Origin of the sequence: Pseudomonas pichavaramensis (assembly GCF_050473265.1) — a bacterium.
Taxonomy (GTDB): Bacteria; Pseudomonadota; Gammaproteobacteria; order Pseudomonadales; family Pseudomonadaceae; genus Aquipseudomonas.
The window spans coordinates 112,510-227,852 of sequence record NZ_JBJKFJ010000008.1 but is presented as its reverse complement, the minus strand read 5'-3'; the positions used below and the strand labels follow the sequence as shown (position 1 = coordinate 227,852).

The window sequence follows — 115,343 nt, the reverse complement described above, 5'->3', positions numbered from 1 at the left end:
ATGCCCTGGCTGCCCGAGGCTTTCATGAAAGCCGGCAAGCGCAACTACGCGTCTACTATTGGCTAGCCTTGCAGGACAGTCCGCTGACCTTCAAGGTCGATAATCCACCACCCAACCCACTTGGCCCCTATCAGGCCATTCATCGCCTGCGCGACGAGACCGGCACGCTGCGCCTGCGCCTGACCGATCCCGAGGGCCGCATACTCTGGGAAGGCGTGATCAGCACGGGCCTGAGCCCGGCGCGCGACAGCGCCGAACAGCTAGAGCGTGCCGTCCGGGCGCTGACCGAGCAGATTCCGCTGGCCACCAGGTAGGGTGCGCCATGCGCACCGATGGCACTCAACTCCCGTAATAAGCCGGTGCGCGCGGCGCACCCTACCGATCTTCGGTATCCTCTGCGCTCAATGGAGGAACCCTATGCAGATCTACAAAGTCGGCGGTGCCGTGCGCGATCGCCTGCTCGGGCGGCCAGTCACCGATATCGACTGGGTGGTGGTCGGCGCCAGTGCCGAACAGATGCTCGCACTCGGCTACCGACCAGTGGGCGAGGACTTCCCGGTATTCCTCCATCCGCAAAGCGGTGAGGAATATGCCCTGGCCCGAACCGAGCGCAAGAGCGGTCGCGGTTACGGTGGTTTCACCTTTCACGCCAGCCCCGACGTTACCCTGGAAGATGACCTGATCCGCCGTGACCTGACCATCAACGCCATGGCCGAGGATGATAACGGCACGCTGTTCGATCCCTACGGCGGGCAGCAGGATCTTGAAGCGCGCATCCTGCGCCACGTTTCGCCTGCCTTCGCCGAAGACCCGCTGCGCGTGCTGCGCGTCGCCCGCTTCGCCGCACGCTATGCACAACTTGGTTTCAGCGTGGCGCAGGAGACCCTGGCGCTGATGCGCCAATTGGCCGAGGCCGGCGAACTGGCGCACCTGACAGCCGAACGTAGCTGGAAGGAAATCTCCCGCGCCCTGATGGAGCCGCGCCCGGATGTGTTCGTTCAGGTACTGCGTGACTGCGGCGCGCTGGCGGCACTCCTGCCAGAGGTCGACGCCCTGTTCGGCGTACCGCAACCACCTGCCCATCACCCCGAGATAGACACCGGCGTGCATGTACTGAGCGTGCTGCAGCAGTGCGCCGAGCACGATCAGCCACTGAGCGTACGCTGGGCCTGTCTGTTGCACGATGTCGGCAAGGGGCTGACGCCAGAAGCCGAGTGGCCACGACATATCGCTCATGAGCACAAGGGGCTGCAACTTATCGAGGCGATCAACGCACGCTGCAAGGTGCCGCGCGACTGCGCCGAACTGGCGTTGCTCGTGGGCGAATTCCATACCCACGGTCATCGCGCTCTGGAGCTGCGGCCGTCGACCCTGCTGGAGTTGCTGCAACGCTTCGATGTATTCCGTCGCCCGCAACGTTTCGGCGAGTTCGTCGCAGCCTGCGAGATGGATGCACGTGGACGCCAGGGCCTCGAACAACGCGACTATCCACAGGCCGCTTACCTACTCGGCGCTGCCGAGGTCGCGCGCCAGGTAGCGGTGAAACCGCTACTGGAGAAGGGATTCAAAGGCGCGGAGCTGGGCGAAGCGCTCACTCGTGAACGGCTGAATGCCCTGAAAGCCTACAAAGGTCAATAGCCTTTTAGGAGCCGCGCCCCGCGGCGAATCGTGACCAGGCTGCAAGTCTTGCTGAACGACCACAATCGCTTTCGCCCCGGGGAGGGGCTCCTACACCGAAACGTGCGATCAAACAGAAACCTGCGTAGCCTGGATGCAATCCGGGGCATTGCCACTACCTGTACTACCGGATTGCATCCGGGCTACGAGGAGCGCGCTTGCAGCAACTCTGCCGGCGTCAGCTCGGCGCCGCGCCACTGGAAGGCGGCCGGCCACAGCTGCTGGTCGATCTGCGCAGAGGTCCACAAGTCAGCGAAGGAACGGCCGTCGAGCGGATGACGCATCTCCGGCGCCAGCAGCGCCAGCGGCCATAGCACGAAGGCATTCTTGAGAATCTCGGCACGCGGCAGGACCAAGCCGTTGAAGTTGCCCACCTGCTCGCCATACAGCAGCACATCGATATCCAGCGGCAGTCCCTTGCGCTCCGGAGCGTAACGGCCGTTGTCGGCTTCGATGAACTTCAGCCTGCGATCCAGCTCCAGCAGCGGCAGCTCGGTGTCACCGACCACGACCAGATTGAAGAAGTTGCCGCTCTTGATGCCTACGGCATGGCTCTCGAACACGGGCGAGCAATGCATGTCGCTGAGCACCCCAGCCAGCGCATCGAGGCCGGCAGCGAGATGAGTCTCGCGCTCGATATTGCTGCCGAGACCGAGAAAGACCCGAGTCAAAGACATCCGCGCTCGATCTCCACCCCGACACCACCACGCGCCGCAGGCACGGCACCGGGCTTGGTCAGTTTAAGGCGTATCCAGGGAATATTGAATTCAGCCATCAGCAGCTGAACCAGACGCTCGGCGAAGGTTTCCACCAGGATGAACTGCGACTCGGCGGCGAACGCCTGAATACGCGCAGAGACACTGGCGTAATCGAGTGCCTGGTCAAGATCGTCACCAGCTGCCGCCGGACGGTTATCCCAGGCCATCTGCAGATCCAGAAGCAGGCACTGACGAATGTCGCGCTCCCAATCGTAGGCGCCGATCACCGTGTCGACCTCCAGCCCCTCGATAAATACTCTGTCCACCACACTCTCCACGCCACGACAAGGGCGCTGCACCTCGTTAGAATCGGCCCACCCCATGCCCTGGAATGGCCACCATGTTCTGGCTCCTGGCGATCCTCGCCTACCTGCTCGGCTCGTTGTCCTTTGCCATCCTGCTCAGTCGCCTCGCAGGTGGTCCCGACCCGCGTGTCATCGGCTCGGGCAACCCCGGCGCCACCAATATGCTGCGCGTGGCCGGCCGCAAGCTCGCGGTCATGACCCTGATCGGCGACCTGCTCAAGGGCCTGCTGCCGATCCTGATCGCCAAGCTGTTCGGCCTGAGCCTGCATCAACAGGCCTGGATTGGCCTGGCCGCCATCGTTGGCCACCTTTATCCCGTTTATTTCCGTTTCCGCGGCGGCAAAGGTGTAGCCACTGCCGCCGGTATGTTGCTGGGCCTCTACCCGCCAGCCGCCCTGCTCGCGCTGGCCGCCTGGGCGCTGGTGTTTCTGCTGACCCGCACCAGTTCACTCGCCTCACTCATCGCAACGCCACTGACACTGCCACTACTGGCCTGGCAACAACCAGCCGCTCTGCTGCCGGCCTGCGTACTGACCGGCTTGATCGTCTGGCGCCATCGCAACAACCTGCGAGATCTGTTCGCCGGACGCGAGCGGCGCTTTTAAAAGCGAAAATCGCGGCTGAAGCCGCTCCTACAGGACACAACCCTCATCAAATCGCCGGCAGCGACTCCATCGGCCAGCGCGCCTGCACCTTGATAGCCAGATCCTCATGCTGCCCGGCGAGCAGGCGCTGGCAACCAGCGTAGGCGATCATTGCGCCGTTATCGGTACAAAAGCGCGGGCGGGCGTAGAACACCTTGCCCTTCATCTCACCCAGCATGCGCTCCAGATGCTCACGCAGTGCCTTGTTGGCGCTCACGCCACCGGCGATCACCAGACTGTTCAAGCCACTCTGCTTGAGCGCACGCTTGCATTTGATGGTCAGAGTCTCGACGACTGCCTGCTGGAAGGCCAGTGCGATGTCGCGACGGGCTTGGTCGAGGTCGTCACCGCTGTCACGGCACTGCTGCCAGGTATTCAGCGCAAAGGTCTTGAGACCGCTGAAACTGAAATCCAGGCCAGGGCGATCGGTCATCGGCCGCGGGAAGACGAAACGCCCCGGCGTGCCCTGCTCAGCCAACTTGGCGATCTCCGGGCCACCCGGGTAATTCAGGCCCATCAGCTTGGCCGTTTTGTCGAAGGCCTCACCGGCAGCATCATCCAGCGACTCACCGAGCAACTGGTATTGACCGATGCCGTCAACGCGCACCAACTGCGTATGGCCACCCGACACCAACAAGGCGACGAACGGAAAAGCCGGTGGCTGCTCTTCGAGCATCGGCGCCAGCAGGTGACCTTCCATATGGTGCACACCAACGGCCGGCACGCCCCAGGCAAAGGCCAGCGCCTGCGCGCAGGACGCGCCCACCAACAGCGCACCGACCAGGCCAGGCCCAGCGGTGTAGGCCAGCGCATCGATATCGCCAGCCTGCTTGCCCGCTTCATCCAGCACCTGGCGAATCAGCGGCAGCATGCGTTTGACGTGGTCACGCGAGGCCAACTCAGGCACCACGCCGCCATATATACGGTGCAGATCGATCTGACTGAATAGTGCATCGGCCAGCAAGCCACGCTCGCTGTCATAGAGCGCGACGCCGGTTTCATCACAGGAAGTTTCCAATCCCAGTACGAGCATGGAGCTTGAGCCTTGGTTTGCCGCGTGGAACAAAGGCGCGCATGATAAGCGCCGCCTGGCGGAGCGGCCAGCGCTTTTCGATCAGAGGGCTTTGCATTCCTAAGCCCGAGGCGGTAACATCCGCAACCCTTAAAAACCGACGCACCCCGAGCCTCATTTGCCGGGACCGCGTTAACCCCGGTAATTAAAGATAGGTACGACCTGGATGCCAGCCGTCAAAGTTAAAGAGAACGAACCCTTCGACGTAGCCCTGCGTCGTTTCAAGCGCTCCTGCGAGAAAGCCGGTGTACTGGCTGAAGTCCGTAGCCGCGAATTCTACGAAAAGCCGACCGCTGAGCGTAAGCGCAAAGCCGCTGCCGCTGTTAAGCGCCACGCCAAGAAAGTGCAGCGCGAGCAGCGCCGCAGCGTTCGCCTGTACTAATACCGTACACGCGACGCTCGAATGCCCGGCCTCGGCCGGGCATTGCATTTACAGAACTCCGCTTCGCCAATTGGCGAATGGCCGGAGTTTTTTGCATTTCTACCCATCACTGTTCCGCCTTCGCGCCGAGCAGTATGCTGAGCGCCTATGGCCGGCCTGATCCCGCAATCCTTCATCGATGACTTGCTCAACCGCACCGACATCGTCGATGTGGTGAGTTCGCGCATCCAGCTGAAGAAGACCGGCAAGAACTACAGCGCCTGCTGCCCCTTCCACAAGGAGAAGACCCCCTCCTTCACCGTCAGCCCGGACAAGCAGTTCTACTACTGCTTCGGCTGCGGCGCCGGCGGCAATGCCCTCGGCTTCGTCATGGACCACGATCAACTGGAATTCCCCCAGGCGATCGAGGAACTGGCCAAGCGCGCCGGCATGGACGTGCCGCGCGAGGAAAGCGGTCGCGGGCACAAGCCCCGGCAACCAGTCGACTCGCCGCTCTACCCGCTGCTCAACGCCGCCGCCGAGCACTATCGCCAGGCCCTGAAGAGCCATCCGCAGCGCAAATACGCCGTGGAGTACCTCAAAGGCCGCGGCCTGACCGGCGAAATTGCCCGCGACTTCGGCCTCGGTTTCGCCCCACCCGGCTGGGACAACCTGCTCAAGCAACTGGGCGGCGATGCCCTGCAGCAGAAGGTCATGATCGACGCCGGCCTGCTGATCGAGAACGCCGAGAACGGCCGGCGCTACGACCGTTTCCGCGACCGTATCATGTTCCCCATCCGCGATAGCCGCGGCCGGGTAATCGCTTTCGGTGGCCGAGTGCTGGGTGACGACAAGCCCAAGTACCTCAACTCGCCGGAAACCCCGGTGTTCCACAAGGGCCAGGAACTCTACGGCCTCTTTGAGGCGCGCAAGTACAACCGTGACCTCGACGAGATCATGGTGGTCGAGGGCTACATGGACGTCATCGCCCTGGCCCAGCAAGGCCTGCGCAACGCCGTGGCGACCCTGGGTACAGCGACCAGCGAGGAGCACCTCAAGCGCCTGTTCCGCATCGTGCCCAGCGTACTGTTCTGCTTCGACGGCGACGCCGCCGGCCGCAACGCCGCCTGGCGCGCCCTGGAGTCGACGCTATCGAGCCTGCAGGACGGCCGTCGCGCACGCTTTCTTTTTCTGCCCGAAGGCGAAGACCCGGACACCCTGGTGCGCGCGGAAGGCACCGATGCCTTCCGCGCCCGCATCAATCAGCATGCGCAGCCATTGGCCGACTACTTCTTCCAGCAGCTTTGTGAAGAGGCCGACCCGCGCTCGCTGGAAGGCAAGGCGCATCTGGTGACGCTGGCCGCGCCATTGATCGAAAAGATACCTGGCAACAACCTGCGCGCCTTGATGCGCCAACGCCTGAGCGAGATCACCGGCCTCTCCGGCGAAGCGCTCAGCCAGGTCGCCAGCAGCCCTCGCAGCCCGGCACCAAGCCCCAGCAACGCGGCGCCCAGCAGCGACTACCCGGACTACGGCGACATCCCCGACAGCGCTTATTACGACAGCCTGCCGGATGTCGACGGTTACGAGCAGCCGGCGCCACCGCAACAGCAGTACTACGAACGCAGCAACGAAGGCGGCAAAGGCAGCTGGAAAAAAGACGGCGGCAAGTGGAACAAAAAAGGTAAAGGCGACTTCGCCCCACGTGCCCCACGCACCGCAGTGAGCGTCGAATCACCACATCTGATCGCCCTGCGCACCCTGCTGCACCATCCGCAGCTAGCGCAAAAGGTCGAGGATGTCAGCCATTTCGCCGACGAAGACGACACCTACGCCCAGCTGCTGGTGGCGTTGGTCGGCGCCCTGCAGAAGACTCCCAGCCTGCGCTCACTGCAGTTGATCGCTCGCTGGCACGGCACCGAACAGGGCCGTCTGCTGCGGGCCTTGGCAGAGAAAGAGTGGCTGATTCGGGGCGACAACCTTGAACAGCAGTTTTTCGACACCATTACTACACTTGCAAATAGTCAATCGCAGAGGCGGCGTGAAAAAGCGCTCCGCAGCATCATTCATAAAAGCCCCAGCGAGCTCACAGACGAGGAAAAGACATTGCTCAGAGAGCATTACAGCCTCCCTGCTCCCTCCAGCGACAAGAGTTCAACTGGCGCCTGAGCCTCTTTTTCTGGTATAATCCTCGGCTTGTTTTCAGCCCGCCAAGACCTTCAGTGGATAGGGTGTTATGTCCGTAAAAGCGCAACAGCAATCTCGTTTGAAAGAATTGATCAGCCGCGGTCGCGAGCAGGGTTACCTGACGTACGCGGAGGTCAATGACCACCTGCCGGAAGATATTTCCGATCCGGAGCAGGTGGAAGACATCATCCGCATGATCAACGACATGGGGATCAACGTATTCGAGAGTGCTCCGGATGCGGACGCCCTGTTGTTGGCCGAAGCCGACACCGACGAAGCAGCCGCTGAAGAAGCCGCTGCCGCCCTCGCTGCCGTTGAGACCGATATCGGCCGCACCACTGACCCGGTGCGCATGTACATGCGTGAAATGGGTACCGTGGAACTGCTGACCCGCGAAGGCGAGATCGAAATCGCCAAGCGTATCGAGGAAGGCATCCGCGAAGTCATGAGCGCCATCGCTCACTTCCCCGGCACCGTCGACGGCATCCTCGCCGAGTACACCCGTGTCACCACCGAGGGTGGCCGTCTGGCCGAAGTCCTCAGTGGCTACATCGACCCGGATGACGGCAGCGTGCCCGAAGAGTCCGCCGCACCTACGCCGGTCAAGGACGGCGCCGCCGCTGACGACAGCGACGACGACGAAGACGACGACGAGAACGGCGACGACGAGGAAGAAGAAGGCGATGGCGGCCCGGACCCGGAAGAAGCCGCACGCCGCTTCGGTGCCGTGGCTGAACAGCAGGACAAAGTCCAGAAAGCCCTGAAGAAGCATGGCCGTGGCAGCAAGCAGGCTATCGAAGAGCTGGCCACGCTGGCCGAGCTGTTCATGCCGATCAAGCTGGTGCCCAAGCAGTATGACGCTCTGGTCATCCAGGTTCGCAGCGCCCTCGACCGCCTGCGCGCGCAAGAACGCGCCATCATGCAGCTGTGCGTACGTGATGCGCGCATGCCGCGTGCCGACTTCCTGCGCCTGTTCCCGGGCAACGAAGTCGACATGGACTGGTCCGCCGACCTGGCCAAGGGCAAGGCCAAGTACGCCGAGGCCCTGGGCAACCTGCAATCCGACATTCAGCGCTGCCAGCAGAAGCTCGCCGACCTGGAAGCCGAGTGCAGCCTGAGCCTGGCCGAGATCAAGGACATCAACCGTCGCATGTCCATCGGTGAGGCCAAGGCCCGCCGCGCCAAGAAGGAAATGGTCGAGGCCAACCTGCGTCTGGTGATCTCGATTGCCAAGAAGTACACCAACCGCGGCCTGCAGTTCCTCGACCTGATCCAGGAAGGCAACATCGGCCTGATGAAGGCGGTGGACAAGTTCGAATACCGTCGCGGCTACAAGTTCTCGACCTACGCCACCTGGTGGATTCGCCAGGCGATCACCCGCTCGATTGCCGACCAGGCGCGCACCATCCGTATTCCGGTGCACATGATCGAGACCATCAACAAGCTCAACCGCATCTCCCGCCAGATGCTGCAGGAGATGGGCCGCGAGCCGACTCCGGAAGAGCTGGGTGAGCGCATGGAGATGCCTGAGGACAAGATCCGCAAGGTATTGAAGATCGCCAAAGAGCCGATCTCCATGGAAACCCCGATCGGCGACGACGAAGATTCGCACCTGGGCGACTTCATCGAGGACAGCACCATGCAGTCCCCGATCGACGTAGCCACGGTCGAAAGCCTCAAGGAAGCCACTCGCGAAGTACTGGCCGGCCTCACCGCCCGTGAAGCCAAGGTCCTGCGCATGCGCTTCGGGATCGACATGAACACCGACCACACCCTCGAGGAAGTGGGCAAGCAGTTCGACGTCACCCGTGAGCGTATCCGTCAGATCGAAGCCAAGGCGCTGCGCAAGCTGCGTCACCCGACGCGAAGCGAGCATCTGCGCTCCTTCCTCGACGAGTGATGACAAAACCCCCGGCCCTGCCGGGGGTTTTGCTTTGGGTGCCAGACAAACCAAAGGCTGTGCGCTACGCGCAAAATACCCTGGCAGCACTGCAATCAAACTGCCATCCCAGCGCCAGCGGGTCTACACTGCGTACCATACTGATCTCGAAACGAGGCCGTTATGCCCCGCTTGCCGGCCATTCTGCTGTTGTGCCTGGCGTACTGGATGACCCCGGCTCTGGCCCTGACACTCGACGAGGAAGAGCGCACCTGGCTGGCGGCCCATCCCGAGCTGCGCCTGGGCGTCGATGCATCCTGGCCTCCTTTCGAGTTCCGCGATGAGCAAGGCCACTATCAAGGACTCACTGCCGACTACGTCCGCCTCATCGAGGATCGCCTCGGCGTACGGATAGAACCCGTGCAAGCCAGCAACTGGAGTGCAGTGCTGGAACAGGCACGCAGCGGCCAGATCGATCTGCTTCCCGGCGTCATGTCCACACCTGAGCGCCAGGAATATCTCACCTTCACCCGCCCGTATCTGGACTTCCCCATTGTCATCCTGGCGCGTAGCGGCGGCCCGCAGCCGGAGCAACTCGACGATCTGTATGGCCTGAAAGCCGCCGTCGTCAGCAACTACGCCCCACATGAACTGCTGCGTCAGCGCCACCCCGACCTCAACCTTCTGCCCCTGCCCAGCGTTGCCGCTGCCCTGCAGGCCCTGGCCACGAACCAGGCCGACGCCATGGTTGGCGACCTCGCCTCCAGTGTCTGGAGCCTGCGCCAACTCAAGCTGGACGGTCTGTACATCAGCGGCGAGACGCCCTACCGCTACCAACTGGCCATGGCGGCGCCGCGCGGGCAACCCACGCTGATCGCCATTCTCGACAAACTCTTCGCAGATCTCAGCAGCGATGAAATCGAGGCCCTGCAGGAACCCTGGGTAGGTGGCGTGCTGGACAGGCGGGCAGTCTGGCATCAGGCGCTGCTCTACGGGCTGCCCGCCCTGCTGGTGCTCCTGGCCGTCATTGCCTTCATCCTGCGCATCAATCACCGCCTGAAGCACGAGATGCGCAACCGCGAAGCGCTGGAGCAGGAACTGCGCAGCAGTGAGCAGCACTTTCGCGACATGGTCGAAAGCCTCTCGGCCATCACCTGGGAAACCGAGTCCAACGGGCTGAACTACACCTACGTGTCGCCCCACGCCGAAAAACTGCTCGGCTACCCGCTGCAGGCGTGGCTCGAACCCGGCTTCTGGCAACGCCATCTGCACCCCGATGATCATCAGCGCGCCCTGCGCAGCTGCCTTGAGCATTGCGCCGCCGGCCAGGACCACGCCCTGGAGTATCGGCTGCTGGCAGCGGATGGCCGCACGGTCTGGGTACGCGACATCGTCACCCTGCTGCAGCGTGACGACCGCCAGGTGGTACGCGGCCTGATGGTCGACATCAGCGACGCCAAGCAGACCGAACAGGCCCTGCGTCTGTCCGAGCAAAAATTCGCCTCGGTGTTCCAACAGTGCCCGGACATCCTCATCATCGCCCGTCGTATCGACGGCGTGCTGCTGGAGGTCAACACCGCGTTCGCCGAGCTAACCGGCATCAGCATCGAACAGGCCATCGGCAAGACAGCGACCGAACTCGACCTCTGGGGCACACCGGGGATTGGCCCGAGCCTGCTGCTGCGCTTGCAGGAAGAGAGCATACGCAACCTGGAAATGCCCTTCCGCCGGGCCGACGGCAGCCTGTTCACCGGGCTCATCTCAGCCAGCACCTTCATCCTCGACAACACCCCGGCACTGGTAGTCGTGGTGCGCGACATCAGCCAGCTCAAACGCACCCAGCAGCAGTTGCAAATATCCGAGGAAAAGTTCGCCAAGGCCTTTCATGCCTCGCCCGATGGCCTGTTGATCACGCGTCTGCGTGATGGCCTGCTGGTCGAGGCCAACGAAGGCTTCAGCCACATCACCGGCTACAGCCTCGACGAGATCGGCCAGCACAGCACGCTGAGCCTGGGAATATGGGACGACCCGCAGGATCGGCAGCGCCTCATACGACAAGTCCGCGAGCAAGGTAGCGTGCGCGAGATGATCGCCCCGGTACGCAACAAGAGCGGCCAGTTGCGCATCTGCGAACTCTCCGCGCAACCGTTACCCATCGGCGGCGACGAATGCCTGCTGACCATTGCTCGCGACATCACCGAGCGCCAGCAGATGCAGGCGGAACTGCAGCAGGCCGCCACCGTGTTCGAGAGCACCGCCGAAGGCGTGCTGATCACCGACCTCGAACAGCGCATCACCGCCGTCAATCGCGCCTTCACCCAGATCACCGGCTACAGCGAGGCCGAAGCCCTCGGCCAGCGCCCCAGCCTGCTCTCCTCCGGGCAACACGACAACGCCTTCTACGCCACCATGTGGCACAGCCTGGCGGCGCACGGCCACTGGCAGGGCGAAATCTGGAATCGGCGCAAGAATGGCGAGCTCTACCCCGAATGGCTGACCATCAGCGCCGTACGCAACAGCGACAACCACATCACCCACTTCGTGGGCGTCTTCGCCGACATCTCCAGCCTCAAGCACGCCCAGGCCCGCCTCGACCACCAGGCCCACCACGACCCGCTGACCGGCCTGCCCAACCGCCTGCTGTTCGAGAATCGCCTGCGTAGCGCGCTGGATGGTTCACGAGCCGACGATCAACTGGGCGCGGTGTTGTTCCTCGACCTCGACCGCTTCAAACAGATCAACGACAGCCTCGGTCACCCGGTTGGCGACCAGTTGCTCAAAGCCATCGCCGCACGCCTGAAACAGCAGTTGCGCGATGTCGACACCGTGGCCCGCCTTGGCGGCGACGAATTCATCATCCTGCTGCCTGGCCTGCATCAGGAGCAGGATGCCGAGCAGGTCGCCCAGAAACTCATCGAATGCTTCAGCGCGCCCTTCGCGCTGGATCATCACGAGTTCTTCATCAGCGCCAGCATCGGCATCAGCCTCTATCCCAAGGACGGCATCGATGTCGCCACGCTGATCAAGAACGCCGATGCAGCCATGTACCAGTCCAAGGCCAAGGGGCGTAACCGCAGCGAGTTCTACACCCGTTCGCTGACTTTCCAGGTCAACGAGCGCATGGCCATGGAGCAGGAACTGCGCCGCGCCCTGGAGCGCAACGAACTGCGCCTGTTTTATCAACCCAAATACTGCCTGCGCAGCCAGAGCCTGGTCGGCGCCGAAGCGCTGGTACGTTGGCCACATCCGGTGTTCGGTGATATCCCGCCGGATCGTTTCATCCCGGTGGCCGAAGAAAGCGGGCTGATCCTGCCACTGGGCGACTGGGTGCTGGCGGAGTCCTGTCGTCAATTGCAGCAGTGGCAGAACGACGGCCACAGCTTTGGCCCCGTCTCGGTCAACCTGGCTGGCGCACAGTTGAACCAGCCGAGCCTGCTGCCGCGTATCAGCGAGCTGCTGCAGCGCCACGATCTGAAACCGGAATTGCTGCAGCTGGAAATCACCGAAAGTTTCATCATGAACCAGACCGGCGAAGCGCTGGACATCCTCCACCGCCTCAAAGCGCTTGGCGTGCAGCTGGCCATCGACGACTTTGGCACCGGCTACTCCTCGCTCAGCTACCTCAAGCGCCTGCCGCTGGACGTGCTGAAGATCGACCAGTCGTTCATCCGCGGCCTGCCGGACGACCCGCACGATTTGGCCATTACCCGCGCCATCATCGCCCTGGGCAACAGCATGCAGCTGACGGTGATCGCCGAAGGCGTGGAAACCAAGGCACAAGAGCTATGCCTGGCCGCCGAAGGCTGCCTGCAGATCCAGGGCTACGTGGTCAGCTGTGCCCTTTGCCCCGACACCTTCACCCGGAAATTTCTCTCGCCCGGTCAAGCGGTTGGCGCGGACGAGAACGCGCCGGTATAATCCGCCGGCCTTCTGGGGGCCTATAGCTCAGTTGGTTAGAGCAGAGGACTCATAATAGGGCGTTCGAAGCAAGGATTCTTAATTTAAATCAGCCACTTACATGGCAACAGTGATCTTCGAGTAAGTGCTGGTGTAAGCTACAAAGGTTTTCACGGGCCTATAGCTCAGTTGGTTAGAGCGCTCGACTCATAATCGATCGGTCGCAGGTTCAAGTCCTGCTGGGCCCACCATTTCCAAATGGTTTGCGCATGAGCAAGCCAGATTTCGCTCGACGACACTGCATGATATCTTTCGAGGTTTCATGCAGTGCCGGGGGGCGAGATGGCAGATAACGTAGAGTTTAAAGGCAAGGGACAAGCACTGCGGCTAGGCATCCAGCAGGAGCTCGGCGGCGGGCCACTAAGTATTTTTGGCGCTGCCGCACAAAAGCATGACCTTTCCATACGCGAAGTGACAGCAGGCGTGCTGTCCAAGCTGGCCGAGCAATTTCCTAACCTTGAATTTCGGCAACGCAGCTCCCTCAGCAAAAAAGAGATCAATGAAAGGTTGCGAGGGCTTGACCCTAGACTGGGGCAAGCGTTGTTCGTCGAAAGCGCCAGCATCCGCCCAGATGGCGGGATCACCGAAGTCATGGACCGATATGGCAATTGGCGAGTCATCTTGGTAGGCGAGTCAAAGCACCAAGGCAACGACGTCGAAAAAATTCTTGCTGGCGTATTACAGGGAAAAAACAAAGATCAAGACTTTATGGCTGCGGGAAACGCCATCGAACGCATGCACAAAAACGTCTTGGAACTGCGGAACTACATGCTTGATGAGAAGCACTTCCCATACGTCGTGTTCCTACAGGGCTCCAATTTTGCCACCGAAACCTTTGAGGTTACCCGACCTGATGGGCGCGTGGTCAAGGTGATACACGACTCTGGCATGCTCAACCGTATCGATCGAATAACGGCCAGCAGCCTTAGCCGTGAAATCAACCAGAACTATTGTGAGAATATAATCGTTAAGGTTGGCGGCCTTGATCAAATGTTCCAAATCGCTTCGCTGTACTGCAAAGCAGCCCCCTGGGCGGCTGGAGAAATGGCAGTGGTAATGCTAGAAATTGCAATGACCTCTCTTAGAATCATCAGCAACGATCTCGACATTAACCGGGCTTAATAGCCCTATACTAATTCGGAGTGCGGCTCGCATAATTGCCATGCTGCTCAATTCACCAAAAGCGAAAGCAAAGAGCTATGGCAAATAGATCTCACAGAAACGCAGGCCACCGCGCAATGAACGCGCTGAAAAAATCGGGCCTTAAACATTCATCTGAGGCATTAACCTCCATACGTGACGACGTAAGCACGAAGCACATCTTCGATGTCGGAGACTGCCTCGACATACTGGCAAAAATCCCGAGCAACTCTGTCCAGCTCATAGTCTGCGACCCTCCGTACAATATTCTACTCGCCGACTGGGATGACCACGCAGACTACATTGCCTGGGCCAAGCAATGGCTAGCTGAGGCTGAGCGCGTTCTAGCACCGACAGGTAGCATCGCTATTTTCGGTGGACTGCAATATCAAGGTGAGGCTGGCTCGGGCGACCTGCTTTCCATCATTTCTTACATGCGAGAGCACAGCAAGATGCTGCTCGCCAATCTGATCATCTGGAATTACCCGAATGGGATGAGCGCTCAGCGCTTTTTTGCAAACCGTCACGAGGAAATCGCATGGTTTGCAAAGTCTAAAAAATATTTTTTTGATCTTGATGCCGTACGCGAACCATATGACGAGGAAACAAAAGCGGTCTATATGAAGGACAAAAGGCTCAATCCCGAGTCTGTCGAAAAAGGCCGCAATCCGACAAACGTCTGGCGAATGCCTCGCTTAAACGGCAACTCACTTGAACGCGTTGGACATCCGACACAAAAACCTGCTGTCGTGATCGAGCGACTGGTTCGAGCGCTGTCATACCCGGGCTCTACCGTTCTCGATTTCTTTGCAGGTAGCGGTGTAACGGCTCGTGTTGCAATTCAAGAAGGTCGAAATAGCATCTGCACAGACAAAGACCCAATTTTCGAAGAATACATCGCAAAACAGATGACGTTCATCAAAGGCAATGGGCTATTTGATAAAACGCGCACGCATGAAGCATTCAAAGGGATAGACAACCTGCACCGCCTGAATGAAGCTGCCTCTGAGCCCGAAAGCGCTTACACAGAGCTTGCACAACACCAAAGCGAAAGTGAAATTTCAGGGTAAAGCAGGTCATTTCAGCTGCCTGAACAGATAATTCAGACTTACCTGTTCAGCACTCGCTAGCGCGGCGCTACAGGCCGCGCACTGTTGCCACCATACCCTAGCGGCGGCAGTGTGGTGATCGTCGCCCCAGCCGCCCGCTACGCTCGCACACTCACGACAACGGGCACCATGCGGCACCCGTTGAAGGCAGCGTCAGACAGGCAGGAGCTGTCCTGTCCCGCTGCTGCGGAGGTTGGATTTACGAGGGACTCGCCGCTATGCCTCGGCTCCCGTTGGACTAGAGCAGGTCGTAATCAACATCTTTTCTGCGACAGCCCAGAACCCCTGTGGCGCTCATCTCGTCGCACATGCGCAAGCGCTCCACGTCTTCCGAAAAGAACCACTTCCCGCAACGCATGCACTTCTTCCAGCCGACATGCCTGACCACGCGGGGCGGATCGAAAACAACGTCAAGGACTGGTTCCCGTCGCGTGCCGCCATCCTGTGGCCAGCGCTGGGGAATCACGAAGCCATAGGGGTTGGCTTCTGCTTTGAGGTTCGGGGCGGGCTTGGGCTTTGGCTCGACCTGTGGCCCGCTCCGGCGGTTTGTCGGCTGGGGTTGCCAGTTTGCAAGCCATGCGAGTTGAGTCATCGCAGCAGCCCCTCCCCAGCGATCCCACTGCGCGCGGTGCCGTCACTAATCCAATTCAGCAGGCAGTGCAGCACCACAGGGCCATCAGCGGGGCACATGCGACCGTCAGCAACAGCAGCGCCGAAGTTCTCGCTGATCCAGTCGCGCATTTCTTCACCCGCACCGCGCGAGCGCTCCAGCTTGCGCAACCGTGCCAGCATGCCCCGCGTGTCGGCCATGTGGTTACTCCTTCAGCTCGCGCAACGCCTCGCCCAGCTTGACCGCGCGAAGCAGGTTCAAGTCGGACATGGTTTGCCGATCTGCTTGTGCCTCAATGCGGTGCTGGTGAATTAGCTTCACTTCGTCAGGGGTTGCGGGCGTGCTGACGGGCGCGTTCTCGCGCGGGTCGGTGTGCATGTTGCGCATGTCAGTGATCCTCCAGTGGGCCAATTTGTTGAAGCAATCGCGCGGCTTGCCAGCGGACAGATGGTTCGTCGCTGTTAAGAATCGCCTCGTAGCATGTGGTGACGATCAGACGCTTATCGCCTTCCAGTTCCAGCTTCTCTTGGGCGATCTGTGCAGCGCTGCGAGGCTTTAACCACGCATAAGGGGTCGTGTAGCTCATTGGTTCTTTTCCTCCAGCGCTTGCAAGCGCGCCTCCAATTCATCAACGGCACGGATGCCCGCAACCGAATGGATGCAGTCGATAAGCATCCGTCCGGTTTCGGGATCTACGCGCCCTTCGGATACCGCGACGAGTACCTGATTGGCCTGCTCGTGCAGGGGCTTGTCAGGGTCAAGCTCAAACTCCACAGCAGCAGCACGCGCACGCAATGGCGGTTCAAGTCGCTGCGCCCATAGGTTCATGGCGCTGGTATCACCAGCAATCGCAGCCTCTTTGATGACGCGCGCCAGCTCTGAACCATCCTTTTGCAGTTCCTCGGCAAGCTGAGTCTTGCGGTTCTTGCTGCCCTTGGGTCTGCCGAGCGGGTTCCCGGACTGGCCGGGTTGCCAGCCCTTGGGCGGCTTGTTTGGCTGCGGGGTGAACCCCTGCAACCACTCAGGCTGAACTGTTTCAGTCATTTGATTGCTTCCTGTTTTTTGCAGAGGATCAGCAGCGTTACTCGCCGAACTTGAGGGCGGCCAGTGCTTTGTCATTGCCTTGACGAAGCTCATTCACCGTTGCCCACTTAGCGCCCATCGCTTTTTCCACCTGCTCAACCACCAGCGCACCAGCCTTCTCGATGTGAGACTTGGCACCGCGAATCACCTTGAGGCGTGCCGATGCTTGCGGGTTCATCCGCTCGTGCCACATGCGGGTATAAACGCGAGCCATGTTCGAATCGAGGCCAGACAGATATGCCGGTGCTCCGAGGCAAGCCGAAACTGAAACGGCATCGCCCTCATCAATTGCCTGCTGCAAGAACTTGTGGCGTTCCTCGGTGGGCATGTCCTTGACGAACTTGCGCACCTCGCCCGCGATACCCACAGAGGCGCGTGACTCAAGAGGCTGGCTCAGTTCTTCCTCGAACTTGGCAATCTGCTTGTCCATCGTGGAGACCAGCCCATCAAACTTTTTCAGCAGGCGCTGTTGATGGCGGTTTGCTGTCTCGGATACGGCCAGCACTTGCTGCCCCTCCGTCCAGGCTTGGTTCTTCTTCGCCGCGTCGCGCCCGTCGTGAAGTTTCCCGATGGTCTGATAAGCATCGTCCAGCGCTTCGATGGCCGGGGCGATATAGGGCATTGTCGAATCATCAAATCCGTCCAAGGCTTTCAGCGTTTCGGCGTGAAGTGTGGGCGTAACCCGTGAATCAATTTCTGTCGGCATGTGCAAACTCCTTGATAAAAGGCGCGTAACTGGTACGCATTGCTTACATGCTGGGAAGTGATCCGAGAGGTCCGCAAGGAATATTTATTTAAAGCAATTCCTTACAGCTCCAGAACAAACAAAGAACAGGGTTTTAGCTGTTAGTCGTTCAGCATTTTGCGCGCTGCAATACGCCAAACCCGCGCGGTGGCGGACTTGCGTGCATGCAGGAACTTGTAACTCGTTAGTGAAATAGTGCGGCTAGTGCGTTAGTCAGGGTGCAGGGGTCGCTGAATACCCAGCCAGCCTTTACACATACACACCCTCCACTAACACACTAACAACAACTACTTTTTCTATGTAAATACGTTGCTGTGCAAGGGTTTGGGGCGTTAGTAGCCCGGGCACTATTTGTGCGCTTGCACGCTAGCAGTGTGGCCATCTAGTCCTTCCATAACTTCAGCGCTTCCACTGCTTCTTCCCGCTGCTTCGAAAAGTCGAATTGAATCACTTGGTATGCCTTCCCGTGGTAGCTGTACCCTGTACCGACTTTCGCCCGATCCACTTCCGCAAGCCTGCCACTAGACACGAGGCTCCTCAGAGTGGCCTCAAGCGCGTAGGTGGCTCCAAGTTTATGGCCTGCAAATGGAGCGAGTTTCTGCGTCATAGGCTGGAGGTACGCGAGAGGGACAATCGAATTGAGGCGCATGCTCTCGAAGGACTTTTGGTAGCGCTCGGAGACCTTCTCCTGCACCAAGAAGCGGCGACATAAATCCAAGACCTTCTGCTCGCGTGCGTGGTCGTCCGTGCCAATATCGCCGCTGTCGAGGCGCTTGCGGAATAACTCAATGTCTCGTCGCACAAGTCCAAGCGCCCAATTGATATGAGTCTCAGTGACACAAGGGTGAGTTGGATTATCGGCTGCTGCCAGCAGGCAGGAGATGCGCAATACCTTCAGGCCCGCGCGGTTCCAAAGTTGACGGCGCGACTCGTCTTTGGTGGCATTAATTTCTGCGTCGCACTCGTCCTCTAGCTCGTCGTAGAGGCGCTGTGCATCCGGGGTAAGCGGGACGCACAGGTACTGATTCTTCACATCCCAATCGAACGCCAGCCCTACCAGCGTTGAGAGCGCATCCACAAGGTCGCTGCTAGGCGTGGTTATCTGATACGGATTCCTCGGTGGACGCTCACCGTCGTATTCAACAACAGTGAATCGAGACATAAATCCGTCCGCCATCATGCTCGGCGTAATCGAGTCAAAAAAGGTGCCCGGTGTCGTCTCGCCTAACACGCTATATGCCACGTCTGTATTGATGGAGGCGTTGTTCTCTTTGTTGCTGTACCCGATACCCCCTGCAATCGAATTCGGGCCAGACTTTTGATAAAGGTTCGTCATGACAGTGCGCAAGGTTGAATATGGCCCATCCTTGTCAGACGCCATTTTTTCGAACTTCTTGCCAAACTCACCCACCACATTCACGAAGCATTGATTCATGGCGACGTATTTCAGCAGCGCCGGGCCAGACGCGAAGTTGTCGAAAGAAACGTAATTGCCTGCGGCGGGAAGTTTCGCGGAAATCGCTCGTATAAGAGTCCCGATACCCTTGTGCATTGCCTCCTTGCCGATTGCACTACGCGCAACAAGCATGATGTAGAGGTTGAGTCCTGATTCCGTTCCCGTGACCCAGCGACGCCCGCAGATGCCCGCCAACAGGCCTAGTGCAGACACCACAGCAACCTCCGGCACAGGGCGCGGGGCCGCTTGGTAGATAAACTGAGCGATCTGCCCTGCGACACCAGGAGGCCACCCAAAAGCAGGGGAAGGCATTGCGAGCGCGGGCGGCTGCGCGGCGGCTGGGGTCGTGATCGGCACCGCGCCAGTGCTACCCCCTTGGCTCGCGCGCTGTGCTGCCTGTGCTGCCTGTGCTGCCTGTGCTGCCTGTGCTGCGCGCACGTTGCGCACGGTCTCATGCGGATCGAGCCCTGCGTCAAAGGCGCATTGCATGATGTACCTGTCGGCATCATCGTTATCAAACTGGCATCGCAAATTATCCGAGCCGCCAGAATTGGCCTGTCCTACGCTATGCGTGCTGTGCATGTTGTTCCTCTCCAAAGCCGTCCTGACCCGACGGCTTTTTTCTTGATTGGCTTACAGGTGCTTTACTCGGCGCGGGGCGGGCGCAGCGAAACGCTTGCAGCGCTTGGGCGTGCAAGTTACTGAACATTGTTTAGAGTGGAACGTGTTCGAATGCGACGCGGCGAGATTCGCGGAAGGCATCAAGCTCGGCCACCTTGTAAAGGCAGTGCTTTCCCGGCTTGTAGAACGGTGGGCCTTTCTTCTCGCTCGCCCAGCAAGTGAGCGTATTGAACGAGACACCGAGATACTCAGCAGCGTCGCGGCGCTTGAGATAGTCGTTAGGCTTTAGAGAAGCGGTTGCAGTGGTCATGACAAGTCCTCATCGACTTGCCTTACCGTGCGGGGAATTTTTTGCGCGCAACGGCAAGGCTTGCTTGCTCGTCTGGTCGCGCTGCCAAGGTAGACGAAAATTCGGCGTGCTAAGTACCGCTGAGGCACTTAGCCAGGGAGCATTGCGCTCCCTAGGCTTGTGTGTAAATAACTATAACTAACCGCAAATAAAAATGCTAGATAATGAGCGCTTGTTGGCTTTCGCTAACAGTTGTTCATCGCAGCTTGATTATTTATCCAGTCCGCAATGCGCTGCACTTCCGGCAGCAAATAGCGCAAGTCCCGCGTCGAGGTGTAATGCTTCAGCGTAATGGATTGCGGCAAATGATTAGTCAATATCTCTGCCTTCCACATTTCCACACCACACTCTAGCGCTATTGCAATGAAAGTGCGGCGCAAGTCGTGATTATGCAGGTGCATTCCTGCAACCTCGCTGACCATGCGCATAGTGCCTCGCGCATCCTGCATATGCGGGACTTTTGTGCCAGAGCGTGAAGGGAAAACGTATTCTTCACCCTTTCGCCGTGCTGCATGGCGTGCCGACAAAATCGCATGCAATGCGGTGCTCATTGGGATCGTGACAGTGTTGTGATTTTTTGTTTCCTCGAAAGTGAAATTAGGCACTTCGTCATCAAGGTTGACTTGCGACCAGCGCAACGCTGAACCTTCGCCTATTCTCGCACCTGTCAAAATAAGGAACATCACAAGATGCGATGCAGCAGCGTCGGCAATGTGGTAACGCTCTGTGTCGGTACGATCCGTTAATAAATTCCAGACAGCGCCAACTTTATTCAGCGGAATAAATTCATCACGCGCAGCCTCTTTATTCCACTGCACACTTTTGAATGCCTGCACCACTGGATTGATTGGCAAGATCGGATAAGTGCCGTCAGCAGCAACATTCGTTTCACGCGCCCAATTGAGTAAGGCGCGAAGATTTCGGAACGCCTGATTAGCGGAGATTGGGCCGGTGGCTGATAATTCGCGGAAGCGTTTCACGCATGCTTCGCGGGTAATGCTGACCACAGGTTTATCAGCCCAGTCAGCAAACTGCTTTTCTACGCACTTCTGAATATCGTCTTTGCTGGCAGGGCGAAGTGGGCCATGCTTCGTGCGCTTGTTTTCGATGTAGTCCAGCATCACGTCGCGGAGCGTTACGCCTTGTGCTTGCCGCTTCTTCTTTTCAGCTTGTGGGTTTTTCCCGTCGTGCATTTCTAACAGACGCGACAAGGCGCGCTTTCGTGCCTCATCAGTGCCCAGTAGATTGCATGGGCCGATGGTGTAGCGGCTCTCTTTACCCGTGCCTTTGACGCGCCCCTGCACGATGTAACTTTTCGCACCGCTGGCAGTGACTCGCACGGCAAAGCCGGGAGTGACGCTGCACCAGTAGAACGCCTGCCCCGCCTCAGGCAATGGCAGAGCATCGACGACTTGCTTCGTGAGCTTCTTAACTGTTGGCATGGCGCACCTCGCAGACGTTCTGTCGTACAGCGGGCGCTGTGGTTATCATGTTCATGTTGGTGCCTTCTCATACAAGGAACTGACCAAGCGCCCGGGAGTGTTGGTAGCACTCGCCGGGCGCACCTGTTTTTACACGTCAAGAAGTCGTGTAAGCACAAGTGTAAGCGGCACAGCCATAGACACACAACGACCACTATAGACAAGCATAGGCACAACTCGTTGATTTATATAGAATTGTAGACTTAAATACAGACAGGGATAGGTGAGCAAATAGCTGTCGCAGCTAACTCATAATCCTTTGGTCCACGGTTCGAGTCCGTGTGGGCCCACCACCTTCAAAGCCGCGCATTGCGCGGCTTTTGTGTTTCTGCGATGAGAAAAATTCGCTGCGACGCCGCCCTGTCGCCCACCAAGCGTCCACGCGCCCAAGGACTATAAAAGCTCCGCGGAGCCGCGCGGCATGGGGACGATTAGACAGTGAGCCGAATAGCCGGCATTATCGGCTCACTTAATGAGCCGAATAGGCTCGCTAATCGGCTCATAGATGAATGCATCCCATGAATGACCTGCTCTGGATCTGGCAGCGGCCCGACTGGCCACAGTTCAGTTGGCAAGGCGAAGCGCTTGCCCCGCTACTGCGCGCTTGCGGTCAGGCTCAGGGACGTTTATTAGGCATGCTCGGCGCGGTGGGCAGTGACACTGAAGTGCAGAGCAGCCTGGATGCCATGCTGCAGAACATCGTCACCTCTTCTGCCATCGAGGGTGAGCAACTGAATGTCGGTTCGGTGCGTTCATCACTGGCGCGGCGCTTGGGGCTTAGCGAAGAAGGTCGCACCACCTCACGCTCCGAAGGCCTCGCGGAACTGCTGCTCGATGCCACCTACCTGCATCAACAACCGCTAGACGAACAGCGACTTTTCACCTGGCACCGTTGGCTATTCCCCACCGATGACCAACTGCTGGCTCGACCGCTACACATCGGCAAACTGCGCGGCGAAGAGCCGATGCAGGTCGTTTCCGGTCGCATCGACCGCCCTACCGTACATTTCGAGGCCCCTCCCCGCGCAGGGCTGGAAGCGCAATTGGCGGACTTTCTCGCCTGGTTCGAGAGCAGCCGCAGCGATGCCAGCCTCGATCCCTTTCTGCGCGCCGGCATAGCCCATTTCTGGTTCGTGACCCTGCACCCGTTCGATGACGGCAACGGCCGCCTTACGCGCGCCATCACCGACCTGGCGCTGGCCCAAGGCGAGCAGCAGGCCATCCGCTTCTACGCCATGTCCGCGAGCATCCTCGAGGACCGCGCCGGCTACTACCACATCCTCGAAGCCAGTCAGAAAGATGGGCTGGATATCACCAGCTGGCTGCAGTGGTTTCTCAAGACACTACTCAAGAGCCTGGAGCAGGCCCTCGCTCGTATCGACCGCGTGCTGGTGAAGGCTCGCTTCTGGCAGGCACACCGCAGCCAAACCCTATCGGCGGAGCAAGTCAAAGTGCTTAACCGCCTGCTCGATGGCGGCGAACGCGGTTTCGAAAACGGTATCAGCGCAGCCCAGTACCAAGCCGTGGCCAAGGTATCCAAAGCCACCGCGACCCGCCATCTGAGCGACCTGCTGGAAAAAGGCTGCATCGAGCGGCTGCCCGGTGGCGGGCGCAGCACCCGTTACCAGATAGCACGCTGAGCGCCTGCACCGGGCTCATCAGCCCTTGATGCGTCATCGCGCCATAGGACAATGGTCGCGATCCCCTTGAGCACTCGAAAGCAATTGGCCATTATCGGCTCAGTGCCAGGCATCTGGATTTCGGCACACCTGCTCGCCTCTCCATCAAGCAGCTCGGCTCAAGGAAGAAAATGGATTACAGCCCGATAGTCGCCCAGGTCTGGGGCATGCTGACCTGGTTCATCCCTGCAGCGCTGCTGATCGGCCTGCTCAAATCACCCTGGGCCAAGGGGCAGATCGGTGAACTGCTGGTGCGCCTGTTCGCCCATTGGCAGTTGGACAAGCAAACCTACCGCCGCCTGCACAACGTCACCCTGAACACGCCAGACGGCACCACGCAGATCGACCACGTATTCCTCTCGCCTTACGGCATCTTCGTGCTGGAAACGAAGAACATGAGCGGCTGGATCTTCGGCAGCGAGAAACAGGCGCAGTGGACGCAGAAGTTTCCCAAACGCAGCATCAAATTTCAGAACCCACTGCGGCAGAACTACAAACACCTCAAAGCCCTGGAAGCCACCCTTGGCGTCAGTCCCGAGCACCTGCACTCGGTTGTCACCTTTGTCGGCGGCAGCACCTTCAAGACCGAAGTGCCGGCAAACGTCACCCAGGGCATAGGCTTTATCCGCTACATCCATTCATTCCAGCAGCCGGTATTCAGCGAGGCCGAGGTCGACGCCATGCTGCACGCTCTGCAAACCGGCCGCCGCACGCCTACCCTCGCCACCCACCGCGAGCATGTGCAAAACCTTAAGCGGCGCAGCGATCCGACAGCAGAGCGGCAATGCCCGACATGCGGCAGCGCGCTAGTGATTCGCACAGTGAAGACAGGGCCGAAGGCCGGACAGCAGTTCTGGGGATGTTCGCGGTTCCCGAAGTGCAGAACGATGCAGAGCTTATAGACGCAAGGGACAGCAAAGAATCTGAGCCTGTCTCAAAGTACTCCCCTTACCAGTAGAAAACGAGCCATGCAACAAAAACAAATTATATTAGACTCCATTCAACAGCTTCCAGAAGATGACTTCAGCAAAAACATACTGATACCTCTACTAGGAAAAATTGGATACACAAACATTGAGTTCAATGGCGGAGTCTACGAGCAAGGGAAAGACATTATCGCTCACATGCCAGCAGCATTGGGAAAAGATGAAATCCACGTTTTCCAGTCAAAGAAATTTAAATCAAAAAGAAGCACGGCAAGCCGAGAAAGCTTCTCTGAATATATCTACCAGCTTAATCTTTGCATCAAAAAACCAATTACATTATCAGACGGCAGCAAACGCAGACCTAACAAAGTTTATTTTGTAACACCTTACCAAGTTGACAGCAGGCACCTTGAGGAACAGTTTGAGACCCTCTCCCTTCCAAACATCGAAGTTCTCGATGGAGAATACCTAGCTGACAGCATAACAAAGCACTGGCCTTCATTTTCCAGAGACATAATCCCTGACACCGAATTAGCAATAAGCCCTGCCCTTGAAGAAATCTTCAACATAGAATTAAACAACGCACTACATATTACAGAGCAAAAAAAATACACAGAGTACTACAACGACCTTAACTTCTTCGTTGGAGAGGTGGATAGCTGCGTAGTATTTGGAGGCGAGATTGAGTACAAAATTGAAAAACATCCACCTTACTCAAAAAACGAATGGGATGAACTTAAAAAACTCAACTCCGCCCTGCAAGACCATGGGGACACCGGCATAATAACTAGCTCAATCATCGAAATTGAAGAAAAGTACAAAGCCGATCTAAGCGCCCATAATAGCGCATCAAACACCAAGCTAATAAAGCAATCAAATGACTTACAGATCGCCATAGCAAGTGGAAAGCAGAAAATAACCTCAACTCTCTCCGAAAGAATCAACTACTATTCTGAATTAAAAGAAACAACAGGATCAAAAGGTAGCATCTTCCCCGATGTAGCACTCACCCTTTCTTTGCTAGAGAACTTCAAGGATCAGGCAGGAAGCAACACAGAGATTGAGTGCCCAACTCGGACAGGCATACCCAAAGCAGCGCACGAAACGCTGCAATTTCTTTACAATACTAGAAATGAAGTTTTGAGATCAGAAAACGAGCGACTGCTCATCCTCAAAAAGATAATTCCACCACCTATCATTATGGCAAAAATTGATCCCATCTCATTTACAAAAAGAATAAATTCTAAAATCCGCCGCGCTGAAAACTACATTCAAAAACTGAACGCGCACTCACTAACATGCAGCGAAACCAAAACAATACTTGACGAAATAAACTCCCTTCTTCGAGCAATAGATGTAGCAACAAATCACAACCAAAGCGCCGTACTTTTCAGCATAGCCCAAGGATCAAAAAATAAAAATGTGCTTGATATATCCGCACACTCTATTTTTGACTCGGGCTGCAATATTGCCATATACGGCGAAGCTGGCGCAGGAAAAACAACAACCCTGCATATGTATGCAGACAAGCTATATCAAAATCGACAAAACGGGCAAATAACGCTTTTTCTTCCACTAAACAGGATAACAAAAAAAATTGGTGAAATGGACCAGAACTCCAGATCCAATTTAATCTCAGAAGAAAAACCATTTGAGTCTCTACTCAATGCATTTCTTTCATATAGAAACGTAGAGGCATCGACAGAAAATAGAAAATCACTAATACACGCACTGCAAACGTCAAAAAAGTGCACCGTAATAGTCGACGCCTTAGATGAAGCAAGCACTCACGCCCCATGGATCATACAAGCGTTATCCGATCTTCCATCTTATGTATCTCACGCCCAAGTGATTACTTCATCAAGGAACTGCGTTAAGTACATAAGAGAAGTCGAGTTCCTAGGAATCACTCTTCTTCCATTTACAAAAAAACAACTAGCAAATTTCATTTACGGATGGATTGGTGATGATGAACAGGCAGGTTCTCTACTAGAGATAATAGAGAACAAGGGGCTATATGACGTCGCAAAAAACCCACTACTCGCGACCATCATCTGTAGTCTTCACACCAGCGACGTACCCATACCAGAAAATGAGCCGGAGCTATACTGGAGAAAAATCGAACTTCTATGTGGATTGTACGACCATCACAAAGGGATCATTCGAACAAAAAACGAAAAAAGCTTCTTAGAAACTTGCTGCATAAAACTAGGATACCGCTTCCACAGGAACGAAATCAGGGAAACATCCATCCCAGAAATAAACAAACTTCTTATTTCCGATTTTGAAAACAGATATCCACCTTCTAAAATAGCAAGCGCAATTGACGACCTAATCTTCTCTTGCAACATCCTCATAAAACAACCAGGTAGTGAAAACTACGGCTTTGAGCACCTTCGCTATCAAGAGCTTTTGGCAGCAAAAGAAATCGAGAGAAACAGAAGCATCGATATAACGAGCGTGATCGGAAAAGAGTGGTGGAAAGGACCACTATACCTATACTCATTCAATCATGATATTCAGTTTTTAATTGATGAAATATATGCAAAAAAAGGTAACATTTCTAACTACAAAGAAACACTGATGCTAATGATTGAAGCCCGACCACCGAGGCAACGCAAAGACCTTATAGCGCTAGTAAACATGCTCGCAAAGCAAGATTCGTTTGACGGGCTTGGCCGAGCGTCAAGCTATGATTACGACTATGAGGATGAAGACTTCTACTGAAAGGTACAAAATTCGGTACACTAACGGTACGATGCCTAGCTTTTACGGATTTCGCAAAACTACGCTACAGCCCAGTAACGGCGCTGCTTTCAGCTTGTTTCACTTACCCTAAGCTGCTTACGGTTTTACTGGGTTTGAGGTATTTCTAGGCAACTCATAATCCTTCGCTCCACGATCCGAGTTTGCATGGATCTGCCATCTTCAAAGCCGTGCATTACGCGGCTTTTGCCTCCATAGAGTCGCCACAACCGTTTTGCTCACTGAAGTGATGGCCGCGTCTTCCTTGCGTTCACATAACCGACAAGCACTGGCCTCGGCGCCCCATCATCTGAACGTCACACTTTTCCCTGAACCTTTGCCCTGTTCGCCCGGTCCGCTTTAAGAACCGTCGCGCCAAGCGACGCCAGCAAAGGATGCGCGATATGCGAGACCGCACCAGCAGGATCGCCGCTTCACCGCCGCACCTCGAACAGCTATGGCAGCGTTACCAGCGGGTGCGTGCTGCCAGTGAGCGGCTGTGCGAGCCGCTGGAGGCCGAGGATTATGTAATCCAGAGCATGGCGGATGTCAGCCCACCGAAGTGGCATCTGGCGCATGTCACCTGGTTCTTCGAAGCCTTCATCCTGCAGCCCTTCTTGCACGGCTATCGCCCGCTGGACGAGCGCTACGACCATCTCTTCAACTCCTACTACAAGACCCACGGCACGCCCTTCGAGCGGGCGCGGCGGGGGTTGTTGTCGCGACCGACAGTAAGCGAGGTATATGCCTATCGCTGTCACGTCGATCAGGCCATGGAGCAACTGTTCAGCCAGCGCGGCGGTGAGTTGCCCGATGAAGTGCTGCAGCGCATCGAGTTGGGGCTGGAGCATGAGCAGCAGCATCAGGAGCTGCTGCTCATGGATATCAAACACATCCTGGCGCAGAACCCGCTGCGGCCGATTTACCGTGATGACCTCAAGCCAGGCGGCGCTAATGCAAGCGAACCGCGCTGGATTCAGTTCCCCGCCGGGCTGCGCCATGTCGGCCACACCGGCGATGGCTTTGCCTTCGATTGTGAGCGGCCGCGCCATCGGGTGTTCGTCGAGGCCTTCCAACTGGCTAGCCGACCAGTAAGCAATGGCGAATATCTTGAGTTCATCCGCGATGGCGGTTATCGCAGTACGGCGCTGTGGCTGGCGGATGGCTGGGACCATATCCAGCGCGCCGGTTGGCAGGCGCCGCTGTACTGGCTGCGCGATGGCGATGACTGGCTGGAGCTTACCCTGGGCGGCCCGCGCGAGTTGGATCTGCATGCGCCGGTCTGTCACCTGAGCTATTTCGAGGCCGAGGCGTTCGCCACCTGGGCGCAAGTACGCTTGCCGCGCGAAGAGGAATGGGAAGTGGCCGCGCAGGACGAACCGCTGTGGGGCAACTTCGTCGAGAACGATCATCTGCAGCCGGTGGCCGCGGGCGCCAGCGATGGCCTGCAACAACTCTATGGCGATGTGTGGGAATGGACCGCCAGCGCCTACCGGCCCTACCCCGGCTTTCGGCCGCTGGGCGGCAGCCTGGGTGAGTACAACGGCAAGTTCATGTCCGGGCAGATGGTGTTGCGCGGCGGTTGCTGCGCCACGCCGGAAGACCACGTTCGCCCCACCTATCGCAACTTCTTCTACCCCACGATGCGCTGGCAGTTCTCCGGCCTGCGCCTGGCCAAGGAGCTTTGAGCATGGCATTGGCAATCCGCACCTACGAACGATCCCTGAGCCCGGAACAGGAAGCGCTGCGCGACGAGGCGTTGCGCGGCTTCGCGGCCAGGCCGAAGGCGATGTCGCCGAAGTTCTTCTACGACCACCGTGGCTCGCAGCTGTTCGAGCTGATCTGCCAGCAGCCGGAGTACTACCCGACGCGCACCGAGGAGACCATCCTGCGCCTGGCGGCCAAGGACATCGCCGAGCTGGCCGGGCGCAACGCCAGCCTGGTGGAACTGGGCAGCGGCGCCAGTCGCAAGATCCGCCTGCTGCTCGAAGCGTTGCGTCCGGCGCGTTACCTGGGCATCGATATCTCCCGCGAGTTTCTGGAGATCTGCACACGTCGGCTGGCCGCCGATTATCGCTGGCTCGATGTGCACGCGCTGTGCGCCGATTTCAGTCAGCCGCTCAGATTACCTGCCGAGGCGCTGGGGCAGCGCCCGCTGGCCTTCTTCCCCGGCTCCAGCATCGGTAATTTCGACCCGACTGAAGCGCGCGCCTTCCTGCGCAATCTGCATCAGGCGCTGCCGCAAAGCAGCGGCCTGTTGATCGGGGTCGATCTGGTGAAGGACCGTCAGGTGCTGGAGCGCGCCTACAACGACCACGCTGGGGTCACCGCCCTGTTCAACCTCAACCTGATCGAGCGTATCCGCAACGAACTGGACAGCGACATCGACCCGCGCCGTTTCCAGCACCGGGCCTTCTTCAACGAGGCCGAGTCGCGCATCGAGATGCATCTGGTCAGCCGCCAGGCGCAGCAGGTGCGCATCGAGGATCGCGTGTTCGACTTCGCGGCCGGCGAAACCCTGCACACGGAGAATTCCTATAAGTACACGCCGAGCGGCTTTCGGGAGTTGGCAGGCGCATGCGGCTTCGCCTCGGTGGCCATGTGGCGGGACCCGGCACAGCTGTTCAGCGTGCATTTTTTACAGCGGGAATGAGGGGCGTGTAGGAGCGAATTTATTCGCGATTGTTTGGGTGCGGCGTCGACCCTATCGCGAATGAATTCGCTCCTACAGAAGGGTGCCTTGGCCTCGTTGCCGGTGGGCCTCAGCGTTTGGCGATGATGTATACCGCATGGACGATGCCGGGGATGTAACCGCACAGGGTCAGCAGGATGTTCAGCCAGAACGCGCCGCCGAAACCCACCTGAAGAAACACGCCCAGCGGCGGCAGCAGGATGGCGATGAGGATGCGGATAAGGTCCATGTGGTACTCCTTTACGTTCCATAAGGGATACTGCAACAGACACGGCCGCAGGCCTGGCAGTTCAGTCTGTGCGGTACACAAACAGGCTGCGCCCAGTGTGCCTTCCTTAGAGAACGCTCAGAGCCGAACGTCGAACTTGTCCAGCAGTAGCTCGGCCGGCAGGTCGGTGCTGACCAGCTGATTGCGCCCGCGTTGCTTGCCGCTGTACAAGCGGCGATCCGCACTGCGGTATAGCTCGGCGGCGCTGCGACCATCGCCAGGCCAGGCGGCGAGGCCGAAGGTGGCGGAAAGCGCTATCTGCTGGCCGTCGTAATCCAGTGGATGATCGGCGATCTGCTTGCGTAGCGTTTCTACCAGCGGCTGGGCGCCGGTGCTGTCAGTGTGCCGCAGCAGCAGACCGAACTCCTCTCCTCCCAGGCGCCCCAGGAAATCGGTGACGCGCAGGCGTTGCTGGAGTATCTGGCAAATGTGCTGCAGAGCCATATCGCCCGCCTCATGCCCCCACTGGTCATTGACCTGCTTGAAGTGGTCGACGTCGAGCAACGCCAGCACCAGGTGACCATTGCTGCGTTCAGCTTCCTGGATGCTGCGCTGCAAGGCATGCTGAAAACTGCCACGGCTGGCTACGCCGGTCAGCGAGTCGGTCTGCGCCAGGCGCTCCAGTTCCTGATGCGCCTGCATGCGCAAGCCGTCGTAGATATGCACGAACACCAGAATCAGCACGCCGCACAGCGCCGCATTGCCCAGGTCGATCAGCCCCTTGGTATCGAGGGCGAGGCGGTTGTCGGCGAAGTACAGCAACAGCCCGGCGAACATGAACGGGGCTGCAAGCAGAAAACCGCGGCGTTTACCCAGTAGCAGATACGCCAGCAACGGAATCATGTACAGCCAGACGAAAGCGGCCGATGAAGCGTCCGGCATCACGATGATGTACAGAATGAAGCTGAAGGTGGGGATCAGGTACAGATAGATCCACAGATCGAGGCGGCGCGCCTGTTCGACGCGCAGCGCACCGAACAGCAGGAGTGCGGTACACAGCACCTCGATGATGGCGAACGGATAGTTGCCGGCCAACGCCTGCAGCACGGCAAAGCCGCCCAAGGTAAGGCCAGTGGCAAGCAGAATGGTGCGTACCAATGCGCGCTTGCCAGCCTCAAGCAGCCCTTCGCTGTGCCCCGTGCCTACATCCTTGTGATCGTTATAGTCGCCATCGCCCATGTTCGTGCCCAGTGCCACATCCACCTGTGGTGCGCAGCCCCCCGCCACGCACCATCAGGCAACTATAGACCTCGCGGCCAGCTTTACACCGCGTAGCCGAGCACACGCGGCAACCAAAGTACGATTTCCGGGAAGATCGCCACCAGAATCAGCGCGCTGGACATCACCACCACGAACAACGCAGCCCAGCCGACGGTCTGTTCCAGGCGGATCTTGGCCACTTCAGCCGTCACCATCAGGTTGATCGCCACCGGCGGGGTGAACTGACCGATGGCGATATTCATCGCCAGCAGAATGCCGAACCACACCGGATTCCAGCCGAAATGCTGCATTACCGGGATGAGGATCGGCATCAGGATCAGGTAGATGGAAATCGCATCGAGCAGCATGCCCGCCAGCAGCACGGCGAGCATCACCAGCGCCAGCAGCACCCAGCCGTTGTCCGACAGCGAAATCAGCCATTCGGCCAGATGGCGGAAAGTGCCGAGCATGGTGCCGGCCCAGGCGAAGATGCCGGCCAGGGCGATGATCAGCATGACCACACCGGAAATCACCGCAGCCTCGCCGCACAGGCGCCAGAGGCCGCGCCAGTCCAGCTCGCGAGTGAGGAACAGGCCGACCAGCACGCCGTAGGTGACGCCAGCCACCGCCGCTTCGGTCGGCGTGAACAGGCCGCTGCGCAGGCCGCCAAGGATTAGCACCGGGGCGAACAGCGCCGGCAGCGCCTGCTTGAAGCTCTCGCCCAGCGGCGGACGCTCGCCCTGCTCCGGCGACTCCCAGCCGTAGCGGCGCGACAGCAGCCAGGCCGGCAGCAACAGCACCAGGCCGGCGATGATGCCGGGGAACAGGCCGGCGGCGAACAGCGCGCGCAGGTCCACGCCGGGCACCACGATGGAGTAGAGAATCAGCGCAATCGACGGCGGAATAAGAATCGCCGTGGACGCCGAGGCGGCGATCAGGGTGGCCGAGAACGGCTTGGGGTAACCGGCGCGGGTCATGCTCGGCAGCATCACCATGGCCACCGCGGCGGCATCCGCCGGGCCGGAACCGCTCATGCCGCCCATGATCAGGCACACCAGCACCGCGACCAGAGCCAGGCCGCCATGCCGCGGGCCGATCAGCGCCTGGGCGAAGCGCACCAGGCGCAGGGCCACGCCAGCCTTCTCGAACACCAGGCCGGTGAGGATGAACAGCGGAATGGCGATCAGCGGGTATTTGGCCACGCCGTTGTAGGTGTTGGTGCCGAGGGTGGCGAGCATATCCGGCGACAGGCCGGCGATGATACCAATGGCGCCGGACAGGCCCAGGGCAAAGGCCACTGGCACACCGAGCGCCAGCAGCACGACGAAACTGAGGATCAACCAGAGATCAGGGCTCATCGCTGATCCTCCCGCGCAGACGATCCAGGGTCATCTGGCTCAGACGTACGAACACCAGCAGCGCCAGGATCGGCAGCCACACCACGTACCACCAGTTGGGCAGGCCGAGGCCGGGCGACTGCGACTCCCACTGGCATTCCTCCCAGGCGAACTGGCCGCCGAACCAGCACACCAGCCCCAGCACCAGCACGCCGGCCAGCCACTGCAGGATGATCAACGGCGTACGCAGGCGCGGGAACAGGCGCTCGAGCAGGCCGATACGAATGTGCCGGTTGCTGCGCATGGCCACGCTGGCGCCAGCGAAGGTCAGCACCACCAGGAGAAACACCGAGATTTCCTCGGTGAAGGCGAACGATGCATCGGTGAAATAACGCACCACGACGTTGGCCAGGCTGATCAGGCTGATGATCACCAGGGCCAGGGTGGCGAGCGCGCGCTCTAGTGGCGCGTCGACTTGCTTGCTCATAAGAACCTCGAATGACCGGAGCAATATGCTCCAGCGGTGGCGCCCCCTGCCCTCTCCCCCGGCCCCTCTCCCGCAAGCGGGAGAGGCGAGCAGAGCAGACTGGAGAACACCTACCGCTACGCCCCGTAATGCGGGTTTCCGGTCAGATGAAACGAATCAGGGCTGGGCCACGGCCTTGCGCGCGGCGTCCATCAGTGCATCGCCAATACGCGGCGCCCATTTTTCCTGCACGCTGGCAGTGGCCTCGACGAACGCGGCACGCTCGGCCTCGCTCAGCTCGATCACTTCCACACCACGCTCGCGGATGTCGGCCAGACGCTGGGCCTGGGCGTTGCGCGACAGTTCGATCTCCCACTTGCCGGCATCGATCGCCGCCTGGCTGAGCAGTTCGCGGTCGGCTTCCGGCAGGGATTTCCACACGCGCTGGTTGACCGCGAAGATCAGCGGGTCAGCCATGTAGTTCCACTGGGTCAGGTACTTCTGCCCAACCTGGTCGATACGCGCCACGTCGAACACCGACAGCGGGTTTTCCTGGCCGTCCACCGCACCGGTGGTCAGCGCCGGCTTGGCATCGGCCCAGCTCATCTGCGTGGGGTTGGCGCCGAGGGCGGTGAAGGTGTCCTGGAACAGCGGCGAGCCGACCACGCGGATTTTCAGGCCCGCCAGATCGGCCGGGCTGCGCACCGGTTTGGCCGAGTTGGACAGTTGGCGGAAACCGTTCTCGCCCCAGGCCAACGGCACGATGCCGCGCTGCTCGATAGCGGCGAAGGCGAGCTTGCCGCCCTCGCCCTGAGTGATGGCGTCGAGGTCGGCGTCATCTCTCATCAGAAACGGCAGGGAGAACAGATTGAGCTCCGGCACCTGCGGCGACCAGTTGATGGTCGAGCCCACGGCCATATCGATCAGGCCGGAGCGCATGGCGGAAAATTCCTTGGTCTGGTCGCCAGCCACCAGCTGCGCGTTGGGGTACACGCGCAGGGTGATGCGCCCTTCGGAGCGTTCGTTGACCAGGTCGGCCCACTTCTGCGCGGCCTGACCCCAGGGGAAGGCATCGGACAGCACGGTGGACACGGAGTATTCACGGGCCTGTGCAGTGGCGCACAGGGCAGTCAGCGCAGCGCCGGCGGCGAGCGCGGAAAAGAGTCGCTTGAGTTTCATCGGGGCGTCCTTGTATGGATCTTGGTCGTTGTCGTTGTGGCACCGGGCAAGGGTGCGGATCCAGCGGCGAGCGGGTGGCTCGCCTGGCGCGCCAGGTGGGCACGCGAGAGGGACACAGCAGGTGTCACGACTGCCGGGCAGGCCTTGTGGGCGATCGGCAGGTGCCAGCGGGTTACGCGTAGCCGCCTAACTATTCCAGAAGCGCGCGGCGAATGCCATTGTCCGATAACTGTTGACGTTGCCCGCGCGGATCGGCGCCAACCATAATCAAGGGCTTCTGACTTCGGATACTCGCCCATGGCCATCTCCCACGACGACCTCGACCAGCACGGCCTGATCATCGGCGTGTCGCCCGAGCGCTTTCGTGCGGTGGCCATGCCGCTGCTGTTCGACCACCTCAACGCCCAGTGCGAGGGCACCATCGCGGTCAATCGCCAGGCGCGCATCGTCTGGATCAATGACAAGTACGCGCAGAAAGTCGGCATCGCCGATGCACGCACGGCGCTGGGCAAGGAAATCGAGGAAGTGCTGCCGGCCAGCCGCCTGCGCGAGGTGGTCGAAAGCGGCCAGCCGAGCATGCTCGACCTGATGGCCTTCGGCAGCGAGCACTTCGTGGTTACCCGCATCCCGCTGCGCGACGAGGACGGCACGCTGGTCGGCGCGCTGGGCTTCGTGCTGTTCGACCGCGCCCGCCATCTCAAACCGCTGATGGCCAAGTACAACAACCTGCAGAGCCAGCTGCTCGCCACCCAGCACGAGCTGGCCAAGGCGCGCCGGGCGCGCTACACCATTGCCGGGTTCATCGGCGCCAGCACGGTGGCCAGCGAGGTCAAGCGCCAGGCCCGACGCGCCGCGCAACTGGACGCCACGGTGCTGATCCGTGGCGAGACCGGCACCGGCAAGGAGCTGCTGGCCCAGGGCATCCACAACCTGTCGCCACGGGCCAACGGGCCCTTCGTTGCGGTCAACGTCGCGGCGATTCCGGAAACCCTGGTCGAGGCCGAACTGTTCGGCACCGCGCCGGGCGCCTTTACCGGTGCCGAGCGCAAGGGACGTATCGGCAAGTTCGAGGTGGCCAATGGCGGCACGCTGTTTCTCGACGAGATCGGCGACCTGCCGCTGCCGTTGCAGGCCAAGCTGCTGCGCGTGCTGCAGGAGCAGGAGGTCGAGCCGCTCGGCTCCAATCAGGTCAAACCACTCAACGTGCGGGTGATTGCCGCCACCCATATCGACCTGGAAGCCAAGGTCGCCGCAGGACAGTTCCGCGACGACCTCTACTACCGCCTCAACGTTCTGGCCCTGCGCGTGCCACCGCTGCGTGAACGGGCCAGTGACATCCCCGCACTGATCGAACACCTGCTCGACGACCTGGCCAACCGTTCCGGCCTGGCGCCGCTGGAGCTCACCGACGACGCGCTGGCGCTGCTCTGCGCACAACCGTGGAAGGGCAACGTGCGTGAGCTGCGCAACCTGCTGGAGCGGGCGCAGCTGGCGGTCGATGGGCGGCTGGATGGCGAAGCATTGCGTGGATTGTTGGTGGACCCGGTCACGCCGAGCGAGCCAGAGCCCGTTACCCGCGTGGTGACCGACACGGCGCAGACGCTGGCCGAACAACTGGCGCATACGGAGCGTCAGGCACTTCAGGCGGCGCTGGCCGCCAGTGACGGCAATCGTCAGTTGGCCGCCGAGCGCCTGGGCATTTCCCGCGCCGGTTTCTACGCCAAGCTAGCGCAGCATAAGCTGGGGCGCAGGGGCTGAGCACTGGTCGCTGGTCGTAGGAGCGGCTTCAGCCGCGATTGTTACCGAACCGGAAATCGCTTCGCGGCTAAAGCGGAATGCCGCCCAGCCGCTCCTACAGATAGCGGCGCTGGCCGCAATTGCGTAGCCCGGATGAAATCCGGGGATCAGGCGCCATAACCCCCCCGGATTGCATCCGGGCTACCGGTGCCATCGCTTGCGTAGGAGCCAGCTTGCTGGTGATCCCTCGATGCTCACCTCCCCACCTGAGCGCGAGCAAGCCCGCTCCCACAGAACAGCGCGCCTCACGCACTCAGACGTCTAGAATTCTGGACAAAGCACCCGCCAAATAATCCACAAATCCGGACAAAATCCAGATTTATGGACATAAGTTTCACTACCCCAGATTCCACCGCATACCCAAAACAAACCCGAAAAGCCCGCCGTTCGGGCATTCCCGCCCTATCGACCAAAGTCTCACCCCACCCTGGCACGACTCTGGCTCTGTATCCGGCAAAGGCGCGCTGCCGCATCCGCGCCTTCCCGATAAAACGGCCCCGAGCCAATAGAACAACAACAAAAGGAATCACCCATGGGTACCCTCGGTATTCTGCTGTCGCTCGCATTGTTGATGTACCTCGCCTACCGCGGCATCAACGTCCTCATTCTCGCCCCGCTGCTGGCCCTGCTGGCGCTGCTGTTCGCCGGCGATATCGCTCTGCTGCTGCCCACCTACACCCAGGTGTTCATGAAGGCCATGGGCGGCTACGTGATCCAGTTCTTCCCGCTGTTCCTGCTCGGCGCCCTGTTCGGCAAGTTGATGGACGACTCGGGCTCGGCCCGCGCCATCGCTCATGGCATCGTCGCCAAGGTCGGTAGCGAGCGCGCCATCCTGGCCATCGTGCTGGCCTGCGGCATTCTCACCTACGGCGGCGTATCGCTGTTCGTGGTGGCTTTCGCCGTGTACCCGATCGGCGCCGCGTTGTTCCGCGAGGCGGGCATTCCCAAGCGCCTGATCCCCGGCGCCATCGCCCTCGGCTCGTTCACCTTCACCATGACCGCACTGCCCGGTACGCCAGCGATCCAGAACGCCATCCCCAACCCCTTCTTCGGCACCGATGCCTTCGCTGCGCCGGGCCTGGGCGTGATCGCCGGACTGATCATGTTCGGCCTCGGCACCTGGTGGCTCACCGCGCAGTCGCGCAAGCTGATGGCTGCCGGCGAAGGCTACGGCGAGCATCGCGATGACCCGATCGCCGAGGAGCGCCGCGACATTCCCGGCTTCTGGCTGGCACTGCTGCCGATTTTCGTGGTGATCGGCCTGAACTTCCTGATGGCCAAGCAGATTCTCCCGGCAGTGGACACCAGCTACCTGGCCAAGCCGGAATTCGGCGGCCTGCAGGACGCCAAATCGCTGATCGGCATCTGGTCGATCATCGTCGCCCTCGGCGTGGCCATCGTGCTGCTCATCGGCCTGCACTGGAAGCGCTGGATGGACCTGAAGAAGAGCGTCAACGACGGCGCCTTCGGCTCCATGCTGCCGATCCTCAACACCGCCGCCGAGGTGGGTTATGGCACGGTGATCGCCTCGCTGGCCGGCTTCGTCATCATCCGCGACCTGGTGCTGGGCGTCTCCAGCAACCCGCTGATCTCCGAAGCGGTGGCGGTGAACATCCTCGCCGGTATCACCGGCTCAGCGTCCGGCGGCATGTCCATCGCGCTGAAGACCCTCGGTGAACAGTACCTGACCCTGGCCAATGCCGCCGGCATCAGCCCCGAGTTGCTGCACCGCGTTGCCGCCATGGCGTCGGGCTGCATGGACACCCTGCCGCACAACGGCGCGGTGATCTCGCTGCTGGCGATCTGCAAGCTCACGCACCGCGAGTCGTACAAGTTCATCTTCGTCAACACCGTGGCCTTCCCGATGGTGGCGCTGGCTGTCGTCATCACCCTTGGCACCCTGTTCGGCAGTTTCTGACGGGCATGGCGCCCTCGGGCGCCGTGCTTTCTATACGCCGTGTTGTTCAATCGCTTTGAGTACCCGCAATGAGCAAGATCATGACCGCCGCCGCCGCCGTGGCGCGCATCACGGACAACGCCAATCTGGCCACCGGTGGTTTCGTCGGCATCGGCTTCGCCGAGCAGATCGCCATCGCCCTAGAGCAGCGTTTTCTCGCCGAGCAGGCGCCGCGTGACCTGACTCTGGTGTACGCCGCCGGGCAAGGCGACGGCAAAGGACGCGGCCTCAATCACCTGGCTCACGAAGGCCTGGTGCGCCGTGTGATCGGTGGCCACTGGGGCCTGATGCCAGGGCTGCAAAAGCTAGCGGTGGACAACCGTATCGAGGCCTACAACCTGCCGCAGGGGGTCATTTCCCAGCTGTTTCGCGACATCGCCGCCGGCAAACCAGGGCAACTCTCACGCGTCGGCCTGGGTACCTTTGTTGATCCGCGCCATGGCGGCGGCAAACTCAATACGCGCACCAGCACCGACCTGGTTCGGCTGATGCCCATCGACGGCGAGGACTACCTGTTCTACCCGACGTTCCCGATCAATGTCGGCATCGTCCGCGCCACCAGCGCCGACCCTGACGGCAACCTCAGTTTCGAGCGCGAGGCGCTGACCATCGAGAGCCTGGCCATCGCCATGGCCGCACGCAACAGCGGCGGTCTGGTCATTGCCCAGGTCGAGCGCGTGGTCGAGCGCGTTTCGCTCAACCCGCGCCAGGTGAAGATTCCCGGCATCCTGGTGGACTGCGTGGTGGTCGCCGAGCCCGCCAACCACCAGCAGACTTTCGCCACTGCCTACAACCCGGCCTTCGCTGCAGAAACCCGCGTGCCGGTGAACAGCCTGGCGCCCATGCCGCTGGACGTGCGCAAGCTGATCGCCCGCCGTGCGGCGCTGGAGTTGCAGGCCGGCGCCGTGGTCAACCTCGGCATCGGCATGCCCGAGGGCGTCGCCGCGGTGGCCGCCGAAGAAGGCGTGATCGAACGCCTGACCCTCACCGCCGAACCCGGCGTGATCGGTGGCGTGCCGGCCTCCGGCCTGGATTTCGGCGCTGCCAGCAACCACAGCGCGCTGCTCGACCAGCCCTACCAGTTCGATTTCTACGATGGCGGCGGCCTGGACATCGCCTTCCTCGGCCTGGCCCAGGCCGACGCGGCGGGCAACCTCAACGTATCCAAGTTCGGCAGCCGGCTGGCGGGGGCAGGCGGTTTTATCAACATCAGCCAGAACGCCAAGCAGGTGGTGTTCGTCGGCACTTTCAGTGCTGGCGCGCAGGATATCCGCATCGAGGATGGCCAACTGCGCATCGTCGAGGATGGCAACGTGCGCAAGTTCGTCAACGAAGTGGAACACCGCACCTTCGCCGGGCGCCTGGCCGCCGAACGCGGCCAGCCGGTGCTCTACGTCACCGAGCGCTGCGTACTGCGCCTGACCACCGAGGGCCTGGAACTGATCGAAGTCGCCCCTGGCGTGGACATCGAGCGCGACATTCTCTCGCGTATGGATTTTCGCCCCATCGTGCGTGAACCGAAGCTGATGGAGGCTCGGCTGTTCAATACCGAGCCCATTGGCCTGGATCAAGGATTAGGGACTCTTTGAGCGTGAAGTTACGGGCCTGACAGGCCCGTTTTTTTGCCTGCGGATAGGCTCCCGCGAGGCCGATTACGGAACCGAGATCACGCCGTAGCGGCGTCACGGTTGCCCTGTAAGCGAGCTGCTGGCATGGTGCGCGACTCTCATGAACAAGGAACGTTGCCAATGAGTCTGCCCGCCCCCTCTCCGCTCGTTTTCTGCTCCAACCCCATAGAAGGCGACCTGCCCTTCAAAGCCTGGACCGACCTGTCGCTGGAAATCGACGGTCAGCCCGAACATGACGAGAAGCTTCTGAACCTGGCAGGCTTCCTGGTGCGCCAGGCCCTGGTCGATCAGCATCCGCAGCGCATCGAGCATGCGCGTGATGTCGAAGCCTTGCTCTATGGCCTCAAAGCGCATGTGCAGCTGCACTCGGGTGGCTGCTTCGACTTCGCCGACGAACATACGAGCATCGAGCTACAAGCGCATGAGGCCACGCCAGGCATGGCTATCGGCAATCTGCTGTTGCTCGCCGACGAGCATGGCTGCGAGGGAATCGAGCTGCTGCATGAAAGACTGAAACCTGAGAACGCACTGGCCAACGCACTGATCAAGCTGCAGCAAACGGACATGGAGCCTACTCATCTGATCTGCGCCTTGCTGCCTGCGATGAGCATCACCCTGACGCCGTCCTTCGCCGACAGTTACACCCTTGAATATCCCAGCCGTCTGGAGACCTACCAGCAAGAGCTCAAGCAGAACGAACTGGCGGGACTGGCGCAGGAACGCTGTGAGATCTTTCTCGGCGATCAGAAACTGGACGAAACCCAGCCAGCCTACCCCGTCGCCTACAGCGTGCTGTCGGTCATGCTGCGTCTGCTGCGCCAGCGCTCGCTCGAAAACCGGCAAGCCGATCTGGCCAGCCGCCAGGAGGAATGGCAGCGGATACGTCTGCGGATCGGCAGCGAGCGGCGTTACGAGGCGCAATTCATGCTCGACCCGCAAACCTATCAGCCTGCCTTCGGTAAAGCGGTCCGCGGTTTGAAGCTGGCAGGCACACAGAGCGTTCTGCTGCCGGAGCATCTCGATCTGCCTGCTTTGGAGCAGATATGGGAGACACTGGCACCTAAGGAGATGCTCGCCGAGTGGCAGAGAGTTCAGAGGAGCAAGGACAGCACCGATCGTTCGCTGATGATCAACCTCGAAGTGGGTTGCACGCTCGAGGTGCTCGCCAGCGCAATCGACCAACCTTTGCACGTGCTGGAAAGCTACCGCGACGCTGAATTCATCGCGCAAACCGGCCAGGAAAAGGCAGAACAGGTCGCCAACGCCTCGCCGACGGATGACGCCACAAGCCCGAGTGACCATTCGGAAGCCGAAAAGAGGCCGGGGCGTTATGGCCCCGTGCTGCTGGCTGGCGTGTGCCTGGCGCTGATGATCGCAATACTGCTCAAAGCCTGAAGACGGCAAATGGGGGCGAGTACAAACCCGCGCCCACACAAACAACCTGAACCATCTTCCGAAGGCCTTCGTCGTAACTAACAAGACGAGCCTGGGAGGTGCCCATGAAACCTCGATTCAAACCCTATCGCGGCCCTTCCGGCGGCTGGGGTTCGGCCCGCGCGGTCGGCAATATCCTGATGCGCGAGCGCGCCCCGTTGACCGGCGCCGTGGCGTTGCTCAAGCAGAATCGCCCGATCGATGGCTTCGCCTGCGTCAGTTGCGCCTGGGCCAAGCCGCATCCTTCGCGGCCGCTGGCCTTCTGCGAAAACGGCGCCAAGGCCACTGCCTGGGAGAGCACCAGCCTGCGCTGCACGCCCGAATTCTTTGCCCGCCACAGCCTCAGCGAACTGCGCAACTGGAGCGATTTCCAGCTGGAACAACAGGGCCGGCTGACCCATCCACTGCGCTGGGACGCCGACAGCGACCGTTACTTGCCGGTTAGCTGGGACGAGGCCATCAGCGAGATCGCCAGCGCCCTCAAGGCGCTCGATGAGCCCGACCAGGCGGTGTTCTATACCTCCGGCCGTGCGTCGCTCGAAGCCTCCTACCTGTGGCAGCTGTTCGCCCGCGCCTACGGCACCAACAACCTGCCGGACAGCTCGAACATGTGCCACGAGAGCACATCGGTGGCACTACCAGAAAGCATCGGCGTACCGGTCGGCACCGTGACCCTGGATGACTTCGGCAAGACCGATGGCCTGCTCATCTTCGGCCAGAACACCAGCAGCAACAGCCCGCGCATGCTGCATGACCTGGACGAAGCGCGCGAACGCGGCGCCCCGATTATCACCTTCAACCCGCTGCGCGAGCGCGGTCTCGAGCGCTTCAGCAATCCGCAGTCTCCCACCCGTATGCTTACCGGCAGCTCGCAGGTGATCAGCACTCACTACCACCAGGTCCTGATCGGCGGTGACGCAGCGGCTATCGCCGGGATGTGCAAGGCATTGCTGGCGATGGACGACGCGGCAATGGCGAGCGGCCAGAACCGCGTGCTCGACATCGCCTTCATCGAGCAGCACACCCTGGGCTTCGCCGACTTCGAAAAGGCCATCCGGGCTTATTCCTGGGAGATGCTGGAACGCCGCAGCGGCCTGACACGCGGCGCCATGGAGGGCGCAGCGCGCATCTATGCCCGCTGCGAGCGGGTCATCGCTGTCTACGGTATGGGGCTAACCCAGCATCGCCATGGAGTCCTCAACGTGCAGATGCTGGTCAACCTGCTGCTGATGCGCGGCAATCTGGGCAAGGAAGGCGCAGGCATCTGCCCGGTGCGTGGACATTCCAACGTTCAGGGCCAACGCACCGTGGGTATCACCGAAAAAGCCGCCAAGGCACCGGCCGAACGCCTGCAGGCCCAGTTCGGCATCACCACACCGGAGCGGGACGGCACCAGCACGGTGGATGCCTGCGAGGGCATCATCGAGGGACGCATCAAGGCCTTCCTAGCCCTGGGTGGCAACTTTGCCCGCGCCACGCCGGACACCGGTCGTATGGAGGCCGCATGGAGCGAACTGCAGCTGACCGTGCAGATCGCCACCAAGCTCAACCGCAGCGCTCTGGTGCATGGCAAACAGGCCTATATCCTGCCCTGCCTCGGCCGCACCGAGCAGGACATGCAGGCCAGCGGCCCGCAACACCACACCACCGAGGACAGCACCTCCTGTATTCGCGCCTGGCAGGGTGTGGTCAAACCGGCAGGCGAGTTGCTGCGCTCGGAACCGGCGATCGTCGCCGGTCTGGCCAAGGCAACGCTGGCGGCGAATCCACGACTGGACTGGGATGCCTGGATCGGTGACTACGGCCTTATCCGCGAGGCCATCGCCGGCACCTATCCGGACATCTTTCACGACTTCAATACCCGCATGCTGGAACCGGGCGGCTTTCGCCGACCGCTGCCGGCCAGCCAGCGGCAATGGAGCACCGACAGCGGCAAAGCCAACTTCGTCACGCCCGCAACCCTGGCGGTAGACGACGACGTCGAGCCTTCCCCGGAGCGCCGCGACGTGCTGAATCTGATGACGGTGCGCAGCAACGATCAATTCAATACCACGGTGTATGGCTACGACGATCGCTTTCGCGGCGTCCATGGCACTCGCTCGGTCGTGCTCATGCATCGCAACGACATGGCGCGCATGGCCCTCGACGAAGGCGACATGGTGCAACTGAGTACCGCTGTCGACGACGGCGTATCCCGTGCACTGGGGCCGCTGCGCGTCACGCCGCACGATATCCCGGAAGGCTGCTGTGCCGGTTACTACCCCGAATGCAACGTGTTGGTGCCGCTCTGGCACCATGAGGAGAAGGCCAAGGTGCCAGCCTCTAAGTCGATTCCGGTGACGATCCGGCGCATGATCGCGACGACCTGAAGCCCGGGCTTGATGGGCAGCAGCGAGCCGAGCCCTCGCGCGCCTCCTGCCGACCATATGCCGCCGTCGGCAAACGGAAGATACCGCGGCAGAGCACTTCTGAAGCATTCGGGGTCTATAGTGGTGATTCCTTCCTCACCACCTCTGTTGGAGTACACATGAGCAAGACCTACAACGTCGCCGTATTGGTCGGCAGCCTGCGCAAGGCCTCCATCAACCGCAAGCTGGCCCTGGCGCTGGCCGACCTGGCACCTGCTTCGCTGAAACTGGAAATCATCGAGATCGGCGACCTGCCGCTGTACAACGAAGACGCCGACGGCGACAGCGCACCAGCCAGCTACGCGCCGTTCCGCAGCAAGGTCAAGGCCGCCGACGCCGTGCTGTTCGTCACCCCCGAGTACAACCGCTCGATCCCCGGCGCCATGAAGAACGCCATCGACGTCGGCTCGCGCCCCTACGGCCAGAGCGGTTTCAGCGGCAAGCCGGGTGCCGTGCTCAGCGCTTCGCCGGGCGCAATCGGCGGCTTCGGTGCCAACCATCACCTGCGCCAGTGCCTGGTCTTCCTCGACGTCTATGTACTGCAGCAGCCAGAGGCCTATCTGGGCGGTGCCGGCAACTTCTTCGACGAGAACGGCGTGCTCAGCGACAGCATCAAGCCATTCCTGCAGAAGTTCATCGACACCTACGCAGCCTGGGTGGCCAAACACGCCGGCTGAGTTGAAATAAAAAACGCCCCGACGGTAGGACGGGGCGTCGCGACAGACTCGCGAAAGGGTGTTCAGGTCATGTGGGCGTGAGCACCCGAGAGGTAATCGAGCATGCGAAACAGCGTGGCGTTGGCCGAGGCCGCATGCGGTGCACCGTCACGAATACCGGCAATGTCCTGCCGAGCAGGGCGCGACAGTTCGCTCGCCCCATGCTGCAGACGCTCATCCAGACTGGCGCCATCGCACTCCAGCTGACACAACAGGGCGATGGCCCGCTCCTGCCAGACGAAGCCCTGCAATTCGGCAACCGGTGAGCCATACAAAGCGATGGCGCCGTGCGGCAGGCTGCAGGTTTCGCGCTGCCAGTGCAGGGCCAACAGACGTTGCGGCAACATGCGCCCGAGTGGTGACTGGCGTGACGACGCGCACTTCTCCAGCTGCCACCAACCGACCTGAATGCTCGCGTCAGCGTGACTGACACGCGCGCCCAGCGCCTCGGCCAGCAGCAAGCCACCCAGACCGCTGCCAAAGACCCGTTTGCGGGCCAGCAAGGCGCGGTGAATCAGGCGTTTTTCCTCGGCCATCCAAATATGCTGGCGCTCATCGTGCACGCTCAGCGAACCGTCGAGCAGCATCAGCAGATCGAACCCGTCCAGATCAGGCAAAGGCTCTCCGGCATACAGCCGATGGCGGCTCACCTCATGCTCGACCAGCCATTGCTCCAGAGCGGCCGGGCCTACGCTGACCGTGTGCTGAAGTAGCGCGATACGCATCAGGCAACCTCCTCTGCACAGCACTGCTCGACGTCCTGCAGCGCTCGCCCCAGACGCCTGAGCATCTCTTCGATATTTCCGTGGCTGACCGTCAGGGCAGGCGACAGGCGCAGGCAGTCTTCACCGGCGATGCCGAACAACACCCCATGGTTTCGGGCTGCTTGCTGCACGGCGCTGGCCGATTGGCCGATCAGGGGCAGGCCGAGCATCAGGCCGTGGCCGCGCAGCGGGCCATGAGCGTGACGCCGGGATAACTGGGCCAGGCCTTCGCGCAGGTGCTCAGCCACTTCGCGAGCCTGGGCGAAAAAGCTGCCGTCGAGCACGGCCTTCAGCACCGACACCGCGGCCACCGTCAGCAGCGCTTCGCCAGGGCTGGCCTGCGGCAACGCGGTGTCAGCGGCATGACCGATACGACCGCGCGCCAGCACGGCCGCCAGCGGCAAGCCGCCCCCCAGGGCGCTGCCCAATGTGAATAAGTCGGCGCGCACGCCGTACAGCTCCTCGGCCAGCAGTGCGCCACAACGTCCCATACCACTGCTGGTTTCATCGAGGATCAATACGGCGCCCTGCTCGCGGCACAGCCGCTGCGCACCTTGCAGGTATTCCAGTGTCGCCGGCACCACGCCTCTGGTGAGCTGAACCGGCTCGATCAGCACGGCGGCGCAACGCAGATCGACCACCGCCGCCAACGCTTCGAGATCGTTGAATGGCACTCGCAACACGCGGGTAACACCGAGCTGCAGCGGCAGATCCGCATGACTGTCATCGATCAGCACCAGCGTATCGGCCGCTGGGTTCTGCTCGGCGGCCCACTGCAGTGCCAGACGCACCGCTACGCCATTGGCCTGATCTGCGCCACTGCAGAAAGCCACCCGCTCACTGCCGGTCGCTTCACACAGGCGCGCCGCCAGCTTCAGCTGACCACGGCTGCATTGCTGCCGGCCGGGGCTGATCAGCAGCTCGGCCTGACGACGCAGTGCATCGAGCAACAGCGTCGGGCTGTGGCCGAAACTGTTGCCGCCCATGCCTTGCTCGAAATCCAGATACGCCCGGCCCTCGGCATCCCACAGCCAGGAACCCTGGCCGCGCACGAATACCGGTGCGGCGCGTTCGCCCATCAATTGCAGGCGCGCCATGCTGTCACGCATAACGTCGCCCACCTTCGGCCACCACGCCCTCCAGCGGCACACCAAGCAGACGCGCCGACCAGTCTTCCAGGCGGCCACTACGCAGCCGTTGCGCGGCGATCTCACGCCAGCGGGCGGACAATGCCGGGCACAGCTGCAACTGCTGCAGGCCCGCGCGCTCCATGGGGTAGTGATAGAAGTGCTGCAGCGCCTGCGCCACGCTGAGGCTCGGATAACTACGCTGAACCAGCTCGAAGGGCATATCGGCGCTGACGAAACCCGGCCTGAGCACCCGGTAGAACCAGCCGCAGCGGCCACTGTCCTGTGCCAGTCGCGCCAGTTCGTCTGCACGACCCAGGCGATTGAGGCGATAGCAGGGCGAGCGCGGCTGACTCACCTGCAACAACACATCGCCCCAGCGAAAGATATCGCCGATGCAGACCTGTTCTTCGGTCAGCCCCTGGCTGGAAATATTCTCCCCGAAGCCCGGCACTGGCCACTGCAACTCGGGGTAGTGCGAGCGCCAGTAGGCGTAGTGCTCGCTCGGGTAGTGATGCAAGGCTCGCTCGGGGCCGCCATGAAAACGTGCATCGCCCTGCTCATCCTGGCCCAGGCCCTGCGGCCATAACCACAAGCGGTGCTCAGCCCGCTGCTTGCAACGGGCAACACTGAGGCCGCCACCAATATCTTCGGCTTTACCTATGAATACACCCAGGATCTCGACCTGCTTCACCGAGCACTCCGGCCTTATCGGCTGTTGATCATGGCGCTAGACTAGGAGGCATCGGGCTATTTTGACATTTCGATTTCCCTGCTTGATTCATAATCAAATCTTATGGATTTTCGTCAACTCCGTTATTTTGTCGCGCTCTATGAAGAAGGCCATGTCGGCCGGGCTGCCGAGCGCCTGAGCATCTCCCAGCCAGCGCTGTCGCAGCAGATCCGCCAGTTGGAAGGTGACCTGGATGTCGGCCTGTTCCAGCGCAGTGGTCGGCGCCTGCTACCGACGCTCGCCGCCCATACGCTATACGGCCACGCCGTGCCCCTGCTCGACGGCATGGAGCGCGCCCGCGAAGCGCTGCGCAGCTTTCGCGGGCCCGGACCTCGCAGCCTGTCCATCGGCGTGCTGCAGACCGTCAACGCGAGCCTGGTGCCACTGTTGCTGGAACGTCTGCAACAGGCGCAGCCACAACTGGTGGTGAAGCTCTTCGAACTGTCCGGCGTGGATATCGAGCGGCGCCTGCTCAGCGGCGGCCTGGATATCGGCATCGGTTTCCTGCCACCGCGCCAGCCCGGCTTGCACAGCCTGGCGCTGTACGAGGACGAACTGCAGCTGGTGGTGCAGGAGGATCATCCGCTGCGTGACTTTCGCAAGGTATCGCTGAGCCAGGCGGCGGAGCTGCCGATGCTGCTGCTCGGCGAGGAGTTTCGCGTACGCCAGATCTGGCAGGAGCAGCTCGCCCTGCTTGGCCGTCGCCCTCAGGTGCAGGCCGAGCTGAACCATATGAACGGCATCCTCGACAGCCTGCCGCACACCACGCTGTCCAGCGTGCTACCGGGTCGTGCCCGACAGATGCACGCCCATCGTGGACTGCTGTGGAAGCCATTGAGCGAACCGCGCATTCCGCTGCAGGTCGGCCTGGTGTACCGCGACGCACAACGGCAGCAAGCCATGATCGACCTACTGCGCACAGCACTGGACGGCGCCTGGGAGAGCCCCTGACAGCCGCCGGATGATTGCCGATATGCCTTCATCCACGGCCTGAATGCCACTCGCCAACTAGACCGACCGGTCTACATAATCCGCACCATGACCAAGACCACACGCGACAAGCTGATCGACGCCATGATCGACGCCCTGCAACGCAAGGGCCTGCACGGTGTCGGCCTGAACGAACTGCTGGCCGGCGCCGGGGCGCCCAAAGGCAGCCTCTATCACCATTTCCCAGGCGGCAAGACCGAACTGGCGGTAGCCGCTATCGAACGCGTTGGCCAGCGCGCCGAGAAGGCCTTCGCCACGCTGTTCGAGCGCCAACCCGATCCACTCGAGGCCCTGGCCACCTGGCTGCACAGCGCCCTCGATCAGCTCCAGGGCAGCGCCTTCGAACGCGGTTGCCCGCTGGCTGCTGTGGCGCTGGAAAGCGGCCCGGCCGACAGCGCAATACGGGCCGCCCTGGCCAACGCCTTCAGTGCCATTCGCCAGGCCTTGCAGCGCCAGTTGCAGCGTCATGGCTACCCGCAGCCGGAAGGGCTCGCCGCCCTGTTCGTCGCGCTCTACGAAGGCGGCCTGCTGCAGGCGCGCGCCGCCGACAGCAGCGAGCCGCTGAAACAGGCCGCCACCACCCTGCTCCATCTGACCCGCCAGCAGCACACGGAGGCCAGCCGGCATGACCGCTCCCATTCGCAGTGAAACCTTGTCCCTGCTCGCCCTCGACGACTATCCGTTGACCGCGACCCGCTACCACGCCGAGCAGCCGCACGCGCAGTTGCTGATCGCCGGCGCCACCGGTGTGCCGCAGGGTTTCTACCGACGCTTCGCCGAATATGCCGCCAGCCGCGGCTTCAACACCCTGACCTTCGACTATCGCGGCGTCGGTCAGTCCAAACCGGCCAGCCTGCGCGGCTTCGAGATGGACTTTCTGGACTGGGCGCACCTCGACCTGGCGGCAGCCGTCGATCAGCACCGACACGCCGAACGCCCGCTGTACATGATCGGCCATTCGTTCGGCGGCCATGCCTTTGGCCTGCTGCCCAACCATGATCAGGTCGCCGGCTTCTACACCTTCGGCACAGGCGCCGGCTGGCACGGCTGGATGCCCAAGACCGAGCAGTTGCGCGTACTGGCCATGTGGCGGGTGATTGGCCCGCTGATGACGCGTTACAAGGGCTATCTGGCCTGGAGCATGCTGGGCATGGGCGAAGACCTGCCGCTGGGCGTCTACCGGCAGTGGAAACGCTGGTGCCGCTACCCACGTTACTTCTTCGACGACCCGCAGATGCCGGGCCTGGCCGAACGTTTCGCCCAGGTCGTCACCCCCGTGACGGCGCTCAATACCCTGGATGATCTGTGGGCACCACCAGCCTCGCGCGATGCCTTCATGGCCGCCTACGTCAACGCGCCGTACCAGGCACGCACGCTCGACTCCCAGGCCGAGGGCCTCGGCAATATCGGTCACATGGGCTACTTCCGCCCAGCAGCCCAGCGCTTGTGGGACGAGACGCTGGACTGGTTCGAGCAATTGCGAGCCGCTCAACAGGCCGCGTGATGCCCGCTAGACCAGCCGACCAGGAAAGTCTTGCAAGTGCATGTATTCAGTCTGTATCCGTAGCTGCGGCCCACTGCAACTTGATGTATGCCGCCGCCCTCGCGATACAGAGGCTTACAAAGGCCGAAGTTTTCCGCAGGCCGCGGCGGCTAGCTCCTGACTGCAGCCTGCGGCAGGCACAGCTCTGCACACAGCCCGCCACCGTCGCGGTTACTCAGCCTCAGCGAGCCGCCAAGCGCCTGGGCCAATTGCAGGGCGATCGCCAGGCCCAACCCCGTGCCACCCGTGCTGCGATTACGAGACGCTTCCAGGCGATAGAACGGCTGAAACACGTCGACCAGTCGCTCCTCTGGAATGCCCGGTCCCCTGTCCAGCACTCGAATCGATAGCGCGCCATCGGCGCAAACAAGGCTTTCGATCTGCGCTGCCCCGGAGAACTTGACGGCGTTATCCAATAGATTGACCAACACGCGGCGCAGCGCATGCGGCCGGGTATCGAGCCGGGCATCCGTGCGCCCCAGCAGCTGAACCGACTGCCCGGTGTCCTGATAGTCGAGAGCCAGGCTGTCGAGGAAGGCGTCCAGATCGATACGACAGTTGGCCTCGGCGGCACCATGCACGCTGCGCGCGTAGGCGACGCCCTCACGAACCAGATGTTCTATCTCGTCGAGATCGAGGTTCAGCCTGTCCTTCTCGACCGAGTCATCCATCAACTCGGCACGCAATTTCATGCGCGTGATGGGCGTCTGCAGATCGTGGGATATGGCTGCCAGCAGTTGCATGCGCTCACGCAGATAAGCAGCAATTCGATCCTGCATGGTGTTGAACGCGCTAGCGGCGTGCACCACCTCGCTAGGGCCCTTCTCGTCGAGGCGCACGCCGTGTTGATTGGGATCCAGGGTCTCCACGGCCTTAGCCAGACGTGTCAGCGGGGCAACGGCTGTTCTCACCGCCCACCAGGCACAGCCGATCAACAGCAACAGTTGCCCGAGCAGCACCAAAGGCAACCAGGTCACCAGAGGTTTGAACGAAGGGCGGATGTCTATGGCCAGCGGGCTGCCATCGGCCAGTTGCAAGCGCACCTGAAAGTGATCCTGCCGCTCGGGCAACTGCCAGAACGTCAGGGCGTATTCGTGACCGATGGCATCGCGGATCGACCTCAACGCCATGGGAATCTCACTCGCGCGCAACGCGCTGCCCGAGTCATCCTCAGCAAGCAGGTAGGTGTAGTTGCCACGCTCGAGGCGCGGCACCCAGTCAGCACGCTCGGCAGCGGGCAACCGGTCGAGAATGGCGACGGCGGTCGATACGTCGGTTTCCAGATTGCCCAGCATCGTGGTTCTGGCGCTCTGGTAGCGTTCGTAGAACTGCACGCAGAACGACAACCCCTGCGCCAGCACGAGCCCGATCAGAAAGATCAGAAAAAGCCGCGACGCCAGCTTTCGCGGCCAGTGCAGCAGCCCCGTCATTCCTGCACTCCGAGCACCTGCACCGGCAAGGAAAAAACATACCCTTCACTGCGTACGGTCTTGATGTAGGCCGGCTCTCGGGCATCGTCCTGCAAACGCTGACGCAAGCGACTCACCAGCAAATCGATGGAGCGATCGAACAGGTCGGCCTCACGGCCCTGGGTCAGGTTGAGCAACTGGTCACGGCTGAGAACGCGTTGCGGATGATCGAGCAAGACCCGCAGGAGACGATACTCGGCGCCACTCAAAGCGACCAAGGTGCCGTCCTGGTCCAGCAGATGGCGGGCGCTGGTATCCAGCCGCCAGCGCCCGAAAGCGAGCAACCTTCCGCTCTCGCTGACCAGGAGATTGGGCGGCAGCATGCGTGTGCGGCGCAGAACGGCATTGATTCGTGCGAGTAATTCACGGGCAGCGAACGGCTTGATCAGATAGTCATCTGCGCCCATCTCCAGCCCGATGATGCGATCCGTTTCGTCGGTTCGGGCGGTGAGCATGAGCACCGGCGTGGCTTTGTGCTTTCCCGCACGCAGCTCGCGGCAAAGCAGCAGGCCATCGTCGCCCGGCAACATGATGTCCAACACGATGAGGTCGACGGTGGAGGTTTCGAGAAACGCCCGCATCTGCCGGCCATCCGCAACCAGCGTGGTTCGCAGGCCATTCTTCTTCAGGTAGTTACTCAGTAACTCCCTGATTTCTCGATCGTCATCAACTATCAGGATGTGATCGACGTGCTCCATTGGCGCGACTCCAGCTGTGCTCGGTAGACGCACAGTGTAGCGAGCCTCCTGCCGATCGACCGCTGCCCTTTGTATTGCACTGTATCTGGCCCCTCGCAGATACAGACGCATGCAAAACGTGCCCTTACGTATCGCAATGTATCCAGCCCTGCTCCAGACACTTTACGAGTCGACAGCCCCCTTCCCCCGACACATTGGCGATACCCCGCCCTCGTTCAATGGGCCCCATCGAGGCGACGTACACGCCCCGACTCGAACGAACCCAACATTGAACAGAGGCTCAACATGAACGGTAAAACTCTCTCCAGCATCGGCCTAAGCGTACTCCTGAGTCTGGGGGCGCTAACCGCCAACGCACAATCGTCGGTCACCCCCGTGACATACACCTACGATACCCAGCTGGACATCGCCAAGGTGCTCTCGATCAGCGAAGAAGCCACACAGCTCTGCGCGGTGGTGAACTCGCGCATGACCTATCTCGACTCTCAGGGCCGTGAACACGCACTCGATTACCTCAAGCTCTCCAGTGCCTGCAGTAACGGCGGCTGAGCGCCTGCGCTCCCAACTGATCTGTCTCGTAAGCCAGCGGACGTGCCACGAACGCGCTGAAGGCCAGCCAGACGACCATCGCATTCACCTTCGTCGCCATACGCCGTGGGCCTCGCTGCAAAGCGCGGCCCACAAGTAGCGTCTGCTTGCAGCTGAAGCTGCGAGCAAGAGCGCCGAGAAACTGAAGAAGGTCACACCATGCTACTCATCGCTTTTCTGGCCGGAATGCTCACGGTAGTCAGCCCGTGCATCCTGCCTGTCGTCCCCTTTCTGTTCGCCCGGACTTATCACTCACGTTCATCCATTGCCTGGACCCTCGCCGGCATGGCGCTGACATTCACCCTGGTCTCCAGCCTCGCAGTGGCGACCAGTGACTGGCTGATACGAGCCAGTGAGGCAGGACAGCGGGTCGCCTTGCTGGGGATGGCGCTGTTCGCCCTGTCACTGATCTCCAGCCGATTGGCCACGTGCTTGTCACACCCCTTCACGCTGATCGGCAACCGACTCGCCCCGGCGCAAGGCACCTTGCCCGCTCCGCTGGCCGCGCTGTCATTCGGGGTGGCAACCGGACTGCTGTGGGCACCCTGCGCAGGCCCCATCCTCGGCCTGATTCTCACCTCGGCGATGCTACGGGGCGCCAGCGTCGAAACCAGCCTGCTACTGCTGGCCTACGCCACGGGTAGCGCCCTGGCGCTTGGCACGCTGATACTCGGCGGACGAAGCTTGATCGCTCGGCTCAGGCTGTCACCAGCAAGAACAACCTGGCTCAGGCGCGCAGCAGGTGTATGTGGCTTGCTGGCGGTGAGCCTCATTGCCACCGGAGCGGACTCGAAGCTGCTGGCCATCACCTCATCGCAAGGCATCAATGCGACCGAGCAGGTGCTGCTGGACGAGCTGCCGAAAGTACTCGAACAGATACCCGGCGCTAAACCAGCGGACTCCTCACTGGATCTGCCAGTCCTGGCACCCATGCCTGCGCTCGATGGGGCCGTCGAGTGGTTGAACTCCGGGCCGCTGACGCGCGAATCCCTGCGCGGCAAGGTCGTGCTGGTGGATTTCTGGACCTACGACTGCATCAACTGCCAGCACACGCTGCCGTACGTGAAGGAATGGGCGCGCAAGTATGGCAAGGACGGCCTGGTAGTGATCGGCGTGCATACACCGGAATATGCCTTCGAAAAGGTCATCGGTAATGTGCGGGCACAAGTAGGCAGGCTCGGTATCACCTATCCGGTCGCAGTCGACAATCGCTATGCCATCTGGCGCGCTTTCGACAATCGATACTGGCCGGCGCACTACTTCGTCGACGGCAACGGACAAATCCGTTACAGCCACTTCGGCGAAGGTAAATACGAGTATCAGGAAAGGGTGATTCAGCAATTGCTGAAAGAGCGCGAAACGGCTCAGAAGAGCAGCCTGGAGACTGCGAATTGATAGCGCCAAAAAAGAAAACCCCGCGATTGCGGGGCTTTGCAGACTGTTGTCCTGACATCCTTGATCTGCTCACCATCCGGGTGGCTGTCCAGTGTGTCCTTGTTCGTTTGAGTGCTTCCTGCACCGAATCCATGGACTGCAGAGTACGCGCAGGCCCACAGCACCGACAGTGGCGATAACCGCGACCTCGTGTAAGCCATGGCTTACACGAGGTCGCTAGCCCATTTTTTTGTGACAGGCGTCTTGCTAGACTCCGGTTTGTCCTACAAAACATCTCCTACCACGATGCTCACTGGGGCCAGAGCATGCGCACAGTCCTCCTGCCTTTTGCTTGCCTGGCAACCTGCTTGAGCGCTTCCGCGCTCGCCGGCGGCCAGAGCCAGTTGGGTAACGTCAAGCAAGCCATCGATCAGGCGTTCTGGCAGGAACTCTATGGTGACGGCGGCAATACGCTCTACTGCAACAAGGCGTTCGCAAACCCGAGCGGATCACTCACCGCCAGCCCGGTGTACAGCAGCAAGCAGCTCAAGAGCGCGATGCGCTGCGTCACCGATCGTCAATGCACGATCATGAACCCTCGCTACCCCTTCATAGCCGCCGACCTGCACAACTATTATCCGGCCCTGACCCGGGTGGAGCTGACCAGGCGCAATGCGCAGTTCGGCGAACTGGGCGAGGATGTCTCGAGCAAATTCGCCGATATCGGCTGCGACATGAAGAACAGCTTCCAACTGGTCGAGCCACGCGACGCCGCCAAGGGTAATATCGCCCGGGCGATCTTCTACATGCACGTGGAGTACGACCTGCCCATCGTCGGCCTGGTACCGATGTTCAAGGCCTGGCATCGCCTCGACCCTCCCGACGCCGAAGAGCGGGCGCGTAACGACAGAATCGAAGTGCTGCAGGGCACACGCAATCGCTTTATCGACGATCCGTCACTGGTGGATCAGCTGATCGCCGACTGAAAGCGCTTTGCAGGGAAGGGCTTCAGCACGACGCTTGGCCTGTAGGGTGCGCCGTGCGCACCGAAGCTTTCGCAAAACACCATCACGAGACGACCGGTGACGGTCTGGCGCCCTACCCCCGCCGTTTATGCAGCGAACGCAGCTTGTAACGCTCGCCGGGGTGGATCAGCCGCGCATAACTGATCAGGTGATCGCCCGACCAGGTACGACGGATCACGCTCAGGCAGGGCATGGCCGGGTCGATCTGCAACTGCTCGGCGGTACGGCCATCCACCAGCACCGCCTCGACCACATGCTCGACATCCGACATCGGGCAGCTGGCCACCAGCACCTCGTTGGGCGTGCGCTGGCTGAAATCGGTCTGCAGATAGTCCGGCACCCAGCGCGGGTTGACGAAGCGATCCTCGAGCTGGATCGGCAGGTCGTCCTGCAGGTGAACCAGCACGCTGTGGAACACCTCGGAGCCCAGACGCACCCCAAGCCGCAAGGCAACCTCGTCGTCCGCCGCCACGGCTTCGCTGCGCAACACGCGGTTGGAATAGGCATGCCCCCGCCCGCGCACTTCACTGGCGATGTTCATCACCTCATGCAGTGGCGACTCGGCCTTGCGGTCGGTGACGAAGGTACCCAGCCCGGCCTGACGTACCAGATAACCCTTTTGCACCAGATTCTGGATCGCCTTGTTGGCGGTCATGCGGCTGACGGCGAAATCACGCGCCAGTTGCTCTTCCGGCGGAATCTGGTGATTGACCGGATAGTCGCCACCATGAATGCGCTCGAGCAGAAAATCTTCGATGGCCTTGTAGCGCGGGGTGGTGCTCACAAAAACTCCTTGGGAATGCCGGCTGCGCGGATGATACATCAGCCATACGCGTGATCTTGTAGGAGCCCCGCCCCGGGGCGAAAGCGCTCGCGGCCACTCAGCAACATTCGCGGCGTAACCACCATTCGCCGCGGGGCGCGGCGCCTACACAAAGACCGTCGCCCGGATGACATCCGGGCGACGCGACTCACCCTACCGAGGGCAACATGCCGGCCGGCAACAACGGTGTCAGCACACGCTCGGCCAGCAGCGCATCGGCGGCGGCGATGTCCGGGGCGAAGAAGCGGTCTTCGACGTAGTACGGCACCTTGCCACGCAGCACTTCGCGGGCCTGCTCCAGCGCCGGCGTGCTCTTCAGCCCCTCGCGGAAGTCCAGGCCCTGACACGCGCCCAGCCATTCCACGGCCAGAACGCCACGGGTGTTCTCAGCCATGTCCCACAGACGCTTGCCGGCGTTGGGCGCCATCGACACATGGTCTTCCTGGTTGGCTGAAGTGGGCAGGCTGTCGACGCTGTGCGGGTGAGCCAGGGCCTTGTTGTCGCTGGCCAGCGCTGCGGCGGTGACCTGGGCGATCATGAAGCCGGAGTTGACCCCACCATTGGCCACCAGGAACGGCGGCAGCTGTGACATGTGCTTGTCCATCATCAGCGAAATACGGCGCTCGGACAGCGAGCCGATTTCGGCAATCGCCAGGGCGATATTGTCGGCGGCCATGGCCACGGGTTCTGCGTGGAAGTTGCCACCGGAAATCACCTCGCCCTCGGCGGCGAATACCAGCGGGTTGTCCGACACGGCGTTGGCCTCGATGCCGAGCACTTCGGCGGCCTGGCGCAGTTGGGTCAGGCAGGCGCCCATGACCTGCGGCTGGCAGCGCAGCGAGTACGGGTCCTGCACCTTGTCGCAGGCGGCATGGGAACGGCCGATCTCGCTGCTGTCGCCGAGCAGGTGGCGGAAGGCTGCTGCCGCGTCGATCTGCCCGCGCTGACCACGGGCGTTGTGGATGCGCGCATCGAATGGCGAACGCGAGCCGAGCAGCGCCTCGACGCTGAGCGCGCCGCAGACGCTGGCGGCGGCGTAGAGGTCCTCACCTTCGAACAAGCCACGTAAGGCATAGGCGGTGGACACCTGAGTGCCGTTGAGCAGGGCCAGGCCCTCCTTGGCCGCCAGGGTCATGGGCTGCAGACCGGCGATGGCCAGGGCCTCGCTGGCCGGCAGCCATTCACCTTTGTAACGCGCCTGACTTTCACCGAGCAGCACCAGCGACATATGCGCCAGCGGCGCCAGGTCACCGGAAGCACCGACCGAGCCTTTCAGCGGAATGTGCGGGTAGACCTCGGCGTTGACCAGGGCGATAAGCGCCTCGATCACCTTGCGGCGAATGCCGGAGAAGCCGCGTGCCAGGCTGTTGATCTTCAGCAGCATGATCAGCCGCACCATGGCGTCGTCCAGCGGCTCGCCGATACCGGCGGCGTGCGACAGCACCAGCGAGCGCTGCAGCTTTTCCAGGTCGTCATTGGCAATGCGGGTCGAAGCCAGCAGGCCGAAACCGGTGTTGATGCCGTAGGCAGTGCGCCCTTCGGCAATGATGCTTTCGACGCAGGCGACGCTGGCGTCGATCGCTTCATGAGCGCTGACGTCCAGGGTCAGGTGCACGGGCGCCTGGTAGGCGGCGCGCAAGTCGGCCAGGGTCAGTTGGCCGGGTTTCAGGTTCAGGGTGTTCATGTTCTGTTCTTCCACAGAGTGAGTTCGCGCCTGGCGAAGCAGAGCCGAATAATGGCTGACGTCGCGATACGTGCAGTGATTGATGCGCCGGCCCTGCGGGCCGGCGTGCCCGATGCTCAGATCATCGGCAGATTCAGCCCCTGCTCCTTGGCGCAATCGATGGCGATCTGGTAGCCGGCATCGGCGTGACGCATCACGCCGGTACCCGGGTCGTTGGTCAGCACGCGGGCGATGCGTGCAGCGGCTTCGTCGCTACCATCGCAAACGATGACCATACCCGAATGTTGGGAGAAGCCCATGCCCACGCCACCGCCGTGATGCAACGAAACCCAGGTGGCGCCGCTGGCGGTATTGAGCAATGCGTTGAGCAACGGCCAGTCGGACACGGCATCGGAGCCGTCCTGCATGGCCTCGGTCTCGCGGTTGGGGCTGGAGACCGAGCCGCTGTCCAGGTGATCGCGGCCGATGACGATAGGCGCACTCAACTCTCCCGAACGGACCATTTCGTTGAAGGCCAGACCGAGCTTGGCGCGCTGGCCCAGGCCGACCCAGCAGATACGCGCCGGCAGGCCCTGGAAGCTGATGCGCTCGCGGGCCATGTCCAGCCAACGGTGCAGATGTTCGTCGTCGGGGATCAGTTCCTTGACCTTGGCGTCGGTCTTGTAAATGTCCTCGGGGTTGCCGGACAGCGCCGCCCAGCGGAACGGGCCGACACCGCGGCAGAACAGCGGGCGGATGTAGGCCGGGACGAAACCGGGGAAGTCGAAGGCATTGCTCACGCCCTCTTCCTTGGCCATCTGGCGGATGTTGTTGCCGTAGTCGAAGGTCGGCACGCCCATCTTCTGGAAGTCGAGCATGGCCTGCACGTGCACGGCCATGGACTGCTTGGCGGCCTTGACCACGGCTTGCGGGTCGGTGGCTGCACGATCCTTGTACTCGGCCCAGGTCCAGCCGATGGGCAGGTAGCCGTTGAGCGGGTCGTGGGCGCTGGTCTGGTCGGTGACCATGTCCGGGCGCACGCCACGGCGTACCAGTTCCGGCAGGATCTCGGCAGCGTTGCCCAGCAGCGCGACGGAGATGGCCTTGCCTTCGCTGGTGTACTTGGCGATGCGCGCCAGAGCGTCGTCCAGATCAGTGGCCTGCTCGTCGACGTAACGGCTGCGCAGGCGGAAGTCGATGCTGGTCTGCTGGCATTCGATGTTCAGCGAGCAGGCGCCGGCCAGTGTCGCGGCCAGCGGCTGCGCGCCGCCCATGCCACCCAGGCCGGCGGTCAGCACCCAGCGGCCCTTGAGGTCACCGCCGTAGTGTTGGCGACCGGCCTCGACGAAGGTCTCGTAGGTGCCCTGGACGATGCCCTGGCTGCCGATGTAGATCCAGCTGCCGGCGGTCATCTGGCCGTACATGGCCAGGCCCTTGGCATCCAACTCGTTGAAGTGCTCCCAGCTCGCCCAGTGCGGCACCAGGTTGGAGTTGGCGATCAGCACGCGCGGCGCGTTGCTGTGAGTTTTGAACACGCCGACCGGTTTGCCGGACTGCACCAGCAGGGTCTCGTCGTCATTCAGCTGCTTGAGGGTCTCGACGATCTTGTCATAGCACTCCCAGTTGCGGGCAGCGCGGCCGATGCCGCCGTAGACCACCAGCTCCTTGGGGTTCTCGGCCACGTCCGGGTCGAGGTTGTTCATCAGCATGCGCAGCGGCGCTTCGGTCAGCCAGCTCTTGGCATTGAGTTGAGTGCCGCGCGGGGCACGAATCTCGACGTCGCGGTATTGGGTGGTCACAGCGGTTTCCTCTTGTTGTTCGGTGCTCAGAGGCTGAGCAGATGAATCAGGCGCGCCGCCACCTTGGCGGTGCAATTGTCGATGTCGTATTCGGGGTTGATCTCAGCCAGGTCGGCCAGGCGCAACTTGCCGCTGGCCTTGAGTCGTTCGAGCAACGGCTCGAGCAGTTCCAGGCGTACACCACGCGCAGCCGGCGCGCTGACGCCCGGCGCTTCGCAGGCCGGCAACACGTCGATATCGATAGTCAGATAAAGCGCGTCGCACTCGGCGACGAAGGCATCCAGCTCAGCGCCGATGCTCTCCAGGGTCGACTCGCGAATCTCATGGTCCTCGCGCACCAGCACGTTCAGCTCGGCAGCACGGGCGAACAATGCGCGGGTATTGCTGGCGCGGCTGACGCCCAGGCAGGCGTAGCGGAACGGCCAGCCGCGCGCGGCGCACTGCTCGGCGATCTGCGCGAAGGGGGTGCCGGAGGAATGCACATGGGCCGGGTCACGCAGGTCGAAATGGGCGTCGAAATTGACGATGCCAATACATGGGGCGGCCTGGCCGCTCAGGTGCTCGGCCAGGCCAGACCAGCTACCGAAGGCCACTTCATGCCCACCGCCGATCACCAACGGCAGATGGCCGGCGTCCAGCAGCGCGCAGACGTTTTGGCCGAGGCGCGCCTGCGCGGCCTCCAGATCACCGTCCTCGCAGGTCACGTTACCGGCGTCATAGGCCGGCGCCTGGCGGTGCCAGGCCAGGTTGGCCAGCGCCTGGCGCACGCGCTGCGGCGCGACGGCGGCGCCGACGCGGCCATGGTTGCGCCGCACGCCTTCGTCGCAAGCGAAACCAAGCAGCGCCAGCCCCGGCTCGCTGGTTTCGCTGAGCGCGCGGATGCACTGGTGCCAGCGCGCGCTGTCGGCTTCGGGATCGGTACGGCCGGTCCAGGCGCTCATGCAATGACGGTCAGCGTGCATAAACCACCTCTCCATTGAACACGCGTTGACGCAGGCGCCCGGCCTGCACCGCGTAGGCCAGCTCAGCCGGCAGCTGGATATCCCACAGGCACAGATCCGCCGGCGCGCCAACAGCGATGCGGCCCAACTCGGGCAGACCAAGGGCGCGGGCGCCATGGGCGGTCATACCCGCCAGCGCTTCGCGCGGGGTCAGACGAAACAAGGTGCAGGCCAGGTTGGCCATCAGCGTCGGCATGCAGATCGGCGAGGTGCCGGGGTTGGCATCACTGGCCACGGCCATGGGCACACCGTACTGGCGCAGCAGTTCGATGGGCGGCAATTGGGTCTCACGCAGTACATGGAAGGCGCCGGGTAGCAACACAGCGACGGTGCCGGCCTCGGCCATGGCGCGCACGCCGGCTTCGTCCAGGTACTCGATATGGTCGGCAGATAACGCGCCGTGCCGCGCGGCCAGGGCACTGCCACCCAGATTGGACAACTGCTCGGCATGCGCCTTGATCGACAGGCCGTGGGCCTGGGCCGCCTGGTAAATACGCTCGCATTGCGCCGGGGAAAAGCCGATGCCCTCGCAGAATACGTCCACCGCATCGGCCAGATGCTCGCGGGCGGCAGCTGGGATCATCTCGTCGCAGACCAGGCTCACGTAGTCGTCGGCGCGGCCGGCATATTCCGGCGGCAGTGCGTGAGCGCCGAGCAGCGTGGTGACGACCCTTACCGGGCGTAGATCACCAAGACGGCGTGCCACGCGCAGCATTTTCAGTTCATCTTCGACGGTCAGGCCGTAGCCGGATTTGATCTCGAGCGTGGTCACACCATCGGCCAGCAACGCATCGAGACGCGGCAGGCTGGCAGCGATCAGTTCGTCCTCGCTGGCGGCGCGGGTGGCGCGCACGCTGCTGAGGATGCCACCACCGGCGCGGGCGATTTCTTCGTAGCTCGCCCCTTCCAGGCGCTGCTCGAACTCGCCGGCCCGATTACCGGCGTAAACCAAATGGGTGTGACAGTCGACCAGCCCCGGCGTTAGCACACCGCCGCGACCTGCCTCGGTAGCGCCCTGGGCCCGCACCTCATCGACCTGCTCCGCCGACCACAGGCCGGCAATGCGCCCGCCCTCGACCAGCACAGTCATGGCGCCATCGAGCTGTGTCAGGCCATCGAGCTGTGTCAGGCCATCGAAGACCTGAACATCGCGCCACAACTGTTTTGGTATGGAATGCATCGGCATGACGTTCTCCACGCTGTATTTGTATATACAATAAGAGTGAGCGACGTAACCGTCAAGCCAGGATCACGCGCAGGGCAATCGCCGGAACGTCGCTCACCTGTCGCGGCTTAAAGCCCCTCCCACGGTTTGCCGTCGGCCACGCGTTGGTGGGAGGCGCTTTAGCGGCGATTCCTTGAGGCGCTTGGCTTCATGCAATTACCTTGGAATCACGCGCACATTACGGCACCAAACGAATGGAATAGGCAGGGGCGGAGCAAACCGGGCAAAGCAGCAACGCTGCGTAACCCGGTGGGGAGGCCAGCGCAGCCGCCAATATGTATATACATTAAGAGGGCAGATTCTACGCGCCATAGCCCCGCTGCAGACGCCGTGCGCGTGTTCATCAAAGCGTAACCAGCACTCACCACCATCGAGCCACTGCCGCCCTCAGGAAGAAAGGCTCATGACTCCCAATAGTGAAACGCTAAGCGCCGAACCCACTTTGCCAGCCGCCCGCCAATGGCTGGCCTGGCTACTGGTCGTGACCCTGATCTATCTGCTGCTGGCAGGCGTCGGCGCCATTGGCGACGGTTTCAAGGCAGCCACCGGCAACAACGCCCGCGAGCTGTTCGCTTTCGCCACCAACCCACTGGTCGGCCTGATGATCGGCCTGGTCGCCACTGCCCTGATTCAGAGCTCCAGCACGGTGACCTCGATCATCGTCGGCATGGTCGCCGGCGGCCTGCCGATTCCTATCGCCATTCCCTTGATCATGGGCGCCAATATCGGCACCTCGCTGACCAGCACCATCGTCAGCCTGGGCCACATTCGCAGCGGCGAGGAGTTCCGCCGGGCATTCTCCGCCGCCACCGTGCATGATGCGTTCAACATCACCGCGGTGACCATCCTGCTGCCACTGGAGTTGCTGTTCCATCCACTGCAGCGTCTCTCCGAATCGCTCGCCGGCTTGCTGGTCAGTGATGCCAGCGTCGACATGAAGAGCGTCAATTTCATGAAAACCCTGCTGTCGCCGGCCGCCGATGTGCTCAACGCCAGCGTCAGCTGGCTGCCAGGAGCGATGTGGAGTGGCATCGCCCTGATTCTCATCGGTGTGGCGATGATCCTGTTCGTGGTCACGGCCATCGGCAAGGTGCTGCGCAAGGTCATGGTCGGGCGCGCCAAGGACATCATGCACGCCAGCGTCGGCCGCGGCCCATTGTCGGGCATCGCTTCGGGAACCGTCATCACCGTACTGGTGCAGTCCTCCTCGACCACCACGGCGCTGATCGTGCCGCTTGCCGGCAGTGGCGTATTCAACCTCAGGCAGGTCTATCCCTTCACGCTCGGCACCAACATCGGCACCTGCGTAACCGCGCTGCTGGCGGCAACGGCGATCACCGGAGCGACCGCCGAGCTGGCCATGCAGATCGCTCTGGTGCACCTGCTATTCAACCTGCTGGGCATTCTGATCATCTACTCGCTGCCGTTCCTGCGCGGCGTACCGCCGATGATCGCCGAGGGTCTGGCCAGCCTGGCGCAGCGCAGCAAACTGTATGTCGCCGCTTACATTGCGGGCGTGTTCTTCGCCCTGCCTCTGCTACTGATCGGCGTGAGCCAGATCTGAATCCAGCCAAGGAGTTGCCATGAGACGCGAACAGAATCGCCAGGAAACCCAGCAGCGCATCCACGAGCTACGCGAAACGCTCAACGATCTCGAGCAGCAGTTGGCCGGGATGGAGGTCAAGGAAAAGGCGCAGCACGAGCAGATCGATCATCTCGACGACTACATCGACGCCGTCGACACCAAGCTCAGCAGCTTGCAACTGTTCTGGAATTCACTGAAGCAGGAATGGCGCAAACCAAGAATGTGACGTCGTGCAGCAACGATAAGACCAGCAAAGTGCCCAGACCCGCTGATTAAATTTACCCCTCTCGAATAGCCTTGCATGGCCTGCCAGATGAGATCCTGCAGCTCGTTCGCAGGCCCCGAGCAGCGGGCGCTGGCGCGATCGTGCGAGCTATCTGCATTCAGCAGCGAGCGGGGTTCTGCATGCTGCCTGCTACCGGCACGCGCATGGCACTCGGGTTGCAAACCCGCTTTCAAATGCCCAGACTGCCGCTGGGCTGATGTTCTGCACAGACAGAACCGTGAACGCTAAACCCTCCAGCCAAGAGCACCAAAGAGCAGATTCAACTGCTCCTTCCTTGGGTCCAAAACGACCCTTATCCCATGCACTTGCGCCAGCAGGTCGGAAATTGACCGATAACTGTCGCTCTCGTTCAATTCCGCGTTCTTCAGCGCCGTAATTTTCCGAAGGTTCGTACCAAGCGAACACGGGGGATTCGCCGCTTTTCCGGCCAAAACATCGGCCCCGATTCAACACTCTCGCCCACAAGGGAGGATGCGACACCCCTTTCTCTGCCGCCAACGATTCCTAGAAAACACGGAGAGCAAGTAATGTCATTCAGCAGAAAAACACTATTGGCCACGGCCATCAGCACTGCAATGGGGGCACCTCTGGCGCTGGCCAATCAGGCCGAAAGCCAGGGGTTCATCGAAGACAGTCATCTGAAATTCATGACCCGCAACATGTACTGGAACCACAACGGTCGCAATGGCAATGCCGATCGCCGTGAGTGGGGCCAGGGCTTCCGACTCGACTACACGTCTGGCTACACACAAGGCACCGTCGGCTTCGGCATTGACGCCAGCGCCTACTCGGCTATCAAGCTCGATGGCGGTCGCGGTTACTCCGGCAGCGCCGGCGTGCTGGTACCCGATGGCGATGGAACCGCCGACTCCGCCGGCTCGGCTGGCGCCAACCTGAAGGCTCGCCTGTCCAACACCGAGTTGCGTTATGGCAACAACCTGCGTCCCTACAACCCGGTATTCGCCCCGGCCGATGCGCGGCTGGTGCCTGGTACCGCTACCGGCCTGTGGCTGACCAGTGCTGAAGTCTCCGGACTGGATCTGGAAGCGGCGCACCTGACCGCCGCCAAGGACTTCAACAGCACCAATAGCGACGATGATTTCTACGCTGCCTATGCAGGTGTCAGCACCAGCACGGTCGACTTCGTCGGCGGCAACTACGCCATCACCGACAACCTCAGCGTCAGCCTCTACGCCTCCGAGTACGAAGACATCTGGCGTCAGTACTACGCCAACACCAACTACACCCTGCCGTTGAGCGACGATCAGAGCCTGAACTTCGACTTCAACATCTATCGCACCAACGATGAGGGCAGCAAGGAAGCAGGCGATATCGGCGTTACCGCCTGGTCGTTCGCCGCGGCTTATACCATCGGCGCACATACCTTCAAACTGACCCACCAGCGCATCAATGGCGATGAGCCTTTCGACTACCTGGGCATGGGGCCGGGCACCTATCACGACTCCATCTACCTGGCCAACTCGTCGCAGCTGGTGGACTTCAACGGCCCGAACGAGCGCTCCTGGGGTGTGTTCTACAGCCTCGATATGTCGCACTACGGCGTACCGGGCCTGAGCTTCCATACCCGCTACATCAAGGGCACAGACATTGACGGCAGCAAGGCTGGTGGAAACTACGCCTGGTATAGCGATACCAGCGAAGGCCAGCACTGGGATCGTGACCACTGGGAACGTGACATCGACGTCCGCTACGTCGTGCAATCCGGCCCGGCCAAGGACCTGTCGATGCGCCTGCGCCATGCCACCCACCGCATCTCGGGCAAGGCCAACTGGGACTCCGACTCCGATCAGCTGCGCCTGATCTTCGAGTACCCCTACGAGATTTTCTGATCTCGTGAAATGCAAAAGCCCCGGCACCAGGCCGTAATGCTGTTCATTTAAGGTTACAGTCGTTGGCTCCCCTCTCCCATTTATGGGAGAGGGGCTGGGGGAGAGGGCTGAAAAGGCCGCAAAACTGCCAGTTTCCCCTCTCCCTAACCCTCTCCCCAAAGGGGCGAGGGGACTAATCGCGTCCGACCACTTCTTATGTGGACAACATTACGGCACCAGGCCGGGGCTTTTGTTTTGGCGCGAAGCTTAGAACTGCGCTGCGTCGAGCAGATACAGCGACTCGCTACCCGCCTTGACCGATGCACTCAGCGAATGAACGCGTGGCAGCAGACGAGCGAAGTAGAAACGCGCCGTACCCAGCTTGCTGGCATAGAACTCGTCCTCACATTCCTTGCCCAGCGCAGCACGCGCCATCAACGCCCACATGTAGGCGTAGGCGGTGTAGCCGAACGCATGCAGGTATTCCACCGACGCGGCGCCGATCTCGTTGGGGTTGCCCTTGGCGCGATCCAGTACCCAGGCGGTCAGCTCGTCGAGGTTCTCAACGGCGGCGGCCAGCGGCTTGGTGAACTCGGCGAGATTGCTGTCGGCCGAGGCGATGAAGGCCTTGATCTCGTCGGACAGGTGCTTGTAGAAACTGCCGCCGCTGCCGACGATCTTGCGCCCCATCAGGTCCAGCGACTGGATACCGTTGGTGCCTTCGTAGATCTGGGTGATGCGGCAGTCGCGCACCAACTGCTCCTGACCCCATTCGCGGATAAAGCCATGACCGCCGAAGATCTGCTGGCCATGCACGGTGGTTTCCAGCGCCATGTCGGTGAGGAATGCCTTGGCCACCGGGGTCAGCAGGGCCACCAGCTCGTCGGCGCGCTTGGCGGTTTCCTTGTCCTCGCTGTACTTGGCGGTGTCCAGTTGCATGGCGACGTAGCTGGAGAACGCGCGACCGCCCTCGTTCAGCGCCTTCATGGTCAGCAGCATACGGCGCACATCAGGGTGCACGATGATTGGGTCGGCTGCCTTGTCCTTGGCCACCGGGCCGGTCGGCGCACGGCTCTGGATACGCTCACGCGCGTATTCCACCGCACTCTGGTAGCTGCGCTCGCCGAGAGACAGGCCCTGAATACCAACGCCCAAACGCTCGTAGTTCATCATGGTGAACATGGCGTTGAGCCCCTTGTTCACTTCACCGACCAGGTAACCGACAGCGCCGTCGAAGTTCATCACGCAGGTGGCCGAAGCCTTGATGCCCATCTTGTGCTCGATGGAGCCACAGCCCAAGGCGTTCTTCTCGCCCAGTGAGCCGTCGGCATTGACCATGACCTTGGGCACGATGAACAGCGAAATGCCTTTCGGGCCAGCCGGTGCATCCGGCAGCTTGGCCAGCACCAGGTGGATGATGTTCTCGGTCAGGTCGTGCTCACCACCGGTGATGAAGATCTTGGTGCCGCTGATCTTGTAGCTGCCGTCGGCCTGGGGCTCGGCCTTGGTGCGGATGATGCCCAGGTCGGTGCCGGCATGCGGCTCGGTCAGGCACATGGAGCCAGCCCACACGCCGGCATACATGTTCGGCAGGTACTGCGCCTTCAGCTCTTCGCTGGCGTGGTTGAGAATCGACAGGCAGGCGCCGGCGGTCAGCATCGGGTAGAGGCCGAAGGACAGGTTGGCCGAGTTGACCATTTCCTCGACCTGGGCGCCGATCACCTTGGGCATGCCCATGCCGCCGAAGTCCGGCGAACCGCCGACGCCGACCCAGCCACCCTCGGCGTAGGTCTGGTAGGCCTCGGGGAAGCCGGCCGGGGTTTTAACCACGCCGTTGTCCCAGGAGCAACCTTCTTCGTCACCGCTACGGTTCAGCGGCGCAATACTGCCTGCAGTGACCTTGCCGGCCTCCTCCAGAATGGCGCTGGCGGTATCGGCATCGACCACTTCGGCCAGGGCCGGCAGCTCGGCCCAGAGCTTGGAGACATCGAATACTTCATTGAGCACGAAGCGCATGTCGCGCAGGGGGGCTTTGTAGTCGGCCATGACACATCCTCGGGAAAACGGACTGACGATAGGAGGCCGAGTTTAATCCAACAACTTTTCAGACACATAGGGTCGTGTTGTGACCAATAATTCACATCTCGTTCGTAGGTAGCTGAAATGCAAAGGCCCGCCAGATGGCGGGCCATTGCTTCGTGACCATCCGTCAGAAGGCGAAGTGCTCTTCCGCCAACTGCATGGTGCTGGAGCTACCCGCCGTGATCGCCAGACGATGCGCCTCGGTGCGCGGCAGGATGCGCTGGAAGTAGAAAGCGCAGGTCGCCAGCTTGGCCTGATGGAAGCCATCGTCATCCCCTTGTGCGACCTTTTCCTGGGCGACTACGGCCATGCGCAACCAGAAGTAGGCGAGAGTGACGTAGCCCGAATACATCAGATAATCGACCGACGCCGCGCCGACTTCATCCGGGTTCTTCATCGCCGCCATACCGATGTTTTGCGTCAGTTCACCCCACTGCTTGTTCAGTGCCGCCAGCTGCGCCACCTGCGCAGCCAGTTGTGGATGGCCCTCCTGCGCCTCGCAGAACTTGTGTAGCAGGCGGGTAAAGCCGCGCAACAGCTTGCCCTGACTGCCCAGCACCTTGCGCCCGAGCAGATCGAGGGCCTGGATGCCATTGGTGCCTTCATAGATCGGGGCGATACGGCAATCGCGCACCAGCTGCTCCATGCCCCACTCACGGATGTAGCCATGCCCACCGAACACCTGCATGCCATGGTTGGTGGCCTCGAGCCCCGTTTCCGTCATGAAGGCCTTGCAGATCGGCGTGAGAAAGGCGAGCAGATCCTCGGCCTCCTGACGCGCCTCGGCCGTCTCGGCGCGATGAGCGACATCGATCAGTTGCGCAGTGAAGTAGGCCAGCGCGCGATTGCCCTCGTTGAATGCCTTCATGGTCAGCAACATGCGGCGTACATCGGGGTGCACGATGATGGGGTCGGCCGCCTTGTCCGGTGCCTTCGGTCCTGTCAGAGCTCGCATCTGCAGACGCTCCCGGGCATAGCGCAGGGCGCCCTGATAGCTGGCCTCGCCCAGACACAGGCCCTGCATGCCGGTACCCAGGCGGGCATGGTTCATCATGGTGAACATGCAGGCGAGCCCCTTGTTGGCCTCGCCGATCAGGTAACCGGTCGCAGCATCGAAGTTGATCACACAGGTTGCCGAGGCCTTGATGCCCATCTTGTGCTCGATGGAACCGCAGCTCACGGCATTGCGCGCACCGACTCCGTCTTCCTGAGGCAGGAACTTGGGCACGATGAACAGCGAAATGCCCTTGGTACCGGCAGGGGCGTCAGGCAACTTGGCCAGCACCAGGTGCACGATGTTCTCGCTCATGTCGTGCTCACCGGCGGAGATGAAGATCTTGGTGCCGGAGATCGCATAACTACCGTCGGCCTGCGGCACGGCGCGGGTCTTGATGATGCCGAGGTCAGTGCCACAGTGTGGCTCGGTCAGGCACATGGTGCCGGTCCAGCGGCCTTCGGTGAGGCGGGTCAGGTAGGTCTTTTTCTGCTCCTCACTACCATGCGCATGGATCGCGGACATGGCGCCGTGGGTCAGCCCCGGATACATGGCCCAGGACTGGTTGGCCGAGGCGACCATCTCGGCGACGATCAGGCCGAGTGATTCGGGCAAGCCCTGTCCGCCATATGCCGGATCGGAGGCCAGGCCCATCCAGCCACCCTCGGCATATTGCGCAAAAGCTTCCTTGAAACCCTTGGGCGTGCTCACCACACCATTATCGAAATGGCAGCCCTCCTCGTCACCGCTGCGGTTCAGCGGGGCCAGCACCTGTTCGCAGAACTTGGCGCCCTCCTCCAGGATCGCGGCGACCATGTCCGGGCTTGCATCGCTGGCACCAAGGCTTTCGTAGTGAGCAGGAAAGGCGAAAACATCGTCGATCAGAAAGCGCATGTCGCGCAGCGGGGCCTTGTACTCGGGCATCGTCGTTCTCCATTCGAAGTAGCGGTCAGGTCGCCCACGCTACTGCCGCAAACGGACAGGCAACAACGATCGTTGGTCGCCTGAATGCGCTGCCATAAGCCGACTCAGTCAGCCGGGCTGGCCACCTTCACGGCACCACGACGATGGCCGGCGCTGCGAATGCAATTGCGCCCTGCGGCCTTGGCGCTGTATAGCGCCTTGTCCGCGGCCTTGATCACTTCCTGCGGACTGCGCTGCTCGGCCTCACGCTCAGCCACGCCCATGCTGACCGTCACGGAAACCTCGGTGGCCGCCTTGCCGGCACGCCGCTGTTTGCCTTCGCGGTCATCGCGCGGGCGGCTCTGTTTGTCGCGAAGCTGCATGCGGTACTGCTCGATGGCCAGGCGCACGGTTTCCATGTGCGGCAAGCACTGCTCCAGGCTCTTGCCGGGAAACAGCAAGGTGAATTCCTCACCGCCATAGCGATAGGCCTTGCCGCCGCCAGCGACCTTGCGCAACTGACTGGCGACCAGGCGCAACACCTGGTCGCCGACGTCATGGCCATGGGTATCGTTGAATTTCTTGAAGTGATCGACATCGACCATGGCGATCACGTAGTCGCGCCCGAGACGCTGCAAGCGCTCGTTGAGCGCACGGCGCCCCGGCAGACCGGTCAGCTCGTCGCGAAAGGCCATCTGATAGGCCTCATGCGCCACCGCAGCGACCAACATCAGCATGGCCATGCTGCTCATCACCTGCAGCGCATTGGCCAGGATGAACACCTGCGGCAGCATCCACAGCAGACCGATGAGTCCGACCAACTGCGCGGCATGCAACGGTCGCGGGCGCCTCAGGTACTGCACCAGCAATGCGACGAAGGCGCCCAGAAACATCAGGTAGGCCAACTGCGCGAGACTCATCCAGGCCCCGTGCAACGCCGGCCAGTGAATCTGCGCCAGCCATTCGGCGATGCCCTGCGGATAACGCCGGGCCAGACCGAAAGACACCGCACCGACCGCCAGCAGTACAAGCGCACGCGCCAGCATGTCCTGCGCCAGGTGCGAGCGCTCCTCCCAACAACCGTAAAGGGCATAGAGCAACGGCAGCAGCAGGCAGATCAGGTGGAACACAAGCGCCGCGTCGTCGCGTACCTGGCCGTTGTCACGGAAGTGATCGACTTGGATATCCAGCAGGAAATAGCCGACATACAGCACCAGCAGTAAAAAGACCTCGCGCTGACGGCCATAGGCCAGGCAGAACGCGCCGCCGAGCAGCAACAGCAGAGTCGGCAGCACGTTGAACAAGGAGATGAAGAACTCGCTGAGCACTGGCAGACGCCCAGCCACGATCGCGCCGACCAACAACGGCAGCGAGGAGAAGAAGTGACTGAGGCGCAGATTGGCCAGACGGATCACGCGGGTACCCCGGACAAGAGATGAAGGCATTCTGCCTGCTTCGATCTATGAAAACAGCGACAGGATGCGACATTCCCTTCAGTACGACGTGCCAAAACGCAAACGCCGCCCCTGAGGGCGGCGTTTGCTGTCAACCGTGAAGAATCAGAAGCCGAGCGCGAAATGCTCTTCTTCCATTTCCATCAGGTTGCTGGCACCGGAGAGCATGGCCTCGACGTGGGTGCGGGTACGCGGCAGGATACGCGCGAAGTAGAAGCGAGCGGTCTGCAGCTTGGCTTTGTAGAACGCTTCGTCATCAGTACCAGCAGCCAGTTTCTCGGCAGCCAGGCGCGCCATGTCGGCCCAGAAGTAGGCCAGGCAGGCGTAGCCGGAGTACATCAGGTAGTCCACCGAAGCGGCACCGACTTCCTCGCGATCCTTCATCGCCGCCATGCCGATCTTCATGGTGATGTCGCCCCACTCCTTGTTCAGCTTGGCCAGCGGCTCGACGAATTCCTTGACGAAATCGTTGCCTTCGTTGGCCTGGCAGAACTTGTGCACGATCTTGGTGAAGTTCTTCAGCGCGCCGCCCTGAGTCATCAGCACCTTGCGGCCCAGCAGGTCCAGCGCCTGAACGCCGGTGGTGCCTTCGTACATCATGGAGATGCGGCAGTCACGCAGGTTCTGCTCCATGCCCCACTCGCTGATGAAGCCGTGGCCACCGTAGATCTGCATGCCATGAGAAGCGGCTTCGAAGCCCACTTCGGTCATGAAGGCCTTGGCGATCGGGGTGAGGAAAGCCAGCAGCTCGTCGGCCGCCTTCTTCTCTTCTTCGTTCTGGCTGTGCTGAACAATGTCCACCTGTTTGGCGGTGAAGTAGACCATGGCGCGGTTGCCTTCGGCGAAGGCCTTCATGGTCAGCAGCATGCGGCGTACGTCCGGGTGCACGATGATCGGGTCAGCGGCTTTTTCCGGCGCTTTCGGACCAGTCAGCGAACGCATCTGCAGACGCTCGCGGGCGTACTTGATGCCACCCTGGAAGCCGACTTCGGCGTGAGCCAGACCTTGCAGCGCGGTACCCAGGCGAGCGGTGTTCATGAAGGTGAACATGCAGTTCAGGCCCTTGTTGGCCGGGCCGATCAGGAAACCGGTGGCGCCGTCGAAGTTCATCACGCAGGTGGCGTTGCCGTGGATGCCCATCTTGTGCTCGATGGAGCCACAAGACACGGCGTTGCGCTCGCCTACGCCGCCTTCGGCGTTCGGCAGGAACTTCGGCACGATGAACAGCGAGATACCCTTGGTACCGGCCGGGGCATCGGGCAGGCGGGCAAGAACGATATGGACGATGTTGTCGGCCATGTCGTGCTCACCAGCGGAAATGAAGATCTTGGTACCGGTAACCTTGTAGCTGCCGTCGGCCTGCGGTTCGGCCTTGGTGCGCAGCATGCCCAGGTCGGTGCCGCAGTGCGGCTCGGTCAGGCACATGGTGCCGGTCCACTCGCCGGACACCAGCTTGGTCAGATAGGCGTGCTTCTGCTCGTCGGTACCGTGCGCGCTCAGGGTGTTCATCGCACCGTGGGAGAGCCCCGGATACATGCCCCACGACCAGTTGGCCGAACCAACCATCTCGCTGATCGCCAGACCCAGCGACTCCGGCAGGCCCTGACCGCCATGCTCGACGTCATGGGCCAGGCTCGGCCAGCCGCCTTCGACGAACTGCTGATAGGCCTCTTTGAAGCCCGTCGGGGTTTTCACACCGGACTCGCTCCAGGTGCAGCCTTCGGTGTCACCCACGCGGTTAAGCGGCGACAGCACCTGCTCGCAGAACTTGGCGCCTTCTTCGAGGATGGCGTCGACCATGTCCGGAGTGGCGTCCTGACAACCCGGCAGGCTCTGGTAGTGCGCTTCATAGCCCAGCAGCTCATCACGAACGAAACGAATGTCACGCAAGGGGGCCTTGTAGTCAGGCATAACGGTAAACCTCTGCGGTGGATTCCTAGTAGTTGGGGTGACCGTCTTGGCGGTCGCTCTCGGGATCACTCCCGGCTGCCTGGCCACGAAACCGCAGCCAGAGCAATCAAACAGGCGTTTGAAACATACGTTTACGCCAACCCCTTGTCAAGCGTTGCCAATCGGCCGGCTACGCCACCAGGTCGATGCCAGGCACCGTCATCTGGGGCTCGCCCAGGCGTCGGTACAAGTCAAGATTAGGTGCTGGTGGCGCGGCTTGCCGGCTCTGCTCGGTGTCTGTCTCCTGCGTTTGCCGTTCGCCGTCACGCGCCTTGCGCTCCTCGAGCGCGCTGACGGCTTCATCACGACGCAATTCGGCCAGTTCGACACGCGCTTGCGCGGCCTGTGCCTGAGCCAGAGCGGCTACACGCAGATCCTGGGGAGAGGGTTCGATGGGCGCGAGCGCGGCGCGCAGAACGATTTCCATCTTGCGCAAGGTCGCTTCGGGATCATTGGGGACGGGAGCGGTATCGATGCTGACCTCGCCGGAGACGGCGTAGCGCTGACCGTCAGGACCTCGCTTGAAGCTGTAGGTCGGTGAGCCGGCATATTGCCCGCCGACGGCAGCATGGGCCTGCTCATGGGTACGCACTTCACGATCGCGCTGAACCAGATCGGCGATCTCCAGCTGCTGCTGGCGTTGCTCCCGGGGGCTGGCTTCGGTGCTGTCGCCCGGCGAGTTGGTGGAGGAACGATCAGCTTCCTCGCGTCCGGAAGCGCTGGAGTTAGCCTGCTGCTCCTGCGGTTCGGTTACGGGCGCCAGGTCGGCACGGGTGATATCAGGCGAAACGTCGGACGAGAGAGGCCGAGCCGAAGTAATGGACGGCGCAGGGACGAAAGGCGGCAGGCTGTTGCCGATCTGCATGTGCTCCCTCCAGCCCCGTTGCAGGCCGTATCCGCGGCCGGGGATAGAACTACTTAAGCACGCGTGTCGATGAGCGTACCCAGCACCTCATCGGCGGTTTCCACCACGCGCGCATTGGCACGTACTTCATTCTCACCGACGCGCAAGGCGACCAGACTTTCTGCCAGATCAGGACGCGTCTGCTCGGCAGACTGCGGCGTAGGGTTCACCTGATTCTGCGGCGGAGTCAGGCTGGGCTGTTGCGGTTGGGTGACCGCATTACTGGCAATGTCACCGGCAGCCTGTTCGACGCGGCGTTGCCCGGCCTGAATGCCGTTCAAACCCGAACTGAATGCGTTGCTGGAGATTTCCATCGGCAGCTCCCAAGGGGAAATAAAACCTGATGCTGTGTATTGAAGCAGAAGTCGGCTAAAAAATGTACAGACAAAAGGCTATCGTCCGGTTGCTGTTTATTACCAGTCGACCAAACGCTGCAGATCGAGGTGCGGCGCCACCGCTGCAGCCGTCGCCTCTGTCAGATGCGGCACCCGTCCCAGGCACGGTGCAGGCAGTCGCTCACTCAGCGTCACCAGGTTTTCCTCCAGGCGTGAGGTTTGTGGGTCGACGATATTGGCGACCCAGCCGGCGAGTTCGAGCCCGTCAAGTTGGATGGCTTCGGCGGTCAACACCGCATGATTGATGCAGCCAAGCCGCACGCCGACGACCAGAATCACCGGTATTTTCAACGCCAAGGCCAGATCCGACAGGCACGCCTGCCCGGCCAGAGGTACGCGCCAGCCACCGGCACCTTCGACCAGGGAAAAGTCTGCATTTTTCGCCAGGATCGCGCGCACCGGGCTCGCCAGGCTGGCGACACCCAACTCGACGCCGACCTCGCGCGCCGCCAGGTGCGGAGCGATAGCCGGCTGGAACGCTCGCGGGTTGACCTCCTCGTAGCGTAACGGCAGCGAGCACTGCGCCAGCAGTGCCAACGCATCGTCATTACGCAACCCCTCAGCCGTTGCATGACAACCGGAAGCCACCGGTTTGGCCGCTGCCGTGCTCAAACCACGCAGGCGAGCGGCAAATAGCAGACCAGCGGCAATGGTGGTCTTGCCGATTTCGGTATCCGTACCCGTGACGAAGTAGGCGTGCGCCATGGCTATTGTTCCCTCCTCGCTTCTACGACTTTTTCTGCAACACGCCGTAAACCACCTGGTAGGTGGCAGGCAGCCCTGCGGGTTGGCGAAAACGCTCGTAAGCGTCGATCAACGCACGAATGCGCGCGCGCCCGGTCAGGCCGCCCGGGCGGCCAGGATTGAGGTTGTGCGCACCAAGATCCTTGAGCGACGTAGTCAGGCTGCGCAGGTCGAAAAAATGCAGCGTTTGTGCCTGGCGCTGCAGGGTCAGCACCTGCATGCCGCTGGCGACGCAGCTCTGCTGGTAGTTCTCGAACCGGCGGAACCGATTGACGTGGACGAAGCCGTCGACCGCCTGCCAGGCATCACGCAACTCCTGCAGGGTGCCGACGCACAGGCTGGAGAACGCCAGCACGCCACCAGGGCGCAACACCCGCTGTGCTTCGTTCAGCACGCGCGGGAAATCGGCGCACCACTGCAACGCCAGGCTGGAGAACAGCAGGTCGACGCAGGCATCCTGCAACGGCAAGGCCTCGGCGTCACCGGCGATGAAGTGCTCGGCACCACCCTGCGGCCTGGCGTGGCGCAGCATGCCTTCGGCGATGTCCACGGCCAACCCCGTTTCCTGCGCATAGCGCTCGCCGAGGGCACGGGTGAAATAACCCGTGCCGCTGCCCAGGTCCAGCCAGCGACGCGGCTGCAACGAAGCCGGCAGACGCGCCAGCAGCTGCGTGCCGACATGGCGCTGCAACTCGGCTACGGCGTCGTAGCTCGCCGCCGCCCGCGAGAACGACGCTGCCACCTGGCGCTTGTCCGGCAGAGCAACCGTGGCCACTTCGCCACCAGCACTCTGCGTGCGTTCGGAACACTCAGCCATTTTCAGACTCACGAATGAAATCCAGCATCAGCGCCGCCACGCTGTCGGCCTGCTCGTGCACGAAGGCATGACCACAACCCTCCAGCACATCCACCTCACCCGCCGGCAACAGCGCCAGCAGGGCGTCGCCTGCCGCCGCTGGCACCAGAGCGTCCAGCTCGGCCAGCAGATGCAACTGCGGGCCGTTCAAGGCAGACAGCGCAGCACGGTTGTCGAGGCTCGCCAGTACTTGCAGGCCAGCGAGCAATGCGGCCTCGTCATCCACAAGCAGATGAGTCTGCAACTGCCGCGACAAACCGCGCGCATCCGCACGGCCCTGGGCACAGAGCATGGCGAAGCGCTTGAGGGTGGCGCCGGCATTCGCCTGACAGCCCTGATAGAAGGCTGCGTAGGTATCTTGCGCCAGCGCCTGCGGCCAACTCTCGTTGGCCACGAAGCAGGCATTACTGGCCAGGGTGATCAGGCCGTAACAACGCGGGCCGCGCCGCGCCGCCAGGGCAGCAGCGAGCATGCCACCCAGCGACCAGCCGGCCAGCCAGCCCGTATCCGGCAGGCGCGCATCCAGCTCGTCGAGCCAGTCCCCGATAGACGCAGAGGACAGCCTGGGCAATGCGGCGACCTGCACCTGGCATTCGCCAGCCAGTGCATCCGCGAGGGGTTGCAGCACGGCAGCATCGAAGCCCCAGCCGGGCAGCAGAATCAGTTTCTCAGTCATCGCTGCACACCTGCGGCCAGCATTCGGCCAAGGCTTCCAGCAGCAGTTCGAGCTGGGCTTCGCTATGGGAGGCGGAGAGGGTTACGCGCAGACGTGCGCTGCCGGCCGGCACGGTTGGCGGCCGGATGGCGCCGACCAGCATGCCGCGCGCCTTGAGCAGCGCAGAAAGCTTCAGGGCACGGGCGCTGTCACCGACCAGGATCGGCTGAATCGGCGTCGGGCTGTCCATCAGATCCAGGCCGATGTCGCTGGCCCCCTGACGAAAGCGACTGATCAGTCGACTCAGATGCTCACGACGCCAGCTCTCGGTACGCAGCAGCTCCAGGCTCTTCAGCGTGGCGCAGGCCACGGCGGGCGGCTGGCTGGTGGTGTAGATGTACGGGCGGGCGAACTGGATCAGGGTCTCGATCAGCTCTTCGCTGCCAGCGACGAAGGCACCGGCGGTACCAAAGGCCTTGCCCAGGGTGCCGACCAGCACCTGCACGTCTTCCTGGCCCAGGCCGAAATGCTCGACGATGCCAGCGCCAGTCGCCCCCAGTGGGCCAAAACCATGGGCGTCGTCGACCATCACCCAGGCATCCTTGAGCCGCGCCTCGGCGCAAAGCGCCGGCAGGTCGGCCAGGTCGCCATCCATGCTGAACACCCCATCGGTGACCACCAGGCAGTTGCCACTGGCCTTGCGCAGGCGATTTGCCAGGCTGACCGCATCGTTGTGCAGGTAGCGCGAGAAGCGCGCGCCGGACAGCAGCCCGGCATCCAGCAGCGAGGCGTGATTGAGGCGATCCTCCAGCACGCTGTCACCCTGGCCGAGCAGCGCGGTGACGACGGCGAGGTTGGCCATGTAGCCGGTGGAAAACAGCAGTGCGCGCGGGCGCCCGGTGAAGGCGGCAAGCGCCTCTTCCAGCTCATGGTGAGGTGTGCTGTGGCCGATCACCAAGTGCGACGCGCCGCCACCGACGCCCCATCGCTCCGCGCCCTGCTGCAGCGCGCGAATCACCTCGGGGTGATTGGCCAGGCCCAGGTAATCATTGGAGCAGAAGGCCAGCAGCTCCTGGTCGTCAGCCCGCACCTGCGGCCCCTGCGGGGTCTGCAACAGCGGTCGGTGGCGAAACAGGTCGGCAGCCTGGCGCTCGGCCAGGCGTGCAGCAAGATCGAAAGACATGGCAGGCACCGGGGAACGGTGGATAACCACAAGCGGGTTATCCACCCTACGCATCACCTCAGGCGGCGTAGGGTGGATGACGCTTCAACCATCCACCTGGGAGATATCAGGCCGAGGCCGCGTTGTAGAACAGCTGGGAGTCGCGTTGCTCGACCAGGGCCTGCTCGATGGCCGCCTGGTGCACCTCGTCGGCATGTTCCTCGCGCTCTTCCGGCTTGATACCGAGGCGCTTGAAAAGCTGCATGTCCTTGTCGGCCTGCGGGTTAGCGGTGGTCAGCAGCTTCTCGCCGTAGAAGATCGAGTTGGCACCGGCCATGAAGGCCAGGGCCTGCATCTGCTCGTTCATCTGCTCGCGGCCGGCGGACAGGCGCACGTGCGACTGCGGCATCATGATGCGCGCCACCGCCAGGGTGCGGATGAAGTCGAACGGATCGACATCCCTCTCCTCGGCCAGCGGCGTGCCCTTGACCTTGACCAGCATGTTGATCGGTACGCTTTCCGGATGCTCGGGCAGGTTGGCCAACTGAATCAGCAGCCCGGCGCGGTCGTCCACCGACTCACCCATGCCGAGGATGCCACCGGAGCAGATCTTCATGCCCGCCTCACGCACGTAGGCCAGGGTCTGCAGACGCTCGCCGTAGGTACGGGTGGTGATGATGTTGCCGTAGAACTCCGGCGAGGTGTCGAGGTTGTGGTTGTAGTAGTCCAACCCCGCATCAGCCAGCGCCTGGGTCTGCTCCTGGTCCAGGCGACCCAGGGTCATGCAGGTTTCCAGGCCGAGCTTCTTCACCCCTTTGACCATTTCCAGCACGTAGGGCATGTCCTTGGCCGACGGGTGCTTCCAGGCTGCGCCCATGCAGAAGCGCGTCGAGCCGATGGCCTTGGCCTCGGCGGCCGCCTCCAGCACTTTCTGCACTTCCATCAGTTTTTCCTTGTCCAGGCCCGTGTTGTAGTGGCCGGACTGCGGGCAGTACTTGCAGTCCTCCGGGCAGGCACCGGTCTTGATCGACAACAGGGTCGAGACCTGCACACGATTGGGATCGAAGTGCGCGCGGTGTACCGTCTGCGCGTGGAACAACAGATCGTTGAAAGGCTGCTCGAACAGCGCGCGAACCTCTGCAAGGGTCCAGTCGTGACGGGCGGTGGTTGCTGCGGTTGCGCTCATGTGAGAAGTCCTTCGACGCTTGGTGGCATCTGTTTGAGGGGCATTCAGGCTCAGGCCATCATAAGTGGCAGCGGGATGCTGTCAACCACAACAAAGATACAGGCTTACAGCTGATCATATATTGATCAATCGAACTTCCATCATGGCATCTTGCCCAATGCCTATCGCCAATACAGGACGCTTGCATGCAGGTAGAAGGTTTTTTCGAAGGACTCGGCCAGGTACTGGGTCGCGCCATCCGTTTTATCGTGGACATGCTGTCCGGTGCGCTGGGTGCCGTGGCCGACGCATTCGACGACTTTCTCCATGGCCTGGCCAGCGCCATTGGCATGGACGTCTCGATTTTCAGCATCATCCTGCTGATCATCGGCCTGTTGTTCCTCTACAACGGCATACGCGCCCTGCTACGGCGCTCGATCATCGGCGGGATCATCTGGCTGTTCCTGGGGTTGGTGGTGATGGGCTGGTTGATTCGCTGAGGCCTGCTAGGCTCAGGGCTCCATCGCTCAAGGACGAGCCGCATGCCACTGTTCGATCTCTCCTCGCTACAACGCCCAGACTGGCTGCGCCTGAAGCGGCGCTGCCAGCTCTGCGATGAAGTCACCGATCACCCAACGCACAGAATCTGCACGGCCTGCGAAGCCGAATTGCCATGGCTGGGCGCGCATTGCCAAATCTGCGCAGTACCGCTGCAGGCCACAGGCCTGATCTGTGGCGCCTGCCAGAAAAAGGCGCCCAGCTTCACCCGCGTGGAAGCGCCGTGGCGCTACGGCTTTCCGATAGACAGCCTGATCACCCGCTTCAAGCATCAGGCGCAGTGGCCGCATGGCCGACTGCTCGCCGAGTTGCTGGCTGAACATCTGCGCCACGCCTATGACGAAGGCCTGCCCAGGCCGCAAGCCCTGTTACCGGTGCCACTGGCGCGCAACCGCCAGCGGCGCCGCGGTTTCAACCAGGCACAGATGCTCGCACACTGGCTCGGCAGCAACCTGCAATTGCCGGTGCAGAGCGACTGGCTACAACGCCCCATCGATACCCCCGCACAGCAAGGCCTGGATGCACCGACACGTAAACGTAATCTACGCCATGCCTTTGCGCTGCAAGTCGAAGCCAAGATCAGCGGCGCTCATCTGGCCCTGGTCGACGACGTGCTCACCACCGGCGCAACCGCCGAAACGCTGGCTCACCTGCTGCGCCGGGCCGGCGCCTCGCGTATCGACGTTTACTGTCTGGCCCGCACGCCACGCCCTGGCGATGGCTGACTTGACGCAACGGCGAGAGTGACGCACCGTGCCGGCACCATTTCCTGCCACGCCAGCACCATGTCGCAACTCGATTCCCTCGCGCAATTACTCAGTCGCCGTCCGAAACGCCTGGCCCTACTGGAGCAGATCGCCGCACAAGGCTCCATCACTCGCGCGGCCAAGGCTGCAGGGCTCAGTTACAAAGCGGCCTGGGATGCCATCGACGAACTGAACAATCTTTCCGAACAGCCGCTGGTCAGCCGCAGTGTTGGAGGCAAGGGCGGTGGCGGTGCACGCCTGACTCCTGCAGGGGAACGACTGCTGGCCCTGCATCAGCGCGTGCAGGCGCTGCAGGCGCAGTTGCTGCAGGCAGCCGAGGACGACGCCGACCTGCAACTGCTCAGCCGCCTGATGCTGCGCACCAGCGCGCGTAACCAGCTTGCCGGCCGTGTGCGCGCTATTCACCCCGATGGACATAACGATCTGATCGACATCGAACTGCCAGGCGGCAGTCTGCTACAGGCGCAAATCACTCACGACAGTACGGAAAACCTGCAGCTGGAACCGGGCAGCAACGTCGTCGCGCTGATCAAGGCCGGCTGGCTGGAACTGCAGTCACCGCAGGAGCCACGCGACGAGCACCGCAATGCCCTCGAAGGTCATGTCGAGCAGATTCTTCCCGCTGGCGACGGCCCCAGCGACGTGCGTATTGCCTTGGCCAATGGCCAGACGCTTTGCGCGCTGATCGATCCAGCTCGACTGACTGCACTGGGGCTGAATGTCGGTGACCCGGTCCGCGCACAGTTCGCCGCCAGCCAGATTCTGCTCGGCACACAACTCTAGAACGGAAGCCCGCCAATCCCAGCAAGGCCGGCGAGGCCCCCTGCGCCTCGCGCAAGCCGGTAGACTGGCCGCTCACTTGCGCGGAGCTGTTCATGAGCCATCCCTTTTCAACCCTCACCCCGGACCTGGTACTCGACGCAGTGGAAAGCCTCGGCTACCTCAGCGACGCCCGCGTACTGGCGCTGAACAGCTATGAGAACCGCGTTTACCAGGTCGGCATCGAAGGCGAGACCCCGCTGATCGCCAAGTTCTACCGTCCAGATCGCTGGAGTGATGCAGCGATCCGCGAGGAGCACGGTTTCAGCAACGAACTGGCCGAACATGAGGTTCCAGTCGTCGCGCCATTGGCCCGTGATGGCGAGACGCTGTTCGAACATGGCGGCTTCCGTTTCGCCCTGTTTCCACGTCGCGGCGGCCGCGCGCCTGAGCCCGGCAATCTTGATCAGTTGTATCGCCTGGGCCAGTTGCTCGGTCGCATGCATGCGATCGGCGCCAGCCGCCCCTTCGCTCACCGCGAGACCCTGGCCGTAGATAACTTTGGCCATGCAGCGCTGACGGCACTGCTCGATGGCGGTTTCGTCCCCCGCAGTCTGCTACCGGCCTACGAGTCGGTGGCGCGCGATCTGCTGGCGCGCCTCGATGAACTGTTCGCCCGCGTCAGCTACCAGCCCATTCGCCTGCATGGCGATTGCCACCCAGGCAATCTGCTGTGCCGCGACGACAGCTTCCATATGGTCGACCTCGACGACTGCCGCATGGGCCCGGCCGTACAGGACCTGTGGATGATGCTGGCCGGCGAACGTCACGAGCGCCTCGGCCAGCTCGCCGAACTGGTCGATGGCTACCAGGAGTTCCATGATTTCGCCGCCCGCGAGTTGCCGCTGATCGAGGGCCTGCGTGCCCTGCGCCTGATGCACCACAGCGCCTGGATCGCAAAGCGCTGGGACGACCCGGCCTTCCCCCTGGCTTTCCCCTGGTTTGCCGGCGAGCGCTACTGGGGCGACCAGATCCTCGCCCTGCGCGAACAGCTGGCGGCGCTGGACGAAGAGCCGCTGCGGCTGTTCTGAGGCATCGTTCAGATGCCCTCATGTAGGGTGCGCCGTGCGCACCGATGCGGGCGATGCCGAACGGTGAGCAGGTGTATCCGGAACGGCTGGTGCGCACGGCGCACCCTACCTGGACGGCGACCCGGGGCGCCGTTCCCGGATGCACCGGGCTACGTACAGGGTCGACCGATACAGTTGCGCGCGCCGCGTAAAATTTGCCTTACGACTTTGCCGCTGCCCCGCACGCAGAAAAACCTGAACGAACAGACAAGCGCTGGGCCTGAGGACTAGAATTTCGCGGCTACCTCCAACCGCCTCACCAAGGATCCTCGATGGCCACCGCCAACCCGCAGCGCGGGTACATTCTCGGCCTTACCGCCTACATCATCTGGGGCCTGTTTCCCCTCTACTTCAAAGCCCTGCAAAGCGTACCCGCGATGGAAATCGTCGTTCATCGCGTGCTCTGGTCCGCGCTGTTCGGTGGTCTGCTGCTGCTCGTCTGGAAACACCCTGGCTGGTGGCGCGAGCTGCGTGACAACCCCAAGCGCCTGGCAGTACTCACCGGCTGCGGCCTGCTGATCGCGACCAACTGGCTGGTGTACGTCTGGGCCGTGAACAACGAGCGCATGCTCGAGGCGAGCCTGGGCTATTACATCAACCCGCTGATCAATGTCCTGCTCGGTCTGCTGATTCTCGGCGAACGCCTGCGCCGCCTGCAGTGGCTGGCCGTCGGCCTCGCCGCACTGGGTGTGTTGCAGCAGCTGTGGCAGGTCGGCAGCCTGCCCTGGGTGTCGCTGGTGCTGGCGCTGACCTTTGGTTTCTACGGGCTGATCCGCAAGCAGGCTCCGGTTGCCGCCCTGCCCGGACTGGTGGTGGAGACCTGGCTGCTGCTGCCGGTAGCGTTGGTCTGGTTGGCGCTGCACCCTGCGGCGATGAGCAGTCAGGCCAGCTTCTGGACCGGCAGCGAGGCACTCTGGCTGGCGGCAGCCGGCCCGATCACCCTGGTACCGCTGGTGTGCTTCAACGCCGCAGCACGGCATCTGCCCTACACCACGCTGGGCTTTCTGCAGTACCTGGCACCGACGCTGGTGCTGCTGCAGGCGATCTTCCTCTTCGACGAACACTTCGCCCCCAGTACCCTGCTGGCCTTCACCTGCATCTGGGCCGGCCTGTTTGTATACAGCCTGGATATCTGGCTGAACCTGCGCAAACGCTCTCGCGATTGACCAATGCTGCGCCGTCCCCACGCCCCTGTACCGGCGTATCTGCGATACCGGGCGAGGTGCATCATGCGGGGGCTCTGAGCAGAAAACGTGCAAACCTCCCCGAGCCTCGTCAGCCTTGGGGTTGCGCCTGTCACGCCCGGCTTATCCACAGATCCATCCCCGGCATCTGTGCACAAGCCTTTGATTCTGCTGTTTTTTTAGCCAGACAATGAAAAACCCCGGCGCACTAGGGAGTGCGCCGGGGTTCCCCAGCTTATCCACAGGCTGATCCACGCAGGCCGTGGATATTCCGTCGGTCAGTCTTCGGCGCGCAGGTTCAGCTCGACCATCAGATCGTCGGCCAGGGTTTCCAGGCGTGCCTGCAACTGTTCCAGCTCCAGCGTATCGGGCACCGCCAGCAAGGCCTCCGCCGTGAACAGCAACTCGCCGCTCATTGGCGCTGGTGCCACCTCCGTCAGCAGGTTCTCCAGGTTGACGCCCTGCTCGGCCAGGACGCGGGTGATATCACGCACGATGCCAGGCCGATCATTACCCACCAGTTCCAGGCGAATCGAGGTGAAGCGCCCACCTGGCTCACTGCCACTGGCCGCCAGTTGTACGCGAATACCCTGGGCGTTCAGCGCTTCGAGTTCCTTGATCAGGCTGCCATGGGCCTCGGCCGGCACATCCACCCGCACTATTCCGGCGAACTGACCGGCCATCCGCGCCATGCGACTCTCCAGCCAGTTGCCGCCATGTTTCGCCACGCAACCGGCGAGGCGCTCGACCAGGCCCGGTTGATCCTCGGCAATCACCGTCAATACCAAATGGTCCATCTACTGCCTCTCTTTCATGTCATGCCAATAGGGTCAGCGGTTCAGCGCCAGCCAATAGGTAAAGAACTGTTCGTCACGCACATAACCGAGTCGCTCATAGAGGTGCTGTCCGGCCAGATTGGTTTTCGCCGTTTCCAACTGCAGACCACAGGCTCCAGTCGCCTCGGCATGGGCGCGAGCGGCATTCATCAAGGCCTCGCCTACGCCGCGGCGGCGAACGCTCTTATCAACATACAGATCGCTGAGCAACCAGGCCGGTTCCAGTGCCAGGGAGGAATGAAAGGGATACAGCTGCACGAACCCCTGCGCCACGCCGTGCTCGTCACGGGCGATGAACAACCGCGAATCACCGAGCTGCAAACGCGCGCCGAGAAAAGCCGCGACATCGGCTCGATCGCGCGGCACCTGATAGAAATGCAGATAGCCGGCGAACAGGCGAGAGAGGTCGGCAAGATCGGCAGTCGTGGCGGCGGAAACCGTCATGGCAGGCTCCAGAATGCGTGCAAGGCAGTATAGGCGAGGTAGCGCGTAGGCCATATTGGCGCTGTTGTCAGTAGCCAGACCAATTAATCGTGTACGTTTTTACATTTTTTATGAAACAATAGTGAAGTTTTTTGCACACATAGCGTATTCGACGTGACCGAGAATAGTCTTTTGGTCGCAGTCTGACGCCTAGCCACTGCATTTCCCCAGAATCTTGATGTAGTATGCCGCGCCACGAACTACAAGACGGCCAGACCGTCTCCGACGAGCCTCTCTGAAAGCGCAGGCGATGACCACGCAGGTCGTTTTCAGAGAAGCCCGAAGCGGCTATTGAGTAAAGCTCAGAGAGTGAGGCAAGTGATGACTGAACGCGTTCAAGTCGGTGGCCTGCAGGTCGCCAAAGCCCTGTACGACTTCGTGAACAACGAAGCCATTCCCGGTACCGGCATCGCTGCCGACAACTTCTGGGCCGGTGCCGCTGCGGTCATCAAGGACCTGGCACCGAAAAACCGTGCCCTGCTGGCCAAGCGTGATGAGCTGCAGGCGCAGATCGATGCCTGGCACCAGGCGCGTCAGGGCCAGGCTCATGATGCCGCTGCCTACAAAGCGTTCCTGCAAGAGATCGGCTATCTGCTGCCGGAGCCGGAAGACTTCCAGGCCACCACGCAGAACGTCGACGAAGAGATCGCCCGCCTGGCCGGCCCGCAGCTGGTGGTGCCGGTGATGAACGCGCGCTTCGCCCTCAACGCCTCCAACGCCCGCTGGGGCTCGCTGTACGATGCCCTCTACGGCACCGACGCGATCAGCGAAGAAGGTGGCGCCGAGAAGGGCAAGGGCTATAACAAGGTCCGTGGCGACAAGGTCATCACCTTCGCTCGCGCCTTCCTCGACGAGGCCGCGCCGCTGGCTGCCGGTTCCCACGTCGACTCCAGCGCCTACAAGATCGTCGACGGCAAGCTGGTCGTCAGCCTCAAGGGCGGCAGCAACACCGGCCTGCGTGACGATGCGCAACTGGTTGGTTTCCAGGGTGACGCCAGCGCGCCGGTAGCCGTGCTGCTCAAGCACAACGGCCTGCACTTCGAAATCCAGATCGATGCCTCCAGCGCCATCGGCAGCACCGACGCCGCCGGCGTGAAAGACGTGCTGATGGAAGCGGCGCTGACCACCATCATGGACTGCGAAGACTCCGTCGCCGCCGTCGATGCCGACGACAAGGTCGTGGTCTACAAGAACTGGCTGGGCCTGATGAAAGGCGACCTGGCCGAGGAAGTGTCCAAGGGCGGCAGCACCTTCACCCGCACCATGAACCCGGACCGCGTCTACACCCAACCAGACGGCTCGGAACTGACCCTGCATGGTCGTTCACTGCTGTTCGTGCGTAACGTCGGCCACCTGATGACCAACCCGGCCATCCTCGATGCCGAAGGCAACGAGGTCCCTGAAGGCATTCAGGACGCGCTGTTCACCAGCTTGATGGCGGTGCACAACCTGATCGGCAACACCACGCGCAAGAACACCCGCAGCGGCAGCGTGTACATCGTCAAACCGAAGATGCACGGCCCGGAAGAAGTCGCCTTCACCAGCGAGATCTTCGCCCGTGTCGAGGATGTGCTGGGCCTGGCCCGCAACACCCTGAAAGTCGGCATCATGGACGAAGAGCGCCGCACCACCGTCAACCTCAAGGCCTGCATCAAGGCGGCCAGCGAGCGCGTAGTGTTCATCAACACCGGCTTCCTCGACCGTACCGGTGACGAGATCCACACCTCCATGGAAGCCGGCGCCGTGGTGCGCAAGGCCGCCATGAAGAGCGAGACCTGGATCGGTGCCTACGAGAACAACAACGTCGACGTCGGCCTGGCCACCGGCCTGCAGGGCCGCGCGCAGATCGGCAAGGGTATGTGGGCGATGCCGGACCTGATGGCCGCCATGCTCGAGCAGAAAGTCGCGCACCCGCTGTCCGGCGCCAACACCGCCTGGGTCCCGTCGCCGACCGCCGCCACCCTGCATGCCCTGCACTACCACAAGGTCGACGTGTTCGCGCGTCAGGCCGAGCTGGCCAAGCGTACCCCGGCGTCGGTGGATGACATCCTGACCATCCCGCTGGCCAAGGACACCAACTGGTCAGCGGAAGAAATCCGCAACGAGCTGGACAACAACGCACAAGGCATCCTCGGCTACGTGGTGCGCTGGATCGACCAGGGTGTCGGCTGCTCCAAGGTGCCGGACATCAACGATGTCGGCCTGATGGAAGACCGCGCCACTCTGCGTATCTCCAGCCAGCTGCTGGCCAACTGGCTGCGCCACGGCATCGTCAGCGAGGCGCAGGTGGTCGAGAGCCTCAAGCGCATGGCGCCGGTGGTAGATCGTCAGAACGCCAATGATCCGCTGTACCGCCCGATGGCTCCGGACTTCGACAGCAACGTCGCCTTCCAGGCCGCGCTGGAGCTGGTCGTCGAAGGCACCAAGCAGCCCAACGGCTACACCGAGCCGGTGCTGCACCGCCGCCGTCGCGAGTACAAGGCCAAGAACGGTCTGTGATACCCGCGTAGTGGGTATGAAAAAACCGCCCTCCGGGGCGGTTTTTCATTGGGCAGTCGCGGCTGAAGCCCCTCCCACGGGCGCGAATGTTGTGGGAGGGGCTTTAGCCGCGACCTAGGCGCTAGCGCTTGGCCTGCGCCGTCTTGTCCAACGACACGCCAGTGCTGTTGCCCAGCAGGCTGGCGGTTGCGGTCTGTACGAAGGCCGACAGCTTGCGCTCCAGGTCAGTACGCGCCTGGGCATCTTCGATCACCTCGGCATGTGCCTCGTGCCCCAGCTGGTAGCGATAAAGACGCGCCTCACGGTCACGCGGTTTGACCAGCAAGCGGTCGCCACTCACCAGCCCCACGGTCTGGTCACTGCCGGACGGTTTGATCATCGCCACCCCCGCATCATCCGACGGCAGCGCCAGTAGATCACGGCCCCAGCACTGCTCCTGCACCGGCAAGCCGAGGCGCCCGACGATGGTCGGCACCACGTCGATCTGGCTGCCGACAGTGTCACGACTGCTGCCGAAGGTCTGCTGCACGCCCGGGCCGATCATCAATAGCGGAATGCTGAAGCGTGACAGGTCCATCTCGCTGATCTGCTCGTCGTTGCCGAAACCATGGTCGCCCAGCACCACGAACAGAGTGTCCTTGAAATACGGCTGCTGGCGCGCTTTGGCGAAGAACTGGCCGAGCGCCCAGTCGGCGTAGCGCATGGCGGTCAGGTGCTCGTCGAGCGAGCCGTGGCCAGTGACACGCTCGACCGGCAGGTTCTCCGGCAGGGCGTAGGGCGTGTGATTGGAAAGTGTCTGCAGCAGTGCATAGAAAGGCTTGCCCTGGCGCCCCAGCTTGGCAAGCTCGTCTGCTCCACGGCTGAACATGTCCTGGTCGGAGACGCCCCAGGTCGGGTCGATGAACACCGGGTCGACGAAGTCCTCGCGGCCGACGAAGTTGCGCATGCCCTGGTTGGCGAAGAAGCCGGACTGGTTATCCCAGGCGAAGCTGCCGTTGTAGACGTAGACGTCATCGTAGCCACGGGCACTGAGCAGTTGCGGCAGCCCGGAAAACTGGTGGCTGCCCTCGGGCATGCGCATCAGGTACTCGAACGCCGGCAGGTTGGGGAAGCAGGCCATCGTGGCGAACATGCCCTGATGGGTGTGGGTGCCGTTGGAGAATACGTGCTGGAACAGCAGACCCTGCTTGGCCAGCGCATCGAAGTTCGGGGTGATGCCATCCTGGTTGCCCATCGCGCCGATGTAGCGCCCCGCCATGCTCTCCATGAGGATCACCACCACATTGCGCACCTGCGGTAGCTGACCTTCGGCCGGCGGCGTGTAGATACGCCGTACAGCAGCCTGGTCGGCATCGATCAGGCGGTCACGCGGGGTCAGCAGCAACTCGCGAGTCACTTGCCGGGCTTCGGCCTCCGGCAGAGTCGCCTTCCAGCTGTTGTCACGGTGATCGGAGAAGTAGTTGCTGGCGGCATTGGCCAGGGTCAGCGTGCCATTGAGGCCCAGGTGATTGGCGAACATCGAGTCGGTGGTGTAGGCGTCGCCCCAACGCAGCGGCGGACCGGAGCGCAAGGTGCCACGCGCAGCAACGACGCAGACCACCAGGAACATCACGAACACCGCACTGCGCGCTGGCCAGTGCGGTACCGCGGCGTTCGCGCGCGCGCGGGTGGCGCGTTCGATGCGGCGAAACAGCCAGGCCAGCAATACGCTGGCCAGAGCCCAGACCAGCAGCAGGCGCAGCACCGGGAACCCGTTCCAGATCATGCTGGCCACGGTACCCAGATCTTCCTGCATGTACTGGAACACCAGGCTGTTCAGGCGCTGATGGAATTCGCGATAGAAGTTCAGTTCGACCACGGCGAAGAACAGGCACAGGCTGGTGGCGAGGGTCAGCCAGGCCACGTGCAGACGACGCGCACCCATCGCCCGTACGCTGAGCAGCGCCAGGGTCAGCGGGATGCACAGATAGACGATCAGGCGCAGGTCGAAACGCGCACCATTGAAGAACGCTTCGGCGAAGGTGCTGGCTGGCGTCGTACCGATCAGCGCGTGGTTATAGGCCAACAGTCCCAGTCGGGCCAGCGCGAAGAGCAACAGCATGCATAGCGCGCTGCTGAGGATGAATGCCAGATGACTGCCAATGCTGACCTGAACGGTGGCTCGGGCAGCGGGGGTGGATGACTGCATGGTAGGCCTTGCGGGTTGCGGAACAGGAGGGCTGACGAAGTCTGCCTGGCGGGAAGTCAAAATTTCGTCAAGGCCGCGTAACCAGGCGCTGGCAACGCACCCTACTTAGGTGCAATGGGCAAAAAGGCCGAGCCGGGCCACACTGAAAGCATCCCGGAAGCGCGAGGCGCAAGCCCATGAGCAAGGCCGACGCAATGGCCGATGCGGGCAAAACTGCGGTGCTGCAGAACATCCACGGCACCATGGAGTTCCTGCAGAAGTTCCCCCCTTTCAACCAGATGGACACCGCCCATCTGGCCTTTCTGGTCGAGCACTGCCAGTTGCGCTTCTATGCCGAGGGCGACTCGATCATCAAGCCCAGCGACGGCCCGGTCGAACACTTCTACATCGTCAAGCAGGGCCGCGTGCATGGGGAACGTCCGCATAGCGCCAGGCGTGGCACGGAAACCACCTTCGAGATCACCGCTGGCGAGTGCTTTCCGCTGGCTGCCCTGATCGGTGAGCGTGCCACCCGTACCGAGCACCTGGCCGCCGAGGACACCTTCTGCCTGCTGCTGGCCAAGCACGCCTTCATCAAACTGTTCGCCGTCTCCAACCCACTGCGCGACTTCGCCCTGCGCGGCGTCAGCAGCCTGCTCGACCAGGTCAACCAGCAGGTGCAATTGCGCGCCGTGGAAACCCTCGGCGCGCAATACTCACTGGACACGCGCCTGGGCGAACTGGCCATGCGCCAGCCCATTGGTTGCGCGCCGCACACGCCGCTGCGTGAGGCCGTGCGGCAGATGCACGAGCAGCACGTGGGCAGCATCGTGGTGCTGGATCCGGCAGAAAAACCGCTGGGCATCTTCACCCTGCGCGACCTGCGCCGGGTCGTGGCTGATGGCGCCGATCTGGGCCAGCCGATCGAGCAGTTGATGACGCCCAACCCCTTCCACCTGCAACCGGACGCCAGCGCCTTCGACGCCGCCATCGCCATGACCGAGCGGCATATTGCCCACGTCTGCCTGGTACAGAACGAGAAGCTCTGCGGGGTCATTTCCGAGCGCGACCTGTTCAGCCTGCAGCGCGTCGATCTGGTTCATCTGGCCCGCACCATTCGTCACGCCGGCAAGGTGGAAACCCTGGCCGGACTGCGCAGCGACATCCGCCTGCTGGTCGATCGCATGCTCGCTCACGGCGCCAGCTCGACCCAGATCACCCATATCGTCACCCTGCTCAACGACCACACCGTATGCCGGGTGATCGAGCTGGCCATCGAAGAAATGGGCGATCCGGGTGTACCTTTCACCTGGCTGTGCTTCGGCAGCGAAGGCCGTCGCGAGCAGACCCTGCACACCGATCAGGACAACGGCATCCTCTTCGAAGCCGCCGATGCAGCCGAGGCGGCGGCCATTCGTGGGCGTCTGCTGCCGCTGGCCAGCGAGATCAACCAGCGCCTGGCGCAGTGCGGCTTCACCCTGTGCAAGGGCAATATCATGGCGGGCAACCCGGAGCTGTGCCTGTCCCGCCAGGAGTGGTCGCGGCGCTTCGCCGGTTTCGTCAACGAAGCGACACCGGAGAATCTGCTGGGCTCGTCCATCTACTTCGACCTGCGCACCATCTGGGGCCCGGATCAGGGCTGCGAGCAACTGCGCGAAGAACTCCTCGAACGTGTTCGCAGCAACAGCCTGTTCCAGAAAATGCTGGCCGAGAACGCCCTGCGCCAGCGCCCGCCGGTCGGCCGTTTCCGTGACTTCGTGGTGGCCCGTTCCGGCGCTGACAAGGATACCCTCGACCTCAAGGTGCAAGGGCTGACCCCCTTCGTCGATGGTGCCCGCCTGCTCGCACTGGCCAACGGCATCAGGGCGGTCGGCACGCTGGAGCGCTTGCGCGCACTAGTGGCCAAGGGGGTGATCGACACGCTGGATGGCGCGGCCTACGAAGAGGCCTATCATTTCATCCAGCAAACCCGCATGCAGCAACATCAGTTGCAGGCTCGCGACGAACTGCCCTACTCCAACCGGGTCGATCCGGACCACCTGAATCACCTGGACCGGCGTATTCTGCGCGAGTCCTTCCGCCAGGCTCAGCGACTGCAGAGCAGCCTGGCCATGAGGTATCAGCTATGAGCAAGTTCACCTGGTTCACCGGCCGCGGCCCGGCCCTGACCCAGCAACAACTGCAACGTCGTCAGGCGCTGAGCGCACCGGCGCCGCTGGACGAACGTCCGCTGCACCAGCAGCGCTTCGTCGTGCTCGACCTGGAAACCACCGGCCTGAACATGCGTCGCGATCTGGTACTGGCCATCGGCGCAGTAGTGATCGACAACGGCGCCATCGACTTCGCCGAACAGTTCGAGTGCACCCTGTGCCGCCCCGATCACCAGGCCAGCGCCAGCACCCTGATCCATGGCATCGCCCCCAGCGAAGTGGCGCGTGGCGCCGATCCGGTCGAGGCGCTGCTGGATTTCATGGAGTTCCTCGGCAGCAGCCCGGTGCTGGCCTTCCATGCCGGTTTCGACCAGCGCATGCTGGCCCGCGCCCTGCGCCAGAGCCTGGGCTATCGGCTGCAACACAACTTCTTCGACGTCGCCGAGATCGCTCCGCTGCTTTGCCCGCAGGCACGCGTGCGTCACGGCGGCCTGGATGACTGGATCGGCGAATTTGGCTTGCAAGTGCAGCAACGCCACCACGCCAGCGCCGATGCCCTGGTCACCGCCGAACTGGCCCTGATGCTGTTCAGCAAGGCCCGCCGCCAGGGCATCGACAGCCTCTGCGAACTGGAGCGTCAACTGGCCAGCCGACGCCGTCGCCAGCACGCCATGTAGTACCCTCCCCCGGCGCATCGCCCGCAAGCGGGCTTCTACAGATGCGCAGCGGCGCGGCAGACATCGCGGCTAAAGCCGCTCCTACGGATTCGTGCTCGCATGCATCCGTGGCTGGCGCTTCCTCACACCGCACAAACTGTCCAGGTGGGAGGCGCGTTTATCGCGGCTAAAGCCGCTCCTACGGGTTTGTGGCTGCCGCGGGCTGCGTATCGCTCTTGTCATCCACCGGCCGAAAACCTACAGATCGCGCATCAGCAAACCGTACTCCGGCGACACCTCTGTTGGTAGCGGCAGGTAGAGCACGTGGCCGTCACCCGGCGCCACCGACTGCGCCTGACCCTGCCGGTTCTGCAACTGCTCCAGGGTGAAACGCAGGTTGCCTTGCGGCGTCATCAGCTCCAGGCCGTCACCGACCGCAAAGCGATTCTTCACCCGTACTTCGACCAACTCGCCACGGCGCTCGCCGGTCAGCTCACCCACGAACTGCTGCCGCTCCGACACGGAACTGCCGCGCTCGTAGTTCTGGTATTCATCATGTACGTGGCGGCGCAGAAAACCCTCCGTATACCCACGATGGGCCAGTGATTCGAGGCTGCCGAGCAGGCTCGGGTCGAAGGGTTTGCCCGCCAGCGCGTCGTCGATGGCGCGGCGATAGACCTGCGCCGTGCGCGCCACGTAGAAGTGGCTCTTGGTACGCCCCTCGATCTTCAGCGAATGCACCCCCATCTGCACCAGGCGCTCGACATGCTGCACAGCACGCAGATCCTTGGAGTTCATGATGTAGGTGCCGTGCTCGTCCTCGAAGGCAGTCATTTCATCATCCGGACGGCCCGCCTCCTGCAGCACGAAGGCCTGAGTGGTCGGTGCGCCCTGGCCCAGGGTCGGGTCGACCACGCGTACGATATCGCCCAGTTCGTTCTCGGTCGCAGGCGTGGCCTGATACTGCCAGCGGCAGGCATTGGTACAAGTACCCTGGTTGGGATCGCGGCGATTGATGTAGCCCGACAGCAGGCAACGGCCGGAATAGGCCATGCACAGCGCGCCATGGACGAACACTTCCAGCTCCATGCCCGGCACCTGGCTGCGAATTTCCCCGATTTCCTCCAGCGACAGCTCACGCGAGAGGATCACCCGCGTCAGCCCCTGCTGCCGCCAGAACTCGACGCTGGCCCAGTTCACCGCGTTGGCCTGTACCGACAGGTGAACCGGCATCTGCGGATAGTGCTGGCGCACCAGCATGATCAGCCCCGGGTCGGACATGATCAGCGCATCCGGCGACATCTCGATCACCGGCGCCAGATCCTTGAGGAAGGTTTTCAGTTTGGCGTTGTGCGGGGCGATGTTGACCACCACGTAGAACTGCTTGCCCTGCGCATGGGCCTCGGCAATGCCCAGGGCCAGGTTGGCGTGGTCGAATTCGTTGTTACGCACGCGCAGGCTGTAACGCGGCTGCCCGGCATACACCGCGTCGGCGCCATAGGCGAAGGCGTAGCGCATGTTCTTCAGGGTGCCGGCCGGCGACAACAGTTCGGGAAAACGGGGCATGACCGCGAGCTCGAAAATTAAGGGGCTGGCGATTCTATGCAGATGCACCGCGCAGGCATTGACCTGGGTCTATGCGCAGGTGGAAAGGCCTGTGCAACCGGCCCCGCCGGCGGCTCGGCGGGACTGGCGGCAACCTTCACTGGCAGGTCAGGCGGTAGAGGGTTCCGCTTTTGTCGATGCGTTTGAGCTGAGCCAGTTGCGGCTGTTTCTGCTCATCCAGCGGCAGCAGTTCACCCGTCTCGCAGTTGAGCAGATGCGCCTGATGCGAGACATGGTCGATGTGCTGCTTCTCGAAGCGATAGAGCATGAACTCCGCCACCTGTGCGTCCGCAACCTGCTGGCGCACGACGCTCTTGGTGTCGAGCACGGTGAAGGCCGTGGTGATGGGTACAAAATAGCTCCAGGGCCGCCAGAGCACCTGCCCCTCCTCGGTCGCTACCACGACCGACTCCTTCGGCTGGCGCTGCTGCTGGTGCTCGAACCAGGCGTACTCGTACGACACCTGGTAACCCAGCATCCCCAGACCGCCAAACAGTGGAATGATCCACCGCGGCAGCTTGTTGCGCGTCAGTTTGCGCAGCAACAGGGCAATACCGGCAGCGCCAAGCCCTGAAACCACGATGGCAAGCAAAGTCCACAACATACGACTGTTCCCGAAAAAAGAAGGGCCTCCAGTGGAGGCCCGTCTACAGACCCTGGACCATCGAACGATGGCGTCAGGCCAGGATTATGCTCAGTGGCTCAGAGCGGCACCAGCACCTTTGGGAGTACGCACGCTTTCCACCAGATCCTGGATTTCCTGCGGCGGCTCGGCGGTGACCATCGACACGCCGTAGGCCACGACGAAGTTGATCAGCGCCCCGACAGTACCGAAGGAAGCCGGGGAGATCCCCATGAACCACTGATCCGGCGTGTTCGGCAGGCTGTTGGTGCCCGGAATGAAGAACCAGCCCAGGTAGGTGAAGATGTACACCAGGGTGATAGCCAGACCGGCAACCATGCCGCAGATCGCGCCCTTGTCGTTCACGCGCTTGGAGAAGATCCCCATCATCAGCACCGGGAACAGCGAGGCAGCGGCAATACCGAAGGCCAAGGCCACCACCTGCGCAGCAAAGCCTGGCGGATTGAGCCCCAGATAGGTCGCCAGCAGGATCGCGCAGGCCATCGATATCCGCGCCGCCATCATCTCGTTCTTTTCACTGATCTTCGGATTGATCAAGGTCTTGATCAGGTCATGACTGATCGCCGAAGAAATCGCCAGCAACAGCCCTGCTGCCGTGGACAATGCAGCTGCAATGGCACCGGCGGCGATCAGACCTATGACCCAGCCTGGCAGGTTGGCGATTTCCGGGTTGGCCAGTACCAGGATGTCGTTGTTGACGGTCAGCTCGTTACCGTTCCAGCCACGCTCCTGAGCGGTCGCGGTGAAGGCAGGCGCTGCGTCGTTGTACATCTGGATGCGGCCGTCGCCGTTCTTGTCTTCCCACTTGATCAGACCGGTGGTTTCCCAGGTCTTGACCCACTCCGGACGCTCTTCATAAGACAGCGCAGGTGCCGAGGTACCTTCCGGGTAGATAGTGGTCATCAGGTTCAGACGCGCCATGGAGGCCACAGCCGGAGCGGTGAGGTACAGCAGCGCGATGAAGATCAGCGTCCAGCCAGCGGACCAGCGGGCATCGGCCACGCGCGGTACGGTGAAGAAGCGGATGATCACGTGCGGCAGACCGGCAGTACCGATCATCAGCGACATGGTGAACAGCACCATGTTGAGCTTGTTGTCGACGTCCGCGGTGTAGGCAGCGAAGCCCAGGTCACGCACCACGGCATCGAGTTTCTGCAGCAGCGGCAGACCGGACTCGGCATGATCACCGAACAGGCCCAGCGGCGGGATCGGGTTACCGGTCAGCTGCAGGGAGATGAAGATGGCCGGGATGGTGTAAGCGATGATCAGCACCACGTACTGCGCCACCTGGGTGTAGGTGATGCCCTTCATGCCGCCGAATACGGCGTAGGCGAACACCACGGCAGCAGCGATCCAGATACCGGTCGAATTGCTCACTTCGAGGAAGCGCGAGAACGCGACACCGGCACCGGCCATCTGGCCGATCACGTAGGTGACGGAGATGATCACCAGGCAGATCACTGCAGTCAGACGCGCACCACGGCTGTAGAAGCGGTCACCGATGAAGTCCGGCACGGTGAACTTGCCGAACTTGCGCAGGTAAGGCGCCAGCAGCATCGCCAGCAGCACGTAGCCACCGGTCCAGCCCATGAGGAAGGTTGAATTGGCATAACCACCGGCGGCGATCAGGCCCGCCATGGAAATGAAGGAAGCTGCGGACATCCAGTCGGCGGCTGTCGCCATGCCGTTGGTGACCGGATGGACACCACCGCCTGCGACGTAGAATTCCTTGGTGGAGCCGGCGCGCGCCCAGATGGCGATACCGATGTAGAGCGCGAAGGACGCACCTACGAACAGCATGTTGATTACGAACTGGCTCATGACCTACTCCTCGACGCCGAATTCTTTATCGAGCTTGTTCAGTCTCCACGCGTAGTGAAAGATCAGGCCGATAAAGAAGAGGATGGAGCCCTGCTGGGCGAACCAGAATCCGAGGTCGGAGCCACCTACCGAGATCCCCGCGACCATGGGGCGCAGAATCATGGCGAATCCGTAGGAAACCAGCGCCCAGACGATCAGGCTCCAGGTGATGAGCCGCACATTGGCCTTCCAATAGGCCGCGGCATTTGCTTTTTCAGAAGTCATAGACGCCTCCGGTTATTGTTATTCTGATGCACCTTCAAACTAGCAGCTGGCCAGCAAAAGCCGACAGCTAGACATTGGTATTAGCCGAAGAGCGTCATGCCTGCTCGTCTGGGTGAGGCATGTGAGGCACGGTTGGAAAAAGGGGGCTCTATCGCCACTGCCGCGAAGGCGCGAGCCCAGAAAATCCGCGCGAGCCAGGTCGTAGCCCGGATGCAGTCCGGGGCGTGCAGGAACATCTCGCAGATCGCTTACAGGGCACGCGCTGCCCGTTCATAGAGGGTCGGCAACCAGTTCTATCGGCAGCAGATAGCGATCTTCGCCGTACTCGATGGAGAACTGGGAACGCTGGCTGCTTTGCTCGACAGCCTGGCACTCGCCTGCGACCTCAGCAGTACGGCGCCCGGTATCGGTCAATTTGAGCAACAGCGCTCGATAGCCATCGTGCCCTGGTCGCTCGGTGATGATCACCACGCCCTTGGTCTCGCTGAAGTCTCCAGCGCAGGTGGTATCCCACTCACTCCAGTATCGATACACCGGCAGTTCCGCAAGCAATGGCCGCACGCCCTGAGCCTGCAGCTCATACAAATGCAGCTGCGTTTCACTGAAGGAGTTGGCACGCGAGCTATTCTCACGCGAGATTCGCAGTCCAAAGGCCAGATCATCTCCACGCAGGCGATAAGGCGCAGTGTCGAAAGCCAGGCCGGCGACGTAGATCGCATCCCAATCCAACAGATGGGGCTCGATCAGGCGAGCCACTAGGGCTTGCCTGACGTTATCCAGAACGAGTATTTCAAGGTCCGTCTGGCCGTAATCACGCTGCGCCTCGCGCACCAATGGCACGGCAATCAAGGTCAGTTGCGGCCGCGCCGGCCAGACCTTGCAGACGCTTTGCCCGGCATCCACCCGATAGGCGCCGCGTCCGTCCTCCAACCAGGCCCCGCCTTCCTGTCCTGGGTAAGCCTGCTCCAGCCAGGCTGGCAATTGCGCCGAGCAGTCAGCGGCCAACGCCGCGTTGGCCGTCAACAAGCAGGCCAGGCCTGTAGCCAGTGCGAATTTCATCCCTGATGTCCTCCCTTACAACTCGCGGCGAGTCTACGCCGGCGCATGACCATTGCCCATGACGCGCATCGCGAAACAGCCAGGCGATACGCAGCGCCAACAAACGCCCCGCACGCGCCTCCTCACGCAAACCGACATGCCCGCTCATGGCCGATACCACAGGCGCATGAAAGCAATCGCCAGCAGCAGACCGACTTGCCCCAACGCCGCGCACAGCGACAGGAAAGAGCGCAGCGAGCCATTGCTCGCCGCATCCTGAATGCCGGTCAGTGCGCTCCAGAAGCCTGCTGGCAATACCATCAGGCTGAGGCTGGCAAGCGGCTTACCGGTCAGCAGCAGACCGTCGATGACGTCGAACCAACCGACGAACATCAGACCGATCAGGATCATTACCGCAATGACCAGACCAAGGCCCAGGCAGGCGGAAAACTGTACGAGAACACGCATGATGTCATCTCCAGCGAAGCGGCGCGGCCAGAGCCGCGCTCATCAGATTCAGGCTTGCGCAGCGTTGCGGCCGACGCCGTACCAGTCCAGTTTGCGGGTCAGCACCATCACGCTGCCGAGTACGCCGAACACCAGCAGCGAGCCCATCAGCAGGGCGTAATCCTCTGCACTGAGCAGGCCGTAGAGCATCCCGTAGAGCGCCGCCAGCAGGGCAGCGAAGCCCAGACCGCGCCGCCAGCTGTGCAGCACGTGGCTGACGTAAAAACCGATCAGGCCGACGCAGGCAACTGCGGACAGGCCATATGCCAGGGCGAATGGCAAGTGTTCGGCAAGTGACAGCAGCAGTAGGTAGAACAACGCCAGCGACAGACCAACCAGGGTGTACTGCACCGGGTGCACGGCCAGGCGCTTGAGCACTTCGAAGAGAAAGAACGCGGCGAAGGTCAGGGCGATGAACAGCAGCGCGTATTTGATCGCGCGGTCGGTCTTCAGGTACTGGTCGACCGGGTCGACGAAACTGACGCCGAAGGTGCGGCCAAACAGCCCCTGACAACGTTCACCACTCACGCAGTCACGCAGCGCTTCCTCCAGGTTGGTGGCAAAGAAGCTGGTCTGCCACTCGGCCGAGAAGCCCTTGGCATCGATACTGCGACGGCTCGGCAGGTACTCGCCGACGAAGCTCGGGTGCGGCCAGTCAGACTTCAGACTGACGCGGCTGTCACGCCCGACCGGCACTACCGAGAGCTGCTCGGTGCCCTGCAGTTTGAGATCGAAGGCGAATTCCAGACTCTGCCCACCCTGTGGATCGAGCGCCGGTATCGGCGCATGCACGCCCGCGCCGAAACTGTCGTCACCGCTACCAGGAGCGAAGCTCAATGTCTGGCCATTCATGCGCAACTGCAGATCATTGCTGATACCGCGAATGTCGCTGATGCCCACCGAGAGAAAAGGCTTCTCGAAGCGATAGAAACCCAGCTCGTCCCCCAGACCCAAGCGCGACGGCAAACGGAATTGCCCACTGACCTGGCTGTCGCTGCGGTACAGACGCGCCTGGTAGATACCACGCGCACGCAATTCGGTATTGACCTGCCCTTCGAGCACGAAGCGCTCCGGCAGGAAGTACAGACGGCCACGGCGTTGGCGCTCTTCACTGTAGCGCTCGCCCGTCTTCTCGTTGGTTTTCCACTCATGAGTGGTCTTGATGTAAGGCACGACGAGAATCGGCCCGGTAATCTGCTGGCGATAGCTGGAACTGCGCGCAATGTCCTGCAGCACCTCGTGGCGCAGGCCCTGGCGCTCATCGACCAGGCCATCGATCATCAGCAGGGGAATCATCAGTAGCAGAATCAGCAGGGCGATGGCGCCCAGCTTGAAGCCCAGGGAACGGCTCATGGTACGGCTCTCCGTAGCAAGTGAAGGTACGGCAGAGTCTGGGCAGCGACGATGGGGGACGTGTGGGTGCAGCGTGGAGATTGTGTGGAGATTGGATGAAAGAGAAAGGGCGCCGATTGAGTGCGCCCTTTCTAACTGCAGTGCGGCATAAGACTGCTCCCGCGAGATGAATGGCCGAATCAGCTGATACGGCCGGCGCCTACGCGGTCGGCACCGTCTTCGGCGACACGGAAGCGCTCCAGCGTACGCTCGGTACCGCCTTCGGCAACGCGGTTCGCACCGACTCGCTCTGCACCACCTTCGGCTACACGGTTCGCCCCTACGCGATCCGCACCATCCTCAGCAACGCGGAAGCGTTCCAGCGTACGTTCGGTACCGCCTTCGGCGACGCGGTTCGGGCCGACGCGCTCTGCACCACCCTCAGCGACAACGGGGGCTGCGGACTGCTGAGTAGTGACTTGCGGCAAGGCAAAAGCACTGGCGGACAGGGTGGCGATGACAAGGCCGGCGAGGATTTGCTTTTTCATGTTCGTTCTCCTGAAAGGGGGTGAGCAACTGGCTACGGTTGTCATGTTACGCACGGCCCAGAACGGCAAAAGGCACATCTCGGGATAGTGACCATCGACGTCGTCGATACCTGAAAAAGCGTTTATCGATCAGCCAGATAGCTCCGATACGATCGCTGATCGCCCACTCCTCCTTCCGTCTGCTCAGACCGGGGGCAGCGTGAACGGCACTGGCATCTGTATAAAAAACCAGTAAAACTTCGCAACATGCTCACCCTCGACGCCCCCGAACTCTATTACCTGGCCAACTTCCGCAAGGCCCTCGCCTGGCTCGACGCCCATCACCATGACCTGATGGACAACGCCGAGCGCGCCTTTGTCGCGGATTTTCCCCAGCTCTCCCTGCCCGCCCAGGCGTTGCTGGTGCGTCTGGTGATGCGCAAGGGCGTGCACTTTCGCGCCAGCAAGCTGCGCTATGCCGAGATCGGTGATATCCCCGGCGCAGCTTCGCCCCTGTTGGAACTGGGCTGGCTGATCGACTGCGCCGCACTGACCTTCGACGAGCTGGGCGCGCTGTTGCTCAAGGATGAGCTGGCCACACATTTCGCCGGCGATCTGCCACGCAGCAACTTGAAGAAGAGCGAAGCGCTCGAGCATCTGCGCGAGCTGTTTACCGAACCGCGCAGCCTGGCCGGCTGGTGCCCGCAGCTGGACGAACGCCTGCTGAGCCTGGCCATCGGCCCGCTGTGCGACCGCCTGCGGCTGATGTTCTTCGGCAACCTGGCGCAGGACTGGTCAGAGTTCGTGCTGGCCGACTTAGGCATCTTCCGTTACGAGCAGGTACCCATCACGCCGGGCTCGCGCGGCTTTCGCAGCCGTCAGGATGTCGACGACTATCTGCACCTGCGCCTCTGCCGCGAAGCCTTCGAGGCAGGCATGACGGTGCCCGAGGTACTGCAGCAGCTAGGTGATTTCAGCAGCGACAGCGCGCATATCGGCGAACGCCACCAGCGCCTGCTGCTGCAACTGGCGCAGCATCTGGAGCGCAGCGGCGAGCTGGACTCGGCCCTGACGCTGTATCGCGACACCCGCGCGCTCGGCTCGCGGCAACGGCAGATTCGTGTACTGGAACGCCTGGGCCAAGATGCCGAGGCACTCACCCTGGCCGAACAGGTGATCACGACGCCGCACAATGCCGAAGAAGCGCAGTTGGCCGAACGGGCGCGCACCCGTCTGCGCAAACGCCTTGGCCTACCGCCAGCGGCCAAGGCCGCGAAGCTGATCGAGGATCGTCTCGACCTGCGCCTGCCGCGCGCCGCCAGCGTCGAACTGGCCGTCGCCATGCACCTGGCCGAGCCGGATGCGCCAGTGCATTACGTGGAGAACACGCTGATCTGCGGACTTTTCGGTCTGCTCTGCTGGGAAGCGATCTTCGCCCCGCTGCCCGGCGCCTTCTTCCACCCCTTTCATACCGGCCCGGTGGATCTGCACCGCGCCGATTTTTACGCCCGGCGCAGCGAACTGTTCGACGCCTGCCTGGCGCGCCTCGACGATGGCAGCTACCGCGACGCCATGCGTCGCACCCATACCGAAAAGTTCGGTATCCAGTCGCCCTTCGTGTTCTGGGAGCTGCTTGATACCGAGCGCCTGGAACAGGCATTGACCTGCCTGCCAGCGGCGCACCTGGGCGCCTGGTTCCGTCGCCTGCTGGCCGATATTCGCGAGAATCGCGCCGGCATGCCCGACCTGATCCAGTTCTGGCCCACCGAGGCGCGCTACCGGATGATCGAGGTAAAAGGCCCCGGCGACCGCCTGCAGGACAACCAGAAACGCTGGCTGGCCTTCTGCGCTGAGCACGGCATGCCGGTCAGCGTCTGCTACGTGGAGTGGAGCAATTGAGCCTGCGCATCGCCGTGCGCGAACTGTGCGAGTTCACCGCCAAGGAGGGTGATCTCGACCTGCGCTTCACCCCCTCGCCCACCGCCCAGGAGGGCATGGCCGGGCACGCCACGGTGGTTGCCCGGCGCGGCCCGGATTACGTCGCCGAACTGCCACTGATTGGCGAATTCGAAGGGCTGACGGTCAGTGGCCGCGCCGATGGCTTCGACCCCGAGTTTCGCCTGCTGGAAGAGATCAAAACCCACCGCGGCGACATCTCGCGCATCCCGGCCAACCACCGCCTGCTGCACTGGGCACAGGTCAAGATCTATGGCTGGCTGCTGTGCCAGGAGCTGGGCTTCGAGGAACTGGATCTGGCGGTGGTCTACTTCAACGTCATCACCCAGCAGGAAACGGTGTTCCGCGAACGCCACAGCGCTGCCGCGCTGGGCGAGTTCTTCGCCCTGCACTGCCGCCGCTACATTGCCTGGGCGCTGCAGGAACAGGCGCACCAGCAGGCGCGCAACCAGGCGCTCGATGCCTTGAGTTTCCCCTATGGCGAATTTCGTCACGGCCAGCGACAACTGGCAGAAGCCGTGTACCGCGCCGCACGTGACGGCCACTACCTGCTGGCGCAGGCCACCACCGGCATCGGCAAGACCCTCGGCACCCTGTTCCCGCAGCTCAAAGCCATGCCTGGCCAGCAGCTCGACCGCCTGTTTTTCTTGAGCGCGAAGACGCCGGGCCGACGCCTGGCCCTGGATGCCCTGCAACGCCTGCGCGAGCCGGACACACCACTGCGCGTACTGGAACACGTGGCTCGCGACAAGGCCTGCGAGCACCCGAGCAAGGCCTGCCATGGCGACTCCTGCCCGCTGGCCAAGGGCTTCTACGACCGCTTGCCGGCAGCCCGAAGCGCAGCACTCAAGGAACGCTGGCTGGATCAGCAAGCGGTGCGCAATATCGCCATCATCCACGGCGTGTGCCCCTACTACCTGAGCCAGGAGCTGTGCCGCTGGAGCGACGTGGTGGTATGCGACTACAACTACTACTTCGACCTCGGCGCCCTGCTGCACAGCCTCACTCTGATCAACCAGTGGCGCGTTTGCCTGCTGGTGGACGAAGCGCACAACCTGGTGGATCGCGGCCGTGGCATGTACAGCGCCGAGCTGGATCAGGCGCGCTTCAAGGCCATGTGCCGCGATGCGCCGAAGCGCCTGAGGAGCGCTCTGGAACGGGTTGACCGTCACTGGGACCAACTGCATCGCGAGCAAAAAGTGCCCTATCAGGTCTATCCACTAGCACCAGAGCTGTTGATCGCGGCACTGGGCAAGGCGGTCAGCGCCATCACCGACCTGCTCACCGACCAGCCAGAAGGTAACGCCGGCGAGCTGCTCAGCTTCTATCTCGACGCCATGCTGTTCTGCCGCCTGGCGGAGAGTTTCGGCGCCCACTCGCTGTTCGATATCAACCGCGATGAGGTCGGCAATGGGCGTAGCTACTCGACCCTGTGCATCCGCAATATCCTGCCGGCGCCCTTCCTCGGCCCGCGCTTCGAAGATGCCCACAGCGCCACGCTGTTCTCCGCCACACTCAGCCCCAGCCACTACTACCTCGACCTGCTTGGCCTGCCGGAGGAGACCCAGTGCCTGGACGTGGCCTCGCCGTTCAGTGCCGAGCAACTGCACGTGCAGGTAGTGCGCAACCTGTCGACCCGCTACCAGCACCGCGACGCCTCGCTGCAACCTATCGCCGAGCTGATGGCACGCCAGTACGCCGAACGCCCCGGCAACTACCTGGCCTTTTTCAGTAGCTATCAGTACCTGGAGCAGGTGCTGCAACAACTGCGCCGCGATCATCCGCAAATACCGCTCTGGACGCAGTCGCGGCAGATGGACGAGGCGGCGCGGCAGGGCTTTATCGAACGCTTCCAGATCGGCGGACGTGGCATCGGCTTCGCCGTGCTCGGCGGCGTGTTCGGCGAAGGCGTCGACCTGCCCGGCGAACGCCTGATCGGCGCCTTCGTCGCCACCCTCGGCCTGGCCCAGCTCAACCCGATCAACGAAGAAATCCGCCAGCGCATGGACAGCCTGTTCGGCAATGGCTACGACTACACCTACCTCTACCCCGGCCTGCAAAAGGTGGTGCAGGCCGCCGGGCGGGTGATCCGCACGCCGGAGGATCAGGGCGTGCTCTACCTGATCGACGACCGCTTCGCCCGCCCGGAAGTACGCCGCCTGTTGCCGACCTGGTGGCAGGTGGAGCTGCTGCGCTTGCCTGTCACGCTGCCTGTACTGGAAAGCTGAAAACACGCGGTGCGCGCGGCGCACCCTACGGAAATGGCGACGCTTCTGCAGGGTGTCGCGGGGTCGCCTAGGCCGCGCGCACCAGATCAGGCGTCGGGCAGCAGCAGGATGACTTCCACTCCGCCCTCGACATTACCGATCTGCAACTTACCGCCATGCAGCTCGGCCACTTCCTGCACGAAGTTCAGGCCCAGGCCGGTGCTCTTGCGGCCGCCGTTGGGTCGTGGCAGGGAGTAGAAGCGTTCGGTCAGCCGCGCCAGCGCGTAGTCGGGGATGGCTTCGCCCTGGTTGAACAGGCGCAGCTCGATGCCCTCGCCCTGGCGTTCGGCGTTAATGCGGATGCGTCCGCCGGGCGGGGTGAAGTCCAGGGCGTTATCCAGCAGGTTGGCCAGTGCCTGGCATAGCAGGAAGCGCTCGCCACGCAGGCTGAGGTCTGCCGGCAGCGCCTGTTCGATCTGCAGATTGGCGGCGGTGATGCGTGCCTGTTGGGCTTGCAGGAGTTCGTCCAGCAGTGGCGCCAGCGGCACCGTCACGCGTTCTTCCAAGCCCTGGCGTTGCTCTACCTGGGCCAGGTGCAGCAGGCGTTCGATCAGGTTCTGCAAGCGTGCGCTTTCCTGCTGGATATTGGCCACGAAGCGCTGGCGCTGTTCGATGGGCATCTCGCCGTCGAGCAGTTCGGCTGCGCCACGGATGGCCGCCAGCGGGCTCTTCAGTTCGTGGGTCAGGGTGTGCACATAACGCTCGACGTAGGCCTTGCCCTCCAGCTCGGTGCGCATGCGCTCCACGGCCACGGCCAGTTGCCCGAGCTCGCCACCACGCACTTGCGGCGCCTCGGCGCGCTGGCCCTCGCTGACCGCCTGGGCATAACGCGTGAGCTTGCCCAGCGCGGCGCTGAGCCACCAGGACAGCGCCGCGCCGATCAGCAACCCAAGACCGATCAACCCGGCGCCAAGCCAGCCCAGGCGGTTCTGCGAGCGCTCGATGTAGGGCTGCAGGGTGCGGTTGGGCTTGGCCACCGAGACCACGCCGATGATGCGCTCGCCGTCCTTGATCGGCGCGGCGACGTACATCACCGAGGAATCCGGATCGTTCGGGTCTTCGCGGGTGGAGCGCGCGCCGTACTGACCGCGCAGGGTCAGCAGTACGTCGTTCCAGCGCGAGTAGTCTTGGCCAACCGCCTGGCCGGTGGAGTCGAGCAGGACGACACCCTGGGCATCGGTGACGTAGATGCGGTGGTTGACCTCAGCCTTGGTGACGCCCCAGATGCTCGCCTGCGGCTGACGCCGGCCATAGGCCTCCAAGGCTTCGGGCAAGCGCCCTTGGCCAAGAGTGCCAGCCTTGACCTGATCACGCAGGATCTCGGCCAGCAGGTTGGCAGTATCGACCAGAGTTTCTTCGGTGCTCTGGCGCACGCCAGGGCGGATTTCGTCCATCACCGTGCTGAGCACGAACCAGCCGGCCAGACCGACGAAGAGGAAGTAGACGAGGAAGATGCGTACGCCCAGCGGCATGACTCAGGTCTCTGGCTCGAAGCTGTAGCCCAGTCCGCGATGAGTCTGGATAGGCTCTTCGCTCGGGGCGATGGCGCGCAGCTTGGCACGCAGGCTCTTGATATGGCTGTCGATATTGCGCTCGTAGCCGGCTTCGCTGGCCACGCCAAGGGCGTCGAGCAACTGCTCGCGCGAGTAGACCCGCCGTGGCTGGCCGAGCAAGGTGCGCAGCAGACGGAATTCATGGCGGGTCAGGCTCAGCGGCTGGCCGTGGTAGTGAATGCGAAAGGCCGCTTCGTCGATCTGAAAGGTGCCCGGCGTATTGGCCGCTACAACGTCACGTGGTTGCACACGTTTGAGGATGGCCTTTACCCGCGCCGCGACTTCGCGCGGACTGAAGGGTTTGACCACATAGTCATCGGCGCCGATTTCCAGGCCCACCACACGGTCGATTTCTTCGCTGCGGGCGGTGAGGAAGATCACCGGCACCTCGGAAAACCGCCGCAGGCGTTTGCACACTTCGAAACCGCTGATATCGGGCAGGCCGACGTCGAGAATGGCCAGATCGAAGACGCCGTTTTCCAGCAGGGGCAGCGCCTCGCCGCCCAGGCTGGACCAGTGCGTGACAAAGCCTTCGGCCTGCAGGGCATAGACCAGCGTATCGGCAATCGCGGCCTCGTCTTCGACTATGAGTATCTGCGGCATCGGGCGTCCTGCACCTGGTGTTCGACGGCAGGAGACTGCCGGGGGCCGGGGCGGGCGTCAAGGTTGGGCGCGAGGGCTCATACGCACATGCCCCGGATCTCATCCGGCCTAGGTCGGCGGTTTGCCGTGCTCGACGCCAGCGCCTATCAATGCTCGCCGCGAATGTATTGTTCCAGCTGGCGAATCAAGTCGGCCTGTTCGGCGATGGTTTCCTTGACCAGGTCACCGATGGACAGCAGGCCGATCAGTTCGCCCTCTGCCAGCACCGGCAGGTGGCGCAAGCGGCGTTCGGTCATCAGTTCCATGCAGTGCTGCAGGCTGTCGCGCGGGCCGACGCTGATCACGTCGCGAGTCATGATTTCGCTGACCTTGGCCGCCAACATGGAGCGCTCGGCCAGCGCCACCTTGCGCACATAGTCGCGCTCGCTGACGATGCCGGCCAGACGCCCGCCGGACAGCACCACCAACGCACCGATGCCCTTCTCCGCCATGATGCGCAGGCCATCGAGCAGCGAGTCATCCGCATCGATGCTGTAAAGAAGCGCGTTCGACTTGGTTCTGAGGACTTCGGCGACCGTTTTCATGCTGGGGCTCCGTGTGATTTGCATTGTTTTTAGCAGAGTTGGCCGGCCAGGTCAGCCTGGGAGCAGCAGGAAAGTCGCCGAGAGCTGATCAGGCAAGGCAAGAAACGCTTTGCTGCAGCACAGTCTTCCTGCAGAGCCTGGCCCTCAATTAAGACTGAAGCGCCCGGTGTTCTGCGCCAGGCCCTCGCTGCCCCGACGCAGCTGTTCAGCAGCGCTGCTGACGGCCTGGGCGCCATCGAGCAGTTGACCGGCGGCCTGATCGACCTGCTGGATATTGCCACTGACCTCATCGGCAGTGGCTGCCTGCTGCTCGGCGGCGGTTGCGATCTGCGCCAATCGGTCGCTGACGCGCTGCACCGATACGACGATTTCCTGCAGCTCGTCGCCCATGGCCAGCACGCTGCCGATATCACCGTCGGCCTGGCTGCAAGCCTCCTCCATCAGGGTGACCGACTGCCCGACCACCCGCTGCAGGTTATCCACTGTCTGGGCGATCTCCTGGGTCGAGTCCTGGGTACGCTTGGATAACGAGCGCACCTCGTCGGCAACCACGGCAAAGCCTCGTCCTGCTTCGCCAGCACGCGCGGCTTCGATGGCGGCATTGAGCGCCAGCAGATTGGTCTGTTCGGCGATGCCCTTGATGACATCGACCACACGGTTGATCTGCTGGGTCTGCTCACGCAATTGCTGCAAGGCCTCGGCGCTGTCACCAAGACGACTGCTGAGCTGACGCATGCTGGCACTGGTACGCTCGCTGCGCTGGTTGCTGCTCAGCGCCACCTCACGCGTCTGCTGCGCCTCCACTGCCGCCTGCTCGCAGCTTTGCGCCACGCTCTGCGCGGTGGCGGCCATCTGTGTGGCGGCCGTGGCGATCTGGCTCATCTGCGCCTGCTGCTGCTCGACTGCATCCAGCGCTTCACGCGCCCGGCCGCCGAGCAACTGCACCGTACCATCGAGCTGTTGGCTTTCGCGGTTGACCCCTTGCAACGAGTCGCGCATCTGCTCGACGGCGGTATTGAGTGCCTGAGCGATGGCCGCCAGGTCGTCGCGGCCATTGACCTGCATGCGTACGCGCAGGTCGCCGTCACGCAGCCCGCGCGCGGCTTCGATGATGTTTCCGGTGCTGAGACGGATCGAAGCGTTCAGACACAGCAACACGTACATGGCCAGCAGGGTCAGGATGCTGAATGCGCCGATCACCTCGATCATCGAGTGCAGCGCTTGCTGCCGATAGCCCGCGAGACTGGCCGCGAATTGCTGGTACATCACCTGCTGCAGGCCCTGCAGCTGCGATTCCAGCGTCTCCACGCGCTGCACGAACTGCTCGGGTGTCAGCGCCATGGGATTGGCTTCGAACACGTCACGGTCGATCTGCGCGAGAAACTCGTCGAAGGCCTTGAGCGAGGAGTCGAAAGGTGCGCTCAACTGGCGCATGGCTTGTGGCGCTTCACGTGACAGCGTGGTCTGCGCCTTGACCAGTTGCGCGCGTTGCTCGTCCAGGCTGCGGCGCAAATCCCGGACCAGTACCCGGCTCTGCAAGGTGAAGTGTTGCGACACCACCGCGCCGTGGGCCTGGGCCGCAAAGGTGCCGAGCTGCTCGAGCAGGCGCGGCATGATGTAGGTGATCTGCTCCATCATCAGATAGGTATCGAGACGCGGATCGAGGATCAGGGTGCTATCGGTCGCCACCTGCTCGCGCAGCGCGATCAGATGCAACAGTGCCTTCTGGTAGCGCTCAAGCGCATCGGGTAGCGCAACCCGGGTCAGCCCGGCGGCACGCAACCCGTCGCGCTCGGCCTGCAAGGCCTGGAAGTGCTGGCGCGCCTGATCGCTGACCAGACTACTCTGCAGCGGCTGCGCAGCCTGCTGCAGCGCGGCGTCGAGCTGTCCCTCGCGCTGCTGAAGCAGCCCCTGGGCAGCGTCCTCTGTGCCTTTCCAGCGCGCCAGCAGCGTGCGCTGGGCGATCAGTTCCTGCTGAACCTGCGCCATGCGCTCGAGCGCCTGCGCGCCCTCGACCTCGAAGTCGATGGACTGCAACCGCGACAGGTAGTCGCTGCTGATAACCCAGAGCGCGTAACCCAGCGGCAAGGCGAACAGCAGAAACACCAACTGAAACTTGTGGGCGAAGCTGAACCGCTGCAGCAGCCGTACACCCGGCTTGAGTACTCCCGTCATGACGACACCTCAGTGACCTAAAGGGCCTACAGGCCTGGCAGAGAATTGCACGTAGCAAAAAGCAGGCCCGACGCCCCTCAGGGCAAGGAAGTCGTAACTGGGCACTCAAGGCGAGTGTACTGGCCGATGGGCATCAGCCTTTTCTGAAATGCGACAATTAGCTCAGCATTGAGGACGATCGCGGGTGTAACGCTCGGCCGGATCGACGGCTGCACCAAGATCGCGCATGGCACTGGCACCAATCAGCAGCGGGTAGCTGAAGGTTCGCCGGTCGGTCAGGTTGACCTCGATGGTGTTCTCTTCATCGCCGAGACAGATCGGCATCTCGATCACCGGGCGCTGTGAATAGGCCACTTCCTTCGGCGCGGCGCCATCACCCTCTTCGGCGCGCTTCTTGATCTCGGCGATACGCACCAGCGGATGTTCATAGAGCGTGTCGTCTGCACCCTCGACTGCCAGACGGAAACGCACCCAGTCTTCGCCATCGCGCTCGAACGCTTCGATGTCCTTGGCCGACAACGAGGCGGTCATCGCGCCGGTGTCCATCTTGGCCTTGAGGGTCTGGCCCAGGTCGGGAAGCTTGATCAGTTCGTAACGGCCATAGAGGTCAGGTTGCTGATTGGCCGCAGCCGGCAGGCTGATAGCGGCCAGCAGGAGCAGTGCATATTTCAAGGGTCGGTCCTCTCGTTTGCGATGACCGAATCTCCGACTGCTCTGCCTTTGCCATGTTCCGCGGCAAGCGTTACCACATGCTACGACCCGGCGCTCAGCTGCCTTGCCAGGCTAGCGCCCGCGTCCTTCCAGCTCCATCCCGGTCCAGAGTTCATCGAGCCGCTCGAAGCCCCACTCCTCGGCCGACTCACGCCCCACGATGCGGTCCTGATCGGTCATCTTGCTCAGATCGATAATGCTCTGCGTCAGGGGGACCCGGGACTTGGCCGAAAAGAACACCTTGACCTTGGGTGCCAGCAACGCCTTGGGGTTCTGCTCCATGACCACGGCCAGACGCCCACTCTGCAGGCGCACCAGGGCGCCGACCGGATAGATGCCCACCGTCTTGACGAAGGCCTGGAATACCGCCTCGTCGAAATGCCCCTTCCATTCAGCCATCTTGCGAATCGACTCGGCGGGGTCCCAGCCAGCCTTGTACGGGCGGTTCGAGGTGATGGCGTCGTACACGTCACACACCGCGCCCATCTTCGCCAGCAGGCTGATCTGCTCACCCTGCAGGCGGTGTGGATAGCCGCTGCCATCGATCTTTTCGTGGTGATGCAGACAGACATCCAATACCAGTGCGCTGACCTGCTTGCTCTCGATCAGAATGCTGCCGCCCTGCTCCGGATGCTTGCGCACCTTGGCGAACTCCTCGTCACTGAGTTTGCCGGGCTTGTCCAGAAGCTCCTGCGGCACCGCCATCTTGCCGATGTCATGCAGCAGGCCGGCCAGCCCGGACTCACGCACAGCGGCTTCGGGCAGGCCAAGCTGACGCGCCAGGGCAATCATCAGTGCACACACGGCGACCGAGTGCATGTAGGTGTATTCATTGCTGTGCTTGAGCCGCGCCAGGCTGATCAATGCATTGGGATGGCGCATGACCGACTGGGAGATCTCCTCTACCAGCGACTCCACCTGGCCGAACTGCAGCGCCTGGCCCATACGCGCATCGCTGAACATCTCCATCACCGCCTGCTTGGAGCGCGCGCAGAGCTTCACAGCCTGCTCCAGCTCCTGCTCCATCGACAAGGCCTTGACCTTGGGTGGTTCGATGGCAGCCATCAGACGTGCCTGCGCTTCGCACTCGACCTCTGCCTCGGTGGCGGTCTGAACGCCGGCTGCAACATCCGCCCCCTTGCTGACATCGATCCACAACTCACTGATCGCGCTATCGCGAATGCGCGCGAGATCCTTTTCGGAGTTGAGAACGAACTTGGACTTCCAGAAGGGGTGATCCATCCATGAGCCGCAGAATTCCTGAATGAACATTCCGACGCGTAGATCGGTAACTGCAATCCGCTTGAGCATGAATTTTTACCAACAGATGGAAATGCCTTCCCTGACCAGACAAATCCGCATGACGACTATGGGTATATAGCCGCTCCACTGGCAATAGGCCAGTCGGTGATGCTTTGAGCAAAGCGTCCAGCTTGCATAAGATGGCCCCTCACTGCCCGCCATGGAGTTGACATGCGCTCACTGCTGACCGGCCTTGCAAACGTCGTTCTGCTGCTCGCCAACACACTGATTCTGATCGGCCCACTGCTGCTGATCGCGTTGGGCAAGTTCGTTCTGCCAGGCCAGGCTGCACGTGACACCTGCTCGCGTGGCGTGATGTGGGTCGCCGAGTTCTGGGCCGAAAACTGCAAACGCATCTTCGCCCTGCTGACGCCGACACGCTGGGACATTCGGGGCAATGCCGAACTACGCCAGGACCGCTCCTACCTGGTGATCAGCAATCACCAGTCCTGGGTGGACATTCCGGCACTGGTCCAGGCCTTCAACCGCAAGACGCCCTATTTCAAGTTCTTTCTCAAGCAGGAACTGATCTGGGTGCCCTTTCTCGGTCTGGCGTTCTGGGCCCTGGATTACCCCTTCATGAAGCGTTATTCCAAGGCATTTCTGGAAAAGAACCCGCACATGAAGGGCAAGGATCTGGAGATCACCAAGGCCGCCTGCGAGAAATTCAAGCGCCTGCCCGTCACCGTAGTCAACTACCTGGAAGGCACCCGTTTCACCCCGGCCAAGCAGGCGCAGCAACAGTCGCCCTACCGCTATCTGCTCAAACCCAAGGCCGGCGGCGTGGCGTTCGTCCTGGCGGCACTGGGCGAGCAGATCGATGCCGTGCTGGATGTGACGCTGGTCTATCCCGGCAAGCAGGTGCCGGGATTCTGGACCTTGCTCAGCGGCCAGGTCCCGAAGGTGATCATCGACATCCAGACCCTCGAACTCGACCCGGCGCTATATCAGGGTGATTACCAGAACGATCCGGGTTTCCGCCTGCAGATGCAGGACTGGGTTTCGGACCTGTGGCTGGCCAAGGACGAGCGCATCGCCCAACTGCGCGGCGAGAAGCATGACTGACTGACGCCGCCAGGCGGGAACGTTCGGATTTCCGAATGCCTCAGCCACGAATAGTCGGCAGCGCGAACGCGCGGCGCCTCAAACCAGCCCTCACCAAAAAATTAAATACATATAAATCAGTTAGTTACACAACAATCGATCACCTCGAAAACGCTGGCATGCAACCTGCTCAGATCCTTTCAGGAATGCGACAGACCTTCCGTGAGCAAAGTGGCGCCAGCGCCATCACAAAAACAACATCGAGGACTCGATTCATGCGTACCTTCCACCGTGTACTGAGCGTGGCCATTGCTGCAGCCGTGCTCTCCACTCCGGCGCTCGCAGAGGAGCTGACCGGCACCCTGAAGAAGATCAAGGACACCGGCAGCATCACCCTGGGCCACCGCGACTCCTCCATTCCCTTCTCCTATTTTGGTGACAACTCGCGCAAACCGATTGGTTACTCCCACGATCTGCAACTGAAAGTGGTCGAGGCGCTGAAACAGGAACTGGGCCTGCCTGACCTCAAGGTACGCTACAACCTGGTGACCTCGCAGACCCGCATCCCGCTGGTGCAGAACGGCACCGTCGACCTGGAGTGCGGCTCCACCACCAACAACGTCGAGCGCCAGCAGCAGGTCGACTTCTCCGTTGGCATCTTCGAGGTCGGCACGCGTCTGCTGGCCAGGAACAGCAGCGGCATCAAGGACTTCGACGACCTCAAGGGCAAGAACGTGGTGACCACCGCCGGCACCACCTCCGAGCGTCTGATCAAATCGATGAATGCCGAGAAGCAGATGGGCATGAACGTGATCTCGGCCAAGGATCACGGCGAATCCTTCCTGATGCTCGAATCCAACCGCGCCGTCGCCTTCATGATGGACGACGCCCTGCTCGCCGGCGAAATGGCCAAGGCCAAGAAGCCTGACGACTGGAGCGTGGTCGGCACGCCACAGTCATTCGAGATCTATGGCTGCATGCTGCGCAAGGGTGACGAGGGCTTCAAGAAGGTGGTCGACAAGGCCATCAGCGACACCTTCGCCTCCGGCGAGATCAACGACATCTACAACAAGTGGTTCCAGCAGCCCGTTCCGCCGAAGGGCCTGAACCTGAATTTCCCCATGAGCGACGAGCTGAAGCAGCTGATCGCCAAGCCGACCGACAAATCTGCAGAACAGATCTGACGGTGATGCGCCGCCACGCTCACGAGGCGTGATGGCGCGGGGACACCGGGGAAGCCAGCGGCTTCCCCAACCTAATTTCTGACGAAGCCGAGACCGTCCGCCCATGCGGCTACGGGCAACTGCTGCCCGCTCTCCAGGCTTCGCCACTGTAGCCGTACTGACGATCTTGCGAGTCGCAGCCCGCGTTGGGCGCAGCTGTGACGACGCGCAGCAGATCGCATCCTCACCCGAGGGGAGCCGTAATGAATTACAACTGGGACTGGGGCATCTACTTCAAGTCCACCGGCATCGGCAGCGAGACCTACCTGGACTGGTTCATCACCGGCCTGGGCTGGACCATCGCCATCGCCCTGGCGGGCTGGCTGATCGCCCTCGCGCTCGGCGCGTTGCTCGGTGTCATGCGCACCGTGCCGAACCGCTGGCTGTCCGGCCTGGCCACCGCCTACGTGGAAGTGTTCCGCAACGTGCCGCTACTGGTGCAGCTGTTTCTCTGGTACTTCCTGGTGCCGGACCTGCTGCCGGAACCACTGGAACTCTGGTTCAAGCAGGATCTCAACCCCGCCACCTCGGCCTACCTCTCGGTGGTCGTGTGCCTCGGCCTGTTCACCGCTGCGCGGGTCTGCGAGCAGGTGCGTACCGGTATCCAGGCGCTGCCCAAGGGCCAGCTGGCAGCAGGCTATGCGCTGGGCTTTCGCCTGCCGCAGATCTACAAGGACGTGCTGCTGCCGCAGGCGTTTCGCATCATCATTCCGCCGCTGACCAGCGAGTTTCTCAACATCTTCAAGAACTCCTCGGTGGCCTCGCTGATCGGCCTGATGGAGCTGCTGGCGCAGACCAAGCAGACCGCCGAGTTCAGCGCCAACCTGTTCGAGGCCTTCACCCTGGCCACGCTGATCTACTTCACCCTGAACATGAGCCTGATGATGATCATGCGCCTGATCGAGAAGAAGGTCGCGGTGCCGGGGCTGATTTCCGTAGGAGGTAAATGATGGATTTCAGTCAGATCGTTCCGGCGCTTCCCGGACTATGGGAAGGCATGCTGATCACGCTCGAGCTGATGGTGCTCGGCGTACTGGGCGGTGTGGTGCTGGGCACCCTGCTGGCCCTGATGCGCCTGTCGCACAGCACGCTGTTGGCCAATATCGCCGCCACCTACGTGAACTACTTCCGCTCGATCCCGCTGCTGCTGGTGATCACCTGGTTCTACTTCGCGGTGCCCTTCATTCTGCGCTGGATCACCGGCGAGGACACCCCGGTCGGCGCATTCAGCTCCTGCCTGGTGGCTTTCGTGATGTTCGAAGCCGCCTACTTCTGCGAGATCGTCCGCGCCGGCATCCAGGCCATTCCCAAGGGACAGATGGGCGCTGCTTCGGCACTGGGCATGAGCTACGGCCAGAGCATGCGCCTGATCATCCTGCCGCAGGCCTTCCGCAAGATGACGCCGCTGCTGCTGCAGCAAAGCATCATCCTCTTCCAGGACACTTCGCTGGTGTACACCGTGGGCCTGATGGACTTCCTCAACGCCGCCCGCTCGCGCGGCGACATCATCGGCCAGCCCCACGAGTTTCTGATCTTCGCCGGCCTGGTCTACTTCACCGTCAGCTTCGCCGCCTCGCAGCTGGTCAAGCTTCTGCAGAAAAGGTTAGCCGTATGATTGCCATCAACAACGTCAACAAGTGGTACGGGGACTTCCAGGTGCTGACCGAGTGCAGCACCGAGGTGAAGAAAGGCGAAGTGGTCGTGGTCTGCGGCCCGTCCGGTTCGGGCAAGTCGACACTGATCAAGTGCGTCAATGCGCTGGAGCCCTTCCAGCAGGGTGACATCGTGGTCGACGGCACCTCCATTGCCGAGAAGAAGACCAACCTGCCCAAGCTGCGCTCGCGCGTCGGCATGGTGTTTCAGCACTTCGAACTGTTCCCGCACCTGACCATCACCGAGAACCTGACCATCGCGCAGATCAAGGTGCTGGGGCGCAGCAAGGCGGAGGCCACCGAGAAAGGTCTGGCCCTGCTCGACCGTGTCGGCCTGGCCGCCCATGCGCACAAGCACCCGGGGCAGCTCTCGGGCGGGCAGCAGCAGCGCGTGGCGATCGCCCGTGCGCTGGCCATGGATCCGGTGGTGATGCTGTTCGACGAGCCGACTTCGGCACTCGACCCGGAGATGGTCAACGAGGTGCTCGACGTGATGGTCCAACTGGCCCAGGAGGGCATGACCATGATGTGCGTGACCCATGAGATGGGCTTCGCGCGCAAGGTCGCCGATCGGGTGATCTTCATGGACCGCGGGCAGATCGTCGAGGACTGCGCCAAGGAAGAGTTCTTCGGCGACATCAATGCCCGCTCCGAACGGGCCCAGCAGTTTCTGGCGAAGATTCTCCAGCACTGACCGGCTAGGGTGCGCCATGCGCACCAACGCCTACACACGCACCACAAGCCGGTGCGCGTGGCGCACCCTACGCTTCGGCCCCGCACATCGCAGGATGACTTACGCCAGCGGCCAGCCCATCCTACCCAGCCGGGGAGGACTGTGATGCAATACCCCGCCGCCAGTCCTCGCGCTATGCCGCACGCCCTGACCGTGAACCCACGCCTGCTTCGCTATCTCTCGCTGGCCAGCCTGCTCCTCTTGCTGGTGCTTGGCTGCGGCTACGCCGCCTACCTGCTGAGTGACCGCAGCGGCATTCAGACGCTGGCCGAAAATGGCGAACGTCAGCTCGAGCTCAATGCCCGTGCAGTGGAAAGCGAGATTACCAAGTACACCTACCTGCCCAGCCTGCTGGAGCTGGAAGGCAACGTTTCGCGCCTGTTGCAGGCTCCCACTGCCTACCGCCGTCATCACGTCAACCAGTACCTGGCAGGCCTGAACCAGCGCAGCGGCAGTCTGGCCATCTATGTGCTCGACCTCGACGGGCGGGTCATCGCCACCAGCAACTGGGACCGCGCCGACAGCTATCTGGGCGAGGACTTGTCGTTCCGTGCTTATTACCAGGAGGCCGTGCAAGGCAATCCCGGCCGCTTCTACGGTATCGGCAGCACCACCGGCGAGGCGGGCTATTACCTGTCGCACGGGCTGCGTGAAGACGGCAAGGTGATCGGCGTGGCGGTAGTCAAGGTGCGCCTGGGTACCCTCGAGGAACGCTGGCAGCGCGCCCACCTGGAGGCCTACGTCAGCGACGAGAACGGCATCATCATTCTCTCCAGCACGCCCGAACGCCGCCTCAAGGCCGTGCAGCCGCTGGACGACGCCAGCCGCGAGCGCCTGGCGCGCAGCCTGCAATATCACTGGGCGGCACTGGAGGAGCTGCAGTTCGCCGGGCGTGAAGCGCTGGGCGCCGGCCTGGAACAGGTCAGCTTCGACAATGACGGCGCCACCACCCGCTACCTGCT

Annotated in this window: 100 protein-coding genes and 1 tRNA gene (2 of these 101 only partly in view); 46 read left to right on the top strand and 55 right to left on the bottom strand. The window is 62.0% G+C overall.

Annotation, left to right across the window (positions count from 1 at the left end):
- Together ACJRW5_RS15225 and ACJRW5_RS15220 are read left to right on the top strand one after the other, a co-directional pair.
- Window positions 1-314, top strand: the 3' portion of a protein-coding gene (locus ACJRW5_RS15225; protein WP_484571341.1) for a DUF4136 domain-containing protein. The gene continues 199 nt to the left of window position 1, outside the view; 314 of the gene's 513 nt are visible here — the last part of the coding sequence; its start codon lies beyond the left edge, outside the window; the stop codon is at window positions 312-314.
- Between the two features lie 103 nt (window positions 315-417).
- Window positions 418-1,638 (top strand): multifunctional CCA addition/repair protein, encoded by a 1,221-nt coding sequence (locus ACJRW5_RS15220; RefSeq protein WP_484571340.1) that lies wholly within the window; start codon window positions 418-420, stop codon window positions 1,636-1,638.
- Between the two features lie 182 nt (window positions 1,639-1,820).
- Here the strand turns inward: ACJRW5_RS15220 and folK are convergent, their stop codons facing one another.
- The gene (gene folK, locus ACJRW5_RS15215) at window positions 1,821-2,354 is read right to left on the bottom strand and encodes a 2-amino-4-hydroxy-6-hydroxymethyldihydropteridine diphosphokinase (RefSeq protein WP_484571339.1); all 534 of its coding nucleotides are present in this window, start codon (window positions 2,352-2,354) and stop codon (window positions 1,821-1,823) included.
- Window positions 2,345-2,701, bottom strand: coding sequence for a dihydroneopterin aldolase (gene folB, locus ACJRW5_RS15210; protein WP_484571338.1), 357 nt, complete (start codon window positions 2,699-2,701; stop codon window positions 2,345-2,347). The genes folK and folB overlap by 10 nt, the downstream gene beginning before the upstream one ends.
- Window positions 2,702-2,775: 74 nt before the next feature.
- Between folB and plsY the strand changes: the two genes are divergently transcribed.
- Window positions 2,776-3,345 carry a glycerol-3-phosphate 1-O-acyltransferase PlsY gene (gene plsY, locus ACJRW5_RS15205; RefSeq protein ID WP_484571337.1) on the top strand — a complete coding sequence of 190 codons (570 nt, stop codon included), beginning with the start codon at window positions 2,776-2,778 and terminating at the stop codon, window positions 3,343-3,345.
- 46 nt (window positions 3,346-3,391) lie between these two features.
- Here plsY and tsaD read toward each other — a convergent pair whose 3' ends face one another.
- Window positions 3,392-4,417 (bottom strand): tRNA (adenosine(37)-N6)-threonylcarbamoyltransferase complex transferase subunit TsaD, encoded by a 1,026-nt coding sequence (gene tsaD / locus ACJRW5_RS15200; RefSeq protein WP_484571336.1) that lies wholly within the window; start codon window positions 4,415-4,417, stop codon window positions 3,392-3,394.
- Between the two features lie 205 nt (window positions 4,418-4,622).
- Between tsaD and rpsU the strand changes: the two genes are divergently transcribed.
- The 7 genes from rpsU (at window position 4,623) to ACJRW5_RS15165 (ending at window position 15,050) form a co-directional block, all read left to right on the top strand.
- Window positions 4,623-4,838, top strand: a complete 216-nt coding sequence (gene rpsU / locus ACJRW5_RS15195; RefSeq protein ID WP_003290642.1) for a 30S ribosomal protein S21 — start codon at window positions 4,623-4,625, stop codon at window positions 4,836-4,838.
- 147 nt (window positions 4,839-4,985) lie between these two features.
- Window positions 4,986-6,986: a DNA primase gene (gene dnaG, locus ACJRW5_RS15190; RefSeq protein WP_484571335.1), complete on the top strand. Its 2,001-nt coding sequence runs from the start codon at window positions 4,986-4,988 to the stop codon at window positions 6,984-6,986.
- Between the two features lie 67 nt (window positions 6,987-7,053).
- A complete protein-coding gene (gene rpoD, locus ACJRW5_RS15185) occupies window positions 7,054-8,904 on the top strand; it encodes an RNA polymerase sigma factor RpoD (protein WP_484571334.1) in 1,851 nt (616 codons plus the stop codon).
- 162 nt (window positions 8,905-9,066) lie between these two features.
- Window positions 9,067-12,801: an EAL domain-containing protein gene (locus ACJRW5_RS15180; RefSeq protein WP_484571333.1), complete on the top strand. Its 3,735-nt coding sequence runs from the start codon at window positions 9,067-9,069 to the stop codon at window positions 12,799-12,801.
- A 153-nt stretch (window positions 12,802-12,954) separates the two neighbouring features.
- Window positions 12,955-13,031 (top strand) — tRNA-Ile (locus ACJRW5_RS15175).
- Window positions 13,032-13,122: 91 nt separating this feature from the next.
- Window positions 13,123-13,962, top strand: coding sequence for an EcoRI family type II restriction endonuclease (locus ACJRW5_RS15170; protein WP_484571332.1), 840 nt, complete (start codon window positions 13,123-13,125; stop codon window positions 13,960-13,962).
- 116 nt (window positions 13,963-14,078) lie between these two features.
- Window positions 14,079-15,050, top strand: coding sequence for a DNA-methyltransferase (locus ACJRW5_RS15165; protein WP_484571331.1), 972 nt, complete (start codon window positions 14,079-14,081; stop codon window positions 15,048-15,050).
- Window positions 15,051-15,327: 277 nt separating this feature from the next.
- Here the strand turns inward: ACJRW5_RS15165 and ACJRW5_RS15160 are convergent, their stop codons facing one another.
- The 9 genes from ACJRW5_RS15160 to ACJRW5_RS15120 all read right to left on the bottom strand — a co-directional run bounded on the left by ACJRW5_RS15160 (window position 15,328) and on the right by ACJRW5_RS15120 (window position 21,395).
- A complete protein-coding gene (locus ACJRW5_RS15160; protein WP_484571330.1) occupies window positions 15,328-15,681 on the bottom strand; it encodes a hypothetical protein in 354 nt (117 codons plus the stop codon).
- A complete protein-coding gene (locus ACJRW5_RS15155; RefSeq protein ID WP_003290952.1) occupies window positions 15,678-15,899 on the bottom strand; it encodes a hypothetical protein in 222 nt (73 codons plus the stop codon). The genes ACJRW5_RS15160 and ACJRW5_RS15155 overlap by 4 nt, the downstream gene beginning before the upstream one ends.
- Before the next feature lie 4 nt (window positions 15,900-15,903).
- Complete coding sequence (locus ACJRW5_RS15150) at window positions 15,904-16,086, bottom strand: hypothetical protein (protein ID WP_003085024.1); 183 nt, start codon at window positions 16,084-16,086, stop codon at window positions 15,904-15,906.
- Window position 16,087: 1 nt separating this feature from the next.
- Window positions 16,088-16,285 carry a hypothetical protein gene (locus ACJRW5_RS15145; RefSeq protein ID WP_484571329.1) on the bottom strand — a complete coding sequence of 66 codons (198 nt, stop codon included), beginning with the start codon at window positions 16,283-16,285 and terminating at the stop codon, window positions 16,088-16,090.
- Window positions 16,282-16,743, bottom strand: coding sequence for a DUF5681 domain-containing protein (locus tag ACJRW5_RS15140; RefSeq protein ID WP_484571328.1), 462 nt, complete (start codon window positions 16,741-16,743; stop codon window positions 16,282-16,284). Before ACJRW5_RS15140 ends, ACJRW5_RS15145 begins: the two co-directional genes overlap by 4 nt.
- Before the next feature lie 37 nt (window positions 16,744-16,780).
- Complete coding sequence (locus ACJRW5_RS15135) at window positions 16,781-17,488, bottom strand: hypothetical protein (RefSeq protein WP_484571327.1); 708 nt, start codon at window positions 17,486-17,488, stop codon at window positions 16,781-16,783.
- Window positions 17,489-17,909: 421 nt separating this feature from the next.
- Window positions 17,910-19,565, bottom strand: a complete 1,656-nt coding sequence (locus ACJRW5_RS15130) for a DUF3987 domain-containing protein (RefSeq protein ID WP_484571326.1) — start codon at window positions 19,563-19,565, stop codon at window positions 17,910-17,912.
- A 130-nt stretch (window positions 19,566-19,695) separates the two neighbouring features.
- A complete protein-coding gene (locus ACJRW5_RS15125) occupies window positions 19,696-19,914 on the bottom strand; it encodes a helix-turn-helix domain-containing protein (protein ID WP_320525060.1) in 219 nt (72 codons plus the stop codon).
- A gap of 224 nt (window positions 19,915-20,138) precedes the next feature.
- Window positions 20,139-21,395: a tyrosine-type recombinase/integrase gene (locus tag ACJRW5_RS15120; protein WP_484571325.1), complete on the bottom strand. Its 1,257-nt coding sequence runs from the start codon at window positions 21,393-21,395 to the stop codon at window positions 20,139-20,141.
- Window positions 21,396-21,952: 557 nt separating this feature from the next.
- Here ACJRW5_RS15120 and ACJRW5_RS15115 point away from each other — a divergent pair.
- The 5 genes from ACJRW5_RS15115 to egtD all read left to right on the top strand — a co-directional run bounded on the left by ACJRW5_RS15115 (window position 21,953) and on the right by egtD (window position 29,437).
- Window positions 21,953-23,074, top strand: coding sequence for a Fic family protein (locus tag ACJRW5_RS15115; RefSeq protein WP_484571324.1), 1,122 nt, complete (start codon window positions 21,953-21,955; stop codon window positions 23,072-23,074).
- A gap of 170 nt (window positions 23,075-23,244) precedes the next feature.
- Window positions 23,245-24,015, top strand: coding sequence for a nuclease-related domain-containing protein (locus tag ACJRW5_RS15110; RefSeq protein ID WP_484571323.1), 771 nt, complete (start codon window positions 23,245-23,247; stop codon window positions 24,013-24,015).
- Window positions 24,016-24,081: 66 nt separating this feature from the next.
- The gene (locus tag ACJRW5_RS15105) at window positions 24,082-26,766 is read left to right on the top strand and encodes an NACHT domain-containing protein (RefSeq protein WP_484571322.1); all 2,685 of its coding nucleotides are present in this window, start codon (window positions 24,082-24,084) and stop codon (window positions 26,764-26,766) included.
- A gap of 422 nt (window positions 26,767-27,188) precedes the next feature.
- A complete protein-coding gene (egtB, locus tag ACJRW5_RS15100) occupies window positions 27,189-28,472 on the top strand; it encodes an ergothioneine biosynthesis protein EgtB (RefSeq protein ID WP_484571321.1) in 1,284 nt (427 codons plus the stop codon).
- Between the two features lie 2 nt (window positions 28,473-28,474).
- Entirely contained in the window at window positions 28,475-29,437 is a 963-nt protein-coding gene (gene egtD, locus ACJRW5_RS15095) for an L-histidine N(alpha)-methyltransferase (protein WP_484571320.1), read from the top strand.
- A 109-nt stretch (window positions 29,438-29,546) separates the two neighbouring features.
- Here the strand turns inward: egtD and ACJRW5_RS15090 are convergent, their stop codons facing one another.
- The 5 genes from ACJRW5_RS15090 to ACJRW5_RS15070 all read right to left on the bottom strand — a co-directional run bounded on the left by ACJRW5_RS15090 (window position 29,547) and on the right by ACJRW5_RS15070 (window position 33,926).
- Entirely contained in the window at window positions 29,547-29,705 is a 159-nt protein-coding gene (locus tag ACJRW5_RS15090) for a YqaE/Pmp3 family membrane protein (protein WP_074939855.1), read from the bottom strand.
- 117 nt (window positions 29,706-29,822) lie between these two features.
- A complete protein-coding gene (locus tag ACJRW5_RS15085) occupies window positions 29,823-30,923 on the bottom strand; it encodes a GGDEF domain-containing protein (protein ID WP_484571319.1) in 1,101 nt (366 codons plus the stop codon).
- Between the two features lie 83 nt (window positions 30,924-31,006).
- Window positions 31,007-32,302 carry a TRAP transporter large permease gene (locus tag ACJRW5_RS15080; RefSeq protein ID WP_484571318.1) on the bottom strand — a complete coding sequence of 432 codons (1,296 nt, stop codon included), beginning with the start codon at window positions 32,300-32,302 and terminating at the stop codon, window positions 31,007-31,009.
- The gene (locus ACJRW5_RS15075) at window positions 32,292-32,768 is read right to left on the bottom strand and encodes a TRAP transporter small permease (protein WP_484571317.1); all 477 of its coding nucleotides are present in this window, start codon (window positions 32,766-32,768) and stop codon (window positions 32,292-32,294) included. Before ACJRW5_RS15075 ends, ACJRW5_RS15080 begins: the two co-directional genes overlap by 11 nt.
- Window positions 32,769-32,924: 156 nt before the next feature.
- A complete protein-coding gene (locus ACJRW5_RS15070) occupies window positions 32,925-33,926 on the bottom strand; it encodes a DctP family TRAP transporter solute-binding subunit (RefSeq protein ID WP_484571316.1) in 1,002 nt (333 codons plus the stop codon).
- Window positions 33,927-34,223: 297 nt separating this feature from the next.
- Between ACJRW5_RS15070 and ACJRW5_RS15065 the strand changes: the two genes are divergently transcribed.
- From ACJRW5_RS15065 to ACJRW5_RS15040, 6 genes are all read left to right on the top strand, one after another.
- Window positions 34,224-35,684 (top strand): sigma-54 interaction domain-containing protein, encoded by a 1,461-nt coding sequence (locus tag ACJRW5_RS15065; protein WP_484571315.1) that lies wholly within the window; start codon window positions 34,224-34,226, stop codon window positions 35,682-35,684.
- 571 nt (window positions 35,685-36,255) lie between these two features.
- Window positions 36,256-37,641, top strand: a complete 1,386-nt coding sequence (locus ACJRW5_RS15060; RefSeq protein WP_484571314.1) for a GntP family permease — start codon at window positions 36,256-36,258, stop codon at window positions 37,639-37,641.
- Window positions 37,642-37,709: 68 nt separating this feature from the next.
- Window positions 37,710-39,269, top strand: coding sequence for an acyl CoA:acetate/3-ketoacid CoA transferase (locus tag ACJRW5_RS15055; RefSeq protein ID WP_484571313.1), 1,560 nt, complete (start codon window positions 37,710-37,712; stop codon window positions 39,267-39,269).
- A 159-nt stretch (window positions 39,270-39,428) separates the two neighbouring features.
- The gene (locus ACJRW5_RS15050) at window positions 39,429-40,703 is read left to right on the top strand and encodes a hypothetical protein (protein ID WP_484571312.1); all 1,275 of its coding nucleotides are present in this window, start codon (window positions 39,429-39,431) and stop codon (window positions 40,701-40,703) included.
- 104 nt (window positions 40,704-40,807) lie between these two features.
- Window positions 40,808-43,111, top strand: coding sequence for an FdhF/YdeP family oxidoreductase (locus tag ACJRW5_RS15045; protein WP_484571311.1), 2,304 nt, complete (start codon window positions 40,808-40,810; stop codon window positions 43,109-43,111).
- A 158-nt stretch (window positions 43,112-43,269) separates the two neighbouring features.
- Window positions 43,270-43,827: an NADPH-dependent FMN reductase gene (locus ACJRW5_RS15040; RefSeq protein ID WP_484571310.1), complete on the top strand. Its 558-nt coding sequence runs from the start codon at window positions 43,270-43,272 to the stop codon at window positions 43,825-43,827.
- Between the two features lie 62 nt (window positions 43,828-43,889).
- On the opposite strand, the gene ACJRW5_RS15035 is transcribed toward ACJRW5_RS15040, so the two are convergent.
- The 3 genes from ACJRW5_RS15035 to ACJRW5_RS15025 are packed head-to-tail and all read right to left on the bottom strand — an operon-like array spanning window position 43,890 to window position 46,451.
- Window positions 43,890-44,591: a type 1 glutamine amidotransferase family protein gene (locus ACJRW5_RS15035; RefSeq protein WP_484571309.1), complete on the bottom strand. Its 702-nt coding sequence runs from the start codon at window positions 44,589-44,591 to the stop codon at window positions 43,890-43,892.
- Window positions 44,591-45,739, bottom strand: a complete 1,149-nt coding sequence (locus tag ACJRW5_RS15030) for an aspartate aminotransferase family protein (RefSeq protein WP_484571308.1) — start codon at window positions 45,737-45,739, stop codon at window positions 44,591-44,593. The genes ACJRW5_RS15035 and ACJRW5_RS15030 overlap by 1 nt, the downstream gene beginning before the upstream one ends.
- On the bottom strand, window positions 45,732-46,451 hold the full coding sequence (locus tag ACJRW5_RS15025; RefSeq protein WP_484571307.1) for an MOSC domain-containing protein: 720 nt from the start codon (window positions 46,449-46,451) through the stop codon (window positions 45,732-45,734). The genes ACJRW5_RS15030 and ACJRW5_RS15025 overlap by 8 nt, the downstream gene beginning before the upstream one ends.
- Before the next feature lie 102 nt (window positions 46,452-46,553).
- Here ACJRW5_RS15025 and ACJRW5_RS15020 point away from each other — a divergent pair, with 102 nt between their 5' ends.
- The 3 genes from ACJRW5_RS15020 to ACJRW5_RS15010 all read left to right on the top strand — a co-directional run bounded on the left by ACJRW5_RS15020 (window position 46,554) and on the right by ACJRW5_RS15010 (window position 48,984).
- Window positions 46,554-47,441 carry a LysR family transcriptional regulator gene (locus tag ACJRW5_RS15020; RefSeq protein ID WP_484571306.1) on the top strand — a complete coding sequence of 296 codons (888 nt, stop codon included), beginning with the start codon at window positions 46,554-46,556 and terminating at the stop codon, window positions 47,439-47,441.
- An 87-nt stretch (window positions 47,442-47,528) separates the two neighbouring features.
- Window positions 47,529-48,128 (top strand): TetR/AcrR family transcriptional regulator, encoded by a 600-nt coding sequence (locus ACJRW5_RS15015; protein ID WP_484571305.1) that lies wholly within the window; start codon window positions 47,529-47,531, stop codon window positions 48,126-48,128.
- Entirely contained in the window at window positions 48,106-48,984 is an 879-nt protein-coding gene (locus ACJRW5_RS15010; protein ID WP_484571304.1) for an alpha/beta hydrolase family protein, read from the top strand. The genes ACJRW5_RS15015 and ACJRW5_RS15010 overlap by 23 nt, the downstream gene beginning before the upstream one ends.
- Before the next feature lie 149 nt (window positions 48,985-49,133).
- Here ACJRW5_RS15010 and ACJRW5_RS15005 read toward each other — a convergent pair whose 3' ends face one another.
- Window positions 49,134-50,453, bottom strand: coding sequence for a HAMP domain-containing sensor histidine kinase (locus ACJRW5_RS15005; protein ID WP_484571303.1), 1,320 nt, complete (start codon window positions 50,451-50,453; stop codon window positions 49,134-49,136).
- Window positions 50,450-51,190, bottom strand: coding sequence for a response regulator (locus ACJRW5_RS15000; RefSeq protein ID WP_484571302.1), 741 nt, complete (start codon window positions 51,188-51,190; stop codon window positions 50,450-50,452). Before ACJRW5_RS15000 ends, ACJRW5_RS15005 begins: the two co-directional genes overlap by 4 nt.
- A gap of 285 nt (window positions 51,191-51,475) precedes the next feature.
- Between ACJRW5_RS15000 and ACJRW5_RS14995 the strand changes: the two genes are divergently transcribed.
- From ACJRW5_RS14995 to ACJRW5_RS14985, 3 genes are all read left to right on the top strand, one after another.
- Window positions 51,476-51,739 carry a DUF2790 domain-containing protein gene (locus ACJRW5_RS14995; RefSeq protein WP_484571301.1) on the top strand — a complete coding sequence of 88 codons (264 nt, stop codon included), beginning with the start codon at window positions 51,476-51,478 and terminating at the stop codon, window positions 51,737-51,739.
- A gap of 198 nt (window positions 51,740-51,937) precedes the next feature.
- A complete protein-coding gene (locus ACJRW5_RS14990) occupies window positions 51,938-53,173 on the top strand; it encodes a cytochrome c biogenesis protein DipZ (protein ID WP_484571300.1) in 1,236 nt (411 codons plus the stop codon).
- Window positions 53,174-53,478: 305 nt separating this feature from the next.
- Window positions 53,479-54,138 (top strand): endonuclease, encoded by a 660-nt coding sequence (locus ACJRW5_RS14985; RefSeq protein ID WP_484571299.1) that lies wholly within the window; start codon window positions 53,479-53,481, stop codon window positions 54,136-54,138.
- Window positions 54,139-54,250: 112 nt separating this feature from the next.
- On the opposite strand, the gene hutC is transcribed toward ACJRW5_RS14985, so the two are convergent.
- The 5 genes from hutC to hutI all read right to left on the bottom strand — a co-directional run bounded on the left by hutC (window position 54,251) and on the right by hutI (window position 60,649).
- The gene (gene hutC, locus ACJRW5_RS14980; protein ID WP_484571298.1) at window positions 54,251-55,000 is read right to left on the bottom strand and encodes a histidine utilization repressor; all 750 of its coding nucleotides are present in this window, start codon (window positions 54,998-55,000) and stop codon (window positions 54,251-54,253) included.
- Window positions 55,001-55,148: 148 nt separating this feature from the next.
- Complete coding sequence (hutH, locus tag ACJRW5_RS14975; protein ID WP_484571297.1) at window positions 55,149-56,684, bottom strand: histidine ammonia-lyase; 1,536 nt, start codon at window positions 56,682-56,684, stop codon at window positions 55,149-55,151.
- A gap of 116 nt (window positions 56,685-56,800) precedes the next feature.
- Window positions 56,801-58,462, bottom strand: coding sequence for a urocanate hydratase (hutU, locus tag ACJRW5_RS14970; RefSeq protein WP_484571296.1), 1,662 nt, complete (start codon window positions 58,460-58,462; stop codon window positions 56,801-56,803).
- Window positions 58,463-58,488: 26 nt separating this feature from the next.
- Window positions 58,489-59,424 (bottom strand): formimidoylglutamase, encoded by a 936-nt coding sequence (gene hutG / locus ACJRW5_RS14965; RefSeq protein WP_484571295.1) that lies wholly within the window; start codon window positions 59,422-59,424, stop codon window positions 58,489-58,491.
- Window positions 59,414-60,649, bottom strand: coding sequence for an imidazolonepropionase (hutI, locus tag ACJRW5_RS14960; RefSeq protein ID WP_484571294.1), 1,236 nt, complete (start codon window positions 60,647-60,649; stop codon window positions 59,414-59,416). The genes hutG and hutI overlap by 11 nt, the downstream gene beginning before the upstream one ends.
- Before the next feature lie 442 nt (window positions 60,650-61,091).
- Here hutI and ACJRW5_RS14955 point away from each other — a divergent pair, with 442 nt between their 5' ends.
- From ACJRW5_RS14955 to ACJRW5_RS14945, 3 genes are all read left to right on the top strand, one after another.
- Window positions 61,092-62,252 carry a Na/Pi symporter gene (locus tag ACJRW5_RS14955; RefSeq protein ID WP_484571293.1) on the top strand — a complete coding sequence of 387 codons (1,161 nt, stop codon included), beginning with the start codon at window positions 61,092-61,094 and terminating at the stop codon, window positions 62,250-62,252.
- Window positions 62,253-62,271: 19 nt separating this feature from the next.
- The gene (locus ACJRW5_RS14950) at window positions 62,272-62,499 is read left to right on the top strand and encodes a hypothetical protein (RefSeq protein ID WP_484571292.1); all 228 of its coding nucleotides are present in this window, start codon (window positions 62,272-62,274) and stop codon (window positions 62,497-62,499) included.
- A 587-nt stretch (window positions 62,500-63,086) separates the two neighbouring features.
- Window positions 63,087-64,409 carry an OprD family porin gene (locus ACJRW5_RS14945; RefSeq protein WP_484571291.1) on the top strand — a complete coding sequence of 441 codons (1,323 nt, stop codon included), beginning with the start codon at window positions 63,087-63,089 and terminating at the stop codon, window positions 64,407-64,409.
- A 246-nt stretch (window positions 64,410-64,655) separates the two neighbouring features.
- Here the strand turns inward: ACJRW5_RS14945 and ACJRW5_RS14940 are convergent, their stop codons facing one another.
- The 11 genes from ACJRW5_RS14940 to bioB all read right to left on the bottom strand — a co-directional run bounded on the left by ACJRW5_RS14940 (window position 64,656) and on the right by bioB (window position 77,673).
- Window positions 64,656-66,434, bottom strand: a complete 1,779-nt coding sequence (locus tag ACJRW5_RS14940) for an acyl-CoA dehydrogenase C-terminal domain-containing protein (RefSeq protein ID WP_484571290.1) — start codon at window positions 66,432-66,434, stop codon at window positions 64,656-64,658.
- Window positions 66,435-66,597: 163 nt separating this feature from the next.
- Entirely contained in the window at window positions 66,598-68,388 is a 1,791-nt protein-coding gene (locus tag ACJRW5_RS14935; protein WP_484571289.1) for an acyl-CoA dehydrogenase C-terminal domain-containing protein, read from the bottom strand.
- Between the two features lie 104 nt (window positions 68,389-68,492).
- Window positions 68,493-69,782: a GGDEF domain-containing protein gene (locus tag ACJRW5_RS14930; protein WP_484571390.1), complete on the bottom strand. Its 1,290-nt coding sequence runs from the start codon at window positions 69,780-69,782 to the stop codon at window positions 68,493-68,495.
- 144 nt (window positions 69,783-69,926) lie between these two features.
- Complete coding sequence (locus ACJRW5_RS14925) at window positions 69,927-71,732, bottom strand: phenylacyl-CoA dehydrogenase (protein ID WP_484571288.1); 1,806 nt, start codon at window positions 71,730-71,732, stop codon at window positions 69,927-69,929.
- 169 nt (window positions 71,733-71,901) lie between these two features.
- On the bottom strand, window positions 71,902-72,636 hold the full coding sequence (locus tag ACJRW5_RS14920) for a putative metalloprotease CJM1_0395 family protein (protein WP_484571287.1): 735 nt from the start codon (window positions 72,634-72,636) through the stop codon (window positions 71,902-71,904).
- Between the two features lie 53 nt (window positions 72,637-72,689).
- A complete protein-coding gene (locus ACJRW5_RS14915; RefSeq protein WP_484571286.1) occupies window positions 72,690-72,989 on the bottom strand; it encodes a hypothetical protein in 300 nt (99 codons plus the stop codon).
- A 99-nt stretch (window positions 72,990-73,088) separates the two neighbouring features.
- Window positions 73,089-73,775, bottom strand: a complete 687-nt coding sequence (gene bioD / locus ACJRW5_RS14910) for a dethiobiotin synthase (protein ID WP_484571285.1) — start codon at window positions 73,773-73,775, stop codon at window positions 73,089-73,091.
- Window positions 73,776-73,797: 22 nt separating this feature from the next.
- Window positions 73,798-74,631, bottom strand: a complete 834-nt coding sequence (gene bioC, locus ACJRW5_RS14905) for a malonyl-ACP O-methyltransferase BioC (RefSeq protein ID WP_484571284.1) — start codon at window positions 74,629-74,631, stop codon at window positions 73,798-73,800.
- Window positions 74,624-75,346 (bottom strand): alpha/beta fold hydrolase, encoded by a 723-nt coding sequence (locus tag ACJRW5_RS14900; RefSeq protein WP_484571283.1) that lies wholly within the window; start codon window positions 75,344-75,346, stop codon window positions 74,624-74,626. The genes bioC and ACJRW5_RS14900 overlap by 8 nt, the downstream gene beginning before the upstream one ends.
- Window positions 75,339-76,508: an 8-amino-7-oxononanoate synthase gene (bioF, locus tag ACJRW5_RS14895; RefSeq protein ID WP_484571282.1), complete on the bottom strand. Its 1,170-nt coding sequence runs from the start codon at window positions 76,506-76,508 to the stop codon at window positions 75,339-75,341. Before bioF ends, ACJRW5_RS14900 begins: the two co-directional genes overlap by 8 nt.
- A 106-nt stretch (window positions 76,509-76,614) precedes the next feature.
- A complete protein-coding gene (gene bioB / locus ACJRW5_RS14890) occupies window positions 76,615-77,673 on the bottom strand; it encodes a biotin synthase BioB (RefSeq protein ID WP_484571281.1) in 1,059 nt (352 codons plus the stop codon).
- A 185-nt stretch (window positions 77,674-77,858) separates the two neighbouring features.
- Here bioB and ACJRW5_RS14885 point away from each other — a divergent pair, with 185 nt between their 5' ends.
- The 5 genes from ACJRW5_RS14885 (at window position 77,859) to rarD (ending at window position 82,032) form a co-directional block, all read left to right on the top strand.
- Entirely contained in the window at window positions 77,859-78,152 is a 294-nt protein-coding gene (locus tag ACJRW5_RS14885) for a hypothetical protein (protein WP_484571280.1), read from the top strand.
- A gap of 42 nt (window positions 78,153-78,194) precedes the next feature.
- Window positions 78,195-78,935, top strand: coding sequence for a double zinc ribbon domain-containing protein (locus ACJRW5_RS14880; protein WP_484571279.1), 741 nt, complete (start codon window positions 78,195-78,197; stop codon window positions 78,933-78,935).
- 60 nt (window positions 78,936-78,995) lie between these two features.
- Window positions 78,996-79,760, top strand: coding sequence for a TOBE domain-containing protein (locus ACJRW5_RS14875; RefSeq protein ID WP_484571389.1), 765 nt, complete (start codon window positions 78,996-78,998; stop codon window positions 79,758-79,760).
- Window positions 79,761-79,852: 92 nt separating this feature from the next.
- Window positions 79,853-80,827 (top strand): serine/threonine protein kinase, encoded by a 975-nt coding sequence (locus ACJRW5_RS14870; RefSeq protein ID WP_484571278.1) that lies wholly within the window; start codon window positions 79,853-79,855, stop codon window positions 80,825-80,827.
- 311 nt (window positions 80,828-81,138) lie between these two features.
- A complete protein-coding gene (gene rarD / locus ACJRW5_RS14865; protein WP_484571277.1) occupies window positions 81,139-82,032 on the top strand; it encodes an EamA family transporter RarD in 894 nt (297 codons plus the stop codon).
- Window positions 82,033-82,328: 296 nt separating this feature from the next.
- Here the strand turns inward: rarD and ACJRW5_RS14860 are convergent, their stop codons facing one another.
- Both ACJRW5_RS14860 and ACJRW5_RS14855 read right to left on the bottom strand, forming a co-directional pair.
- Window positions 82,329-82,847, bottom strand: a complete 519-nt coding sequence (locus ACJRW5_RS14860) for a glycine cleavage system transcriptional repressor (RefSeq protein WP_484571276.1) — start codon at window positions 82,845-82,847, stop codon at window positions 82,329-82,331.
- A gap of 33 nt (window positions 82,848-82,880) precedes the next feature.
- Window positions 82,881-83,330: an N-acetyltransferase family protein gene (locus tag ACJRW5_RS14855; RefSeq protein WP_484571275.1), complete on the bottom strand. Its 450-nt coding sequence runs from the start codon at window positions 83,328-83,330 to the stop codon at window positions 82,881-82,883.
- A gap of 360 nt (window positions 83,331-83,690) precedes the next feature.
- On the opposite strand from ACJRW5_RS14855, the gene ACJRW5_RS14850 reads away from it, so the two are divergent.
- Window positions 83,691-85,868: a malate synthase G gene (locus ACJRW5_RS14850; protein WP_484571274.1), complete on the top strand. Its 2,178-nt coding sequence runs from the start codon at window positions 83,691-83,693 to the stop codon at window positions 85,866-85,868.
- Between the two features lie 121 nt (window positions 85,869-85,989).
- On the opposite strand, the gene ACJRW5_RS14845 is transcribed toward ACJRW5_RS14850, so the two are convergent.
- Window positions 85,990-88,056, bottom strand: coding sequence for an LTA synthase family protein (locus tag ACJRW5_RS14845; protein ID WP_484571273.1), 2,067 nt, complete (start codon window positions 88,054-88,056; stop codon window positions 85,990-85,992).
- Between the two features lie 176 nt (window positions 88,057-88,232).
- Between ACJRW5_RS14845 and ACJRW5_RS14840 the strand changes: the two genes are divergently transcribed.
- Together ACJRW5_RS14840 and ACJRW5_RS14835 are read left to right on the top strand one after the other, a co-directional pair.
- Window positions 88,233-90,164 carry a putative nucleotidyltransferase substrate binding domain-containing protein gene (locus ACJRW5_RS14840; RefSeq protein ID WP_484571272.1) on the top strand — a complete coding sequence of 644 codons (1,932 nt, stop codon included), beginning with the start codon at window positions 88,233-88,235 and terminating at the stop codon, window positions 90,162-90,164.
- Entirely contained in the window at window positions 90,161-90,862 is a 702-nt protein-coding gene (locus tag ACJRW5_RS14835; protein ID WP_484571271.1) for a 3'-5' exonuclease, read from the top strand. The genes ACJRW5_RS14840 and ACJRW5_RS14835 overlap by 4 nt, the downstream gene beginning before the upstream one ends.
- 237 nt (window positions 90,863-91,099) lie before the next feature.
- Here the strand turns inward: ACJRW5_RS14835 and trhP are convergent, their stop codons facing one another.
- The 8 genes from trhP to ACJRW5_RS14795 all read right to left on the bottom strand — a co-directional run bounded on the left by trhP (window position 91,100) and on the right by ACJRW5_RS14795 (window position 98,599).
- On the bottom strand, window positions 91,100-92,407 hold the full coding sequence (trhP, locus tag ACJRW5_RS14830; RefSeq protein WP_484571270.1) for a prephenate-dependent tRNA uridine(34) hydroxylase TrhP: 1,308 nt from the start codon (window positions 92,405-92,407) through the stop codon (window positions 91,100-91,102).
- A 136-nt stretch (window positions 92,408-92,543) separates the two neighbouring features.
- Window positions 92,544-93,050 carry a hypothetical protein gene (locus ACJRW5_RS14825; RefSeq protein WP_484571269.1) on the bottom strand — a complete coding sequence of 169 codons (507 nt, stop codon included), beginning with the start codon at window positions 93,048-93,050 and terminating at the stop codon, window positions 92,544-92,546.
- 90 nt (window positions 93,051-93,140) lie between these two features.
- Window positions 93,141-94,910, bottom strand: a complete 1,770-nt coding sequence (locus ACJRW5_RS14820) for a sodium:solute symporter family protein (RefSeq protein WP_484571268.1) — start codon at window positions 94,908-94,910, stop codon at window positions 93,141-93,143.
- A gap of 3 nt (window positions 94,911-94,913) precedes the next feature.
- Complete coding sequence (locus tag ACJRW5_RS14815) at window positions 94,914-95,174, bottom strand: DUF4212 domain-containing protein (protein WP_024309801.1); 261 nt, start codon at window positions 95,172-95,174, stop codon at window positions 94,914-94,916.
- Window positions 95,175-95,444: 270 nt separating this feature from the next.
- Window positions 95,445-96,233: a PA3715 family protein gene (locus tag ACJRW5_RS14810; RefSeq protein WP_484571267.1), complete on the bottom strand. Its 789-nt coding sequence runs from the start codon at window positions 96,231-96,233 to the stop codon at window positions 95,445-95,447.
- A gap of 144 nt (window positions 96,234-96,377) precedes the next feature.
- Window positions 96,378-96,680 (bottom strand): hypothetical protein, encoded by a 303-nt coding sequence (locus ACJRW5_RS14805; protein WP_484571266.1) that lies wholly within the window; start codon window positions 96,678-96,680, stop codon window positions 96,378-96,380.
- A 48-nt stretch (window positions 96,681-96,728) separates the two neighbouring features.
- Window positions 96,729-98,072, bottom strand: coding sequence for a cell envelope integrity protein CreD (gene creD, locus ACJRW5_RS14800; protein WP_484571265.1), 1,344 nt, complete (start codon window positions 98,070-98,072; stop codon window positions 96,729-96,731).
- A 179-nt stretch (window positions 98,073-98,251) separates the two neighbouring features.
- Complete coding sequence (locus tag ACJRW5_RS14795) at window positions 98,252-98,599, bottom strand: phage infection protein (RefSeq protein WP_484571264.1); 348 nt, start codon at window positions 98,597-98,599, stop codon at window positions 98,252-98,254.
- A 246-nt stretch (window positions 98,600-98,845) separates the two neighbouring features.
- On the opposite strand from ACJRW5_RS14795, the gene ACJRW5_RS14790 reads away from it, so the two are divergent.
- A complete protein-coding gene (locus ACJRW5_RS14790) occupies window positions 98,846-100,477 on the top strand; it encodes a VRR-NUC domain-containing protein (protein ID WP_484571263.1) in 1,632 nt (543 codons plus the stop codon).
- Entirely contained in the window at window positions 100,474-102,762 is a 2,289-nt protein-coding gene (locus tag ACJRW5_RS14785; protein WP_484571262.1) for an ATP-dependent DNA helicase, read from the top strand. The genes ACJRW5_RS14790 and ACJRW5_RS14785 overlap by 4 nt, the downstream gene beginning before the upstream one ends.
- 86 nt (window positions 102,763-102,848) lie before the next feature.
- On the opposite strand, the gene creC is transcribed toward ACJRW5_RS14785, so the two are convergent.
- The 6 genes from creC to ACJRW5_RS14755 form a co-directional block, all read right to left on the bottom strand.
- A complete protein-coding gene (creC, locus tag ACJRW5_RS14780; protein WP_484571261.1) occupies window positions 102,849-104,273 on the bottom strand; it encodes a two-component system sensor histidine kinase CreC in 1,425 nt (474 codons plus the stop codon).
- A gap of 3 nt (window positions 104,274-104,276) precedes the next feature.
- Complete coding sequence (gene creB, locus ACJRW5_RS14775; RefSeq protein ID WP_484571260.1) at window positions 104,277-104,957, bottom strand: two-component system response regulator CreB; 681 nt, start codon at window positions 104,955-104,957, stop codon at window positions 104,277-104,279.
- A gap of 146 nt (window positions 104,958-105,103) precedes the next feature.
- Window positions 105,104-105,541, bottom strand: coding sequence for a CBS domain-containing protein (locus ACJRW5_RS14770; RefSeq protein WP_484571259.1), 438 nt, complete (start codon window positions 105,539-105,541; stop codon window positions 105,104-105,106).
- Window positions 105,542-105,685: 144 nt separating this feature from the next.
- Window positions 105,686-107,716, bottom strand: a complete 2,031-nt coding sequence (locus tag ACJRW5_RS14765; RefSeq protein ID WP_484571258.1) for a methyl-accepting chemotaxis protein — start codon at window positions 107,714-107,716, stop codon at window positions 105,686-105,688.
- A 162-nt stretch (window positions 107,717-107,878) separates the two neighbouring features.
- Window positions 107,879-108,388: a retropepsin-like aspartic peptidase RloA2 gene (gene rloA2, locus ACJRW5_RS14760; RefSeq protein WP_484571257.1), complete on the bottom strand. Its 510-nt coding sequence runs from the start codon at window positions 108,386-108,388 to the stop codon at window positions 107,879-107,881.
- A gap of 111 nt (window positions 108,389-108,499) precedes the next feature.
- Window positions 108,500-109,738, bottom strand: a complete 1,239-nt coding sequence (locus ACJRW5_RS14755; protein WP_484571256.1) for an HD-GYP domain-containing protein — start codon at window positions 109,736-109,738, stop codon at window positions 108,500-108,502.
- A gap of 162 nt (window positions 109,739-109,900) precedes the next feature.
- On the opposite strand from ACJRW5_RS14755, the gene ACJRW5_RS14750 reads away from it, so the two are divergent.
- The 6 genes from ACJRW5_RS14750 to ACJRW5_RS14725 form a co-directional block, all read left to right on the top strand.
- On the top strand, window positions 109,901-110,794 hold the full coding sequence (locus ACJRW5_RS14750) for an acyltransferase (RefSeq protein ID WP_484571255.1): 894 nt from the start codon (window positions 109,901-109,903) through the stop codon (window positions 110,792-110,794).
- A 254-nt stretch (window positions 110,795-111,048) separates the two neighbouring features.
- Complete coding sequence (locus ACJRW5_RS14745) at window positions 111,049-111,957, top strand: glutamate/aspartate ABC transporter substrate-binding protein (RefSeq protein ID WP_484571254.1); 909 nt, start codon at window positions 111,049-111,051, stop codon at window positions 111,955-111,957.
- A gap of 242 nt (window positions 111,958-112,199) precedes the next feature.
- Window positions 112,200-112,946 carry an amino acid ABC transporter permease gene (locus ACJRW5_RS14740; protein WP_484571253.1) on the top strand — a complete coding sequence of 249 codons (747 nt, stop codon included), beginning with the start codon at window positions 112,200-112,202 and terminating at the stop codon, window positions 112,944-112,946.
- Complete coding sequence (locus tag ACJRW5_RS14735) at window positions 112,943-113,611, top strand: amino acid ABC transporter permease (RefSeq protein WP_484571252.1); 669 nt, start codon at window positions 112,943-112,945, stop codon at window positions 113,609-113,611. Before ACJRW5_RS14740 ends, ACJRW5_RS14735 begins: the two co-directional genes overlap by 4 nt.
- The gene (locus ACJRW5_RS14730) at window positions 113,608-114,342 is read left to right on the top strand and encodes an amino acid ABC transporter ATP-binding protein (protein ID WP_484571251.1); all 735 of its coding nucleotides are present in this window, start codon (window positions 113,608-113,610) and stop codon (window positions 114,340-114,342) included. The genes ACJRW5_RS14735 and ACJRW5_RS14730 overlap by 4 nt, the downstream gene beginning before the upstream one ends.
- A gap of 144 nt (window positions 114,343-114,486) precedes the next feature.
- Window positions 114,487-115,343, top strand: partial view of a sensor histidine kinase gene (locus tag ACJRW5_RS14725; RefSeq protein ID WP_484571250.1) — the start only. Its footprint extends 1,018 nt past the window's final position; the window shows 857 of its 1,875 coding nt (coding positions 1-857); it begins with the start codon at window positions 114,487-114,489; its stop codon lies off the right edge, out of view.

Bases quoted from the DNA above. Each gene is read 5' to 3' on its own strand.
- ACJRW5_RS15105 (WP_484571322.1), top strand. From the start codon at position 24,082: ATGCAACAAAAACAAATTATATTAGACTCCATTCAACAGCTTCCAGAA.
- ACJRW5_RS15045 (WP_484571311.1), top strand. From the start codon at position 40,808: ATGAAACCTCGATTCAAACCCTATCGCGGCCCTTCCGGCGGCTGGGGT.
- ACJRW5_RS14955 (WP_484571293.1), top strand. From the start codon at position 61,092: ATGACTCCCAATAGTGAAACGCTAAGCGCCGAACCCACTTTGCCAGCC.
- rpoD (WP_484571334.1), top strand. From the start codon at position 7,054: ATGTCCGTAAAAGCGCAACAGCAATCTCGTTTGAAAGAATTGATCAGC.
- ACJRW5_RS15170 (WP_484571332.1), top strand. From the start codon at position 13,123: ATGGCAGATAACGTAGAGTTTAAAGGCAAGGGACAAGCACTGCGGCTA.
- trhP (WP_484571270.1), bottom strand. From the start codon at position 92,407: ATGCCCCGTTTTCCCGAACTGTTGTCGCCGGCCGGCACCCTGAAGAAC.
- ACJRW5_RS15115 (WP_484571324.1), top strand. From the start codon at position 21,953: ATGAATGACCTGCTCTGGATCTGGCAGCGGCCCGACTGGCCACAGTTC.
- ACJRW5_RS15085 (WP_484571319.1), bottom strand. From the start codon at position 30,923: ATGGGCGATGGCGACTATAACGATCACAAGGATGTAGGCACGGGGCAC.
- ACJRW5_RS15125 (WP_320525060.1), bottom strand. From the start codon at position 19,914: ATGACCACTGCAACCGCTTCTCTAAAGCCTAACGACTATCTCAAGCGC.
- hutG (WP_484571295.1), bottom strand. From the start codon at position 59,424: ATGCACGCTGACCGTCATTGCATGAGCGCCTGGACCGGCCGTACCGAT.
- bioF (WP_484571282.1), bottom strand. From the start codon at position 76,508: ATGTCTTTCGATCTTGCTGCACGCCTGGCCGAGCGCCAGGCTGCCGAC.
- ACJRW5_RS15155 (WP_003290952.1), bottom strand. From the start codon at position 15,899: ATGGCCGACACGCGGGGCATGCTGGCACGGTTGCGCAAGCTGGAGCGC.
- ACJRW5_RS14815 (WP_024309801.1), bottom strand. From the start codon at position 95,174: ATGACTTCTGAAAAAGCAAATGCCGCGGCCTATTGGAAGGCCAATGTG.
- ACJRW5_RS14940 (WP_484571290.1), bottom strand. From the start codon at position 66,434: ATGGCCGACTACAAAGCCCCCCTGCGCGACATGCGCTTCGTGCTCAAT.
- ACJRW5_RS14765 (WP_484571258.1), bottom strand. From the start codon at position 107,716: ATGACGGGAGTACTCAAGCCGGGTGTACGGCTGCTGCAGCGGTTCAGC.
- ACJRW5_RS15050 (WP_484571312.1), top strand. From the start codon at position 39,429: ATGAGTCTGCCCGCCCCCTCTCCGCTCGTTTTCTGCTCCAACCCCATA.
- ACJRW5_RS15130 (WP_484571326.1), bottom strand. From the start codon at position 19,565: ATGCACAGCACGCATAGCGTAGGACAGGCCAATTCTGGCGGCTCGGAT.
- ACJRW5_RS15150 (WP_003085024.1), bottom strand. From the start codon at position 16,086: ATGCGCAACATGCACACCGACCCGCGCGAGAACGCGCCCGTCAGCACG.
- ACJRW5_RS14825 (WP_484571269.1), bottom strand. From the start codon at position 93,050: ATGTTGTGGACTTTGCTTGCCATCGTGGTTTCAGGGCTTGGCGCTGCC.
- egtB (WP_484571321.1), top strand. From the start codon at position 27,189: ATGCGAGACCGCACCAGCAGGATCGCCGCTTCACCGCCGCACCTCGAA.
- creD (WP_484571265.1), bottom strand. From the start codon at position 98,072: ATGAGCCGTTCCCTGGGCTTCAAGCTGGGCGCCATCGCCCTGCTGATT.
- ACJRW5_RS15070 (WP_484571316.1), bottom strand. From the start codon at position 33,926: ATGAAACTCAAGCGACTCTTTTCCGCGCTCGCCGCCGGCGCTGCGCTG.
- ACJRW5_RS15180 (WP_484571333.1), top strand. From the start codon at position 9,067: ATGCCCCGCTTGCCGGCCATTCTGCTGTTGTGCCTGGCGTACTGGATG.
- ACJRW5_RS14945 (WP_484571291.1), top strand. From the start codon at position 63,087: ATGTCATTCAGCAGAAAAACACTATTGGCCACGGCCATCAGCACTGCA.
- ACJRW5_RS14870 (WP_484571278.1), top strand. From the start codon at position 79,853: ATGAGCCATCCCTTTTCAACCCTCACCCCGGACCTGGTACTCGACGCA.
- plsY (WP_484571337.1), top strand. From the start codon at position 2,776: ATGTTCTGGCTCCTGGCGATCCTCGCCTACCTGCTCGGCTCGTTGTCC.
- hutC (WP_484571298.1), bottom strand. From the start codon at position 55,000: ATGTATCATCCGCGCAGCCGGCATTCCCAAGGAGTTTTTGTGAGCACC.
- ACJRW5_RS15035 (WP_484571309.1), bottom strand. From the start codon at position 44,591: ATGCGTATCGCGCTACTTCAGCACACGGTCAGCGTAGGCCCGGCCGCT.
- ACJRW5_RS14730 (WP_484571251.1), top strand. From the start codon at position 113,608: ATGATTGCCATCAACAACGTCAACAAGTGGTACGGGGACTTCCAGGTG.
- ACJRW5_RS15055 (WP_484571313.1), top strand. From the start codon at position 37,710: ATGAGCAAGATCATGACCGCCGCCGCCGCCGTGGCGCGCATCACGGAC.
- ACJRW5_RS14925 (WP_484571288.1), bottom strand. From the start codon at position 71,732: ATGCCTGACTACAAGGCCCCCTTGCGTGACATTCGTTTCGTTCGTGAT.
- ACJRW5_RS14790 (WP_484571263.1), top strand. From the start codon at position 98,846: ATGCTCACCCTCGACGCCCCCGAACTCTATTACCTGGCCAACTTCCGC.
- ACJRW5_RS14835 (WP_484571271.1), top strand. From the start codon at position 90,161: ATGAGCAAGTTCACCTGGTTCACCGGCCGCGGCCCGGCCCTGACCCAG.
- ACJRW5_RS14990 (WP_484571300.1), top strand. From the start codon at position 51,938: ATGCTACTCATCGCTTTTCTGGCCGGAATGCTCACGGTAGTCAGCCCG.
- ACJRW5_RS14875 (WP_484571389.1), top strand. From the start codon at position 78,996: ATGTCGCAACTCGATTCCCTCGCGCAATTACTCAGTCGCCGTCCGAAA.
- ACJRW5_RS14740 (WP_484571253.1), top strand. From the start codon at position 112,200: ATGAATTACAACTGGGACTGGGGCATCTACTTCAAGTCCACCGGCATC.
- ACJRW5_RS14770 (WP_484571259.1), bottom strand. From the start codon at position 105,541: ATGAAAACGGTCGCCGAAGTCCTCAGAACCAAGTCGAACGCGCTTCTT.
- ACJRW5_RS14915 (WP_484571286.1), bottom strand. From the start codon at position 72,989: ATGGAAATCTCCAGCAACGCATTCAGTTCGGGTTTGAACGGCATTCAG.
- ACJRW5_RS14795 (WP_484571264.1), bottom strand. From the start codon at position 98,599: ATGAAAAAGCAAATCCTCGCCGGCCTTGTCATCGCCACCCTGTCCGCC.
- folK (WP_484571339.1), bottom strand. From the start codon at position 2,354: ATGTCTTTGACTCGGGTCTTTCTCGGTCTCGGCAGCAATATCGAGCGC.
- egtD (WP_484571320.1), top strand. From the start codon at position 28,475: ATGGCATTGGCAATCCGCACCTACGAACGATCCCTGAGCCCGGAACAG.
- ACJRW5_RS14840 (WP_484571272.1), top strand. From the start codon at position 88,233: ATGAGCAAGGCCGACGCAATGGCCGATGCGGGCAAAACTGCGGTGCTG.
- ACJRW5_RS15160 (WP_484571330.1), bottom strand. From the start codon at position 15,681: ATGACTCAACTCGCATGGCTTGCAAACTGGCAACCCCAGCCGACAAAC.
- ACJRW5_RS15040 (WP_484571310.1), top strand. From the start codon at position 43,270: ATGAGCAAGACCTACAACGTCGCCGTATTGGTCGGCAGCCTGCGCAAG.
- ACJRW5_RS15010 (WP_484571304.1), top strand. From the start codon at position 48,106: ATGACCGCTCCCATTCGCAGTGAAACCTTGTCCCTGCTCGCCCTCGAC.
- ACJRW5_RS15165 (WP_484571331.1), top strand. From the start codon at position 14,079: ATGAACGCGCTGAAAAAATCGGGCCTTAAACATTCATCTGAGGCATTA.
- ACJRW5_RS14850 (WP_484571274.1), top strand. From the start codon at position 83,691: ATGACTGAACGCGTTCAAGTCGGTGGCCTGCAGGTCGCCAAAGCCCTG.
- dnaG (WP_484571335.1), top strand. From the start codon at position 4,986: ATGGCCGGCCTGATCCCGCAATCCTTCATCGATGACTTGCTCAACCGC.
- tsaD (WP_484571336.1), bottom strand. From the start codon at position 4,417: ATGCTCGTACTGGGATTGGAAACTTCCTGTGATGAAACCGGCGTCGCG.
- ACJRW5_RS14735 (WP_484571252.1), top strand. From the start codon at position 112,943: ATGATGGATTTCAGTCAGATCGTTCCGGCGCTTCCCGGACTATGGGAA.
- ACJRW5_RS14935 (WP_484571289.1), bottom strand. From the start codon at position 68,388: ATGCCCGAGTACAAGGCCCCGCTGCGCGACATGCGCTTTCTGATCGAC.
- hutH (WP_484571297.1), bottom strand. From the start codon at position 56,684: ATGAACACCCTGAACCTGAAACCCGGCCAACTGACCCTGGCCGACTTG.
- ACJRW5_RS14810 (WP_484571267.1), bottom strand. From the start codon at position 96,233: ATGAAATTCGCACTGGCTACAGGCCTGGCCTGCTTGTTGACGGCCAAC.
- ACJRW5_RS14860 (WP_484571276.1), bottom strand. From the start codon at position 82,847: ATGGACCATTTGGTATTGACGGTGATTGCCGAGGATCAACCGGGCCTG.
- ACJRW5_RS15110 (WP_484571323.1), top strand. From the start codon at position 23,245: ATGGATTACAGCCCGATAGTCGCCCAGGTCTGGGGCATGCTGACCTGG.
- rarD (WP_484571277.1), top strand. From the start codon at position 81,139: ATGGCCACCGCCAACCCGCAGCGCGGGTACATTCTCGGCCTTACCGCC.
- bioC (WP_484571284.1), bottom strand. From the start codon at position 74,631: ATGGCTGAGTGTTCCGAACGCACGCAGAGTGCTGGTGGCGAAGTGGCC.
- ACJRW5_RS15220 (WP_484571340.1), top strand. From the start codon at position 418: ATGCAGATCTACAAAGTCGGCGGTGCCGTGCGCGATCGCCTGCTCGGG.
- bioB (WP_484571281.1), bottom strand. From the start codon at position 77,673: ATGAGCGCAACCGCAGCAACCACCGCCCGTCACGACTGGACCCTTGCA.
- ACJRW5_RS14820 (WP_484571268.1), bottom strand. From the start codon at position 94,910: ATGAGCCAGTTCGTAATCAACATGCTGTTCGTAGGTGCGTCCTTCGCG.
- ACJRW5_RS15020 (WP_484571306.1), top strand. From the start codon at position 46,554: ATGGATTTTCGTCAACTCCGTTATTTTGTCGCGCTCTATGAAGAAGGC.
- ACJRW5_RS15145 (WP_484571329.1), bottom strand. From the start codon at position 16,285: ATGAGCTACACGACCCCTTATGCGTGGTTAAAGCCTCGCAGCGCTGCA.
- ACJRW5_RS14745 (WP_484571254.1), top strand. From the start codon at position 111,049: ATGCGTACCTTCCACCGTGTACTGAGCGTGGCCATTGCTGCAGCCGTG.
- ACJRW5_RS14855 (WP_484571275.1), bottom strand. From the start codon at position 83,330: ATGACGGTTTCCGCCGCCACGACTGCCGATCTTGCCGACCTCTCTCGC.
- ACJRW5_RS14750 (WP_484571255.1), top strand. From the start codon at position 109,901: ATGCGCTCACTGCTGACCGGCCTTGCAAACGTCGTTCTGCTGCTCGCC.
- ACJRW5_RS15090 (WP_074939855.1), bottom strand. From the start codon at position 29,705: ATGGACCTTATCCGCATCCTCATCGCCATCCTGCTGCCGCCGCTGGGC.
- ACJRW5_RS15060 (WP_484571314.1), top strand. From the start codon at position 36,256: ATGGGTACCCTCGGTATTCTGCTGTCGCTCGCATTGTTGATGTACCTC.
- ACJRW5_RS14920 (WP_484571287.1), bottom strand. From the start codon at position 72,636: ATGCAGATCGGCAACAGCCTGCCGCCTTTCGTCCCTGCGCCGTCCATT.
- ACJRW5_RS14880 (WP_484571279.1), top strand. From the start codon at position 78,195: ATGCCACTGTTCGATCTCTCCTCGCTACAACGCCCAGACTGGCTGCGC.
- ACJRW5_RS15005 (WP_484571303.1), bottom strand. From the start codon at position 50,453: ATGACGGGGCTGCTGCACTGGCCGCGAAAGCTGGCGTCGCGGCTTTTT.
- bioD (WP_484571285.1), bottom strand. From the start codon at position 73,775: ATGGCGCACGCCTACTTCGTCACGGGTACGGATACCGAAATCGGCAAG.
- ACJRW5_RS14985 (WP_484571299.1), top strand. From the start codon at position 53,479: ATGCGCACAGTCCTCCTGCCTTTTGCTTGCCTGGCAACCTGCTTGAGC.
- ACJRW5_RS14845 (WP_484571273.1), bottom strand. From the start codon at position 88,056: ATGCAGTCATCCACCCCCGCTGCCCGAGCCACCGTTCAGGTCAGCATT.
- ACJRW5_RS15030 (WP_484571308.1), bottom strand. From the start codon at position 45,739: ATGCGTGACAGCATGGCGCGCCTGCAATTGATGGGCGAACGCGCCGCA.
- ACJRW5_RS14805 (WP_484571266.1), bottom strand. From the start codon at position 96,680: ATGCGTGTTCTCGTACAGTTTTCCGCCTGCCTGGGCCTTGGTCTGGTC.
- ACJRW5_RS14950 (WP_484571292.1), top strand. From the start codon at position 62,272: ATGAGACGCGAACAGAATCGCCAGGAAACCCAGCAGCGCATCCACGAG.
- rpsU (WP_003290642.1), top strand. From the start codon at position 4,623: ATGCCAGCCGTCAAAGTTAAAGAGAACGAACCCTTCGACGTAGCCCTG.
- creC (WP_484571261.1), bottom strand. From the start codon at position 104,273: ATGCCGCTGGGCGTACGCATCTTCCTCGTCTACTTCCTCTTCGTCGGT.
- ACJRW5_RS15075 (WP_484571317.1), bottom strand. From the start codon at position 32,768: ATGAGCAAGCAAGTCGACGCGCCACTAGAGCGCGCGCTCGCCACCCTG.
- ACJRW5_RS14900 (WP_484571283.1), bottom strand. From the start codon at position 75,346: ATGACTGAGAAACTGATTCTGCTGCCCGGCTGGGGCTTCGATGCTGCC.
- ACJRW5_RS14885 (WP_484571280.1), top strand. From the start codon at position 77,859: ATGCAGGTAGAAGGTTTTTTCGAAGGACTCGGCCAGGTACTGGGTCGC.
- ACJRW5_RS15120 (WP_484571325.1), bottom strand. From the start codon at position 21,395: ATGCCAACAGTTAAGAAGCTCACGAAGCAAGTCGTCGATGCTCTGCCA.
- ACJRW5_RS15015 (WP_484571305.1), top strand. From the start codon at position 47,529: ATGACCAAGACCACACGCGACAAGCTGATCGACGCCATGATCGACGCC.
- ACJRW5_RS15080 (WP_484571318.1), bottom strand. From the start codon at position 32,302: ATGAGCCCTGATCTCTGGTTGATCCTCAGTTTCGTCGTGCTGCTGGCG.
- creB (WP_484571260.1), bottom strand. From the start codon at position 104,957: ATGCCGCAGATACTCATAGTCGAAGACGAGGCCGCGATTGCCGATACG.
- ACJRW5_RS14755 (WP_484571256.1), bottom strand. From the start codon at position 109,738: ATGCTCAAGCGGATTGCAGTTACCGATCTACGCGTCGGAATGTTCATT.
- ACJRW5_RS14995 (WP_484571301.1), top strand. From the start codon at position 51,476: ATGAACGGTAAAACTCTCTCCAGCATCGGCCTAAGCGTACTCCTGAGT.
- ACJRW5_RS15140 (WP_484571328.1), bottom strand. From the start codon at position 16,743: ATGACTGAAACAGTTCAGCCTGAGTGGTTGCAGGGGTTCACCCCGCAG.
- ACJRW5_RS15000 (WP_484571302.1), bottom strand. From the start codon at position 51,190: ATGGAGCACGTCGATCACATCCTGATAGTTGATGACGATCGAGAAATC.
- hutI (WP_484571294.1), bottom strand. From the start codon at position 60,649: ATGCCGATGCATTCCATACCAAAACAGTTGTGGCGCGATGTTCAGGTC.
- ACJRW5_RS15065 (WP_484571315.1), top strand. From the start codon at position 34,224: ATGGCCATCTCCCACGACGACCTCGACCAGCACGGCCTGATCATCGGC.
- ACJRW5_RS15135 (WP_484571327.1), bottom strand. From the start codon at position 17,488: ATGCCGACAGAAATTGATTCACGGGTTACGCCCACACTTCACGCCGAA.